Genomic DNA, 84,751 nt, shown 5'->3' with positions numbered 1-84,751 from the left:
CCACATCCGGTGAAGAGCCATGAATAAACAGTCTTAGATGGAGGGAAAGGATCATGACCAAAAGCCCGTTTATGGCAAGCCTTCAGCACGAGCTCAGGCGGCGAGGCTATGCGATCAAAACTGAGAAGAGTTACCTATACTGGGTGCGCCGATTTATCCTTTTCCATCATAAGCAACATCCGACAGAGCTCAGTGATGAGGATGTAAAAACGTTTCTGTCTTATTTGGCCAATGCGCAACAAATTTCACCGAATACTCAAAAGGTTGCACTCGATGCACTGGCCTTTCTATACAACCAGTTTTTAGATCAGCCGCTAGGTAAGATTGCGTTTAGTCCGTCCAAAAAATCGCCGCGAATTCCAATTGTGCTCAGTAAAGAAGAAGTTGCCAGAATTTTTGCCTACCTTGGCGCAAGAGATAAGCTGATTTGTGGGCTGATGTACGGCAGTGGCCTACGCATCAATGAGTGCTTGAGGTTACGCATCAAGGATTTGGATTTTAATCATAACGCGATCACTGTTCATAATGGCAAAGGTGGAAAATCACGCACCACCTTGCTGCCTAATCAATTGGCCGGTGAGTTACATACATTATGTGAAAGAGCTGTCGACATTCAGCAAGGCGACAATCAAAAAGGTATCGGACCCTCCATGCCTTACGCGCTGGATAGAAAATACCCCAATGCGTACCGCAAGACAGGGTGGATGTTTATTTTTCCTTCTGACAATTATTGCCACCACCCAGTGTCTAATAAGCTCTGCCGACATCATCTGCATGATTCCAATGTGCGTAAAGCCTTGAATCGAGCCGTGCAAAGGGCCGGTGTCACCCATAAGCACGTTACCTGTCATACGTTTCGCCATAGCTTTGCCACGCAGATGCTTTTGGCGGGTTACGATATTCGCACCATTCAAACCTTATTGGGCCATACCGACCTCTCGACCACGCAGATCTATACCCATGTGATTGGTCAGCAATTTGCAGGCACAACAAGCCCAATGGATTTGCTTTAACGCCCACGCTACCGCCCTTTGGTTGGCGGCGTCCAAAAGGCCTTACAGGGCGATTTTTTGCGGACTAGATTATCAGACGCTGTTCAGTCTGTTTAGGCAAAGGGGTCTAAAATGTTGGCGCGGTCAGAGTTTGGGGATTTGTGGGGGCATAAATGCAAAAAAGCCGCTGACTGAGCAGCGGCTTTTCTATGTGTGGCGGAGAGATAGGGATTTGAACCCTAGAAGGGCTATTAACCCTTGCCGGTTTTCAAGACCGGTGCTTTCAACCACTCAGCCATCTCTCCGGAACGCGGCGTATATTATTGGGTTGGGGTTGGCTTGTAAAGTGAAAAACTATAATTTGGAGTGCGTTTGGTTAGCTTTCAGCCAATAAAAAAGAGGCCAGTGTTTGGCTGACCTCTTTTGGGAGTTTGCTAAGCGGTTTTAGATGTTTTCGACATCAAATTCCACTACCGGGCTCACGTCTGCGTCGTAGTCTACGCCTTCAACGCCAAAGCCAAATAGCTTCAAGAACTCGGCTTTGTATTCTTTATAGTCAGTCAGCTCGGTGAGGTTCTCTGTGGTGATCTGTGGCCACAGGTCGCGACAGTGCTGCTGAATGTCTTCACGCAGCTCTAGGTCATCTAAACGCAAGCGACGCTCGCTATCTACCTCTGGCTCGCTGCCATCAGCTTGATAGAGGCGCTGAGTAAACATGCGATAGATTTGCTCCATGCAGCCCTCATGGACGCCTTCTTCGCGCATTTTCTTGAATACCATGGCGATATAAAGCGGCATCACCGGGATCGCTGAGCTAGCTTGGGTGACCACGCTTTTGAGTACCGCCACGTTGGCGCTACCGCCTTTAGCTGAAAGCGTTTGGTTTAGCGCGTTGGCAGCACGGTCTAAGTCCATTTTCGCTTTACCTAGCGCGCCTTCCCAGTAGATTGGCCAGGTAAGCTCTGTACCAATGTAGCTGTAAGCGACAGTTTTACAGCCTTCAGCAAGGACACCGGCGTCATTAAGAGCGTTGATCCAAAGCTCCCAGTCTTCGCCGCCCATTACGGTAACGGTATCTTGAATCTCTTGCTCGGTGGCCGGTTCAACACTGGCTTCGATGATTTCATCTTTGTTGGTGTCTACCGCGGTTGAGGTGTAGGTCTCTCCGATAGGTTTGAGTGACGAGCGCACCAGCTCACCGCTGTCAGGTAGCTTACGCACTGGCGAAGCTAGCGAGTACACCACCATGTCGATTTGACCCAAGTCTTGCTTGATCAAATCAATCGTTTTTTGCTTGGCCTCATGCGAGAAGGCATCGCCGTTCAGGCTTTTTGAATACAGGCCTTCTTGCTTGGCAAATTTGTCGAACGCGGCTGAGTTGTACCAGCCTGCGGTGCCAGGCTTTTTCTCGGTGCCGGGTTTTTCAAAGAACACGCCAATGGTTGCAGCGCCGCCACCAAAGGCTGCCGCAATGCGTGAGGACAAGCCATAGCCGCTGGAGGCACCCACAACCAGTACACGCTTAGGCGCATTCGCAATCGGGCCTTGCGCTTTGGTGTAGTCAATTTGCTCTTTTACGTTGGCTTCACAACCAACAGGATGTGTCGTCGTACAGATAAATCCACGAATTTTAGGTTTGATGATCATATTCAACGTCCCTCACAAAATTGAGGCTAGGATAAATACTAACGCCTGCCTATGCATCCCCTTTTACGGAAAAAGGGCAAAAATACCCAGTGGTTGGAGGTGTTGCAGGCAAGAATAGTGGGCAAGATCTCAGCATTGTGGCCCCAAGTGTCAGCGCCAATAAAAAAGCGCCTGCGAGGTGCAGACGCTTTTTGGCGCAAGTTCGCGACCTTTATGCCGCTTTGCTTGGATTGGGCTTGGCAATAGCACCGCCTTCTAGCTGACTAGAGGTAAACCATTCGGCTTTAAAGTCATCCACTTGTACCGCATAAGCACGCAGTGCATCAGCCTCTAGCAGTTTGTCACGCGCATCAGCGGTGATGAGGTTTTGCTCAACCGCTTGTTGCGAGCGATCCGCCAAGCTGGCTTTGCCATCAATCTGCTTGGCTTTCACCGCCTTGATCAGGGCTTTTTCGGTGTCACGACACGCCCACATTGCGGTAAAGGCACGCTCCATCACCGCCACCGGATCGTCGGCTTTATCGCCCACGTAGCATAAGTGCGTCCAACGGTCGCGCTCTGCGCTCGGGGTCATTAACTGCTCGGCAATCTGATTAAGCAACTTGTCAGAGGGCATTTTGTAGTGCATACCGAGCGGGAACAAGAGCACACGTAGGCTGCGACCCACCCCTTTGGCGGGGAAGTTGTTAAAGGCGCCATCAAAGGCTTTGGCACACTGGGCTAGGCAATATTGCAGCGCATAGTGCACCATCGGCAGATCTTGGCTCGGACGGCCTTCATCTTCGTAGCGCTTCAACGTTGCCGACGCCATATAAAGGTGGCTCAGAACATCCCCCAGACGCGCGGACAGCATTTCTCGGCGTTTCAGCTCACCGCCAAGAGACAACATTGCGACATCGGTGGTCACCGCCAGTGCACGACTCATGCGGGTAAGGTGACGATAGTATTTAGCCGTCTCGCCACTCACCGGCGCGCGGTTGGTCAGCGATCCGGTCAGCGCGTTGACCAGCCCCATCACACTGTTTTTAGTGGCATGGCCAATGTGTTTAAACAGTAATTTATCAAACGCTTGGGCGCCGGCCTCTTGGTCTGGGTTCGCCGCCGCTTCCATCTCTTCGAGCACGTAAGGGTGGCAACGGGTCGCCCCCTGACCAAAGATCATGAGGTTGCGGGTAAGAATGTTCGCGCCTTCCACAGTGATGGCCACCGGAATACCAAAGTAATGATGGCCAATATAGTTCAGTGGCCCTAACTGAATCGCACGGCCCGCGTGAACGTCCATCGAATCATTCAAGATGGTGCGCGCAATTTCGGTCATGTGGTATTTGGAAATCGCAGTGATGATCGCCGGTTTTTCTCCCTGATCAAGCGCGGTGGTGGTTAGGGTTCGGGTAGATTCAATTAAGTAGTTCAACCCGCCCATGCGGCCCAAGGCTTCTGCCACCCCTTCAAAGCGGCCAATGTGCATACCAAACTGTTTACGCACATAACTGTAAGCGCCTGTGGTACGGGTGGCGAGATGCCCTACCGCCGTCCCCAGTGCGGGCAACGAAATCCCCCGCCCAGCAGAGAGACACTCCACCAGCATGCGCCAACCACGGCCTGCGTAATCTTTACCGCCGATGACCCAATCAATCGGGATAAAGACATCCTCGCCCTTAGTGGTGCCGTTCATAAATGCCATGTTGAGCGGATTGTGACGATCGCCAATTTCAACGCCAGGGTGTTCTGCGGGGACCAGGGCACAGGTGATGCCAAGCTCTTTTTTGTCCCCCAGCAGGCCGTCTGGATCGCCCAGTTTAAACGCCAAGCCCACCACGGTCGCCACGGGGGCCAGAGTAATGTAGCGTTTGTTCCAGCTTAAGCGGATCCCCAGCACTTGTTCACCATTGTGTTCACCCATGCATACCACGCCGTGGTCTGGAATACTGCCAGCATCGGATCCGGCTTCTGGGCCGGTTAAGCCAAAGCACGGCACTTCGCGGCCATCGGCCAAGCGTGGCAGCCAATAATCGCGCTGGTCTTGAGTACCATAATGAGTCAGCAGCTCACCTGGCCCCAGTGAGTTAGGCACCATCACGGTCACCGCGGCACTTAAGCTACGGGTGGCAATGCGCGATACGATGGTAGAGTTGGCCAGCGCCGAGAACGCGAGGCCACCGTATTCTTTGGGAATGATCAGCGAGAAAAAGCGCTCTTTTTTCAGATAATCCCAGACTTCTTCCGGCAGATCTTTTTGCTCTTGGACAATTTTAAAATCATCCAACATCGCCAGGAGGGTTTCTAGCTGGTTGTCGATAAACGATTGCTCTTCCGCTGTGAGTGTTGGCTTACCATACTGGTGCAACGTCTTCCAGTTTGGCGATCCGGAGAAGAGTTCACCGTCCCACCACACACTGCCGGCTTCCATCGCTTCACGCTCAGTGGCGGATAACGGTGGCAGCACTTTTTTGAAGAAAGTAAACGCTTTATCACTCACCAGTGAACGACGTACTGAAGTTTGAGAGCTCATGATTCAGGTCCTTTTGTTGATCATGGTTGCACTCTTTTTACTGTTATTGTGCGACCAGAACGGGTTTTTACATTGCCCCTCACGCACCGTGATATACCTGTCGCTGCGCTGAGTGGTTCAAATAAGCGGGACGCACCGCATCCTCACTTGATGTGTTTTGCTTGCCCTACTCCGCTTGTGACTCCGTCGCGAAGGCGAGCACTTGCCCCTGTTGTGCCATTGCCGCCGGCTTGGCGTTCATCCCTGCTGCTAGATACGGAATTAAGCGGTCAACGATCGCTTCGGTATCGAGGGTGCGACCAAAATCGTTTTCGGCAATATCACGCAACGCTTCGCTAGACGCCATGGTGAAAATCGCCGCCCCGAGGGTGAAGTGTAAATGCCAAAATACCGCCTCTGACGTCAGTTCAGGGTTAGCTTTGCGTACCGCTTGGTTAAACAGCGACAGAACGTGTTCGTAACGGGTGGTGATAAACCAACGTAAATGCCCTTGTACATCGGTGTAACCACGGCCAATCAATTGCATAAAGGTGGCTGCGCCATGTGGTCGATACGCATCAAGCGCAAGCACTGGCTGCTTTGCACATGAGAATACTTGCTCCATCGTGCACTCTGGTCGCACTAAGAGCGCTTGCAGCTGTTCACCGAGCGCTGGCATAAACGCTTCGAGGTAGCGTCCGAGCACTGCACGCACGAGTGATTTTTTGTCGCCAAAGTGATAGTTCACTGAGGCAAGGTTGACGCCAGCCTTGCTGGTAATCGTACGTAACGACGTTTCTTTAAACCCGTGCTCGGCGAAGAGCTGCTCCGCGGCATCCAGAATTTTTGCTTTGGTGTCGCCTCGTCCTGCCATTGTTCATTCACCTGTATTAAACGCTTGTTTAACTTTATACGCAGACATGCCTTTTAACAACCCTGAAACACACACGCATCGCATGAGTAACATCACATTATTGAGTGATTTCTTCGAGACCGCGGCCAGATGGCTTCACACCCGCGTTTGCTGCATGACCGTATATTGTTTGGTAAATAAAGATGGAGGGTTTTCGTGCTTGGGTGACTATGTAATGCGTTGAATAAAAATGGTTAAGCAGCCCGTTCAGGCACTACCCCAGCCATCACTGCGCTTTTTTTGTACAAAAGTGGGAACCTATGCGCATTTCTGGCAGTCACACCTTGTGCCACTGCTTTTTCTAGAAGACTTTTCTTCTATGCCCACTCGCCGTTTGCTTGTGGGCTTTTTTATGCACTTGCTCCCAAGTTTTGACTTTTCTTGTCGCCATTACGCCAATTCATTCGGCCTCGCTGTACAGTGTGCACGCATTTAGTGACAACGGGCTTGGTTAACGCGATATGGAATCCTTACTCCTCTTAGTGTTTGTCGCCAGTTTGGTGATGCTTATTGGTGGTATTTGTGGCCTTTCGGCCCTATTCAAAGTCAACGCACTCAATCGAGAGCTCTCGGAGGTGCGCCATACCCTTTCCCAGTTGCAATCAAAAGCGGACGCTGACGCGATGCCGACGTCCACTCATGCCAACCTCACGGCTGAGGCTCACACAGAGCCGGTTGAGGCTGGCGGCGATACAGACGCTGCTATGGTATCGCGTGATAGCCACCCATTAACGCAGGAAGCGCTTGCCACATCGACCCAGCATGCGCCATCTAACAAAGAGCCCAGTGTTGCAGAGCCGGTCTCAACCAACGCCGCCCATACCGCCTCTAACGCGCAATCATCAGGCGATAACCGTCATCGTCTCGCTTGGCTTGAGCGCGCGAAACAACAGTGGCTGGTTTGGAGTGGCGCCGGTATTTTTACCCTCGGCGGGCTTTTCTTAATTTCCTACCTGATCAGTGAAGGTTATTTCCCTCCGTTAGCCCGTCTTGGCTTGGGAGCGCTGTTTGGCGTCGGCTTGATTGTTGGCAGTGAATGGCTGCACGATAAGTTGCGCCGGTATACGCAAATTGATTGGCCGAGCTATGTGCCTGCTGCGATTGCGAGCGCGGGCTTTATCAGCTTGTTTGGCCTGACCTTGATGGCGGCGACGCCCTATCAGTTTATTTCCGAGCCAGTCGCCGTCGTGATGCTGGCGCTGATTTCGCTCGCTGCGACCTTCTACGGGCTTAGATTTGGTCCGTTACTGACCGTGGTCGGGCTCATCGGGGCGTATGGCGCGCCATTGTTCTCTACCAGTGCCACCCCCAGCTACGGGTTGCTCGCCAGTTATTTCTTGCTCGTCGCCGCCGCCATCACCTATGTGGCTCAGCGCGTCGAGCGCCGATGGCTATGGTATAGCTTGTGGGGGATGCACCTTGCTTGGCTGTTTGCTTTTGCGCATTTTTCGGTGCCATTGCTTATCGTTACCGGGTTTGCCCTCGGCTCTGTGTACCTATTAGTCGCGGTGCCAACGTTGGGGTGGTTACTCAAACCAACATCTGACGCGCCGCTGTCTTGGCGCACCCTTGTCGATATTCGAGCTTGGCACCATCACGCACTCGATACTTGGCTGATGCTGGCAATAATGTTTATTGCCTCTACTGCCGCGTTTTCTTTACCATTTACGGTCGGGATGCCATTGATGGCCGCGTTGGTGGCATGGCTTTATCTCGCGCCGCTTTTCTCCGCACGCTGGGATGCGTGGCCGGTGCTGGGCTTAGCTTGGGTCGCCCTCTGGTTATGGTTCGGTGATCTTGCCCGCGACCCGCTTGCCCAGCAGGTTGGCTTGGGGATGGGTGTCATTACCCTGCTCTATGGCTTGGCCCTAGGTAAACGGTCACCGCAACGTATCCATTTTATCTGGCTAGCGTGCCTGGCCACGCCCTTCATGGTGAGCCTTAATGCGAAGGTGACAGGCGCGTTTTGGGGCGGAACGCTTGCGTACGCGTCTAGCGCATCGTTATGGGCGGCTTGCCTCGTCGGTGGCGGCGCGGTGTTAGCGGCCTTTACTCGTCATTTTAAAGGTACCGATCAGGCCCATGTTCTGGCTCGATTGTGCCTTTGGTGTGGCGTCAATGCCCACCTGGCGCTCGCGTTAACGTTGCTGCTGAGCGATTACGCTCTGACCTTGGCCTTGACCGCGCAAGCAGTGGTGATGCTTTGGCTCACCCATCAATACCGGATAGCGCTCGCCAATTGGGTGATCCAAGCACTGCTCAGCGTGGTGCTCGCGCGCGCGACTTTGTTATTGCTCTCCACCCATCATATGGCATCACTGCCAGACACATTATGGCTTTATCCGTCGCTTGGGCTGTTGATTTATGTTGGTCAGCGATGGGTCCAAAACCATACACTGCCCGCTTGGCTCACTGGCGCACAACTGCAACTCGCCGCGCTGTGGCTCACAAGTGCAACACTGTGGCTATGTGATCTTCAAGGGCTGACCAGCGTGATGCACTCGGTTTCTGGCGCGGTGGTCATGAGCATGAACTGGTTATTATTGGCGTGTGTGTATCTTTATCGTGCTCGCGCCGCGCAGACGTTCGCGTTTTTGTACCGTATCGGCGGCATCGCCCTCTTAATCTTAAGTACACTCACCCAATTTATTCTCTTTTTCGAGCATAACCCATACGTTGAGAGGGTCTCGATTGGTGACTCGCCACTTGCCAGTTTACTCTGGCCTTGGTGGGGTGTTCCTTTGCTCGCGTGTGTGTGGTTAGCGAAATGGGGATATCCATCGCTACCCTTGCCAAAAGCCCGAGTGCAAACAGCGGCCAGCACCTGTGCCGCGGTGTTTGGTTTTTTGCTGGTTAACGGTTTGATCCGTCAGACTTGGCAAGGCGATACCATTGCCCTGTCGCAATTGACCTCATATGCAGAGCTGTATACCTATTCATTGGTATGGTTGGCAATAGGGAGTTTGAGCTTGCTGGGTGGCTACTGGCAGCAATCGGTACGGGTGCAGCAGGGCGCAATGGCGGTGTTGGCGCTAGTGATCCTAAAAGTGTTCCTGGTTGATATGGCAAGTTTAGAGGGGCTAATGCGAGCATTGTCCTTTATTGGCCTTGGGCTTTGCTTGGTGGCGTTGGGTGGATTGTTCCAATGGCTCAAGCAACGGCAATGGGCCGCCTAGCCCGACGTCGGTGACACGCTAGGCCATCTCACGCTATTGCAATAGCTGTGTTGCAATAGCGTGAGATGGCGGCATTAATTGCCGCCATTTATGAGACAAGCATCACATCTACATCGCCTATTGGTTAAATATCACGACTTTTTTTAATTTGTAGGAACTTCTTTAAATTCGCCCAGTCCTAATGGGTGCATCGGTAAGAAATGCCTTATTCCCCTCAGTAGTGAGGGAGCGTGATTCCTCTTTCTTTCCGACCTGCTGCTGCTTTTTCTACTTACTTTAGAGTTTGTTTGTCTCTACCTTTATTTTTGCCCACCTTGTGTGGGCTTTTTTTATTTTGGGGCCGGGTCGTCTGAAGTCACCTGACCGTCGGCGATCATTTGATACGGTGAGGCATAGCGTAAGTTCAGCCCCAATTGCGCCAGCGTCTGCGAGGCATCAATCCATTTGCCATTACCTGTACTCGGCTGATATTCAGGCGGCTGTAACCCCATCTCGCGCGCCGCCCAGCTATAGTAAACACTTTTTGATGGGTGCAGTTCCGCGCACAGATGAAAGGTATGACCCCATTGACGCTGATGAATAATCGCACTGATCGCAGCGATCACATCGCTGCGGTGAATCAAGTTCACCGGCTCATTGCCACCTGATAAGCCTTGTCGACCCGCCAACATGGTTGAAGGGTGACGCTCACCGCCAATCAACCCCGCGAGCCGCATGACGGTTCCTTTCTCTCCATACGTTTCGCGCAGATGCGCTTCGATATGTTCGTGTGCTTTACCTGACGCCGTAGTGGCAGCTGTCGCGGTTTGCTCTGTTACCTGTCCTTGAAGCGCCCCATATACAGACGTGGTGCTGATAAAGAGCACATACTCAACGCCTGCTTGGGCCAGGCGGTCGATAAACGCGCACATAGCATCGCGGTATGCATCAAAGTCGGCGTGACGACGCCCTGCCGCGATATTGATCACCACGATATTAGCCTCGAGCAACGCCGCCGCTGATTGATAATCCGGCGCCATCACATCAAACGGCACCACAGTGGTCGCCAGCGTCTCGCTCAGTGCTTGCGCTGACGTGGGTTGGCGCTTGGTCCCCACCACGTGGTGCCCAGCGCCAAGTAGGTGTGACGCCAGCGGTTGGCCCAACCAACCACATCCACAAATTCCAACTTTCAATCCTGACACACGCGCTCCTTATCACCTTGGGTTACGTAATTATTTTTCAATGTAATGGTTCACACTATTCATTTCGACTGATTTTTGACCGTTTATTTATTTCACGCTGTAAATATATTCCTTAATTGTGTAAGGAAATAACTAAAAGCGTGAATGGTGACAAAGTTTTTATGCTCAGATAGTCATAATAATGTCATTACAATCCGCGAGACGATAGACTATCTGTTACTAAGCGGCAGTCAAAAGCCGTGGTGAATGACACACTTAACACTTCATTGAAGCTCGCTCTCACCGAGCGACAATTTTTAACTTTGGTCTTGAACGTAAGCGGTAACTCAGATGAATACTCTGGAAAAAATACAAAAAAATCTTGAAAACTTCAGCAAATCTGAAAGAAAAGTTGCTGAAATCATTGTCGCCTCCCCTCAAACCGCTATTCACTCGAGTATTGCGACGTTGGCAAAGATGGCTGATGTGAGCGAGCCAACGGTTAACCGTTTCTGTCGTCGCCTCGACACCAAAGGCTTTCCAGACTTTAAACTTCACCTCGCGCAAAGCTTGGCCAATGGCACCCCATATGTGAACCGCAACGTTGAAGAAAACGATGGCGCAGATGCTTACACGGCGAAGATTTTTGAGTCAACCATGGCCTGTTTGGATGTGGCGAAAAACAGCATCGACACGCACCAAATTAACCGCGCAGTCGATATGCTGACCCAAGCGAAAAAAATCGCCTTTTTCGGGCTGGGCGCCTCGGCGTCGGTGGCGCATGACGCGCAAAACAAGTTCTTCCGTTTTAACATTCCGGTGGTGTGCTTTAACGACATCGTGATGCAACGAATGAGCTGCATTAACTGTAATGACGGCGATGTGGTGGTGATGATTTCACACACAGGGCGTACCAAAAGTTTGGTTGATGTCGCTAACTTAGCGCGCGAAAACGGCGCTACTGTTATTGGCATCACGCAGCGCGACTCGCCGCTAGATAAAGTGTGTTCGCACACCATCCAGCTCGACGTGCCAGAAGACACCGACGAATACATGCCGATGGCCAGCCGTGTTGTGCAAATGACGGTGATCGATGTGTTGGCCACTGGTTTTACGCTTCGCCGCGGGCCTGGATTTAGAGATAACTTGAAGCGTGTCAAAGAAGCCATTCGCGATTCACGCTTTCATAAAGAATCCCTGACCTAACTAAGAGGAGTGCGTTGGCACTCCTTTTTTGTGTCATCTATTCGACGTTTTTAATGCGCTACACTGGTGTCAGCACCTCGTCGAATCCACGACTTGGCGGTGATGTTGCCCTTTCTGCTTTATCCCTTAAAACATCATCCTGTATATAGGAGTTAATCATGTCTGCAAAACTGAGAAGAACGAAGATTGTTACCACACTCGGCCCTGCCACCGACAAAGACAGTGTATTGGAATCGATTATTGCCGCCGGTGCTAACGTCGTTCGCCTTAACTTCTCTCACGGCAGTGCGGAAGACCATATTAAACGCGCCGATCAAGTGCGCGCGATTGCGGCGAAGCTTGGTCGTCACGTGGGTATTTTGGGTGATTTACAAGGCCCTAAAATCCGGGTGTCTACCTTTAAAGAGGGTGCCATCACCCTGGCGGTAGGCGATAAATTCACCTTGGATGGCGAGCTTTCGCCTGGCATGGGCGACCAAGACGCGGTCGGCCTTGACTATAAAGCCCTGCCCCAGGACGTTACCAATGGCGATATTCTGCTGCTCGATGATGGTCGCGTACAGCTCAAGGTATTGGCGGTTGAAGGGGCCAAAGTACACACCGAGGTCACGGTAGGCGGTAAGCTCTCTAACAACAAAGGGATCAACAAAAAAGGCGGTGGTCTGTCTGCCCCTGCGTTGACCGAAAAAGACAAGCAAGACATTCTCACTGCCGCCAAAATCGGCGTCGACTTCTTAGCGATCTCCTTCCCGCGCAACGGCCAAGATATGCACTATGCCCGCTCGTTGGCGCGCGATGCTGGCTTGGACGCGCGTTTGGTGGCCAAAGTCGAACGCGCCGAAACCGTGATCAGCGATGAGAGCATTGATGACATTATTGAAGCGTCTGACGTGGTGATGGTCGCGCGCGGCGATCTGGGTGTCGAAATTGGTGACCCAGAGTTGGTTGGGGTACAAAAGCAACTCATTCGCCGCGCCCGCAGCATGAACCGTTTGGTGATCACCGCCACCCAGATGATGGAATCAATGATTTCCGCCCCTATGCCTACTCGCGCGGAGGTGATGGATGTGGCCAATGCGGTGCTGGATGGTACGGATGCAGTGATGCTATCGGCAGAAACCGCTGCCGGCCAGTACCCATTGGAAACGGTACGCTCAATGGCTGAAGTGTGTGTCGGGGCTGAGAAGATGCCTTCGGTCAATATCTCCAACCATCGTCTCGATCGTCAGTTTGATAGCCAAGAAGAAACGGTCTCTATGGCCACCATGTATGCGGCGAACCATATGCAAGGGGTGAAAGCCATGGTGTCACTGACCGAGTCTGGCCGCACGGCCTTGATGATGTCGCGCATCTCTTCCGGTAAGCCCATTTTTGCCCTATCGCGTCATGAACACACGCTTAACCGTGCCGCCCTCTATCGTGGTGTGACGCCGGTGTATTTTGACAGCGACAGCGGTGCCGGCCTGCAAGTGGCGGAGCGCGCCCTGCAAACCTTGAAAGAAGGTGGCTTTTTGGCCGAAGGCGATCAGGTGATCATGACCCAAGGCGACCAAATGGAAGTGATTGGCTCTACCAACACCATGCGTGTGCTGACAGTGAAATAACTCGCGGATAAGCGCACACTGAAAAAGCAAAAGGCGACCTAGCTGGGTCGCCTTTTATGTTTGTCGTTGGAATCCGCTGATGCCCCAATGAGACCCTCGCGAGTCAATCTGGTTTAGGTCGCCAGTGCGGGTTGATGTGCGCCATTAAGATATGATCTTCCCATTGGCCATTAATCAACAAATAGTCGCGCGCTCGGCCCTCATGTTCAAAGCCGACCGCCTCCAATACCTTGGCACTACGCTGATTACATGGCATGTAGGACGCGCACACACGATGGATGTGGACGTTATCGAAAAGCCACTGATTGGTCGCGGCAAGCGCCCGACGCATGATCCCTTGTCCTTGTGCCGCTTCATCAAGCGAATAACCCACGGTGCACGAATAAGACGGGTATTGCATCACACTGGTATACGAAATCACTCCTAACACTTGAGGCGAGTCTTGCTTGGCAATCAAAAAGTAATACGCCAGCTGATGCTTTTGTAACTCCATCAACTGCAGCACGCGTCGCTTCCACCCTTGCTCAGTATAAAAGCCCGCCGCACGTTCAGGCTCCCAAGGCGCGAGGAAATCACGGTTGCGCTGAAAGTACTGCACCACCCGGGTTACGTCTTCATGGCTGATGGCATCAATGCGCAGCTCATCAACGGACAAACGCGGAAAGTGGTTAATCGATGTCTGATACATACTGGCTTCCTGCATCGGCTTACTTTTTACCAATCCCATAGTCGCGCAGTTTGTTAGCGATCGCGGTGTGCGAGACATCCAATCGCTTGGCCAGCTTGCGCGTTGAAGGGTAGCTTCGATACAGGTTATGCAAAATCCCCGACTCGTAACGCTTCATGATTTCATCCAATGAGCCATCCATCGATTCTTCACTCATAAACTGGGTGTTTTCAATTTCTGGCAGTTGGACGTCATCGATCGTCATCACTTCTGCATCTATTTGCGTCATCGCATGAAGCAGTACATTGCGTAACTGGCGGATATTCCCGGGCCACGCATAATGTGTCAGATAATCAGCCAAGGCTTCGTCGATGCGCGGCTTGGATTGCCCCAAGTCGGCAGCAAATTGTTTGACGAACAGCTCCGCCAGCGGCATCACATCGGCCGTTCGCTCTCTAAGTGGTGGCACGGTTAGCGATAACACATTGAGCCGATAGAAGAGATCTTCACGGAACTGATGGGCCGCCACCAGCTCGGGCAAGTTTTTCTGGGTAGAACAAATAACGCGCACATCCACCTGCATCTCGCGTTCTTCGCCGACACGACGGAAGGTCCCGTCTTGCATAAAGCGCAACAGTTTTACTTGCAGGTGGCGGCTCATTTCGCCGACTTCGTACAAGAATACGGTGCCACCATCCGCTTGCTCTAAAATGCCTTTTTTGGCGCTACCGCCTTCTTCGGCGGCCGCCATGCCAAACAATTCGGTTTCAGCGGCGTTATCTGGCATAGACACACAGTTAACGAGTAGGAAAGGTTTGTCCGCGCGTAAGGAGTGACGGTGGCAGGCACGCGCTATCATTTCTTTACCTGTACCGGTTTCGCCTTGTACTAACAGTGGTGCATCCAACATCGCCAGCTTTTTCGCTTGGCCAATGAGCTGCTTAAACTTGTTTGATTGACCCACAAGATGGTCAAACCCATGATCGCTTGGGGTACGGAACACGGTTTGCGAGGTGTTATTCATCGCCACCTGCTTAAGCTGCACCACCGCACTCACCAATACAGGCTGCTCACTTTCGTCATTGATGTGCACTGGCATCACTTCCATGAGGAAGTCGAGTCCGGCCATCACCACCATCCGACAACTTTGACTGGCTTCTTCTTTTTCCAGCCAGTGGGCAAACTGAAAGTCGGGAAACACGCTGTTGGCATGTTCATCGATAAGTTGGTGTTCACTCGAGCCAATCAAGTCTTGCGCCGCCTTGTTGGCCATATCAATGTAGCCATCGAGGTTAATCGACACCACAGGATCGGTCAGGCTTTCAACTAGTGCGCGCAACTCTTTGTGCTCGCGCTCAGCCGGTAAAAACTGTACTTTGCGTACGTCGGTGACCCCAGAAATCAGTCGAATTTCTGACATCAACTGGCTAAAGGCGTCGAATTCAATTTCCGGACAATTGAGGTATATGATCCCGACCTGGTCAATTTCAATACCCCGCAGGTCGATGTCGCGGCGCACCAGAATATCGAGGAGTTCGCGGGTAAGCCCGATCCTATCTTCACAACAGACTTTCAGTCTCATAATGGATTCCTGTGACTTGACAGTGATACCCAATACCGGCAGCAAGCCTTGTGGCGATGCATACTTAAAACTCTGCCCGCTTCAACGGGTTACTGAAGCATTCATCGTCGTGGCTGCCTGCGCTGCATTAGCTGTCAGGATAAGTTGACACTGAAGCGGAGTTTGAGCGGGTTAGGGGGAACAGTCAAGCCCTGATACGATTTTTGCCTTACGCCGTCACGTTTGTAGCACAGAAAACACGCAATTAACTCACTGATTATTCTATGAATACGAGCGTGGCTGGTGAGCTTGCCTCCCAGCCACCTTCTTAACGTGCATTATCACGCATTTTGTTGACGCTTGCCCGCCAGTCGCTTGATTAACTCACGGCGAAGCTGCGACAGGCTGGGCGCGGCTTGACCATGCCAAGGCAGTGGCCGCATCAATGTCATGGTTTTTAGCCCTAACCGCGCGGTGAGCAGGCCAATACCGAGCCCCTGCGCCACCCGGCCTGATACGCGACCCGCGATATTCACCGACAGCACATCAAAGCCCACATCGGTCATCGCCTCACTGGCACCCGCCAGCGCCATGTTGGTGAGCACCATTTTCAGTAAACGAAAACGTGCTTTAACGCCCAGTTGGATCCCGTAGATCTGCGCGATACGCGTCATCAAGTAAAAATTACGCCACGCCACCAGCAACATATCTGCTACCGCCAACGGGCTGACCGCCACCATGAGTGCGGCTTCTTGCGCGTGCTTGGTGACCAAAGCACGCGCCGCTTTATCTTGTGCGCTGAGCACTTGCTGCTCATAGAGGCTCAGAATTTCACTGTCATTATGTGTGGCCGCCAGTTGCTGCTGCCAGTTGGCAAAGGCGGCTGTTTGCGCCTGCCCGGTTTGCTCGGCCAGTTGCTGACAAAACCGCTCTCCTTGCCCCACCGTATCACTGCTTAGCAGCTCTTCTGCTTGTTCTCGTACCGCTTCACGCTCCACCAAGCGGCGCATCGCCCGCCACTCTTTGCCTAGCATCACCAGTCCAGTGGTGGCAAGCGCGATCAGCAGGCCTTGCCAACCCAGGCTCAACCAATCTCGCGCCAGCCAGCTTTGATAGACGCTGTCCGCTGATTGCCACACCGCGAGTAATACAGTCACTAATAGCAAAAACGGCCATACGCGGCGACGTTGTCGTGGCGAAGGCGTTAGGGTCGCTTCAAGTTCCGCATCCCACTCTTCACTCGGTGCAGGGGTAAAATCGGTTTCCGATTGGAACTGTATGCCTTGTTGAATTCGACTTTCCGTGTCGTGTTCTACATCCACATCCTGTGCAAAAGTTTGCTTTGGCTTGTATTGCGTCATCGCGCTCTCACTTATCGAAATTTATCGCCCAGCAAGTAATCCAATGCCTTATCCATACGAATGTGCGGTAACGGCGCATCCAGGGGGGCTTGCTGAGGGCGGAAAGAGGGAAAATCAAATCCTTGCGCTTGCCAGAATGTCTCTTCAGGTAACTGCGCTGGCACATCACCCGGGTACAAGGTGACTGGCGAATTGTCGGCAAGAAAGCCTTTTAGCGCGCGCTGGTTTTCGCCTTTTACCGAGACATAACCGGGTGTGGTGGCTTCAATCGCGGCAACACTTTGGCAACGCATATCAATGCCCTCGAACGCGGCTTGCTGCCACGCCTGATGAACGATTTGTTGTAATAAGCTCACCATGTTCGGGTGTTGATCGGGGGTCACATGATCGGCTTTAGTGGCCGCAAACAAGACCTTGTCAATCCGTGGTGAAAACAGTCGTTTCATCAACCCTGATTTGCCATATTTAAAGCTTTGCATCAGCTGCTCAACGGCAAGACGCATATCATGAAACGCCGCGGGGCCGGCATTCAGGGGCTGCAAGGTATCCACCAGGATCACTTGCCGGTCTATTTTGGCAAAATGCTCGCGATAAAAATTAGCAACCACGTGCTCGCAATAATAGTCGTAGCGCGCTTTTAGCACACCGTAGTTGGAGTCTTTCCCGGCTTTGGCCAACGCTTGCTCGTCCTGTTTCCCCACCCATGGGAAGAACTGCACCACAGGCGCGCCCGCTAGTTCACCTGGCAGCACAAATCGACCTGGCTGCACCCAGTGCAAGCCTCCGTGCGCTTTACACTGATGCAAAAACGCGGTGTAGTCTTCGGCAATGTCCGCCAGCATTTTTTCATCCGCCGGGGCAAATGGATCAAGCGCCGCCGCTTTGGTTGTCCAGGTATCCGCCAGCTCGCCGCGGCGACCGGTGAGTAGCCCTGCTTGTTTGGTCGACCATTGCGAGTAGCTTTGGCTTAACAAGGGCAAATCGAGCAGCCACTCCCCCGGATAATCGACAATATCCACGTATAGCGTGGCCATTTCATTGATTGCCCTCAGTGCTGCCGACTGGGGGCGATAGCGCACCGCGAGGCGTACTTCACTGACATCACGTGTCGGTGACGGCCATACCGGTGGGGTTTGATGAAGCGCCTGCATGGCACTGTCGTAATCAAACGCGGGCAGATGCATGTGCGGGTGGGGTTCACGACGGGCGCCCAGCCCCCGCCCCTGTTGCACCAATGACATCAGCGGTAAGTTGGGCTCGGTGCCCAAATGCGTCAATTGATTGATAAGAGAGGTAATAAAGGCGGTTTTACCCGCGCGAGAAAGACCGGTTACCGCGAGGCGAACATGACGGTCAGCCCCACGGCTCACCCACTGCTTCACACGCCTTTTCACTGATGGCATAGGTTGATATGGCTCCTAATTGGCCAAGCTGCCCAAACAGGGCAGCGAGGTTAGAGTTGTTTGAAGGCTTGGTCGACGTTAAAGGTCGAAGAGGTCACATAGGCTTCCATGTGCGTCACCTTATCTTCCATTTGGCTAAACTCACGGTCGAGATCGGCAATCAATTGGCTCGCCGATTTTCCTGACTGCCAAGGTTTTTGCTTCACTTGATGCTCTTGTTGCGCGGCACTCGGCTCTTGCCTGACCTCTGGCGGCTTTTTATCCAGGATCAGTACCGCCGCGATATAAGCGACCACCACAAAGAACCCAAAACCGAGTAAAAACGCCGAGACAGTGAGGATGCGCACTAACCAAGTTTCCATGCCAAAGTGATTGGCAAGCCCGGCGCACACCCCAGCGATGCGGCCATTTTCTGGATCTCTATACAAGGTATTACTCATGCGCGTTGCCTCCAGTGGGGGGCTTCTGCATCCAATAAACGTTCTAGGTTATCTACCCGCGCCTGCAGCTTTTCGGCACGTTGCGCCAGTTGTTGCAGTGTCTCGTAATCTTGCCCACTCAGGCCTTGCGCCACTTGACGCTTACTGCGGTAATGCAGAAATAACCACAGCGGGGCGACAAACAGCAGAAAAATCGCCAGTGGGAAACCGAGAAATAATGATGACATGTCCGCTCCTTGTGGTATCGGTTACGATTGGTTGTCTTTCATTTTGGCTTTTAAAGATGCCAGCTCTTTTTCAATCTCATCTTGCGCTTGTAAGTCAGCGAACTCGTCTTCTAGGCCTTTGCCCTGGCCGACTTGATAACTGTCCGCTTCTGCTTCTAGTTCGTCAATACGGCGCTCATATTGTTCAAATTTCGCCATCGCTTCATCGGCGCGGCCACTGCCAATGTGACGGCGCACATCACGGCGATTGCCCGCGGTTTCACGACGAATAGTCAGTGATTGCTGGCGCGCGCGTGTCTCACTGAGTTTGGTTTCTAATGCCGCAATTTCGCCAGCAAGCTTCTCTACGCTTTCATTAATCAGCGACAACTCTTCATCCAGCGCGACTTTAACATCATGCGCTTTTTGCTTTTCGATTAAAGCAGCCCGCGCTAAGTCTTCACGATCCTTTTGCAAGGCGAGTGAGGCTTTATCCTGCCACTCTTGGATCTGACGCTCGATATTTTCAATTTTACGCGCCACTTCTTTTTTATCGGCTAGCGCTTTTGCCGACGAGGTACGCACTTCAACGAGGGTGTCCTCCATTTCTTGAATGATCAAACGGATCATTTTTTGTGGATCTTCTGCCTTGTCTAACAAGGCGTTGACGTTAGCATTCACAATATCAGCAAAACGCGAAAAAATTCCCATCATAAACTCCTTAATACGCTTCCTCATTGATGAGCCAGAGAGTTAAGGCCAATGGCGCGTTAACCCGTGGTACTCGGCTCTGACACATCCAATAGGGTTCAAATCCCATGCCAACTTTTAAGACGTTTATTTTCAATAACTTAAAAAGAATTGCGTTACCCCACTAAAAAGGCCATGATGAAGAAAACCACTATTTGGTAAAAATCGCCATGCGTGAACAAGACAATTTATTGGGTGAATCGGATCGTTTTCTCGCCGTGTTGGATCATGTCAGCCAACTGGCACCGCTTAACCGTCCAGTGCTGATTATGGGTGAGCGCGGAACCGGGAAAGAGTTGATTGCACAGCGTCTTCATTATCTCTCCGCCCGTTGGTCGCAACCGTTGGTGAGTTTAAATTGCGCCGCACTCAGTGAAGGATTGATCGACTCAGAGTTGTTCGGCCACGAAGCCGGGGCCTTTACCAGCGCCAAAGGCCGACATGCGGGACGCTTTGAGCGGGCGGAAGGCGGCACCTTGTTTTTGGACGAGATCGCCACCGCACCATTGGGCGTGCAGGAAAAGCTGCTGCGGGTGATTGAATATGGCGAATACGAGCGTGTTGGCGGCACGTCTCCTCTGCGTGCCGATGTGCGCCTTATCTGTGCCACTAATGAAGACTTACCTGGATTGGCACATGAGAACCGCTTTCGACCCGACTTGCTTGATCGGCTGGCGTTTGATGTCATTCACCTCCCGCCACTTCGCGAGCGTCAGCAAGATATTTTGTTATTGGCTGAGCACTTTGCGATGAAAATGGCCGTGGAGCTTGGCTACGCGTTATTTGCTGGCTTTTCCGAGCACGCTAAGTCTCAATTGTTAACGCATACGTGGCCAGGCAATGTGCGTGAATTAAAAAATGCCGTCGAGCGTGCCCTCTCCCGTCACAATGATCCCAACACGCCCATCGACACGATTTGTTTAGACCCTTTTTCACCGCCTTGGCAGCGGGCTCATTCTGCGGTCACTGCGGCCACTTCCACCACCAAAGCCGACTCACTGCCCCCTCTGCCACTCGACCTCCGACAATGGCAAACCACGCAAGAACGCGATTTGGTCACAGCGGCGCTGTCGCAAGCCAACTATCATCAGAGAAAGGCCGCGCAGTTACTTGGCCTAAGCTACCATCAATTTAGGGGGCTGCTGCGAAAACATAACGTGGGGCAACACGACGCGCATGACCCGATGCGCTGAGTGTACGGACACAGATACACCCCCTATGCAAAGAAACACCAGATAGCCCCTACTTTGCTTGGTGGTAAAGCCGTTTCGGTGGTAGATTACGGGGTTTACTTTGATAGCTGATTTCACTTGGTTTATGCGCGTTTTTTTCCAGTTTTTGATCCTGGGGGTGAGTGGGCTGCTCCTTGCAGGTTGTGACGCTGCCAGCGATCAACGTGCGGCCGACAATCGTGGCTTTGTGTTTTGTGGCCCTGGCCAGCCGAACACCTTTAACCCTCAGTTGACCGATGGCGGCCTCACGGCTGATACCTTGTCGAGTCAGCTTTATGACCGTCTGCTGCGACTCAATCCCGAGACGTATCAACCCGAGGCGATGCTAGCAAAAAGCTGGCAGGTGAGTGATGATGGTAAAACCTACACCTTCTCTCTGCGTCGTGGCGTCGCGTTTCATCGCAGTGTTCAGTTTACCCCTTCGCGGTACCTCAACGCCGACGATGTGGTGTTTTCCTTTCGTCGCCTTATTAACCCAGACCATCCTTTTCATCACATTTCCGGTGGTCAGTATCCATGGTTTGATAGCATGAACTTTGCCGGCTTGGTGACCAGCGTTAAAGCGCTCGACACCTACCGCGTGCAGTTTACCCTCTCTCGGCCCGATGTCTCTTTTCTCTCCACCTTGGCTACCAACTTTTCAGTGATCCTTTCAAAAGAGTATGCCAACCAATTGCTGGAGGCGGGCACGCCAGAGAAGCTCGATACCTATCCGGTTGGTACCGGCCCTTTCGCGCTGGCGGAGTACCAGCCACGCGAGCTTATTCGACTGCGCCGCCATTGGCAGTACTGGCAAGGCCCTGCGCCGATGGAACAGGTGGTGTTTGATGTTTCCACGCGCGGCACAGGGACGCTTGCAAAAATGCTGACCGGCGAGTGTGATGTGCTCGCCTCGCCCGTTGCGAGCCAGCTTCCCGTGGTTGTCGGTGATGAGCGCTTCAGTTTATCGTCGCAAACAGGGATGAATGTGGCCTTTATTGCGCTCAATACCCGCCACCCTGCGTTATCGGAAGTGGCAGTACGTCAAGCGATTAACCTAGCGATTGACCGAGGGCCGCTGCTCAGTTCGGTCTATTATGGCACTGGCGCGCCGGCCACCAGCTTACTGCCACCCATGTCATGGGCCTATGATCCTAATCGAAAAACCCAGTATGATCCCAAGCTGGCCGCGGCATTACTTGCCAAAGCAGGCTATCGTCATGGTTTCAGTGTCGATTTAACCGTGCCGCTTAAACCCACGGCGTTTAACCCCAGCCCACGTAAAACCGCGGAATTAATCCAAGCGGACTTGGGAGAAATTGGTATCGACGTCGATATTATCCCGGAGAAAACCGTCAATCGCACGTCCATTCGCCAAGGTGATGACAGCCACGATATGGTATTAACGGGATGGGTCGCCGATAATGGCGATCCTGATACGTTTTTACGCCCTTTGCTCACCTGCAACGCGAAGTTTACGGGCTGGAACATCTCTAACTGGTGTAACCGCTTTTTTGACCAAACGCTAAATCAGGCGATTGCCACGGACAAGATAGCCAAGCGCAAGGCGTTATATCAGGAAGCTCAAACTATCCTTGACCGTCGCATGCCTGTCATCCCCCTGGCCCACGGCATTCAGCATCAAGTGCGTGACGCCAGCCTAACCGGACTGACAATGACGCCCTTTGGGGCCGACAGTTTCGCCGATGTGTCGCGGGAGCGCTAACCGATGTTGATTTATACGTTACGACGCCTCAACTTATTTTTAATCACCCTAGTGATCCTCACTTTGGTCGCCTATAACATTATGTTGCTGGCACCCCATTCAAATTGGCACCAATTTGATTACTGGATAGGCTGGATCTACTACATTCGCCAACTGCTTGATGGCGACCTCGGCTTAGCCGCCAATGGCTCACCGGTTGTCGAGACACTGGCGCACGTCGCACCCGCGACCTTAGAGCTATGCTTTGCCGCGCTCTTTATTAGCTTGATTGTGGGCGTGCCACTGGGCACGCTGGCTGGCATTCGTAGCCAAGGGCCAGCCGATAAAGTGATTTCTTCGTTTGCTCTGGTGGTGTTCTCCATCCCTACATTCTGGTTGGCTATCCTCTTTATCATGGTTTTCTCGCTCGACTTACAGTGGTTTCCGGTGTCTGGGCGCTATAACCTTTTGTATGAAATCCCGCATATTTCCGGCTTCGCGCTGGTGGATTTGTGGCTGTCAGACTTACCGCTACAAGGCAAGGCCGCAACAGATATTGTCCGCCACCTGGTGTTACCGACCCTAACGCTTGCCGTGGTCCCGACCACCGAGATCATTAAAATGGTACGCGACTCTATGGCCTATGTGATGCGACAGAATTACATCAAAGCCGCCGCGACCAAGGGGCTATCAAAAACGGAAATCGTGCTTCGTCACGGGATGAAAAACGCCATTCCACCGATCATCCCTAATTTTGGTTTACTGGTTTCCACTATGGTGACCTTTGTGATCATCGTCGAGTCAGTCTTTAACTGGCCTGGGATTGGGCGCTGGCTACTCGATACGCTCATCGCTAAAGATTATGTGTCAGTACAAGGCGGCGTCTTGGTCATTGGTGGGTTTGTATTACTGATTAATATCATCTCGGATGTATTGGGGGCCTTTATGAACCCGCTGGTAAGGAAAAAATGGTATGCCCTCAAATAGTGTGTACGTTGAACAGCATATCCCGACCCAATTCGAGCGCACCTGGAATGCGTTTCGTCGCAACAAGCTTGCGGTGATTGGTTTTTGGTGCCTGGTTGGGCTCATCCTTGTTACCTTATTTGCCCCCCTACTCGCCCCGTGGAGCCCGCAGCATCAAACAGGCCACTTACTGATGGCGCCCTCTTGGGTGCAATCAGGGCAAATTGAGTACTTTTTAGGGACCGATGATCTGAGCCGCGATATGCTCTCACGCCTGATTGCGGGCTCTCGACTCACCTTTGGCTATGCGCTGATCACCGCATTGGCCGCGTCGCTGGTCGGTGTGGCGATTGGCGTACTGGCTGGGATGACCAAGGGACTCAAGTCGAGTGTATTAAACCATATCCTAGATAGTATCCTTTCTATTCCATCATTATTGTTGGCCATTATCGTGGTGGCGTTTTTAGGTGTGGGAGAAACCCAAGTATTACTCGCTATTTGGCTATCACTGATCCCACGTATCATTCGCGCCGTGTATACCGCGGTGCATGATGAAATAGGGAAAGACTATATCATTGCCGCGCGCTTAGATGGGGCCAATGATTTTTATCTGCTCTATCACTCGATTTTGCCCAATATCGTCACTGTGCTGAGTACCGAAATTACCCGCGCGATTTCTGTCGCCATTCTTGATGTGGCGGCACTCGGCTTTTTAGGTCTTGGGGCACAGCCGCCCGCGCCTGAATGGGGCGCTATGTTAGGGGATTCTGTCGAGCTGATTTTCACTGCGCCTTGGACGGTCACTTTGCCTGGAATGGCGATTGCGTTCAGTGTGTTGGTTGTTAACCTAGTGGGTGAGGGGATCAGCCAAGCCATCAACGCAGGAACTGAATAATGCCGTTACTTGATATTCGACACCTGACCATAGAAATAGAAACCCCACAAGGCATGGTGAAGGCCGTCGATCGTATGAGTTTGACCATCAATGATGGTGAAATTCGTGGCTTGGTGGGTGAATCCGGATCGGGTAAAAGCTTAGTGGCCAAAGCCATTTGCGGCGTCACTAAGGATCAATGGCATGTGACCGCCGACCGATTACGCTTGGGTAATATCGACCTATTAGAACTGCCCGCGCGCGAACGTCGCCATGTGGTCGGCAAAGACATTGCGATGATTTTCCAAGAGCCCTCTACCTGTCTTGACCCTTCCGAAGTGGTGGGGCATCAGCTTGAAGAGGCGATTCCGCCCGCTTCATTCTCGGGCAGTTGGTGGCAGCGTTTGAATTGGCGCAAACAACATTCGATTGCCTTGCTGCATAAAGTGGGCATCAAGGATCACAAGCGAGTCATGGAAAGCTACCCGTATGAGCTGACCGATGGCGAGTGTCAAAAGGTGATGATTGCGATGGCGATTGCCAACCGCCCTCGCCTATTGATTGCCGATGAACCGACCAACGAGTTAGATCCCATTACTCAGGCGCAGATATTTCGTTTACTGAGTCGCACCAATCAGCTCTCCAACACCACTATTTTGCTAATTAGTCATGACCTGACCTTGGTGACGCGTTGGGCTGATAGGATCACCGTGATGTATTGTGGCCAGTCAGTGGAATCGGGTAACCGCGAGCAAATTTTGACGACGCCGCACCACCCCTATACCGATGCCTTATTGCGGACGATGCCTGATTTTAGTCGCGACATCCCCCACAAGAGCAAGCTAGAGACCTTGCCTGGCTCAATACCGCCACTACAGCATTTGCCCATCGGTTGTCGACTGGGGCCACGTTGCCCGTATGCACAGCGTAAATGTGTGGAAACCCCACATACGCAAAAAGTGAAAAACCATAAATTTGCCTGTCATTTCCCACTCAACATGGAGAACAAGCATGGTCGCTCTTCTTGAAATAGATGGGCTCACCAAAGATTATCATCACCGGACTGGTTGGTTGAGAAAGCGTGTCACTCATGCGGTTAAGCCTGTGTCTTTTTCATTGGATGTGGGGGAAACCATTGCTTTTGTGGGCGAAAATGGCTCAGGGAAATCGACGCTGGCACGCATGATTGCGGGTGTTATCGAGCCGACGGCAGGGCAAATCCGAGTTAATGGCGAGACGTTGCGTTACAAAGATTACCAAACTCGCTGTAAGTTGATTCGGATGATCTTCCAAGATCCGAACACCTCGCTCAACCCACGCAATCAGATCGGGCAAATCTTAGAAGGCCCCTTGCGACGAAACACCAACATGACACCGCAAGAGCGCGGCAAACGCATTAAGAACACGCTATTGCGTGTGGGCTTGTTACCCGAGCACGCCTACTTTTATCCGCAAATGCTGGCCACCGGCCAAAAGCAACGGGTATCGCTTGCGAGAGCCTTAATTCTGCAACCCAGTGTCATTATCGCTGATGAAGCCTTAAATGGCTTGGATATGTCCATGCGCTCGCAGATCATCAACTTGTTGCTGGAGTTACAAGATGAGATGGGACTGTCTTACGTGTATGTGTCTCAGCATATGGGGGTGATTAAACACGTTACTGACAAATTGATGGTGATGCAAAAAGGGAACGTGGTGGAATCAGGCAATACCGCAGACATTTTTGCCAACCCGCAACACGGCTTGACGCAAAGGCTGATTGATAGTCATTTTACCGCACCTGTCTTAGACCGGCGTTCGCGTAAATCAGCTGGCGCACGGCCATAGCCTGATCAAGAGCGGCATTGTTAGCCGCTCTTTTTATTGCCATTTATCTATGATCTTAATCGCTTAGCTAGTTAACGTTTGGTTGATCGCTGCCAGCACAGCAGCAGGATCGGCTGCCTGCGTCACCGGCCGACCGATCACAAGATAATCAGAGCCCGCTTGCACCGCTTCTTTTGGCGTCATCACTCGGCGTTGGTCACCTTGGTCACTGCCGGCGGGACGGATCCCCGGAGTGATCAACTTAAACCCATCTCCACATTCAGCCTTCAATAGATTGGCTTCATGCGCAGAGCACACCACCCCATCAAGCCCTGCCTGCTTGGTTAACCCCGCTAAGCGCTGCACCTGTGCTTGCGGTGACGTATGAAGGCCACTGTCAGCTAAATCGTTTGCTGTCATGCTGGTCAGTACGGTCACGCCAATCAACCAGGGGCGATTGCCGCCATAGGGGGCGAGGGCTTCACGTGCCGCAACCATCATTCGCTCGCCACCAGAGGCGTGGACGTTGACCATCCAGACCCCTAACTCAGCCGCCGCCGACACCGCACGTGCACACGTATTGGGGATGTCGTGGAATTTTAGATCGAGAAATACCTCGTGTCCCCCCGCGTGCAGCTGTTTAACTAATGCCGGCCCAAATAAGGTGAACATTTCTTTGCCCACTTTCAAGCGACATGAGCCCGGCTCTATTTTATCCACAAAGGCCAGTGCTTGATTCATGTCTGCGTAATCGAGTGCCACGATGACTTTTGGGTCGTGCATGTTGTCTCCTTGTTCCTTATATAGTGTTCAACTAAGCGGTGATTCCCGCGCGATAGATAAAAAAACGGCGATGCCAATGCATCGCCCTTATTCACCATCAAGCCCCCGGATTGGCTTGATTGCCCCCCAGCTTTTGCAGGACGGACATTGCCAGTAAAGCGCGTGAGTGGAGAAGCCGCATTTTCGACAACGATAATGCGGTTTCACCTTCATCTGTTCGGCGACCAAGTCTTTTAGCGTGTTCAAACTGGTTTTCGCGCGGCCCTCTTCGGCTTGGTCGACATGGTATTCCATCAACTTGTGGAAACCGCGCATGGTCGGATTGCGAGTAAGCTGGCGAGTGAGAAAACTTTGCGCCATCGCGATATTTTCATTGTTGCCAATCACTTCTGACAGCATCAGCTCTGCGCTGACCCCAGCGTTCTTTTCAATACACTCTTTTAAAAATCGGACCAGATGCATTTCACGCCCTAATGCACGGTAGCTCTCCGCCAGCAAAGGTAGCGCTTCACTGACAAAGTCCGCATCCTGCTCAAGGATGTTCTCCAGCTGCTTGATCGCCCCTTTGTAGTCTTCATGCTGGATATCAAGCTTGGCCAGCTTCAAACTGGCACGCACACAGCTCTTATCATACGACAGGGCGCGGCGAAAGCATTGCCGTGCCTTATGTTCATCGCCCTCAGCGAGTTGTTGCATCGCCAGCTCACAGTGAAAATGGGCAATGTCTTTACGTAACTTGTGCTTGCCCATCTTGACCAGTTTGCTCGCGGTATCAATCGCGTTTTCCCACTCTCGGGTTTGCTGAAAGATAGCCAACAACTGCTGAAGGGCAAACTCTTGATAATCTGGCTCATCCACCAGCTCGGAAAATATCTTTTCTGCGCGATCAAAAAACCCGGCGACCATGTAATCTTTGGCCAGCTGTTGCATGGCGAGGTTGCGTTGATCAAGCGTCAGATTAGGGCGAGCAATCAGGTTCTGGTGGATGCGAATCGCGCGATCGACTTCGCCCCGAGAGCGAAACAGATTGCCAAGGGCAAGGTGGGTATCAATGGTCTCATTGTCGACCTGGAGTAGCTCGATAAACAGATCGACTGCTTTATCTGATTGTTCAGACAGCAGCAGATTGAGCCCCGCCACATACTGACGAGACAAGTGATGTGACTGTTCTTGCCGTCGATGACGAGCATTCCTGTTACCCATATACCAGCCGTAACCGGCCGCAATGGGGAGCAACAGAAACAACAGCTCTAGCATGAATTATTGTTCCTTAAGCGGGTCCGTGCGCAATTTATCAAGTTCTTTGCGTTGCTTATCCACCTGCTTACGCAGTCTTCGAGCGGTCACTCTCGCTTTTAGGTATAACGCACCGCAGATTAACCAGCCAATGCCAAAACCCATGACAAAGACGATACCCAAGATCACAGAAAGACGAAATTCCCCTTGGGCAATTAAGTAGTTAAAGTTGACCACATCTTGGTTTTGCGCTCCCAGCGCCAAGGTGATCAGAAAACATAACACCAGAAACAGAATGCCGAGTATTTTCACAAGTATTCCCTCATTGCGAAAGGCCTAGTGCCTCTTCAATTATGGCAGAACGACAAGATGCGAGGCACTTGTCACTGTGAACGTTTGCTTGATACAACAAAACGTTACTAATACACCCTTGGCTCGCGCTGTCCACTCGCATGATGGCAAGTGGCAAGGTTTTAGCTGTGGGTACAAGATCTTACACAGAAGGTATGATTATGCAGGAAATTCGCCACGCAAGCTATGATCGATAGGCATAAAAAAACGGCATACCTGCAGCATGCCGTTTTTTCCAGCGTCTATCGCTTAACCATAGATGTTAACGCGATCACGAAGCTCCTTACCAGGTTTGAAGTGCGGGACGTATTTACCGTCAAGCTCCACTTTTTCCCCTGTTTTCGGATTACGCCCCACACGAGGCGCGCGATAATGCAGTGAGAAACTACCAAAACCACGGATTTCGATCCGATCACCGCTTTCAAGTGTGATCGCCATATGCTCAAGGATTTCCTTGATAGCATCCTCTACCTGCTTAGCAGACAGATGGGCTTGCTGACTACAGAGCCTTTCAATTAACTCAGATTTGGTCATAGACACCCCGCTTTAGTATGTTTCTCAACAGTATAAATGCAGAGGGGGAAAATTTCCCCCTCAACTTATACATTATTCGCTCTTCGCTGCTTTAAACGCGTCAGCCATAGCATTACCGATAGCGCCTTCATCAGATTTGTTCAGGCTAGCCATCGCTTCTTGCTCGTCAGCTTCGTCTTTCAGACGAACAGACAGGTTCAGAACGCGGTTCTTACGGTCAACGCCGGTGAACTTCGCTTCAACGCTGTCGCCAACTGAAAGGACTTGTGTCGCGTCTTCAACACGGTCACGCGCGGCTTCAGAAGCACGCAGATAACCTTCAACACCTTCTGCAAGCTCAACAGTTGCGCCTTTCGCGTCAACAGCCGTTACCGTACCGTTAACGATAGCACCTTTCTTGTTCGCCGCCAGGTAGTTGTTGAATGGGTCTTCTTCCATCTGCTTGATGCCCAGTGAGATACGCTCACGCTCGGCGTCAACCTGAAGAACCACTGCTGAGATCTCGTCGCCTTTCTTGTATTCGCGAACGGCTTCTTCGCCAGCCACGTTCCAAGAAATGTCAGACAAGTGAACCAGACCGTCGATGCCGCCGTCTAGACCGATGAAGATACCGAAGTCAGTGATTGACTTGATCTTACCAGTTACACGATCGCCTTTGTTCTGAGTTTCAGCGAATTGCTGCCATGGGTTGGCTTTACACTGTTTCAGACCAAGGCTGATACGACGACGCTCTTCGTCGATGTCCAGAACCATGACTTCAACTTCGTCACCCACGTTAACCACTTTAGATGGGTGGATGTTCTTGTTGGTCCAGTCCATTTCAGACACGTGTACCAGACCTTCAACGCCTTCTTCGATTTCAACGAAGCAGCCGTAGTCAGTTAGGTTGGTTACACGGCCAGTCAGCTTGTGACCTTCTGGGTAACGGTTAGCAATAGCTACCCATGGATCTTCACCCAGTTGTTTCAGGCCAAGCGATACGCGAGTACGCTCACGGTCAAACTTCAGAACCTTAACGTTGATTTCGTCACCAACATTAACGATTTCTGATGGGTGCTTAACGCGCTTCCACGCCATGTCAGTGATGTGAAGCAGGCCGTCAACGCCGCCAAGATCAACGAACGCACCGTAGTCAGTCAGGTTCTTAACGATACCTTTAACTTCCATGCCTTCTTGCAGAGAAGCTAGCAGCTCGTCACGCTCAACGCTGTTTTCTGACTCGATAACCGCACGACGAGAAACCACAACGTTGTTGCGCTTCTGGTCAAGCTTGATTACTTTGAACTCGAGCTCTTTGCCTTCCAGGTGAGAAGTATCACGTACTGGACGAACGTCAACCAGTGAACCCGGTAGGAACGCACGGATGCCGTTCAGTTCTACGGTGAAACCACCTTTCACTTTACCGTTAATAACACCGTTAACGGTTTCAGCTTCTTCGTACGCTTTCTCTAGCTGGATCCAAGCTTCGTGACGCTTCGCTTTCTCACGAGAAAGCTGAGTTTCACCGAAACCATCTTCCACTGCGTCCAGGGCTACATCGACTTCACCGCCGATTTCAATTTCAAGTTCGCCAGCAGCGTTCTTGAATTGGTCAGCTGGAATAGACGATTCAGATTTCAGGCCTGCGTCAACCAGAACGAAACCGTTCTCGATAGCAACAACAGTACCCTTAACAATAGAACCTGGGCGAGTTTCGATTTCTTTTAGAGACTCTTCAAAGAGTTGAGCAAAAGATTCAGTCATTATATTTAAATCTTCAATTTGATAAACGTCCACGGGTATCCTACCGCATGGGGTTGTTAAATATGTTAGCTATCATCCTTGCAGCTAACGGTTATAGACTGCTTATGCAGCCGATAATTTGCTTTCAATAAACGCCAGTGCTTGTGCAATCACTTCGTCGATTGATAGCGACGTTGAGTCTAGCACTAATGCATCTGACGCGGGACGCAATGGCGCCACCGCTCGATTGCGGTCACGATCATCACGCTCTTGAATTTCGCTTAAAAGGCGGTCAAAGGTAACATTAACCCCCTTGCCTTGCAACTGATGCTGGCGCCGGCGCGCGCGTTCTTCTGCGCTAGCATCCAGGAAGATTTTCGCCTCGGCTTGCGGAAAGACCACGGTGCCCATATCACGGCCATCAGCAATCAAACCTGGCTCGCCGACAAACGCACGCTGACGGCGCAACAATGCCTCGCGAACACGCGGGAGGGCCGCGACTTTTGATGCTTGGTTGCCCACTTGTTCAGTGCGTAAGGCACCAGACACATCTTCCCCTTCGAGGATCACCTTCACCAGTTCACCCTCAGCGATAAATTGGACGTCTAGGTTCGCCGCCAACGGTACCAGCGCGTCTTCTGATGCGGTATCTACGTCATGATGAATCGCCGCTAATGCCAAAACACGGTAGATGGCGCCAGAGTCTAGCAAATGCCAGCCTAGTGTCTCCGCCAACCGCATACATAAGGTTCCTTTTCCTGCACCACTTGGGCCATCTACTGTAATCACAGGCGCCTGTGTCGGCATAAATCTCTCCACGTTCGTCAACTTTACTCGATTCGCGTCGCTTGCGGCTTAAAACGGGTTTGACGCCTGGCATATCGTCATGCGACAAACACACCGTTTGCCCAACAAGCCCATCGATAAATCGGCGCACAGTATAGAAGAAATCCGGCAGGAAATCATTGCTGCTGCGTCGATATCAGCAGCAATGAGTTGCAGTATGATTATTCCGCAATGCTGATTGCCGCGAGCTTCTCGAAATAATCCGGGAAGGTTTTTGAGGTGCAGCCTGGGTCGTTGATAGTGACGGGCGTGTCACTTAACGCTACTAGCGAGAAGCACATTGCCATTCGGTGATCGTCATAGGTGTCGATGGCCGCATGTTGCAACTGCGTTGGTGGCTCGACGTACAGATAGTCTTCGCCCTCTTCAACCACAGCACCTACCTTTTTAAGCTCGGTAGCCATTGCGTACAGACGATCGGTTTCTTTGACCCGCCAATTGTACACGTTGCGGATCCACGTCGGTCCCTCGGCAAATAAAGCGGCCACACCAATAGTCATCGCGGCATCAGGAATATGATTAAAGTCCATGTCGACGCCTTTAAGTGTTTGTCGACGGGCAAGCACATAATCCTCTCCCCACTCGATCTCAGCCCCCATCGCCGCGAGTGCGTCGGCAAACTGAATGTCGCCTTGTACGCTATGACGCCCAATACCCGTGACTTTCACTTCTCCGCCTTTGATTGCGGCTGCGGCAAGAAAATACGAGGCTGATGATGCATCGCCCTCTACCATAAAATGGCCTGGCGATTGATAACACTGCCCGGCAGGGATCACAAACGCTTGGTATTGATCATTTTGTACCTCAACACCAAATTGCGCCATGATGGCTAGGGTAATATCGATATAAGGTTTAGAGACCAGATCCCCTTTAATGGTGATCCGGGTCTCTTGCTCCGCAAATGGCGCGGCCATCAGTAATGCGGTGAGAAACTGACTGGAGATGCTACCATCAATGCTAACGTCGCCACCCGCCAAGCCAGTGCCATGGATACGTAGTGGCGGATAGCCTTCAGTCTCAAGATAGTGGATATCAGCACCAATCGCATTCAGGGCGTCAACAAGATGGCCAATCGGGCGCTCTTTCATTCTCGGTTCACCTGTCAGGGTGACATCCCCCTCACCTAGGCACAATGCAGCCGTTAATGGTCGCATCGCCGTTCCCGCATTGCCGAGAAACAGCGTGGTCGCCTCAGCGGTATTAAACGGTTGTCCCAGTCCTTGCACCACACATTCGGTGCGATCGCTGGACAATTGATAGTCAACCCCCAACGCAGTAAATGCATTGAGCATATGCCGCACGTCGTCACTATCCAGTAAATTGGTTAATCGGGTGGTGCCTGAGGCTAACGCGGCAAGCAATAGCGCGCGGTTAGACACACTTTTAGAGCCGGGAAGATTAATTTGGCCGTTAACATGAGAAATCGGGGAAAGTGTCAGTTGCTCCATTCTGGTTTATATCCGTGATGCTTAGTGCCCCCAGAGTAACCAAAATACCGGTTACCTCACAATTATTATTTTTGTCATCCTCGCCTCCCAAATAAAAAACCGCTTCCCCGTAGAGAAGCGGCTTGGTTTTGTGCTCGAGCCATTGGCAGATAACGCCAAGAGATGGCCACAAGCGCCAATGATTTGGGAAGGTCACCCTGTGGCATCTTAACGCGGCAGTCTAGCTTGACTGTCACGCCCCTTTACTAGCCGTATTTTTTCTCGAACTTGGCCATAAAGTCGACCAAGGCTTGAACGCCCTCAAGGGGCATGGCGTTGTAGATAGATGCACGCATGCCGCCCACATCTCTGTGGCCTTTCAGCGCCTGTAAGCCCTGTTCCGTTGCTTCAGCAAGGAAAGTCTCATCCAGGTCGCTGTTCGCCAACTGAAACGGCACATTCATCAAGGAACGATTGTCTTGGTGAATGTCATTACGATATAAGCTCGATTGATCAATCGCTTGGTAAAGCAGGGCTGCTTTTTGTTGATTGCGCGCATAAATCGCTTCGATCCCGCCTTGTTTTTTTAGCCATTTAAAGACTTCGGCGGCCAGATACCAAGCAAAGGTCGGTGGCGTGTTAAACATCGAGTCTTTCTCGGCTAACACTTGATAATTAAGCACACTAGGCAAGACGTCTTTGGCTAAACCGAGTAAATCATCACGCACAATCACCAAGGTCAGCCCGGCAGGACCAATGTTCTTTTGCGCGCCAGCGTAAATCACCCCATATTTCGACACATCAATCGGACGTGACAGGATGGTTGACGACATGTCCGCGACAATGGGTTTATGGGTTTCAGGCAAATCATTGATTTCGATACCATCAATGGTTTCGTTAGGGCAGAAATGGACATACGCCGCATCATCACTCAGTAGCCAGTCTTTGGCCGGCGAGATAGCGCGCTTGCCCTCTCGCTCGCGGCGAACATTGATAACATTGGGCGTGCAATAGCGTTTGGCTTCTTTGACCGCACTTTCGGCCCAGTAGCCGCCATCGACATAATCGGCGATGGTGTGGCTCCCCATCAGATTCATGGGCACCGCGGCGAATTGCGCACGCGCGCCTCCCTGACAAAAAAGAATATGGTAGTTGTCAGGAATCACTAGGAGTTCACGCAAATCTTGCTCTGACTGACGGGCAAGGGCTAAGAATGCTTGGCTGCGATGCGACACTTCCATCACCGAGGTACCAAAGTCTTGCCAGTTCATCAATTCTTTTTGCGCTTTTAGCATCACCTCGCGTGGCAACATCGCGGGGCCTGCGGAAAAATTATATACCTTATCCATGTTGGGGAGGGGCTCCTGCTTATTTGTCACTTGCGGCGCCGAACGCCGCAAGGGTTTCTCTGTTTTAAAAGGCGTGTGATTGATTTAACACGTTTCGCGAACAATTTGAAAGCGCCAACGCCGATCCGAACACAATTTCCGCCATCACTCCTGTTAATAGGCAATAAAAAAGGGTGCAGTTCACTGCACCCTTAAGACGTTATCTCAGCGACGACTTACGCGTCTTGATCATCATCAGACGCAGGCGACTGATCATTATCATCGCGTTCGCCATCATTGATAGGCGCTGATGCTTTGCCACCGTCAGACTGAGTGGTTGTCCCGGCTTCATTAGCCAGCGCTTCCATCTCCTCTTCATCTGGTTCCTCGATGCGCTGCAGGCCCACCACTTTCTCGTCATCACTGACGCGAATCAAGCGTACACCTTGGGTGTTACGCCCTACTTGGCTCACCTCTTCTGCGCGAGTACGGACTAAGGTTCCCGCATTGGTGATCATCATCAGCTCATCGCCTTCACAGACTTGGATGGCACTGACAACATCGCCGTTACGCTCAGACACTTTGATCGAAACCACCCCTTTGGTCGCACGACTCTTGGTGGGGTATTCTGCCAACGCCGTACGCTTACCAAAGCCATTCTCGGTCACGGTCAAGATTTCCGCATTCTCTTGCGGCACAATCAAAGAGACGACCTGATCGTTTTCAGCCAATTGAATGCCTCGTACCCCCGCGGCAGTACGACCCATCGCACGAACGGTGTCATTGGATGCCAGGAAACGCACCACTTTACCGAATTGCGAGAACAGCATGACTTCACTGCTATCGTCAGTGAGCTGAGCACCAATCAGGCTATCGCCCTCACGCAAGTTCACGGCAATGATCCCGGCACTACGTGGACGGCTAAAGTCAGTCAGTGGCGTTTTCTTCACCGTGCCATGCGCTGTGGCCATAAAGACGTATTTGTCTTCTTCATACTCACGCACTGGCAAAATCGTGGTAATACGCTCATCGTCTTCCAGCGGCAGTAAATTCACAATCGGTTTACCGCGCGCGTTACGCGATGCATGGGGCAGCTGATACACTTTCAGCCAGTACATGCGGCCGCGCGTTGAGAAGCACAGAATCGTGTCATGGGTGTTAGCAACCAGCAGTCGCTCAATGAAGTCTTCATCCTTCATTCGCGTCGCTGATTTCCCCTTACCACCACGGCGCTGCGCGTCATAATCGCTCAGAGCCTGATACTTAACATAACCGTCATGTGACCAGGTCACCACCACGTCTTCTTCATTGATAAGATCTTCAATATCAATGTCGGCACTCGCTGCGGTGATTTCGGTCAGACGTTTGTCGCCAAAACCATCACGCACCGCTTCAAGCTCTTCACGGATCACTTCCATCAAGCGCTCGGTACTGGCCAAGATATGCAGCAGCTCCGCAATTTGTTCCAGCAAGCCTTTGTATTCGTCTAAAATCTTTTCGTGCTCAAGTCCAGTCAGCTTGTGCAGACGTAAATCAAGGATCGCTTGTGCTTGCTGCTCGGTCAGATAGTACGAGCCATCATCACGGGCACCAAATTCTGGCGCCAGCCATTCTGGACGGGCGTTTTCACCGCCCACGGCTTCCAGCATGGCGGATACGCCCCCAAGTCCCCAACCTTGATCTTGTAGCTCTTGCTTGGCCACAGCAGGGGTGGGCGCTTGACGAATGAGCTCAATCACTTCATCGATATTAGCCAGCGCAACCGCTAAGCCTTCGAGGATGTGGGCACGGTCGCGCGCTTTACGCAACTCATACACGGTACGACGTGTGACCACTTCACGGCGGTGGTTAACAAAGCACTCAAGCATCCCTTTAAGGTTAAAGAGCTTCGGCTGGTTATTATCCAGCGCCACCATATTCATGCCGAATGACGTCTGTAATTGGGTTTGCGCGTAGAGGTTGTTCAGTACGACCTCAGCCACCGCATCGCGCCGACACTCAATAACAATCCGCATGCCCTCTTTATCGGACTCATCACGCAGCGCGGAAATGCCGTCAATTTTTTTGTCTTTAACCAGCTCGGCAATCTTTTCAATCAAACGCGCTTTGTTGACTTGATAGGGGATTTCATTGACAACAATGGTCTCTTTACCATTTTTGTCAGTTTCGATATCCGCCTTGGCACGCAAGTAGATTTTGCCACGCCCGGTTTTATACGCGTCTTCAATCCCTTTGCGACCATTAATCATTGCCGCTGTCGGGAAGTCTGGGCCTGGAATGTGCTCCATCAGCTCATCAATAGTGATATCTTCATTATCGATATACGCCAGACACCCGTTAACGACTTCGGTTAAGTTGTGAGGTGGGATGTTGGTTGCCATCCCGACCGCAATCCCGGAGCCGCCGTTAACCAGCAGGTTGGGGACACGCGTTGGCAATACGTCCGGGATTTGCTCAGTACCATCATAGTTCGGCACATAATCCACGGTTTCTTTGTCGAGATCGGCAAGCAGCTCATGGGCAATTTTCGCCATACGCACTTCGGTATAACGCATTGCCGCGGCTGAATCACCGTCGATAGAGCCGAAGTTACCTTGGCCATCTACCAACATGTAGCGCAGTGAGAACGACTGTGCCATGCGCACAATGGTGTCGTATACCGCACTATCACCATGGGGGTGATATTTACCGATTACATCGCCGACCACACGGGCCGATTTCTTATATGGCTTGTTCCAGTCGTTGCCAAGTACGTTCATCGCGAATAATACGCGGCGGTGTACTGGCTTTAGGCCATCACGCACGTCAGGAAGAGCTCGGCCAACAATGACGGACATTGCATAGTCGAGATACGAGCTTTTCAGCTCCTCTTCGATATTGACTGGCGTGATCTCTTTAGCAAGATCGCTCATGGAGCCAACATCCCTCAAATAATGTTTGCGTATTCAAATACGTGACCACGGAGAATAACACAAACCCTCTGTGGAGACACGCGAATATGGCTAAGATGTATCACGGATCTCGTTAGCAGACGCTCTGAGCGCGTCTACACGGACAAAAAGCCACCACTTGCGAAGCTAACTATGATTTTTTTACTAGAAATGCCCACAAGGTGTCTGAGCGCGAAAAAGGAATGATCCCTTTAACTTGAGCACACGATCACTTTTTTAGCAGGCAGAGAAATATCAACCATACTTAGGTGTGACGTGTCTGACCGACCTAACGTTGGTCAACCTGGTACATAGAGGAGGCATGATGCTCACTCGTATCGTTAACGCGATTGGTGCCTGTCTCATAGCAGGCAAATACCTTTTGGCTGGCATAATCGCCATCAGCGCCATTTTAACCGCGGCGTAATGCCGTGCTCTCTGCACGGCGGTGGCTGGCCGCCGTGCTATTTCTCTACCTGTGCACCTTGCCCCCGATTCAGGCTGTCTATCCCCCGTCATATCACCCACTGCCCCGCAAGAAGCACGGCTTCTTTTTATCGCGTTGGATTTCGTTATAATGCAGCAAAACCGATAAGGAAGCTGCAGTTATGAGCCAAGTACCCAATGTCGATCCGGCGGAAATTCAAAAATTCGAGGATATGGCCTCGCGCTGGTGGGATCGAGAAGGTGAATTTAAACCTTTGCATCAGATCAACCCATTACGCCTCGATTATGTCTTGGACAAAGCAGGCGGATTATTCGGCAAAACCGTACTTGATGTCGGATGTGGCGGCGGTATCTTAGCGGAGAGCATGGCGCAAGAAGGCGCTGAGGTCACTGGCTTGGATATGGGCAAAGAGCCCTTAACTGTCGCGCGCCTCCATGCCCTTGAAGCAGGTGTCGATGTGCAGTATATCCAATCGACCGCTGAAGAGCATGCCAGCAGCTATGCGCAGCAATACGACGTTGTCACCTGTATGGAAATGCTCGAACACGTGCCTGAACCCGCCTCCGTGATTCACGCCTGTGCACAGATGGTAAAACCCGGTGGTCATGTCTTTTTCTCGACACTGAACCGCAATACCAAATCTTGGCTGTTCGCAATTCTAGGAGCAGAACATGTGCTTAAATTGGTGCCAAAAGGCACGCATGAGCACCATAAGTTTATTCGCCCCTCAGAGCTGATGAACATGATTGATAACACCCCGCTAACGGCCAAAGACATGATAGGGCTTCACTACAACCCGGTGTTTGATACCTACAAACTCTCCAACGCCAATGTCGATGTGAATTACCTGGTTCACACCGTCGCGCCCTAGCCGACTGATAAGGAGCTTGCCAGCATGACCCCATCGACCATTCTCTTTGATTTAGATGGCACATTGCTTGACACCGCCCCCGACATGGGTGAGGCCGCCAACCGCGTCCTCGCCGAGTTTGACTTGCCTCCGTTAACACGCGAGCAAATTTATACCCATACAAGTTTCGGCGCGCGCGGTCTGTTAAGCGCTGGATTTGGCGAACAATCACAACATCAAGACCCTGTCGCCCTCCGTGCGCGTTTTCTTCATCACTATGGTGATGCGATATGCCATGGCACCCAGCTTTACGCTGGCATAGACACCCTGCTCGACAAGCTGGATCAGTTGCGCATCCCCTGGGGCATTGTGACCAATAAGCCCGAAGCGCTTACGCATCAATTACTCGCCTTTTTCCCTCGCCTGCAAGAGGCCAGGGTCATCGTTGGCGCTGATACCTATGCCCACGCCAAACCACACCCTATGCCTTTGCTCGAAGCAGCAAAAAGCCTTAATTGTGTGCCACAACAAGGGCTGTATGTCGGAGACATTGAAAACGATATATTAGCGGCGCGCGCGGCGAATATGGGGGCAGCAGTCGCAGGATGGGGTTACACCGGCGATCACGCCTTAGTTCATAATTGGAAAGCAGATCATATTTTCGCCAGGCCGGATCAGCTTAGCGCCATTCTTGGATCCTAGTCACACCCCACATTTTGTGGGGTTTGCTGTCTTTTCAACCAGTTAAAAACGATCACTGATCATCGCCAAGATCAATCAAAATAAATTTTTTTTATTGCCAATTTTTGCCTTTCAGTGATTGAAATTTTCACTAATCTTGTCGGACTTGCGTCACTAGGTTGGTGATTACTAACTTTAGATATAACATCCCCAAGATATCCACACCCACCCCATCAAAGACTGGCTTGCAAAAAGCGGGTTATATCACTATCTTGTAATCGACCCGGACATCGCCCCCTATATATAGTGTATTAGCGACGAGATGTCCGCACAGAGGCCGACCAAAAAATCATCAGCATTTTATAAAAACTTGCGAAAAAGAGCAGTTTGGCAAGGGAATATTGGGAAAGCATACAAATGAACCAAGAAATTACCGTATTAAAGCGTGATGGACGCAAAGAAAACTTAAACCTCGATAAAATCCATCGCGTAGTGACTTGGGCTGCCGAAGGCCTCTCAAACGTTTCTGTTTCTCTGGTTGAGATGCGCTCTCACATCCAGTTTTACGATGGCATGCGCACGGAAGATATTCACGAGACAATCATCAAAGCTGCCGCCGATCTGATTTCCGAAGAGAGCCCGGATTATCAATATCTTGCAGCTCGCTTGGCTGTCTTCCACCTACGTAAAAAAGCCTATGGCCAGTTCGAGCCCCCTAAGCTGGTTGATCATGTCAAAAACATGGTCGAGAAAGGCAAGTATGATCAGCATATCTTGGAAGACTACAGCGAAGAAGAGCTTGATACCCTAGACAGTTACCTCGATCACTGGCGCGATATGAACTTCTCATACGCCGCGGTGAAGCAGCTGGAAGGGAAATACCTAGTGCAAAACCGAGTGACCGGTGAGATTTACGAAAGCGCACAGTTTTTGTACATGATGGTCGCTGCCTGCTTGTTTGCGTCATACCCGAAAGAAACACGTTTGGACTACATTCGTCGTTTTTATGATGCTGCCTCGCAGTTTAAGATCTCACTGCCAACACCGATTATGTCTGGGGTACGTACGCCTACACGTCAATTTAGCTCTTGTGTGCTGATTGAGTGTGACGACAGCTTAGATTCTATCAATGCCACATCCAGCGCGATTGTTCGCTATGTATCGCAACGCGCAGGTATTGGTATTAACGCAGGCCGTATTCGCGCGTTGGGTAGCCCAATCCGTGGCGGTGAAGCCTTCCATACTGGTTGTATTCCGTTCTATAAATATTTCCAAACCGCGGTGAAGTGCTGCTCGCAAGGCGGCGTCCGTGGTGGCGCAGCGACCTTATTTTATCCAATTTGGCACCGCGAAGTGGAATCACTGCTGGTATTGAAGAACAACCGTGGTGTGGAAGAAAACCGTGTGCGCCATATGGATTACGGGGTTCAAATCAACAAATTGATGTATACCCGCCTGCTTAAAGGTGGCAACATTTCCTTGTTCTCTCCGTCAGATGTGCCTGGCTTGTACGACGCCTTTTTCGAAGATCAGGATGAATTCGAACGTCTGTATACCCAGTATGAAGCGGACGACACTATCCAACGCGAGACGGTAAAAGCGGTCGACCTGTTCTCACTGATGATGCAAGAGCGCGCCTCAACCGGCCGTATCTATGTTCAAAACGTTGACCATTGTAATACCCATAGTCCGTTTGATGCATCGGTGGCCCCGATTCGCCAGTCGAACCTGTGCTTGGAAATCGCGCTACCGACCAAGCCACTGAACAATGTTGAAGATGAGAACGGTGAGATTGCACTGTGTACGCTGTCCGCCTTTAACCTGGGTGCGCTTGAATCACTCGACGAGCTGGGTGAGTTGGCCGACTTAACCATTCGTGCCCTTGACGCGTTATTGGATTATCAAGATTATCCGTTACCTGCCGCGCGCAAAGCGACCATGAATCGTCGTACACTGGGTGTGGGTGTGATTAACTTTGCCTATCACCTCGCTAAGCACGGTGTACGTTATTCGGATGGCAGTGCGAATGGCCTCACCCACCGCACTTTCGAAGCGATTCAATATCACTTATTGCGTGCGTCCGTGGAGCTGGCGAAAGAAAAAGGCGCGTGTCCTGCGTTTAACGAAACCACTTATTCACAAGGTATCCTCCCTATCGATACCTACAAGAAAGACCTGGATGCGATTTGTGATGAGCCATTACATCTGGATTGGGAAACCTTGCGCAAGGATATCCAAACCCATGGTTTACGTAACTCAACACTGACCGCTTTGATGCCGTCAGAAACGTCGTCACAAATTTCAAATGCCACCAATGGCATTGAGCCACCACGTGGTTTTGTCTCAGTGAAAGCCTCTAAAGATGGCATTCTCAAACAAGTGGTACCTGAGTATCACAAGTATAAAGATAATTACGAACTGCTCTGGAACATTGGCAGCAATGAAGGTTACTTACAGCTAGTCGGTATCATGCAAAAATTCGTTGACCAAGCGATTTCTGCCAACACCAATTATGATCCGAGCCGACATGCAAGCGGTAAAGTTCCTATGAACCAGCTGCTTAAAGATTTGCTCACCGCGTACAAACTGGGGGTTAAAACCCTGTACTACCACAACACCCGTGATGGCGCGAGCGATGGTCAGTCGGAATCAACCGCGGCGCAAGCTGCTGAAGACGATTGTGCCGGCGGTGCATGTAAGATCTAACACACGACATGCAAAGGGCCTCTGGGCCCTTTTCTAGAGGTTTATAAGATTCATGGCTTACAGTACGTTTTCTAAAATCAACAATGACCCGCTCAAAGAACCCATGTTCTTGGGTCAGTCCGTTAATGTTGCCCGCTACGATCAGCAAAAATATGAAATTTTTGAAAAACTGATCGAAAAGCAGTTGTCGTTCTTTTGGCGCCCAGAAGAGGTGGACGTATCGAGCGATCGTATTGATTACAACAAGCTACCTGAACATGAAAAGCATATTTTCATCAGTAACTTGAAGTATCAAACCTTGCTGGACTCTATCCAAGGTCGCAGCCCTAACGTCGCGCTACTCCCATTGGTCTCTATTCCAGAACTCGAAACCTGGATTGAAACCTGGAGCTTCTCTGAAACCATTCATTCTCGCTCTTACACCCACATTATTCGTAATATTGTGGCTGATCCGGCGATTGTGTTTGATGACATCGTGATGAACGAGCACATTCAAAAGCGCGCAGAAGACATTGCCCAGTATTATGATGACCTTATTCAGCTGAGTAACTATTATCACCAATTTGGCGAAGGGACGCATTCGATCAATGGTCAGACAGTCACCGTCAGCCTGCGCGCGCTCAAGCGCCAGCTGTATTTGTGCCTGATGTCGGTCAATGCGCTTGAAGCCATTCGCTTCTATGTCAGTTTTGCATGCTCCTTTGCCTTTGCCGAGCGTGAACTGATGGAAGGTAATGCTAAGATCATCAAGTTTATTGCCCGTGACGAGGCACTGCATCTGACCGGGACGCAGCACATGCTCAACATTCTACGTAGTGGTCAAGACGATCCTGAGATGGCTGAGATTGCTAAAGAATGCGAGCAAGAGTGCTTTGACTTGTTCAAAAAAGCCGCTGAACAAGAAAAAGATTGGGCCGAGTATCTGTTCCGTGATGGCTCGATGATCGGTCTGAACAAAGATATCCTGTGTCAGTACGTCGAGTACATTACCAATCTGCGTATGTCTGCGGTGGGCTTAGCGCCTGCCTATGACAATGCGACACAAAACCCGATTCCTTGGATTAACGCTTGGCTGTCCTCGGACAATGTTCAAGTGGCACCACAGGAAGCCGAAATTAGCTCGTATCTGGTCGGTCAGATCGATAACGAAGTCAGCGTCGAAGACTTTGGCGACTTCGAGCTATGACCCGTATCACCATCGAAGTGAACGGCATAATGGTGGGTGGCAACACCCACCAAAACTTGCTGGAGCAGTTAGAAGACGCCGGTATTCAGCCTGAATATCAATGCCGAAATGGCATGTGTGGCGCCTGCCGCTGTAAGCTTAATCAAGGGTCTGTCACGCAGGGAGAAAGTATGGCGTTTGTGATGCCAGGCGAAATCCTCGCTTGTCAAAGTGCGCCGCAGACGGATGTGTCCATCGCGTTCGACTACCAACCCGCTGACATCAAAAAACAAGTGAACGAGGCGTAATACAATCGCCTCGCCTTCCGTTCTCTTGCCGACCTTCTATTCTATGCTGTCTGCATCAATGTAAATATCGTCATGTCGTGTCAGTGAAGCATAATCGGCAATCACCGTATACCCACTTAAGTAGCGCCTTAACATATCTAATAACACCGTAGAGATGTAACAGCGCGCATCGTCGTGAGACAGTTGCCGTTTAAAGCTTAATCGCTGCCCCCACTCGCCCTCTGGTGTGGAGATAGCCACACAAATTTGTCCGTGCAGTTCCGGGCCACAGGCAAGGCCAATTTGCTTTTGGTCGGGGCTGATCGTCGCACTGGCCATCGCCAGTGATGCCGCCAAAGGATTAGCCACCGCTTGCTCCGGCACATGCGCGTTCGACATTACCCAGCCTTGTTCAACCAAGTAAGCCGCTTGGCCATTGAGTAAGCTTGATAGCCAGCCACCGGTAAATTGCTCGGCGACTTTCAACGCCATACCGTGACGTTTAACGTCAAACGCTAATGCTGACACCATTGGCTCATTGTATGACACCACGTAATCAGCAAGCCGCTGTTGCAATGCCTCAAGGAGGGTGTCTTTTTCATCATGGTCTGCATCAATAAACAGTTTCACCTCAATAAAAGGCAAACTCGAGCGATAGCCCAGTGACACATCGCCAGGAAGCACTAATGATGCCATCACGTCACTGATCCCGGACTCTGACAAGCCAAATGTAAACAAACGGTAACAAGATCGCGCTTTTGCTGCGTAAACATGTAACAACTCAGGAAGGATTTGGCGCTCAACCATGTCGAAAAACTCAGAGGGCACTCCAGGCGTAAAATAAAAATGACACCCATTGAGTTCACAGTGAAAACCACACGCTGTTCCTTTCGGGTTCTCAATTAAGCGCGCGCCGTCAGGTAACATCGCTTGCTTAAGGTTGCTTTGTGCCATCGGCCGGCCGTGTCGCTCAAACCGCTGTTTCAGCTCATCGAGCCACGCTTCGTTCAGTGTCAGCTCCACCCCCATCGCCGATGCCATCGCCGCCGTGGTGAGATCGTCCGTAGTGGGCCCAAGCCCGCCGTTCACAATAACCACTTGCTCTGTCTGTGATAACCGAACTAATTCAATCGCCATATCATCAAGGTCATCCCCAATGGTCACCCGGCGAGACATCGTTAGCCCGTTCTCAAATAAAGTCCTTGATAGCCATGCTGCATTGGTATCCGTGATATCTCCCAGCAACACTTCCTCTCCGGTAGAAAGCATCGCGATTTGTGGCATTGGTGCTTGATGTTGTTGGTTTTCCACCCTGCCGCTCCTTATTGGTCACCGTGATTCGTCTTTGATTATGACATTAGACCGCTCGATTCACTACCCCAGCCTAACCGTACACTTTACTTTACTGAGTCGTACCTTTAGCATTACACGCATCCGTTTTTTTATCTGCATAGACAGTGCACAATGCGCATAAATTCACGTTATCTTTTGTGCGAACACAACAATTAACTTTTTATTAACACTGGTTAAACATAATATGAATAAAGTACTAGGAAGTTCGCTGATTATCGCAGGGACCACGATTGGCGCAGGTATGCTTGCTCTACCGCTTGCCTCTGCCGGTATTGGATTTGGAGCGTCGATGGCATTAATGGGGGCGATGTGGGCGTTGATGACCTATACCGCGCTATTAATGCTAGAAGTCCATCAGTACGCTGACGCGGATGCCACACTACACAGTCTGGCCAAACAGTTTTTAGGGGATAAGGGGAAGTGGCTTGCCTCATTCGCCATGTTATTCTTGTTCTATTCCCTATGCGCCGCCTACATTGCGGGCGGGGGGAGTCAGCTTAATGAGAAGCTGGCCCAGTGGTCAGCGATCGAGCTACCGCCAGCAGCCGGTGCGGTATTGTTCACCCTCGTGTTTGGCTTAGTGGTGACGCTAGGGACGAGTAAAGTGGATTTAATCAACCGTGGTTTATTTACCGTTAAAGTCTTATTCCTGATTTTAGCGTTAACCTTACTCACCCCACACGTATCCAGCATTAACTTAGTAGAGATGCCAGTCGAAAAAGGGCTCTTGGTCGCTGCATTGCCCGTTATTTTCACCTCTTTTGGCTTCCACGGCAGTATCCCCTCGATTGTGCGTTATGTCGGGATAGATCTCCCTTCCCTACGCAAAGTGATGATCGTCGGCTCCACCCTGCCACTTGCCCTCTATATTTTTTGGCAAGTCGCGAGCTTAGGCACCGTTGCACAATCTACCTTAGTTCAAAACGGCGAGCTGTCTCAGTTTGTTGCCATCATCCAATCGGTGGTGCAGCAAGATTATATCGCCTCCAGCATTTCGCTGTTTGCTGATTTAGCCTTAGCCACGTCATTTCTTGGTGTCAGTTTAGGCTTGTTTGACTTTATCTCGGACAGTTTTAACCGCCAAGATAGCATACGTGGCCGCTTGCAAACCGCCGCTATAACCTACTTACCGCCTTTGGTATTCGCACTTTTCTACCCTCAGGGATTTATCACAGCGTTAGGTTACGCGGCGATCGCTCTGGTGATTCTTGCGGTGGTGTTACCTGTGCTGATGGTGCGTAAAGCACGTCAAACCGTCTCAACAGATGAGCATTATCAGGTGATTGGTGGGAACCTTGGCCTTAGCTTGGCAATGGTGGGAGGCATAAGCGTTGTAGTGGCACAGTTTATTGGCTGATCATCGCTCGCTAACCATCCAATGATTCAATGACGCCCCACTGACTGGGCGTCATTTTTTTATTTTTTCTAGCCACCCATCAAGCCGCGTACCAGCGTACTGACTCCAGCTAAGGTACAGAGTAGCAACATTGCCCGACGGACGAGCTGCGGTTTCACCTTTGGTGCGACGCGATAAGCAAGCCATGTCGCCACCAGTACGGCAGGCACCGCAAATGCCGCTTGCTTTAAGTGCCACCATGTCAGAAAGTCCGTGGCGCTTAAGGCGATCAAAGACAAGATGCAGCTAATCGCAAAGTACCCCGCCAAGCATGCGCGCATCTTATTGACATCCGCATGTTGCAATACAAGAGCCATTGGCGGGCCACCAATACTGGTGGTGGTGCCCATCACTCCAGAGGTAAAACCGGCGACAAAAAAGTTTCGTCGATTAGGGGCAATGTCAAAGCGCATCACACTCGCCAATACTGCGATTAAGACGGCTGCCCCGATGATAATTTCCAGCATTTGTGTTGTGACGACTAACATCACGCCCCCAGCGACAGCAGTCCCCGGCACACGGCCTAAGTAAGCCCAACTAAGATCACGAAATGAGAGTTGATGCCGATATTGCCAAGCATTAATACTCGCCAATGTCAGCCCTACCATAGAAATGGTGGTCGGGACGAGTTTGGGATCAATCATCAGCAACAGTGGCGCGGCCACAATCGCCATGCCAAACCCAACCAAGCTTTGCACAAAACAGCCAAGCCCCAAGATCATGGCCACCGCCATGGAGACGCCGATATCAGGCATAAAAAGTAACTTCAGGTAAAGATAGGTAACCCGAGTGTAACGATTTACCCAGTCTTGAGCGAGCTTTTACGGGTAATCGCCTGATCGACACTTGTCCACCAGGAGTAACACGTCAAAGGCGTGCTGGACTGCTGGACGCATTGTTCTTTTCGGCATGAATCAACAGGTTGCGTGGCGTCAATTCACGCTCACAAAACTGTATCAGACTCACCGAGTACCCATGTTGCTCAAGGTATAACACCCTATCCAACACCAGCCATATTTCCATTGCTCGGCGAAAAGCACTCTTAACGACGTTGATTTGTTCGAGGATGGCAAAACGGGCTTCTCCACGGCGCAAATAGCCATCCGCATCGAAGTTAGCGGGGAACGTAAGCCCTTTTTGTGCCGCCCCCCAGCGACAAAATGCAGCAAACCCTTGGTGAAGTTGTGATTTTTTCAGTGCCGGTAATGGCAAGTATTGATCTTGGTTTTGCCAGTCCCGCTGCCATTCATCAAAACCTAAGCGATAAATTACTTCCTGTTCCCGTTGGCGACGAACGCGCTGTCCGCCGGTCACCGATTCTTGGACGGCAAGTTTAAGGTCGGCTTTTTTCAACCGTATTCCCGTTCCCTGCGCGACATCCGAGAGCGGCTGATAAGTCTCCTCACGAATAAGGTGATAGCAACACGGCGAGACGGATAGGCGCGACATGCCACACGTCACCGCTTTTTGCAGGAGTTGTACATGCAAGTCGCCGCAGGCATGTAACGCTAACCCGTGGTCACAACCGGCCATCACAGCGGCAGCCTCCGCGCCCATGGCATCTAAGGGATAAAATCGCATCGCGAGGGCGTTGCGCAGCGCAAACGCTTGTCCTTGATCGCAAAGCGCCTTTTGCCATTCAATACTCTCAACCGGCTTAGCGGTCACCGATGACATGGCACGCCCGAGATACCCTTTTCCGGCACACCACTCAAGGTAACGTACCGTCTCCCCGTGAGTGGGAACTGCACCGATGTATGCCTCGATTTGCGCCCACTTTCTTCCCGGGACCCCTACCGCCAACCGCGGATCCACCCCAAGCTTGGTCGTACTCGCCTTAGGCACAGCGGTGAGTTCGGTCAACGACGCCAACGCAGGCCACCAACTCGACAGCTGGGTAATCACGGCGTCAGGTGCGGCCTTTAGCGCTGTAACCTGGGAATAGTCCAAGCTTGCCAGCCAAGCGCATAATGCGTCTTCTTCCTGCCATGGTAAACGTCTATGTGCCATTGGCATTGGTTGCCATAACCATTGGAACTGGGTAAGAAGTTGGGTTAATTGCTTGAACTGTTGCTGAAAAGAGACGGAAGACATGGCGGCTATCAAGACTTGAATAAAGCGTGATCAAAAAAGGCTGCTTGACGCAGCCTTGTCATACTCGTGCAGTTTAACGAATTGGCAGCGGAATGTCCTTAAACATGCCATCAATTTCTTCGTTTGAACGTAGAGCCACCGCTTGATCTATCAGATTGCGCGTCAGGTGTGGGGCAAAGCGTTCAATAAAGTCATACATATAGCTGCGAAGGAAGGTGCCTTTACGAAACCCAATTTTGGTCGTGCTGGCACCAAAAATATGGCTGGCGTCAATGGCGACGAGATCTGAATCAGCTTGGCTATCCATCGCCATACTGGCAATAACCCCCACCCCTAGCCCCAACTTCACATAGGTTTTGATCACGTCCGCGTCTGTAGCGGTAAATACAATCTTGGGGGTGAGATTAGCCCGGTGGAACGCCTCATCCAACTCTGAGCGCCCGGTAAAACCAAAGACATACGTCACGAGCGAATAGGCCGCTAAGTCCTCGATGGTAATATTGTCTTTTTTCTGTGCCAGCGGGTGATCAGGCGTGACGATAATCGAACGATTCCAGTGGTAACACGGCAGCATGACCAAGTCTTCATAGAGGTGGAAAGCTTCGGTCGCGATAGCAAAGTCTGATGTGCCTTTGGCGACCGAGCTGGAGATCTGCGTTGGCGTCCCCTGATGCATATGCAAAGAGACTTTCGGGTACCGCTTGGTAAAGGCTTGAATCACATCCGGTAGTGCATAACGGGCTTGTGTGTGGGTGGTGGAAATATTGAGGTTTCCCATTTCTGGGTGCGTATGTTCACTCGCCACCGCTTTAATGCTTTCAACCCGAGACAAGATGCTTTGAGAGATTTCCACAATGGCCTCACCAGCAGGGGTAACTTGGGTCAGGTGTTTGCCACTGCGCTCAAATATTTGCACGCCGAGTTCGTCTTCTAGTAATCGAACTTGTTTACTGATCCCAGGCTGAGAGGTATACAAACTCTCTGCGGTCGCAGACACATTTAGGTTGTGGTTGACGACCTCAACGATATATCTAAGCTGTTGTAGTTTCATAGTGCAGACGCGCGAGCCTCATGGGTTAAGTGACAGCATTGGGTTCTGATAGATTATTTATATACCCAAATTAGACTATTTAATAGGCTTTGGTTATATAAACGTTAGCGATTGCACATTCACTAAGCAACTTGGTGAACAAACGTGATATGACTCGACCGCTAAAATTTGATTATTCCGATACGTTTATCGCCAAGTGCACGATTATGGGCCACACTATTAGCAGCGCATGCGAATCGGATGTTATGTGCAGAGTTAGAGGCGGATCACTCATACTGCCTCCATCCTTGATTGATGCTATCTCTGTCGGTTGAGATCGTGTATCTTAACCCGTTGAGTTTATTACAAGGAACATCGACGCTGAATTATGAATATTGCCTTGATAGCTGGCCTTTGTGTCATATTGCTCGGCCTGATTGTCGGCTACAACATATTGGCTCAACAACGTAAGCAAATTGAATCTCACAAGCGCCAAGAGATGGCAAAGCACATTGCAGTGATTGACGCCACCGAAGAGCTTATTGGTAATGCGCATAACCTGCCTTATAGCGGGACCTTGTTGGTTTGCTTGAATAAGAAGATCCTAGATTCCTTGAAAGCCATGTACGAGATTGATGATTCCGATAAATCCATCAAGCAACGTATTAGTGCCACTCAAGCGCAAATCGATCAAATCAAACAAAGCTATTCAAACCGCGAGTCCACCTCTTTTAAAGTGCCAGATAACGATCGACAAGCGATTTCGATGCTCAAGTTAGTAAAACGTCTGCGCTCGGTGGTGAAAGCGGAGCATTCAAAGGGACGACTGGCAACACAGGCGTTTGTGGCTGAGAACGCGCGCTTGGAGCAGATGCAGCTTAAAATCAATATTGAGAACGTGATTAAGCGTGCCAATGACGCCAAGCAAAAAGGGCAAATGGGCACCGCTCAGCAGTTATTGAAAAAAGCGATTGATGTGGTCTCGCCCAAAACCGATGATTACTCGCAAGAGATGAAAAAGCATTTAGAGCAAATGCATAGTGATATCACCCAAACACTGAATACGGGTCATGAGAAACTCCAGTCGGAACAAGAAGAAGAAAGAAGTGATCTGGACGAGTTGTTTGCGCCGAAAAAGAAATGGTAAATCAGCTTACGTAGGCTTAAAACAAACGGCGCGTTGATATGCGCCGTTTGTTTATTCTTCTCCTGCTCTTGCGTTCATCCCCTAGACGCGGACTCTCTCAACGAGCGCGGCAAAAGATGCGCTTCAATATGATCCAGCACCCCATCTGCCGCTTGTTCAAGCAAGTCTAACACCCGCTCAAAGCCGTCCGGGCCACCATAATAAGGGTCGGGGATCGGCCCATCGGTATGCTCCCCCCAGTGGAGAAATAAAGACAGTTTGCCTTGGTACTCGGGTGGGCATTGCGCTTGCAAGTCAGCCAGATTGCTCTCATCGGCTGCCAGAATCATGTCATGACAGCCAAAGTCAGCTGGGCCAACCTGGCGCGCGCGAATACCTTCAAACGAGTAGCCTCTCGCCTGCCCCGCCGCTTGGCTACGTGTATCAGGCGGATTACCCTGGTGATAACCTGCCGTGCCCGCTGAATCAATATCGACTGCCAAGCCTCGCGCCTGTGCGCGAGCACGTAATACGGCTTCAGCGGTGGGCGAACGACAGATGTTGCCCAAGCACACCACCAAAACACTGGGCCTTTGATTATCAGTTGTCATCAGCGTTAAACCTCCTTATGGCTAGGCTTTCAGCTTACCAGTAAGGATAAACGCTGCCTATAGTGAGGCAGGTAATACTCGGTGATAGGGCCGCCTATCAGCGCCTATGCAGGCACGGAATAATCCACAACGATAATGTCTTCCAGGATAGGACGAAATATCGCTTTTAGAGCTTCATGCTCAGGATGCGGTAAATAGCGCTCCCGCGCAGCACCATCACGAAACGTCATCACAATCACATGCGTGTAACCTTGGTCTTTATCTTCTGGGCTGTTGTTTTCTCCCCATTCGACCGACCCAACGCCATCAATGACACTAGGCATTGATTCAAATTTATCTTTCAATGCTTGGATCTGATCATCGCGCGCGTTAGCGGTAAAACGAACAAGCAATACATGACGAATCATCTCTTTCTCCTCGTATCACTATTCCATCCGATACGTCAAAAACGTTTTAAACGCCTGCCAGGACTTTTTATCAGCTTTTTCACGGTAACTCTCCGAACCAAATACGGTAAACGCATACGGCGCACCACCATACACTTGCGACCAGTCATCGACACCCGCCTGCTCTAGCGTTTGTATAAAACGCCCTATTGGTTGGAACTGTTTGTTTGCGCACCGCGTGTCAACGTTGGCATCCAACCTATCGTCCCTTTACTATAGACCTAAGTTAACCAAAGGTTGGAAATCACATGTCAGAACACAGTCATCAACAGCGCCAGCAAAAACTGAAAGAAAAAGTCGATGCTCGGATTGACGCCGCACAACAAGAAAAAGGGCTATTTCTTATTATTACTGGCAACGGCAAAGGCAAATCCACCTCCGCGTTTGGCACCGTCGCACGCGCCGCAGGCCATGGCTTCAAATGCGGGGTGGCGCAGTATATCAAGGGAACCTGGGCATGCGGTGAGCGAGACTTACTCAGTCAGCATGGCGTGGACTTTCATGTGATGAGTACAGGGTTTACCTGGGATACCCAAGATAAAACGGCCGACACCCAAGCCGCACAAAAAATCTGGTCAGCATGCAAAACCATGCTCAGCGATCCTGGTTACGATTTGGTCGTCCTGGACGAAATCACCTATATGATCACCTATGGCTATATTGATCTAGACGATGTCATCGCTACGATTAGCCAACGCCCCAGTGAGCAATCGGTGTTAATCACGGGTCGCGGTGCGCATCGTCGTCTCGTTGAAATGGCGGATACCGTGTCTGAGGTTCGTAATGTTAAACACGCCTTTGATGCGGGTGTTAAAGCTCGCCAGGGTATTGACTGGTAGGCGTTATCGAGAGCCTACAAGACAATAATGAGCGTGCAGAGGCACGCTCATTGCTTTGAGGTGCCGCTGGTCGGTACCGCTGTAGAGGATAGCGTATCAACAGACGTATCATGCGCTTGACACGATTGCCGACAGAGTTTGGCATCGATGGACTGATCGCCCAACAAGCGTTGCCACAACGCAGGGAGCGCGGTCTCAGGCAAAGGGCCAGGCTCGAGTTGTTGAGGCGCGACCGGCGCCCACTCCCCATTCATCTTTTGCTCTGCCAGTAAAAACTGAAACGGCTGATAGGCGGCCACCCCGAAGCGTAAGTCGGTGACGACCTGCTGCCCGTTTCGGTTTTCAAAGCGAATAAAATTACGTGAAAACGTCCGTAGAGCGCTGAGGGTATCAGAGTTTGCCAGCGGCCACTCTCCCAGAGGCTGCGTGACCCAATCAATTGACGGGTTGGCATCAAGTCGTGAGGCCAGCCCCTCCCAGTATTGATCTTCGCCACTGACGACCACACGCCACAGTAAAGTGTTAAACGGCGTTGGCATAATGATCAACGGCTGGCCTTCCAGCAAGGTTCCTTGTGTTTGCTCGGCAACCCGGTTTTCTATTTGATGGAGCTGATACACAGAACTGGCCAAATAAAGACTCGAGACCATCAACCCAACACCACACATCCTGGCCCCAAGATGGCGCCATACCAGCGCGCTGATGAGCGCAACCAGTAGGGGCAACGTATACAGGGGATCGATAATAAATAAACTTGCCACCGCTACTGATGGCACATCAAGCGGCCAGAATAGCTTGGTGCCATATACCGTCATGGCATCAAGCAATGGATGGGTGACAAGCACCGCGATGACCAGCACCATCAATTGCCACAGTGGCCACTGACGCTGCCAGCGCCACCAGCACCAAGCAATGAGCGCGCCAACCCAAGGCAGTACGAACAGCGAGTGGCTGAAACCTCGGTGGTTCACAGTGTTCGCCACCGGATCGCCATAATCTATCAATACATCCAGATCCGGTAAGGTCCCCAAGGCCGCGCCCGCCAGCAGCACTTTCGGTGAGCAGCGTTTACCCGCAACCAAACCCGCGACCGTTGCGCCTAACGCGGCTTGCGTGACAGAATCCATAAAGCGTCCTTTAATGACTTTGCATTAGATAGCCTGATGAGTGATGCGCCGATCACTGAAATAAATTAAGGAGTTTATCTGCCGTCTCTTTGACCTTATCGTCATCCGCTTTATCACCCAGTAGCTTTTTCAGCCCTCGTTGCGCCTCTTTGCGTGCTTTCTCTTCTAACGCTTTATTACTGCTGAGTAACTGCTTAATATCTAATTTATAGCTCGGCGATTGCCAAGTACCAGCTACCGTCACTGGGATGGTCACATCACGCAGTTCATCAATATCTTTACCGCCCTGGCCTTTACTGGTCTCGACCACCGAGGTATAGACGTCAAAATCGAGTGTCTCTTTCAGCAGATCGGTTTGTCCGTCACTACGTACCCGAAGCGCCGGCGCTTCCAACAGTAAGTCGGTGGTGCGTGCCATGCCGTTACCTAGGGTAAAACTTGCCGTGAGTGCGCTAAAGTCCGTTTTACGTACTTCTTTGGCGGCCGCTGCCGACTCGCCTTTTAGGGTTGCTTTCGCCTCTCTGAGCATCTGCGCCAAGTTAATGCCATTTATCGCACCATCTTCGAAGAAAATAGCGACACTGCCTTGAATCGCTTGACGCAATGCATACGGTGACAAGCCTTTGCCTTGTACATTGATATCAAGGTTCCCCTTACCTTCTAATAAGTCGACCTCAGCGGCATCTTCCAGTAAAGGAAGCACTTGGATCCCACGCGCTTTTTCACTCACCTGATAGCGCGCAGGGGTTTGTGTGGCATCTAGCATCCCTTGCACAACCACGCTGCCTTCATAGGCTTGTGTGGTCAGCTCGGACACGTCGACCTTGCCACGGTCGATGGCAACTGTCGCACGCGTTTTTCCCAAGGTAACATTACTCACGGTCAGCCCTTTCATCGCCAATGAGCCGGCAATATCTAGCGTCTTCAACACACTCAGATCAGGCTCTTCTTTGCTCAGGGGCGCAGCTTGTTTGTTGGAGCTGGATGGTGCATTAGCGCCAGACTCACTTGCTTTTGCGGACTGACTAGGCGCTGCGTCTGTCGGTAGCAGCGTATCGAGGTTGATATGGTTGGTATTCAACGCAAAGCGCACTTGGGGGATCTCAGTCAACTTGACCGCCACTTTACCATCCACCACAACATCATCGTCGTTCAACCGGCTGGTCAATTCACTGACCGTCACCGTTTGCTGGTTGATGTCAAACACAATATCCGCGGCTAGCGCTTGGCTAAGAGACGAGTGGGGAATAGGCTCGCCGGACAGTGTCGTGAGCATGTCTAACCCCTGAACAGTGACCTTATCTTGCGTTTTTGCGATAGTCACCTGGGCTTTACCTGAGCTTTCAATGTCGATGTCAGCCGTTTGCGCATTCACATTGAAGCCTAATTTCGCCGTCTGGCCCAGCGAAAAACTATCAAGGGTAATATTGGCTTGTTCAATCGCCATATCACCTTGCTCTGCCGAAAGCGTCAACGCCAGTTTGCGCAACTGGCTTTGTATCACGTCACTGGCCAATTTCAACTCGCCTTGACCTTCCACCGCAAAGCGGGCGTCATTTTGCTCGCCGCGCAACGACAGTGATAGCGGCGTCCACACATCCGTCGCCAGATTGCCCACCTCAAGATCCACATCGCGCAGCGCCGTCATGGTGCCCGCTTGATCATCTTTGACGACCACACTCGCGTTAGCCACACTGAGCCCTTGTAACGATACATTCCACGTCTTTGCCTCAGTGCTCGTCGTCTCAGAGGATGAGTCTGATTCTGGTGTCGGCTCTGTTTGAGGCGCTGCGGCCTGTGATGTCGTGGTGAGGTTGCTCTCCCCATTACTCAGGGTTTGAATAAAAACATGAGGGTCTTGCAATATTATTTCGCCGACCTGCAAGGTTTGCGACATCAAAGGCAACACATCGACAGACAGGCGTGCTTGAGATAAGCGCATCAGATCGGGTTCATCAAAGCCGGGGCGATTTTTTATCGCGACATCCTCGACTGAAAACCCCAAACTTGGCCAAAACTGCCAAGCAATATCGCCACCGATGACCATGTCATAGCCTGTCTGCTTTTTAACTTGCTCGACCAACAATGGCTTAAACTGGTTAGGGTTAATAGTCGCGAGCACAGCGGCGATGCCACCGATGACAACCACCACCAAAACAACAAGAGTAAGGGCGATTTTTTTTATCATTGCAAGATGCTCCTTGTGCGTAACAGGCGATACCACTCGCGATAGAGACTCGCCTTATCGACCATGATTTCACGATCGGGTTCCCCGTTAGAAAAAATGCGCCCGTAGGCGCATTACAATCGTTAAACCTTGTCTTGGCTAATGCGAGAGGCGACGGCCCCTTGCTGATTTTTGTATTTTGCGTTATCGCGTTTGTTATACGGCTTATCAGCCGCGCCCGACATAGGCTCAAAGCTTAACGCACCAATCGGCATACCGGGTCGTAGCGCCAAAGGCAAACGACCATTGTTATAGAACTCGAGGACAATACGGCCCGACCAGCCCGGGTCTATCCGGTGCGCGGTTACATGCACCATCAGCCCTAAACGTGCTAACGATGAACGGCCATCAAGCCAGCCGACGATATCGTCCGGTAGGGTCACTGCTTCATGCGTGACAGCGAGCGCGAGCTGGCCTGGGTGAAGATAAAATGCCTCACCATCAGCAATCTCAATTTCATCACTCATCACACGTTCAAGCTGGGCATTAACCTCTTCTTTCGGGCCAGATAGATCGATAAATGCCGCCCCGTGATCATTAAAGACACGGAATTGATTGCCCAACGTCACATCCGCCGTCACACCAGAAATCGACGCCTCTGCCGGACGCGGCTCAATTTTGATGCGGCCATCATCAAGGTGTTCTTTGATATGCCTGTCGCATAGTCGCATCGGATAGTCCTCACGGTTAATAGATGGAGCGATACACTCACGTACCGCATTCACTTAGCTCGTTATCCTCTGCATACAAAAGCAGGGAGTGGTGATCCGTTAAGCCATCATACGTCAATCAGGCTTTCAGTAATCGCGCGATATGCGCTTTTAATACATCAATCGCAATGCGGTTTTTCCCTCCGCGTGGCACGATAATGTCGGCATATTGCTTTGACGGCTCAATAAACTGCATAAACATAGGGCGGACCGTCTTCTGATATTGCTCCATCACAGAGTCCATGGTGCGGCCGCGTTCAGCCACATCACGTTTCATGCGACGCAATAAGCAAATATCAAGGGGGGTATCCATAAAGACGCTGGCATGGATAAGATTGCGCAGACGTGGGTCGGTCAGTAACAGGATCCCTTCCAAAATGATCACCTTTTTGGGCGTCATGGTGGTGGTTTCATCCATACGGGTATGCTCTGAGTAGCTGTACACAGGCACATCGACAGACTGACCGGCCGCGAGGCTTTCTAAGTGCTCGCAAAGCAAGTTATGGTCTAGCGCTTGTGGATGGTCATAGTTGGTTTGTACGCGCTCTTCCATGCTGAGATGGCTCTGATCGCGGTAATATCTGTCTTCCGTGATCACGCCGATTTGATGATCGCCGACTTTTTCCTTTAATTCCTTATAAATCGTGCTAGCGATCAGGCTTTTACCGGAAGCAGAGGCACCTGCTATGCCGATAATAACGCATTGGTGGTTGTTGTCACTCATAATATGAATACCCAGAGGAAGCTTGGCGGAATCTACATAAACCGCCTGATTATAGGGAGTTGAAGCCGCTGGCGCCAGAGAAAATCACGCTTCCCTGACGCATCCGTCGCTTTAAGCCTGCTACAGCTGCCCGTTGCTCAATCAGGGCGACACCGTTTGTACGCTTATTTGTTCAGGGCGCGTTTCCCCTTGCCAGTAAAGCTGACTGGCGACGGTGGCTGCCATTTGGCGATAAACCGCAGCGTGCTCACTGTCGGGGCGCGCCACCATACTCGGTGTGCCTGCGTCTATGTCCTCACGAATGGCGACATGAAGCGGTACTTGTGCCAAGACCGGCACCCCTTGTTCACGGGCCATTTTCTCCGCACCACCGGTACCGAAAATCGCTTCATGATGGCCGCATTGCGAACAAATATGGTAGCTCATGTTTTCTATTACCCCGAGAACCGGCACCTGTACTTTCTCAAACATCGCCACGCCTTTAATCGCATCAGCCAGTGCGAGATCCTGTGGTGTGGTGACCACCATCGCCCCCGTCACCGGAAACTGTTGCGCCAAACTAAGCTGAATGTCGCCCGTGCCTGGCGGCATATCAACCACCAAATAATCAAGTTCAGGCCAGCGGGTTTCATTGATCAATTGAGCAAAGGCTTTCGATGCCATCGGCCCACGCCACACGGTGGCGTTATCGGCGGGCACCAGGTAACCAATTGAATTAGAGGCAATGCCATGACGCCTCACAGGCTCCATCAGTTTGCCATCATGAGTTTGTGGCTCGCTGTCTTTAGCGCCGAGCATTATCGGCAGCGATGGACCATACACATCCGCATCGACAATGCCCACCGATGCCCCTTCGGCGTGCAGGGCCAGTGCCAAATTGACCGCCGTCGTCGATTTACCCACGCCGCCTTTGGCCGAACTCACCACTAACAGGTTTTTCACCCCTTTGACGGGCGCTTTGTCACCACTTTTTATCGGCGCCACTCTCTGTGTCAGTTGAAACTGCTGCGCCAATGACGTCGACTGGGCACTGAGCCACTCATCGAGCGCCTGCATCACTGACGCCGCTGCAAATGGGAATGTCACCTTAAAGCCGTCTCCACTCGCGCTCACCCACTGTGGTTGGCTTGCCCACTGCTCCACCAAGCGCGAGTGTGAAAACTGATTCAATAGACTCACTGCGTCGTCCACATTGGTCAGCGGGGCGGCCGTGTCTTGTTTTTGTTTTTGTGCTTTTTTCTTTTTAGAACCAAATAACATGCATCACCATCCCATTGATTAAAATATATTAGGCCGGATTGGCAACGTTTAACGGATAAACCGCCTCACTCACGGCCTGCACTAGGCAAGGCATATCGTATCAGGTAAGATTTCCGCAATCATTCCATTCATATCATAAGAGCGAACAAACAAGATTATGGCTGCAACCCCACGGAAAATTCTGGTGACCTGTGCGCTGCCTTATGCGAACGGCTCGATTCATTTGGGCCACATGCTCGAGCATATTCAAGCAGACGTATGGGTGCGCTATCAGCGCCTACGTGGCAACACGACTCACTTTATTTGTGCCGACGATGCCCACGGTACCCCCATTATGTTGAAAGCACAGCAAATGGGTGTCGAGCCAGAAGCCATGATCGCTGGCGTGCAACAAGAGCACCAAGCCGACTTTGATGGCTTTGATATCAGCTTCGATAATTATCACAGCACCCACAGTGATGAAAACCGCGAACTCGCCTCGTTTATCTATACCCAGCTACGCGATAACGGTTACATCACTAGTCGAACTATTTCTCAACTGTTTGATCCGGAAAAAGAAATGTTCTTGCCGGATCGCTTTGTCAAAGGCGAGTGTCCAAAATGTCACGCCGACGATCAGTACGGTGACAACTGTGATAACTGTGGTGAAACCTATACCCCGGCAGAGCTGATTAACCCTCGTTCAGCGGTGAGCGGCGCGACGCCCGTGATGCGTGACTCTGAGCACTTCTTCTTCGATTTGCCACAATTTGAACAAATGCTCAATGAGTGGACGAAATCCGGCTCACTGCAAAGTGAGATTGCTAACAAGATGAATGAGTGGTTTGAAACCGGCCTGCAGCAGTGGGATATTTCCCGCGATGCGCCCTACTTTGGTTTCGAGATCCCTGATCAGCCTGGCAAGTTTTTCTACGTTTGGCTCGATGCGCCGATTGGTTATATGGGGTCATTTAAAAACTACTGTGACAAGCGCGGCGACATCGACTTTGATGAGTATTGGAAAGCCAACAGCGATGCCGAGCTTTATCACTTTATTGGCAAAGACATTGTTTATTTCCATAGTTTGTTCTGGCCCGCCATGCTCGACGGTGCCGGTTTCCGCAAGCCAAACAACGTCTTTGTGCACGGTTATGTCACCGTCAATGGCGCGAAAATGTCCAAGTCGAAAGGGACATTCATTAAAGCAAGCACTTACTTAAAACACCTTGACCCTGAGTGCCTGCGTTACTACTACGCCGCCAAACTCAACAGCCGTATTGATGATCTCGATTTAAGCTTGGATGACTTCATCCAGCGCGTGAATACCGACATTGTCAACAAAGTGGTCAACTTAGCCTCTCGCAACGCGGGTTTCATCAGCAAACGCTTTGACGGTCAGCTATCAACCGTTTGCTCTGAGCCTGAGCTATATCAATCCTTTATCGATAAAGCCGAGCACATTGGCGAGCTCTATGAGGCCCGTGAATTCAATCGCGCCATTCGTGAGATCATTGCGCTGGCCGATAAGGCCAACCAGTACGTCGATGAGAAAGCCCCTTGGGTCATCGCCAAAGAGGAAGGGAAAGAGGCTGAGCTACAGGCTATTTGCTCAGTGGGTATTAACTTATTCCGAGTGTTGATGACTTATCTAAAACCCGTGATGCCAAAACTGGCCGAACGGGCGGAAGGCTTTTTAAACGACACCCTCACGTGGGAAAGCATTGCCACTCCACTCACTGGCCATCAGATCACCAAGTTCAAGGCGCTATTTAACCGGATTGATCCGAAAGCCGTCGATGCCATGATTGCTGATAGCAAAGAAGATGTTGCGACCGAAGAGGCGGAAAAAGCCAAAGCGCAAGGGCCTTTGGCTGATGACCCCCTCGCGGATGAAATTGAATTTGGTGACTTTGCTAAAGTGGATCTCCGTGTTGCCAAGATCCTTGAGTGCGAAGCCGTGCCAAAAGCAGATAAACTGCTCAAATTCAAGCTCGATATTGGCGGTGAAACACGTCAGGTTTTCGCTGGGATCAAATCGGCCTACAAACCGGAAGATCTGGTGGGCAAGCACACTGTGATGGTCGCCAATCTAAAACCCCGTAAGATGAAGTTTGGCATGTCAGAAGGCATGATTTTAGCGGCCGGCCCTGGTGGGAAAGAGATTTGGATCCTAGAGCCTCATGAGGGGGCCCAGCCAGGTATGCGTGTCATGTAATCTCCCTGCCTCGTCAATTTGCACAAGCAGAGAATAAAGAGCCCAGCCGGGCTCTTTTTTTGTCCAATAGGTGCCAATTCTCCGCGCCCTGCACTACAAGAGGGCAATCACTCCCTAACACGGTGCGTAAAATGCCCACCATCAGACCCCGATCAAGGCCATACAAGGCGTGATTAATCTCTCAGTTTTGGCATGCTTCATGCTCCTTCAGAGAGACACGCGAGCCATAGCAAGGAGAGCATATGGGGTGGTTAGTCATGATAGGGATTTTAGCACTCGGGATTGCTAGCGTGGTGGCGGTTATCGTGTATCGTCAACGCCCGGATTGGCGATTACATCAACTGCATGAGTTACGTGCATTACTTCAGCATGCTCGCTACCTCGCGACCCAACCGCGCGTCGATCCGCATGACTATCATCGATTGCTGGATCAAACACGCCAGTTACATCACTTGGCGCCGCATACGCAAAAGCCAATGTATCGGCTTTTTTTCCATCACCTTCACGCCTTGCCACAATACGATGATGTGACCCAGGCCAAGATGAAAAACCGCGCATTGCAACACCTCGCTTACTTGGTGGATGAAGCCATCCCGCCAGTGTTGATTGCCTATGGTGAAGACCACACCCTCGCGGCTTACCAACAAATTTGGTATGCGGTGTTAGAACTGCTGCAGGCTCGCCAACGTTTTTCCTACGCGTCAATACAATTGGAGAACGCAACGCCCAATGCACATCAGTCTCTCAGTTTACAACAACAAATACTCACCAAGCGCTTAGTACAGCTACGCGACCTTGAATTGGATGAGGCATTCAGCGATAAGGTTAATCAGGTTATCTCCCAGCTTGATGATGTACATAGCTTGTCACTCACGCACCGTCTGGCGGTGGCACAGCAAGTCAACGCCGTGATGCTTGATGCCCTCGATACCTTTCTAGCGACGCTGCTCGCGCGCTTTCCTGCACCAAAGGATGATATTTTCAATACGCTTTCTCCCATCAATGACTCACACCATCAATGATCAACCTCTAAGCCATTAAAAAGCCGGCGCAAGGCCGGCTTGATAGCAACATGATGACACTTACCCAATATGGGTTTGCCCGCCCATATAAGGGCGAAGTGCTTCAGGGATCTCAATACGGCCATCCGCTTGTTGGTAGTTTTCCAAAATAGCCACCAAGGTACGGCCTACCGCCAAGCCCGAACCATTCAAGGTGTGCAACAGTTCAGGTTTTTTCTCACCTTTACGACGGAAACGTGCCTGCATACGGCGAGCTTGGAAGTCCATGGTGTTTGAGCACGATGAAATCTCACGATAAGTATTTTGCGCGGGCAACCAGACTTCTAGATCGTAGGTTTTCGCCGCACCAAAGCCCATGTCGCCGGTGCAGAGCAACATCTTACGATATGGCAGATTCAGCAACTGCAATACTTTTTCTGCATCCGCAGTCAATGACTCCAGTGCTTCCATTGAGTCTTCTGGCTTAACCACCTTCACCAACTCAACTTTATCGAACTGGTGCATACGGATAAGGCCGCGCGTATCACGCCCGTATGAACCTGCTTCTGAGCGGAAGCAAGGGGTGTGTGCGGTCATGCACAGCGGAAGATCCGCTTCATCGATGATTTCATCACGTACCATGTTGGTCAGCGGCACTTCCGCGGTTGGGATCAAAGACATGCCAATCCCTTCTTCCGTCGCCGGCTGGGTATGGAACAAATCTTCACCGAATTTAGGCAGCTGACCGGTGCCATAGAGGCTGTCCGCATTAACCAGATACGGTACGTACATTTCGGTGTAACCGTGCTCGTTGGTGTGCAAGTCGAGCATAAATTGCGTGAGCGCACGATGCATACGCGCCATTTGCCCTTTCATCACGATAAAGCGAGAGCCTGACAGTTTCACCGCACTGGCAAAATCAAGACCACCGGTGAGTTCGCCGAGGTCGACGTGATCTTTAACCTCGAACTCAAATTGACGGGGCTCGCCCCAGCGAGAAATTTCCTGGTTTTCAGACTCGTCTTTGCCACTGGGCACTTCTTCGGCCGGTAAGTTAGGCACGCCCATCACGACATCATTCACTTTTTGCTGGAGCGCCGCGAGCTCTGTTTTCGCCGCATCCAATTCATCACCCAGGTTTGCCACTTCTTCGAGCAATGGTGCGATGTCTTCACCCTTTGCTTTAGCCTGGCCAATGGACTTCGATCGGGAATTACGCTCTGCTTGCAGTTGTTCGGTGCGAATTTGCAGGGATTTACGTTGTTCCTCGAGTTCACGCATAGCGTCAACATCAAGCGTAAAGCCACGACGAGCGAGTTGTTGAGCGGTTTGTTCCAGCTCAGTTCGAAGTAATTTGGAATCCAGCATGCTAATCCTGTGCTTTCGGGTTATTGACTGTAAATTGACGAAGTTAAACCTTACCCAAAAAGGGTAAACTTGCCTAGCGCTTTTGCGGGCTTTTTATATCCTGCTCTGCGAGAAAGGCGAGCTTTTCGGCGATTTTAATTTCTAGCCCACGATTGACGGGCTGATAGTAACGCGCCTCGCCAAGCTCCGGGGGGAGATAGCGCTCTCCCGCGGCATAGGCATTGGGCTCATCGTGGGCATAGCGATAGCCGTCTCCGTGTCCCATTTGCTCCATCAATGCCGTTGGTGCATTACGAAGGTGCATAGGAACAGGCGCATTAGCGGTGTCTTTGGCATCACGCAAGGCTTGTTTCCACGCGGTATAAACCGCGTTACTTTTAGGCGCACTGGCCAAATACACCGCGGCTTGAGCAATGGCGCGCTCACCCTCTGCCGGCCCCACGCGGGTAAAGCAGTCCCAGGCGTTAAGCGCGACCTGCATCGCGCGCGGATCGGCATTACCGACATCCTCAGACGCAATCGCAAGTAGTCGCCTGGCGACATAGAGCGGATCGCCCCCTGCGCTGACAATCCGTGCGTACCAATACAATGCCCCGTCGGGGCTCGAGCCACGTACCGATTTGTGAAACGCAGAAATCAAGTCATACCACGCATCACCTTGTTTATCGAATTGCGCCACTTTTTCACCGGCCACGTCCTTAAGCATCGACATCGTGATTTGGCCATCGGCCATGTCTGCCAACATTTCCAATAGGTTTAACGCCATACGTGCATCACCACTGCATGCTGCCGTTAATGCTGCTTTCACGCCGTTATCAAAGGCTAAAGACTGCTTACCGAGCCCTCGCTGCGCGTCGGCGAGTGCTTGATCAATCACCGCTTCCAAATCGCTCTCATCAAGGCTGGTTAGGCGGTACACACGGGCACGCGATAGCAAGGCGTTATTAAGTTCGAACGAGGGATTTTCCGTGGTGGCACCAATAAACGTCACCGTCCCCGCTTCCACATGGGGCAAAAACGCATCCTGCTGGCTTTTATTAAAGCGGTGCACTTCATCCACAAACAGAACGGTACGAATACCGGCTTGCTTGTTTTGCTCTGCGCGCCCAATCGCCTCTCGGATCTCTTTGACGCCAGACGTCACGGCCGAGATCTGTTCCAGCTCTGCGTTGGCTTGGCGCGCGGCTATATCGGCGAGCGTGGTTTTACCGGTCCCCGGAGGCCCCCAGAAAATCATCGAATGGAGGGAGCCCGACTCAATCGCCCGGCGAAGCGGTTTACCCTCGGCGAGAAGATGGCGCTGCCCGATGTACTGGTCAAGCGTGAGTGGCCGCATACGTGCGGCCAGTGGGCGAAAATCGTCTGCAAAGTCAAGCGGTAAGGTCGCCACAGTCACCTCCGAGGCAATTATCTTGGTTGGCGCTGATCGTCGACCATCACTGAGTCGGGTGGCGTAAACGAAAACAGGTCCGACGCCGGTGTTTGTCGACTAAACTGGCTCAGCGTAAACTGGCTCTGTTGCCCATCTTGCTCAACCACGGTAAAACCGGTCAAGGTACCATCCGGCTTCACCGTGACCTCAAATTCGCCAATCGTGCCTGTGGTTTTTGGCGTTAAGGTAAAGGTGTCAGCCTCTTGGGTGATTTGATAAGCCTGCCAATCACTGGGCTGATTGCGCGTTAGCAATACAAACGGCGTCTGTGCCGTGGCATCCTCCAGCCACATCGCCGTCACTTGCTCAACAAAGGGGCTGTAGTACCAGAGCGTCTCGCCATCGGAAATCATGATAGTTTCGTCGGGTGAGGTTGTGGTCCAGTTAAACAAATTTGGCCGCTCAATGGCGAGCCGTCCTTTTGCTTGATGAATCACCTCTCCTTCTGGGCTGTGCACTGTTTGCGAAAACTGCGCACTGAATGCGTCAACCTGACTCAAGCGTTCCATCAGGTGTTGTTGCGCCGGCGTTTTCGCCTGAACCAATAATGCAAAAAATAGCGACATCACCACCATTAGGTGGCGGATAGCAGAGAGTCGAGTCATGAAACCTTCCATTCGATCAATCTTTGGGTGGTGGTGGCGCGATAACTTCGCGATTACCGTTATGGCCTGGTGAGCTTACGACACCATGTGCTTCCAGTTGTTCCACAATCCGCGCCGCCCGGTTGTAGCCAATTTTAAACCGGCGCTGGACGCCAGAGACAGAGCCTCGGCGGCTTTCGGTGACAAATTCAACCACTTGGTCAAAAAGCTGGTCCAGCTCCTCACCCTCTCCGCCTGAGGGCGCTTCACCCGGCAACAAGCTATCAGAGCCTTGCTCCCCTTTGGTTATTTCGTCTAGGTACTGTGGCTTACCACGTGCTTTCCAGTTGTTCACCACGCGATGAACCTCTTCATCACTGACAAAAGCGCCATGTACACGGATGGGGTGGTTAGAGCCATTAGGCATAAAGAGCATATCACCCATTCCTAACAATGACTCTGCGCCACCTTGGTCAAGAATGGTGCGTGAATCCGTTTTCGTCGATACCGTAAACGCCATCCGCGTTGGAATGTTGGCTTTGATTAAGCCTGTAATCACATCCACTGATGGACGCTGGGTGGCAAGCACGAGATGAATCCCCGCTGCCCGCGCTTTTTGTGCTAGTCGCGCAATCAGCTCTTCCACTTTTTTGCCCACCACCATCATCAGATCGGAGAATTCATCCACGACCACCACAATATAAGGTAGCTTTTCCAGCTTAGGCGCTGACTCATCCATCGAGTCACCTGGCTTCCAAAGCGGATCGGGAATGGGGTTATTGGCGGCTTCCGCGGCTTTTACTTTTTCGTTAAAGCCTTTTAGGTTCCGTACTCCAAGCGCCGACATCAGCTTGTAACGACGTTCCATCTCACCCACACACCAACGCAGGGCATTCCCCGCATCTTTCATGTCAGTCACCACCTCAGTCAACAGGTGTGGGATCCCCTCGTATACCGAAAGCTCGAGCATTTTCGGATCGATCATGATAAAGCGCACATCTTCCGGTGAGGCTTTATACAACATACTTACCAGCATCACGTTCACGCCCACCGACTTACCCGAGCCTGTGGTACCGGCCACCAGCATGTGTGGCGCTTTACCCAAATCAGTGATAATCGCCTCACCCGCGATATCATTACCCAGCACTACCGAAATCGGCGAGTGGCTACTCTTAAACCGCTCACTACCAATCACTTCGGACATAAACACCGTCTCCCGGTGCTCATTAGGCAGCTCAAGGCCAATGTAGGGTTTTCCTGGAATCACTTCGACCACACGCACTGCGGTGGTCGACAAAGCGCGCGCCAAGTCTTTAGATAAGCCAGAAATGCGTGAAACTTTAACCCCAGGCGCAAGATCGAGTTCAAAACGGGTGATCACCGGGCCTGGATATACGCCCACTACGCGCGCCTGAACTTTAAAGTCTTCCAGTCGTGCTTCGACCAGGCGAGCAATCTTCTCGAGCTCTTCACGCGTCGCCTGCTCTGCGGTATGGCGAGCGGGGTCAAGCAGATCGAGGGTCGGGAAAGGTTCTTTCGGCGTGGGTAAATCCGGCTCATCTTTGACTAGGAACGGATGATCCAGTCCAGCCGCCTGCTGCTGATTTTTTTGCGCTTGGCGAATGGTTTCTTGGAAGGGGTCGTCATCCTCATCCGCGCCACTGCTCGCTTGTTCTGCACGCTCAAGCTCGGACAGCCCATCTTGATTGCCATAAGTTGTGTCGGCGTGATGCTGGCTCGGTGCGATTGGTGCACTGTGCAGATCATCAGATGGTGTCTCTTTGCCCGTTTCAATAGAGGGAGCAGTTCCAGTATCAAGATGTGGCGTATCCACCTCAACGCGCGAAGACGATACAGGCGCAGCTTCTTCATGCTCCTCCTCGTGCTCGATAGCAAGGTGCCACTGCCCCAATGACGGTTCCTCGGGTTGCGCATCATCGCTATCGGTAACGCCCTGATCGTCGGCAACATCCGAGTCTGTTGCCGAACGCGCTTGTCCACCAAAGATAATAGGCGACGCTGCCTTGTTCTGTGCCTGCTCATCGTTGGCGGAATTCTCCGCCTTCTCCGGCGCTGACGGCGTCAGGCGGCGTAGGTCACTGAGCTCCATCGGCTCAGACGCATTGGCTGCGGTGCTCTGTGTGTCGGTGTCTGGAACGCCTAACTCGGTAGGCGTGTCACCACGAATCCGATTGACCGCCCAGGTGACGCCTTTTAGTGTCATGGCACCGAGATTATCAACAATGGTCAACCAAGAAATGCCTGTAAAGAGCGTAAAGCCGGCCGCCCAGCCAAACAGCATCACCAAGGTCGTGCCTAATACGTTAAATAGCGGCAGCGCCAAACTGTTGGTGACATCCCCCATTACACCACCAGAGGAAAAATGCCAAAAATCGTCAAAATTCAAATCGGCCAACGAACAGCTGGTTAAAAACAGGATAAACAGTCCCAAGATACGCGCGCCGATAATGGTATAATTGATGGGTTCATCGTCGCTGCGGCGACGCAAGAACACCCACCCCCCGAGAATCGCCGCTGGTGGCAGCGGATACGCTAAGATACCAAACGAAAAGAAGAGACTATCGGCGAGCCACGCGCCCATGGCACCTGCTGCATTGTGGACATCACCATGCCAGGCAGTTTGCGACCAGGATGGGTCGGCCGGATTAAAAGACAATAGGGCGACCATGGTGAACACGGCTGCCGCGAGTACCAAAATAAACCCACACTCTTTTAATCGCTGAACGCCATCTAAACGCGCTTTAGCACGAGCCGCTTTGGGCTCCCGACGTAAAGAAAACTCCATCATCACCTGTTTAATACTGTTCGTGAACCGCATTCCTCATCCTACTCTGAGGCTTGCTTATGTTGCCCTGACTTTATCACATTCATGCCGTGAGGGCAGGCATGATGCCTGCCTACGCCAAATCTTTACCGAGATATCACACAATCTTGTGCTATCCGCACAAAAAATAAGCCGAGCATGACGCTCGGCTTCAGTCTCGACAAGTGGTGCGTCGCACCCCATTTTATCACCTGGCTAACGGGTATGGATAACCAGATGATTACTCTGTTTCACCTCTTCCATCACCACATACGTGCGAGTGTCATTCACACCGGGTAAACGCAGCAAGGTTTCACCCAATAACTTGCGATAAGCTGACATATCCGCTACTCGTGTTTTAAGCAGGTAGTCAAAATCCCCTGACACTAACGAGCACTCTTGAATATCCTCAAGCGTTTGCACGGCTTTATTAAATTGCTCGAACACATCAGGCGCACCGCGGTTGAGTGTGATTTCGACAAACACCAACAGTGATGCATCCAAATACTGGGGGTTAAGCAGTGCTGTATAGCCAAGGATATAACCTTGACGCTCAAGACGTCGTACACGTTCTAGACAGGGGGTAGGAGAAAGACCAACACGTTTTGATAACTCAACGTTAGAGACTCGCCCATCCTTTTGAAGCTCGTTCAGGATGTTGCGGTCAATGCGGTCCAATTCCTTGGAGGGCTTTTTTTTGGTATCTACCATTTTTTATTCCACCTTGTTACTTCCTTGCAAAAAGATATACCAAATTAAATAACATCTAAATGATCTTTAGCATCAAATACTGGTTTATTGCCTTTATACTAGCCTGAAAATTGACAATATCAATAAAAAGCCAGCCGATAACACTGAATAAACACGAGGTGACAGCATGATCATTGGCGTTCCAAAAGAAATCAAAAACCATGAGTACCGCGTTGGTATGGTACCCGCGAGTGTTCGCGAGCTTATTTCTCACGGCCACTCTGTTTACATCGAGACCAACGCAGGTAATGGTATTGGTTTCTCTGACGACGACTATAAAGCCGCCGGCGCGTCTATCCTTCCCACTGCTGCTGACGTTTTTGCGAAAGCAGAAATGATCGTCAAGGTAAAAGAGCCACAAGCCGTTGAGCGTGCGATGCTCCGCGAAGGACAGATTTTGTTCACCTATTTGCATCTTGCACCAGATTTTCCGCAAACAGAAGACTTAATTAAAAGTAAAGCCATCTGTATTGCCTACGAAACGGTAACAGATTCTAAAGGTCGATTGCCACTCCTTGCGCCTATGTCTGAGGTCGCCGGCCGCATGTCTATTCAAGCAGGTGCACAAGCGCTAGAAAAATCACACGGCGGTTCGGGCATGTTGCTCAGCGGTGTGCCCGGGGTTGAGCCTGCGAAAATCGTGGTACTCGGCGGTGGTGTTGTCGGCTCGAACGCCGCTCGTATGGCCGTTGGTCTGCGTGCTGACGTCACGATTCTCGACAAAAATGTCGATACCTTACGTCGCCTCGATGAAGAGTTCCAAGGACGTGCCAAAGTGGTCTACTCCACAGAAGAAACCCTAGAGCAGCATGTGCTGAACGCTGATCTAGTCGTGGGCGCAGTACTGATCCCAGGTGCGGCCGCCCCCAAACTGGTTAACGAAGACCACATTAAGCGTATGAAGCCCGGCGCAGCAGTTGTGGATGTGGCTATCGATCAAGGCGGCTGTTTCGCGACCTCACACGCGACCACTCATGCGGATCCCACCTATATCGTCGATGATGTCGTTCACTACTGTGTCGCCAACATGCCTGGCGCGGTAGCCCGTACCTCTACTGTCGCACTGAACAACGCCACACTGCCTTATATCGTTAAGCTGGCGAATAAAGGCTATCGTGATGCCTTGGTCGAAGATGCGCATCTACGTAATGGTCTGAATGTCATTGGCGGTCAAGTGACCATCAAAGAGGTCGCAGAAGGCTTTGAGTTGCCGTATGTTGATGCCATGGACGCACTAAAGGCCGCGCATTAATCGGCCACACCAATCATAGAAATCGAGGGCACCATCACGGTGCCCTTTCTTTACCTTTCTAATTTACCTACAATCAGTCCATTCAAAAAACGAACCTCTTTTCCTGCTCGGAGACGTGAATGAGTAACATTAAGCATGCGAACCTGTTGATCCTGGGTTCAGGCCCGGCTGGCTATACCGCCGCTGTTTACGCCGCGCGCGCTAACTTAAACCCCGTGATGGTGACCGGAATGCAACAAGGTGGCCAGCTGACCACCACCACGGATGTTGAAAACTGGCCTGGCGACCCTGAGGGACTGACAGGGCCGGCCTTGATGGATCGTATGAAAGCTCATGCGGAAAAATTCGAGACTGAGATTATCTTTGATCACATTAATGAGGTGGACTTATCCGCTCGTCCGTTCCGCTTAAAAGGCGATAATGGTGAGTTCAGCTGTGATGCATTGGTTATCTCTACCGGTGCCTCTGCGCAATATCTTGGCCTTCCATCTGAAGAAGCGTTTAAAGGGCGGGGCGTCTCAGCCTGCGCCACCTGTGATGGGTTTTTCTATCGCAACCAAAAAGTCGCGGTGATCGGGGGTGGTAACACCGCGGTCGAAGAGGCCTTGTACCTATCAAATATTGCCTCAGAAGTGCATGTTGTTCATCGTCGCGACACCTTCCGTGCCGAGAAAATCCTCGTTGACCGCATGATGGATAAAGTGAAGAACGGTAATATCGTGCTACACACTAATCGCGTGCTAGATGAAGTACTAGGCGATGAAATGGGTGTGACCCAAGCACGCTTGAAAGACACCCAAAGTGATGAAACCGAAACACTGGATGTGATGGGTGTGTTTGTTGCGATTGGCCATAAACCTAATACCGATATTTTTGCGGGTCAATTAGAGATGGAAAATGGCTACATCAAGGTCGAGTCGGGCCTCAATGGCAATGCCACTCAAACCAGCGTTGAAGGTGTGTTTGCTGCCGGTGATGTGATGGATCATGTTTATCGCCAAGCGATAACCTCTGCAGGCACCGGCTGTATGGCCGCATTAGATGCCGAGCGCTATCTCGACGCTCTGGCGAATAATCAGTAAGCCCACGCTCTCATGCAGGCCGCCATTCGGTGGCCTGCCCAGCCTATTTGTAGGCTCTCATAAAACAATAAGACGATATGGATAAATCTAAACAGCGGGCGCTAACCCAATGGCTCAAGTCGCAGAGCACGTTAGCCAAACCCTGGTTAGTTGCGACGATTAGTATTGCACTCCTCTCCGGTGTGCTTTTGATTGCCCAAGCAGCACTTCTCGCCCACCTGCTGCACCAATTGATTATTGAACAAACGGATAAATTCACCCTACTCCCCAGTTTTCTGGCGTTAGCTGGCGTCGTATTAGCACGTGCAGCATGCAGCTGGGCCAAAGAGCAAACGGGCTACCGCTGTGGTGAAGTGATTCGCCAACATATTCGTCATTTAATCCTGAATCGCCTCGAGGCGTTGGGGCCGGTGAGCATTCAAGGACGCCCAGCAGGTAGCTGGGCGAGCCTGATTTTAGAGCAAGTAGAAGAGTTACAAGACTTTTTTGCCCGTTATTTGCCGCAAATGGCCATCGCCGTGCTGATCCCCTTGGTGATATTGGTTGCCGTTTTCCCAATCAATTGGGCGTCGGGCGTGATCTTTTTAGTCACCGCGCCGCTGGTCCCCTTTTTCATGGCCTTAGTTGGCATTAAAGCCGCTGATGCCAACCGGAAAAACTTTAAGGCACTGCAACGTTTATCCGGTTACTTCTACGACCGCTTACGTGGACTGCCCACTCTCAAGCTGTTTAATCGCGTTGAGGCGGAGGCCGAGCAGCTTCATCTCGCATCACACACATTTCGCCAACGAACAATGGAAGTGCTACGCCTGGCCTTTTTATCATCGGCCGTGCTGGAATTTTTCACCGCCATTTCCATTGCCGTTGTCGCCGTCTATTTTGGGTTTAGCTTTATTGGTGAGCTTGATTTTGGTCACTATGGTGCCTCTATTTCGCTGTTTACCGGTTTATTCGTGTTAGTGCTGGCTCCCGAGTTTTATCAGCCATTGCGCGATCTCGGCACCTTTTATCACGCCAAGGCACAAGCAATTGGGGCGGCCGAGTCGATCGTGGAATTTCTCGATGCCCAGCCAGATACCGGCACCCAAGGTGAAGCCACGCCTGATTTATCCACCGTCACTATCATCGCGCACGACCTGGAGGTACTCAGTCCCGACGGTCACGTATTGGCAGGGCCAATGTGCTTTTCTATCCAACCCGGTGAACAGATTGCGCTTGTTGGCGTCAGTGGCGCGGGCAAATCTAGCCTTCTTAACGCTCTGCTTGGTTTTCTGCCCTACCGTGGTAGCCTCACCATTAATGGCTATGAACGCAGTGAACTTGATTTAACGCATTGGCGTCAGTCGATAAGCTGGGTCGGGCAAAACCCACAGCTGTTCCATGGCAGTATTCGCGACAATATTGCCCTCGCTAACCCTGAGGCAACGCCTGAGACCATCAACCAAGTGATGACCCAAGCGTACGTGGATGAGTTCGTGATGCGGCTGACCGATGGCTTGGCGCATCCTGTCGGTGACCGAAATGGCGGGTTATCAGTGGGTCAAGCACAGCGTATTGCGGTCGCGCGAGCGCTATTACAAGATGGTGCGCTCTGGGTACTGGATGAGCCAACCGCAAGCCTAGACGCACATAGCGAAAACCGCGTGCTAGAAACTTTGAGTGCGGCAACCCAAGCCAAAACCTGTGTCCAGGTGTCGCACCGTTTAGACTCGCTCACCCACAGTGACCAAGTCTGGGTGATGATGGACGGAAAGTTAGTACAACAAGGCCTCTATCATACTCTCGCTGAAACCGGCCCGCTGGCTGAGATGCTGGCTTCCGCCGATAGGAGAAATCTCGATGCGTGAACTACTGCCCTATCTCCGCCTCTATAAGCGCCACTGGTTCGGTTTGAGTCTAGGTATGGTGCTGGCGTTTGCTACCTTGTTTGCCGCCATTGGCCTACTCACCCTCTCCGGTTGGTTTATTGCCGCTGCGGCTGTCGCCGGCCTGGCGAGCCTTGCCACCTTTAATTACATGCTGCCCGCCGCCGGTGTGCGTGGCTTTTCCATTGGTCGTACCTTCGGCCGTTGGGCTGAACGTGTGGTCAGCCACAATGCCACCTTCAAACTATTGGCCGATTTACGCGTATCATTTTTTCGTAAACTCGCCCCATTAGTCCCTGGTCAAGGGCTGAATATGCGTGATGGCGACTTACTTAATCGCATGGTCGCCGATGTCGATGCCATGGACCACGTTTATCTGCGCCTAGTCAGCCCGATGGTGGTTGGTATCGTGGGCATCCTGGCGGTAAGTTTCTTCCTGGGTTGGTTTGACCCAATGCTTGGCATGGCGCTTGGACTGATCTTGCTCGGGTTACTGATTGGGCTGCCGATCCTTTTTTATCGCTTGGGTAATGATCAAGGCCGTACACAGTTGGAACAAAATGCAGCCACGCGAATCGCACTGCTTGATTGGTTACAAGGCCACGCCGAGCTGGCTTTATTTGGCGCACGTGACCGCTATCGCGCCCGCATCGATGACAGCGAGCAAGCCATGCTGCACGCACAAGCCAATATGGCGCGCATCACCGGATTAGCCAATGCTGTGCTCGTCGCGGCCACAGGGCTAACACTGGTGGCGATGATTTGGCTGGCGGCAGATGGTGTCGGTGATCATAGACCTGGCCCCCTGATTGCTATGGTGGCCTTTACGACCATGGCCAGTTTTGAGTTGATGATGCCGATCACTGCCGCCTTCCAATACCTCGGCAAAACGCTTACCGCCGCGAAACGACTGAATGCGATCACGGAGCGCGCGCCCAGTGTCCCCTTCCCCTCACAAGGACATACTGGCCCCGCTGTCGGCGATATTAGCTTTGATAATGTCAGTTACCAATACCCGGGCGCAGCACAAGACGCGCTTTCAAACATCTCTCTTCGCATCACACCAGGGCAAACACTCGCCCTGTTAGGAAGAACGGGATGTGGCAAATCAACCTTATTGAGCTTGCTTACCCGGGCGTGGGATCCCACGCAAGGTCAAATCACCCTTGATGAGGTGCCGCTCACGCAATGGCAAGAAACCGCACTGCGTGACGCCATGTCTGTGGTGACGCAAAGTGTTGATCTGTTCAACGGCACACTGCGCGACAACCTCATCCTGGCTTGCCCAGAGGCATCAGACGATGCCCTCGCCACTGTCTTGCAGCGCGTTGGCTTGGATGGACTGTTAGAGGGCCAAGGACTCGATGCATGGCTGGGCGATGGCGGACGACAGCTTTCAGGCGGCGAGCGCCGCCGCTTGGGGATTGCTCGTGGCCTCTTGCACCCTGCGCCGATTATGTTACTTGATGAGCCAACCGAAGGCCTAGATGTGCAAACCGAGGCGGAGATCCTATCCTTACTGCAAGACCATTGTCAGGATAAAACCGTGGTGATCATTACCCATCGATTGGTTGGTTTGGCACATATGGACACTGTGTGTTTAATGGATGCTGGCCGCATTATTGAGCAAGGCACACATCAAGACTTGCTGGCACGTAACGGTCGCTATGCGCAACTCATGAACCGCTTGTAACGAGAGCGTGTGATATGACCCTTTTTTTACCGCCTTTAGCGCAAGATGACTTTCGCTTTCCGCCCGTGAGCGAAGCGCTCTCTCACCCCGATGGCTTGCTCGCCATTGGGGGAGATCTATCACCTGCGCGGCTAATGTCGGCTTATCGCAGTGGTATTTTCCCCTGGTTTGGCGAAGATGATCCTTTATTGTGGTGGTCACCAAGTGAACGGGCTGTGATTCAGCCCGCTGATTTTCATGCCAGTCGCAGTTTGCGTAAAGCCGCCAAAAAGTCTGCGTATACCATCACGCTCAATCGCGCATTCGAGACGGTGATTGCTACCTGTGCGGCCATTCGCGGGCCTGAGCAGACCTGGATTACCGATGAGATGCAAGTTGCCTACTGCCAGCTTCATCAGCAAGGGGATGCTCACAGTGTCGAGGTATGGGACGGCGCACAGCTTGTCGGCGGGCTTTACGGTGTCTGCGTGGGCCGCGTATTCTGTGGTGAATCCATGTTTTCCAAAGCCACCAATGCCTCTAAATTTGCACTTTGGCAATTCAGTCAATATTTTGCGCAGCAGGGTGGCCGTTATATTGACTGCCAAATGATGACGCCACATTTAGCCTCTTTGGGTGCCAGACCTTGGACCCGAGACGCGTTTATCACCGCGTTGCAAGCACACCGTGACCAGCCCATTATCCAGAGCAGCCAACCGCAGCAGATCGCAGATTGGAGAGCATAATGAGTGTGGGAATCCAAGTTGGCGTCACGCCTGCAGCATCTTGCCAATACTTACCTGATCAGCAAGAGCAACTGGCGGTGGTAATGTCGGCGGATTACCACACGCCCGAGAAATATGCCGCGCTATTAGCGGCTGGCTTTCGTCGTAGTGGCAACCTTATTTACCGGCCGCACTGCCCACAATGTCAGGCTTGCCAAGCGATTCGGATTGATGTGAACCAATATCAACCCTCAAAAAGCCAAAAGCGTCATCGCAGCCAGCTCAATCGCTTGGAGGTTAAAGTGAGTGATCAGCTTGATGCTAACTGGTTTGCGCTCTTTCAACGGTACATCGCCGCTCGCCATGCCGATGGCAATATGTATCCTGCCAAGCGCCAAGCGTTTCTCGACTTTATCGGTAGTGACTGGTTATCCCCGCGCTTTATCCATTTGTATCAACGCGATCATCACCAACTCACGCTGGTTGCCATCGCTGTAACCGATGTCGTCGACGACGGATTAAGTGCACTTTATACGTTTTTCGAGCCAGAGCACCGCTTCTCACTCGGACGCGTCAGTATTCAAGCACAACTACAACTGGCGAACTCACTCGAATTACCTTGGCTCTATTTGGGCTATCAAATCGATGCCTGCTCAGCAATGCGCTACAAAGCAGACTATTATCCACATCAACGCTTTATCAACCAGCAGTGGCGGGCGTTTACCTGGCCGGTTATTCCACAATAGTGGCTATTTTTTCTAGCAAGGAGCGCCCCAACAGGGTAAAATTCGCACCCGAACTTTACAGACTTTCAGAATAGAGGCATTATCTGTCGGTCAAAAAATTGGCTACCAGAAGAGGCCTAAGAGGATTCAATGGCAAAAGAAGACGTAATTGAAATGCAAGGCACCGTACTCGATACGTTGCCTAATACTATGTTCCGCGTAGAACTAGAAAACGGTCACGTGGTGACTGCCCACATTTCAGGCAAGATGCGTAAGCACTACATCCGCATCCTGACCGGCGACAAAGTCACGGTTGAAATGACCCCTTACGATTTGTCCAAAGGTCGCATCGTTTTCCGTTCGCGTTAATCCTCCGAACGCGATCAAAAAACCCGGCAGCGATGCCGGGTTTTGCTTTTTCTCGAACCGATTAAGCCGGTTCCATTTGATCACTGAATTGGAAGTCCAATCGGTTATCTTTCAATACCACACGAACTGTCCCCCCGTTAACCAGACAGCCAAACAGCAGCTCGTTAGCCAGTGGCTTTTTCAAGTTATCTTGGATAACACGTCCCATCGGCCGTGCGCCCATTGCCTTGTCATAGCCTTCTTCCGCTAGCCAGCGCTTAGCCTCCGACGTCACCTCAAGCGACACTCCTTTAGCGTCCAGTTGGGCTTGTAGCTCAACAATGAACTTATCTACCACTTGCAAGATAACCTGTTCATCCAAGTGGTTAAACCAAATGATGTTGTCCAAGCGGTTACGGAACTCTGGCGAGAACACCTTCTTAATTTCCGACATCGCATCATGACTGTGATCTTGCTGAATCAAGCCAATAGACTTACGCACCGTCTCGGCTACGCCGGCGTTGGTGGTCATCACCAAGATGACATTGCGGAAATCGGCTTTGCGCCCGTTATTGTCAGTCAAAGTGCCATTGTCCATTACTTGCAAGAGCAAGTTAAACACATCTGGATGCGCTTTCTCGATTTCATCAAGCAGCACCACACTGTATGGGTGCTTGATCACCGCATCAGTCAGCAACCCACCCTGATCGTACCCCACATAGCCTGGGGGCGCGCCAATCAAGCGGCTCACTGTGTGACGCTCCATGTACTCCGACATATCAAAGCGCTGCAGCTCAATGCCCATGGCGCGAGCCAATTGTACCGTGACTTCGGTTTTACCAACCCCGGTAGGCCCGGCAAACAAGAACGAGCCGACCGGTTTGTTCTCATCGCCCAAGCCTGCGCGGCTCAGCTTGATCGCTTCAGACAGTGCCGTGATGGCAGTATCTTGACCAAACACCAGCATTTTGAGCTTGTCATCCAGTGATTGCAGCACGTCTTTATCGGACGACGAGAGCGACTTCTCGGGAATACGGGCCATTTTCGCAATCATACTCTCAACATCAGGGACATTGACCGTCTTCTTGCGTTTGCTGGCTGGCGCCATCCGGCACCGCGCCCCCGCCTCATCGATCACATCGATGGCTTTGTCGGGTAAGTGACGCTCATTAATGTATTTTGCCGACAGCTCGACCGCGGCACGAATCGCCTTGTTGGTGTAACGCACTTCGTGGTGAGCCTCATATTTCGGCTTCAGACCCATCAAAATCTTGGTGGTGTCATCAATAGAGGGCTCAATCACATCGATTTTCTGAAAACGGCGCGCCAGTGCCCGCTCTTTTTCGAAGATAGAACCATACTCTTGGTAGGTCGTCGAGCCGATACAGCGTAACTTTCCGCTACTCAATAGCGGCTTAATCAAGTTTGCGGCATCGACCTGGCCACCACTCGCGGCACCAGCGCCAATGATGGTGTGGATCTCATCGATAAAGAGTACCGCGTGATCCTCTTTTTCGAGTTGCTTTAAGATCGATTTAAAGCGCTTTTCAAAGTCGCCACGGTATTTGGTGCCCGCGAGCAAAGAGCCAATATCGAGCGAATAAATCACGCAATCTTTGATCACATCTGGCACTTGCCCTTCAACAATGCGCCACGCGAGCCCTTCCGCAATCGCTGTTTTACCGACCCCGGCTTCGCCAACCAACAGGGGGTTATTCTTGCGACGGCGACACAATACCTGGATGGTGCGTTCGAGCTCTTTATCACGACCGATTAGTGGATCAATACCGCCAACACGTGCGAGCTGATTGAGGTTGGTTGCGAAGTTCTCCAAACGATCTTCACCCGGCTCCGCACCGGCCTCATCAGCCCCCATGTCACTACTGGGTAGATCGTCGCCTTCATCTTTCGTGGTGCCATGAGAGATATAGTTGACCACGTCAAGGCGACTCACGTCGTTCTTTTTAAGCAGATAAGCGGCGTGGGATTCTTGTTCGCTGAAGATCGCCACCAACACGTTCGCACCGCTTACTTCGCTACGACCGGATGACTGCACATGAAAAACAGCTCGTTGGAGTACGCGCTGGAAACTCAGCGTTGGCTGCGTCTCTCGCGACTCATCGTCCGCAGGGATTAGCGGTGTGGTTTGCTCAATAAACGCATCAAGTTCTTTGCGCAGCGCCTCCAAATCTGCACGGCACGCGACCAGCGCATCGTGCGCGGCCGCATTATCGATCAACGCGAGAAGCAGGTGCTCCACCGTCATGAATTCGTGGCGTTTTTCACGCGCTCGTGCAAACGCGCCATTCAAACTGGCTTCAAGTTCTTTGTTAAGCATAAAGGCACCTCCCTCAAAAACCGCGCTAAAGCGTGATGGAGCCGGCTAAGCTTTCTCCATCGTGCACAGTAGCGGATGGCCATGCTCTTTGGCATACATCATTACCTGTGCCACTTTCGTTTCAGCAACCTCGGCGGTAAATACGCCACAGACCGCTTTTCCTTCATAGTGCACCGTCAGCATGACTTGCGTCGCTTTGTCCACATCCATGGCAAAAAACGTCTGGAGCACATCGATCACAAACTCCATCGGAGTGTAGTCATCATTATTTAGCACCACCTTGTACATTGATGGTGGTTGCAACTTTGTTTTTTCTGACGCTTCGGCCTCCGCGTCAGGCAAACCCCACTGGTTCCAATTACTCATAACTCATTCAATGCATTGTTAGGGTGTCTCGGTAAGAGATGTGGCGGGGCACTACTGCCATCCACGTTTCCCGTCCACCTATACTTAAAGTTAAGCCACAGATTGTATTCCAGCAACCTTTTCATTGCGAACATCGTTTGCCTGAGCAATTGTTAATCACCGTATTACACACTAGTCTCTCGCGCAGAATTTCGTTCACTGAATACGACAAAAACCTACCATTCGTGCCTGCACTAGAATGCATAAAAATTAAGGCATGCCGACTAACGACAAGCCGGTTAGCGGATCGCATCAAGCGTGATAGGTGAGCATAGACATACACCTCTCTCGACTCGAGAATATTCACTTCATTTTCATTTTTAAGCAGGCAGATTGCGTGAATCATGCCAATAGCGCTCACACTAATCCATACACTTAAGGGGGAAAAGAGCCAGTTATTAGAATAAAAAGTAATAGTTACGGCCTGTTATCGCGTATCTATCACTGCAATCACACTTTTTTAATAGCGAAAACATCCGGAGAAAACCCTAAAAAACTATGCAACTAAGATGTCTGTTTCTGAATGAATAATTGCCACTTCCTCACACTTTTTCGATTTGATATTACATTACTGTTATAAGTTATACCCCACACTTGACTGCCTAAAAGTATCTACTAAAGTGAAACATGTGGTCGATAAACTCACCATATCACTTCTGTTTATTGGCATGGGCGAGGGTGCGACAGTACCGCGCTGGTCAAATTGACGAGGTGAAATGAACGCGTTTATCACAGGTATGCAAAGTTTGATGCAAGAAGGATGTGTCGCATGGAAACTGGTACAGTAAAATGGTTTAACAATGCAAAAGGATTTGGCTTTATTTGTCCGGTAGAAGGGGAAGGCGATGTGTTTGCCCACTACTCTACCATCCAGATGGACGGATATAAGACATTAAAGGCGGGACAAACCGTCAACTATGAGGTTCAGGAAGGACCCAAAGGCTACCATGCCAGTGAAATTGTGCCAGTCGATCAAGAAGCGGCGAAATAGCGCTGAATCCGGTCGGCCAAATAGAAAAGGCGAGCTTACGGCTCGCCTTTGTTGTTCTTTACCGCACTCAATCCTGTCTAGAGTAAGCCGAGCATCTGTTTGTAATGTCGGCGACACACAGAGACATACCGTTCATTGCCTCCAATCACCACCTGATCACCATCGGCAATGGCATTGCCTTCGCTATCTTGGCGAATGACTCGACTCGCTTTACGCCCACAATGACACACGGTTTTCAGTTCAACGAGCTTATCGGCCCACGCCAGCAAGTATTGTGACCCTTCAAACAGCTCACCGCGAAAATCTGTTCTTAATCCGTAGCACAATACGGGGATCCGCAGCTTATCCACCACATCAGTCAGCTCGAGCACTTGCTGTTTGGTTAAAAATTGGCTCTCATCAATCAATAAACAGTCAACTTTCTCTTGCGCCAAGATGGTCGCGACGTGCTCGAACAGCGACGTTTGATTATCATACAGGTGGGCATCAGCTTCTAAGCCAATTCGCGAACTGATTTTTCCAACCCCATAGCGGTTATCAATCGCGGCGGTAAAAAGTAGAGGCTGCATACCGCGCTCTTGGTAGTTAAAGGCCGATTGTAACAAGGTGGTCGACTTACCCGCGTTCATTGCCGAATAATAAAAGTATAACTGAGCCATAACTGTCTCTACACGTAATGCCCATTGTGGGCGAGCTGGATTAAATAAACAGGCATGCTACCGCACTAGCAGAAAAAGAAAAGCCCCGCCAAGACGGGGCTAGATAATTAACCGACCAATTTACACGGTCGCTTTTTAAGCCACATTAAACCAGCACATAGTGCAACGAACGCAAACACGGTCGCCACCAATGACCAGAGAAGTGACGCGGTAAAGCCTAACACCACGAAGCCGACGGTTGAGACAATCGCCCCACCAATGGCATAAGGGAGCTGAGTCGCGACGTGGTCAATATGTCCACATCGTGCTCCTGTTGAAGACAAGATAGTGGTATCAGAAATCGGTGAGCAATGATCGCCAAATACCGCCCCTGCCAATACTGCTGAGAGCATAGGTAGCATCAGTGCAATGTCTGTCGCCGCGGCAAGATCGCCCGCGATAGGAAGCATAATACCGAACGTCCCCCACGACGTCCCTGTGGCAAAGGCCATCACTGCCGCCAACAAGAAGAGCACTACAGGCAAGAGTTGCGCCGGTAAGTTCCCCTCCACTAAGGACGACAAATATTGACCTGTTTGTAGGTCGCCAATAATATGACCAATCGACCAAGCAAATAACAGAATGAGGATAGCGCCAAACATAGACTTTGCGCCCACCCAAAGGGTTTTCGCAATATCTGATACCGCTATACCTTGTTTCGCTGTCATCACCAAGGATACGGCTAAACCCGCCAGTCCCCCCCATAGCAATGACATCCCGACATCGGTATTTTCAAACGCCCCGAGCAGAGAAAAGGATTGATCTTCGGCTGCCAATGCCAACCCGCCGGTATATAACATTGCACCCACCGTCGCCACGACGAGTACAATAATGGGGGCGACCAAATCAGCCACGCTGCCTTTATCACTTTCCTCAATCCCGAGGTCGTCGCAAATATCAGCGCAGTTTTCACTTTCATCGCCCAGTCGGCTGCCTTTTTTCGCCTGATATTCAAACTGACGCATCGGGCCAATATCCAGTTGAAACCAAACCACCGCAAACACTAACAGCAAGGCAAAAATGGCATAAAAGTTCATTGGGATCATGGTGACAAATGCCCCTAGCGCCGTGTAATCCGTGACGCCATGTGCCACCAAAATAGAGCCAATCACGGTAATGATATAAGCCCCCCAGCTTGATGCCGGCGTGATCACACACATAGGGGCGGCCGTGGAATCAAGAATGTAAGCCAGTTTCGCTCGAGAAACGTGGAAGCGATCCGTCACAGGACGAGAAACGGCCCCTACCGCCAAACTATTGAAATAATCATCGACAAAAATAAATACGCCAAGAAAAGCAGCCAGTAGTTTCGCGCCACGTTTACTCTTGATCCGGCTTTGCGCCCAATTGGCAAACGCGCGGGTGCCTCCAGAAAGAGACAGAAGCGCGGTGATCATCCCGAGTAAAATAAGAAACGCGAGAATACTTAAGTTCCAACTATTTAAGCCTCCATCAGCGATAAATAGCCCAGTAATCACCTCAAGCAGGTACTGTCCGGAAGAGAGGATAGAAAAATCGGTCAGTAATACCGTACCCAGTACGATTCCCATACCCAAGGACAATAAAACCCGTCGTGTAGCAATCGCGAGGCCCAGAGCCAATAAAGGGGGAAGCAGTGATAAAGCGGATGAAGAAAAATCTGTTAAGTTCATGATCTCAGTGTCAACCAAGTGGTTGGAGATCTACTGCAGAAATGAAGACGGTAAGGCGTGGTATCACACGGCAAACAGCTTGCCTCCTACATACAGTAGCGCTCCATAGTGTATTTCCAAGTACTATGGCAGTGCTGCCCCTATTCGGTAACAGCCCCAGCTCAATCGGTGTGATGACCTGATTGGCTTCGGCGTTGCTTCCTTTTGTGCACTCTCATCGGAATCACCCTCTTGCGCACGACTGATAAACAACGCACCTCTACGTTAAGCGTGGTGCATTCTACACAACGTGCTTACCATCGCAACTCTTTATGGTTGAAAAAGCATCGATTAAATCCCAGCTTACGCGATGCCAATAAAATACGTCTCATCTTCTATTTTTTTAGACATTCGCTTCAAAAAGACAATAGAATTAAAGTCAAATTTGCAGTTAACTTGCAATTAATGCGCAATATGACGTATTAATATAGGCCATATTGTATATTTCAATTATACTGCTATCATTCTTTCAATTAACATATAAATCAAATAGGAACCAATAATGTCTGATGCAATGAAAGCCTTACTCAATTTGCGTAGCTTGCGCGCACTTGCCAAAGAAATGTCAACCGAACAACTTAATGAAGCATTAGAAAAACTTCAAACGGTTGTTGAAGAGCGTAAAGAGCTTGACCGTCAAGCCGAGGCAAAAGAAAAAGAACGTTTAGAGAAGTTAGAAAAATACCGTGCTATGTTAGAAGCCGACGGTATTGGCCCAGAAGAAATCGTGGCATTGTTAGGTGGTGCTTCGAAGAGTAAAGCATCGGGTAAACGCGCGACACGTCCAGCAAAATATCAATATACGGGCGAAGATGGCTCACAAAAAACCTGGACGGGCCAAGGCCGTATGCCTAAAGTGATTCGCGAAGCGATTGAAAGCGGCGCGGCCAAGCAGGAAGACTTCCTCATCCCAGGTCAGGAAGCCTAAGTCCATATTCCCGCATAAAAAAAGAGGCGCTCAGCCTCTTTTTTTTATCCCTTAACCAAATTTAATTCTGTCCGCCAAATGGCTCACCGCTAACGCAAAGTAGTGCGAGCGATTCCATTTCAATAAGCTCTGGTAGTTATTATAAACAAGATAAGCCCTGCCTTTACCATCATCAGGCTGAATCAACCAAGCGTTGATATCGACGGCCGGTAACGCCTGACCATTCATTCGCCGTACCCCACGCGTCTGCCACTCACTCAATGAGTGTGCTTTCTCACTGTTGGTGCCAAGCAAAGTACGATCGATGCCTTCAGGGATCTGGACCTGCCGTCCCCACGTGTAGGTATCATCCCATCCCGCTTTTTTTAAGTAATTTGCAGCAGACGCAAAGACATCAGCTTCCGTTTGCCAAATATCTTTTTTGCCATCTTGGTTTCCATCGACCGCATAGTTAATAAACGAACTCGGCATGAACTGGCATTGACCCATCGCCCCAGCCCAAGAGCCTTTCATCGCTTCAGGCGCAATGTGCCCTTGCTCTAATATCGTCAGTGCGGCCATGGTCTCTTTGCGAAAAAAAGCCTCACGACGGCCATCAAAGGCTAATGTTGATAAGGCTTCAATGACATTATAACTACCCTGAAGTTTGCCAAAATTACTTTCTACACCCCATAAAGCCACAATAAAACGCGGCTGAACCTGGTACTGCTCACCAATGGCTTCCAAGGTGTCATAATGTTCACGATACAGTTGTTTCGCTTGAGCGACTTTCCAATCAGGCACAGCACGCGGAATATACTCATCCAGCGTGAGACGTCGCTCAGGTTGATTTCGATCGGAGCTGACTGCACGCTCATGGTATTCAACGTCCTTAAAGGCACGCTCAAGTAACGCATCACTGATGCCCGCCTCACGTGCTTCGGCTTTTAAGGTGGTCACATACTGCTCGAATCCGGGCTTGGCCATCACAGGGCTCACCAAGAGTGCCGCCGCGATAGAGGCTGAAATCATACCTTTGCGCATAGTCATCCTTTTTACAGTTTTTCGTTTTTATTACGAATGGCCTGCAATGCCGCGTCAGGTGGCGGAGGCAATTGCACAAAAAAGCCATCACTTTGCAGGCTTTGTTTAACCTTATTGATGTCAACTGCTGCCAGTTTATCGCGCTTGTCTAAGTTGATCATCATGGCAAATTCGGGCTGCCCAAAGCTATTCATGAGTGCCTCGGGCACATCATCAAATTTATCTTTCTCTGCAAGATAAAGATAGGTGCCTTCTTTCTTTTTACTACGATAAATTGCGCAATACATCTCAAAAGTCCTCATGAGCGTGCCATATTACAGGCGATAGATTGTCATCTTGGGGTAAAGGTTTGTTAAGCTTTGCAGCAAAGTGTGTCAAAACACGTTTCTGCTGCCATTTCTCATTCAAATGTTAAAAAAACACCATTAAAGGGAGAAATGCCGCATCAACGGCAAACCCTGCTTGCCGCATTGGCG

General features: G+C 51.2%; 72 protein-coding genes, 1 tRNA gene and 1 riboswitch. Of the genes, 29 read left to right on the top strand and 44 right to left on the bottom strand.

Annotation, left to right across the window (positions count from 1 at the left end; translation table 11 throughout):
• The first annotated feature begins 53 nt into the window (after window positions 1-53).
• Entirely contained in the window at window positions 54-1,013 is a 960-nt protein-coding gene (locus BGL48_RS04280; RefSeq protein WP_069361489.1) for an integron integrase, read from the top strand.
• A gap of 193 nt (window positions 1,014-1,206) precedes the next feature.
• Here the strand turns inward: BGL48_RS04280 and BGL48_RS04275 are convergent.
• From BGL48_RS04275 to BGL48_RS04260, 4 genes are all read right to left on the bottom strand, one after another.
• Window positions 1,207-1,297: transfer RNA gene (locus BGL48_RS04275), tRNA-Ser, on the bottom strand.
• A 139-nt stretch (window positions 1,298-1,436) separates the two neighbouring features.
• The gene (gene fabV / locus BGL48_RS04270; protein WP_069361488.1) at window positions 1,437-2,639 is read right to left on the bottom strand and encodes an enoyl-ACP reductase FabV; all 1,203 of its coding nucleotides are present in this window, start codon (window positions 2,637-2,639) and stop codon (window positions 1,437-1,439) included.
• A 211-nt stretch (window positions 2,640-2,850) separates the two neighbouring features.
• Entirely contained in the window at window positions 2,851-5,151 is a 2,301-nt protein-coding gene (locus BGL48_RS04265; protein ID WP_069361487.1) for an acyl-CoA dehydrogenase, read from the bottom strand.
• 166 nt (window positions 5,152-5,317) lie between these two features.
• Entirely contained in the window at window positions 5,318-6,004 is a 687-nt protein-coding gene (locus tag BGL48_RS04260; RefSeq protein WP_069361486.1) for a TetR/AcrR family transcriptional regulator, read from the bottom strand.
• Between the two features lie 500 nt (window positions 6,005-6,504).
• Between BGL48_RS04260 and BGL48_RS04250 the strand changes: the two genes are divergently transcribed.
• Entirely contained in the window at window positions 6,505-9,219 is a 2,715-nt protein-coding gene (locus BGL48_RS04250) for a DUF2339 domain-containing protein (RefSeq protein WP_069361484.1), read from the top strand.
• 329 nt (window positions 9,220-9,548) lie between these two features.
• On the opposite strand, the gene BGL48_RS04245 is transcribed toward BGL48_RS04250, so the two are convergent.
• Window positions 9,549-10,403 carry an NAD(P)H-binding protein gene (locus BGL48_RS04245; RefSeq protein ID WP_083238424.1) on the bottom strand — a complete coding sequence of 285 codons (855 nt, stop codon included), beginning with the start codon at window positions 10,401-10,403 and terminating at the stop codon, window positions 9,549-9,551.
• A 330-nt stretch (window positions 10,404-10,733) separates the two neighbouring features.
• Between BGL48_RS04245 and BGL48_RS04240 the strand changes: the two genes are divergently transcribed.
• Together BGL48_RS04240 and pyk are read left to right on the top strand one after the other, a co-directional pair.
• The gene (locus BGL48_RS04240) at window positions 10,734-11,588 is read left to right on the top strand and encodes a MurR/RpiR family transcriptional regulator (protein WP_046073477.1); all 855 of its coding nucleotides are present in this window, start codon (window positions 10,734-10,736) and stop codon (window positions 11,586-11,588) included.
• Window positions 11,589-11,746: 158 nt separating this feature from the next.
• Entirely contained in the window at window positions 11,747-13,192 is a 1,446-nt protein-coding gene (pyk, locus tag BGL48_RS04235; protein WP_069361483.1) for a pyruvate kinase, read from the top strand.
• A 103-nt stretch (window positions 13,193-13,295) separates the two neighbouring features.
• Here the strand turns inward: pyk and BGL48_RS04230 are convergent, their stop codons facing one another.
• The 7 genes from BGL48_RS04230 to pspA form a co-directional block, all read right to left on the bottom strand.
• Window positions 13,296-13,880 (bottom strand): GNAT family N-acetyltransferase, encoded by a 585-nt coding sequence (locus tag BGL48_RS04230; protein WP_069361482.1) that lies wholly within the window; start codon window positions 13,878-13,880, stop codon window positions 13,296-13,298.
• Window positions 13,881-13,899: 19 nt separating this feature from the next.
• Entirely contained in the window at window positions 13,900-15,441 is a 1,542-nt protein-coding gene (tyrR, locus tag BGL48_RS04225) for a transcriptional regulator TyrR (RefSeq protein ID WP_069361481.1), read from the bottom strand.
• 320 nt (window positions 15,442-15,761) lie between these two features.
• Window positions 15,762-16,781, bottom strand: a complete 1,020-nt coding sequence (locus BGL48_RS04220; RefSeq protein ID WP_069361480.1) for a YcjF family protein — start codon at window positions 16,779-16,781, stop codon at window positions 15,762-15,764.
• A gap of 11 nt (window positions 16,782-16,792) precedes the next feature.
• Window positions 16,793-18,184 (bottom strand): YcjX family protein, encoded by a 1,392-nt coding sequence (locus BGL48_RS04215; protein ID WP_069361479.1) that lies wholly within the window; start codon window positions 18,182-18,184, stop codon window positions 16,793-16,795.
• Between the two features lie 50 nt (window positions 18,185-18,234).
• Window positions 18,235-18,624, bottom strand: a complete 390-nt coding sequence (pspC, locus tag BGL48_RS04210; protein WP_069361478.1) for an envelope stress response membrane protein PspC — start codon at window positions 18,622-18,624, stop codon at window positions 18,235-18,237.
• The gene (gene pspB / locus BGL48_RS04205) at window positions 18,621-18,851 is read right to left on the bottom strand and encodes an envelope stress response membrane protein PspB (protein ID WP_046073483.1); all 231 of its coding nucleotides are present in this window, start codon (window positions 18,849-18,851) and stop codon (window positions 18,621-18,623) included. Before pspB ends, pspC begins: the two co-directional genes overlap by 4 nt.
• Window positions 18,852-18,872: 21 nt before the next feature.
• Window positions 18,873-19,541 (bottom strand): phage shock protein PspA, encoded by a 669-nt coding sequence (pspA, locus tag BGL48_RS04200; protein ID WP_069361477.1) that lies wholly within the window; start codon window positions 19,539-19,541, stop codon window positions 18,873-18,875.
• A 209-nt stretch (window positions 19,542-19,750) separates the two neighbouring features.
• Here pspA and pspF point away from each other — a divergent pair, with 209 nt between their 5' ends.
• The 6 genes from pspF (at window position 19,751) to BGL48_RS04170 (ending at window position 26,163) form a co-directional block, all read left to right on the top strand.
• On the top strand, window positions 19,751-20,773 hold the full coding sequence (gene pspF / locus BGL48_RS04195; RefSeq protein WP_069361476.1) for a phage shock protein operon transcriptional activator: 1,023 nt from the start codon (window positions 19,751-19,753) through the stop codon (window positions 20,771-20,773).
• Between the two features lie 124 nt (window positions 20,774-20,897).
• Window positions 20,898-22,517 carry an ABC transporter substrate-binding protein SapA gene (gene sapA, locus BGL48_RS04190; RefSeq protein ID WP_069361475.1) on the top strand — a complete coding sequence of 540 codons (1,620 nt, stop codon included), beginning with the start codon at window positions 20,898-20,900 and terminating at the stop codon, window positions 22,515-22,517.
• A gap of 3 nt (window positions 22,518-22,520) precedes the next feature.
• Window positions 22,521-23,483, top strand: coding sequence for an ABC transporter permease (locus tag BGL48_RS04185; RefSeq protein WP_069361474.1), 963 nt, complete (start codon window positions 22,521-22,523; stop codon window positions 23,481-23,483).
• Window positions 23,470-24,357 carry a putrescine export ABC transporter permease SapC gene (sapC, locus tag BGL48_RS04180; RefSeq protein WP_069361473.1) on the top strand — a complete coding sequence of 296 codons (888 nt, stop codon included), beginning with the start codon at window positions 23,470-23,472 and terminating at the stop codon, window positions 24,355-24,357. Before BGL48_RS04185 ends, sapC begins: the two co-directional genes overlap by 14 nt.
• Complete coding sequence (locus BGL48_RS04175) at window positions 24,357-25,364, top strand: oligopeptide/dipeptide ABC transporter ATP-binding protein (protein ID WP_069361472.1); 1,008 nt, start codon at window positions 24,357-24,359, stop codon at window positions 25,362-25,364. The genes sapC and BGL48_RS04175 overlap by 1 nt, the downstream gene beginning before the upstream one ends.
• Window positions 25,348-26,163 carry an ATP-binding cassette domain-containing protein gene (locus tag BGL48_RS04170; protein WP_069361471.1) on the top strand — a complete coding sequence of 272 codons (816 nt, stop codon included), beginning with the start codon at window positions 25,348-25,350 and terminating at the stop codon, window positions 26,161-26,163. Before BGL48_RS04175 ends, BGL48_RS04170 begins: the two co-directional genes overlap by 17 nt.
• Before the next feature lie 63 nt (window positions 26,164-26,226).
• On the opposite strand, the gene pyrF is transcribed toward BGL48_RS04170, so the two are convergent.
• The 9 genes from pyrF to gyrA all read right to left on the bottom strand — a co-directional run bounded on the left by pyrF (window position 26,227) and on the right by gyrA (window position 37,281).
• Window positions 26,227-26,925 carry an orotidine-5'-phosphate decarboxylase gene (gene pyrF, locus BGL48_RS04165; protein ID WP_069361470.1) on the bottom strand — a complete coding sequence of 233 codons (699 nt, stop codon included), beginning with the start codon at window positions 26,923-26,925 and terminating at the stop codon, window positions 26,227-26,229.
• 87 nt (window positions 26,926-27,012) lie between these two features.
• Entirely contained in the window at window positions 27,013-28,182 is a 1,170-nt protein-coding gene (gene lapB / locus BGL48_RS04160) for a lipopolysaccharide assembly protein LapB (RefSeq protein ID WP_069361469.1), read from the bottom strand.
• Between the two features lie 3 nt (window positions 28,183-28,185).
• Window positions 28,186-28,473: a LapA family protein gene (locus BGL48_RS04155; RefSeq protein ID WP_069361468.1), complete on the bottom strand. Its 288-nt coding sequence runs from the start codon at window positions 28,471-28,473 to the stop codon at window positions 28,186-28,188.
• Between the two features lie 288 nt (window positions 28,474-28,761).
• Window positions 28,762-29,046: an integration host factor subunit beta gene (gene ihfB, locus BGL48_RS04150; protein ID WP_069361467.1), complete on the bottom strand. Its 285-nt coding sequence runs from the start codon at window positions 29,044-29,046 to the stop codon at window positions 28,762-28,764.
• Between the two features lie 72 nt (window positions 29,047-29,118).
• The gene (gene rpsA, locus BGL48_RS04145; RefSeq protein WP_069361506.1) at window positions 29,119-30,789 is read right to left on the bottom strand and encodes a 30S ribosomal protein S1; all 1,671 of its coding nucleotides are present in this window, start codon (window positions 30,787-30,789) and stop codon (window positions 29,119-29,121) included.
• Window positions 30,790-30,891: 102 nt separating this feature from the next.
• Complete coding sequence (gene cmk / locus BGL48_RS04140; protein ID WP_069361466.1) at window positions 30,892-31,575, bottom strand: (d)CMP kinase; 684 nt, start codon at window positions 31,573-31,575, stop codon at window positions 30,892-30,894.
• A gap of 200 nt (window positions 31,576-31,775) precedes the next feature.
• Window positions 31,776-33,062 (bottom strand): 3-phosphoshikimate 1-carboxyvinyltransferase, encoded by a 1,287-nt coding sequence (aroA, locus tag BGL48_RS04135; RefSeq protein ID WP_069361465.1) that lies wholly within the window; start codon window positions 33,060-33,062, stop codon window positions 31,776-31,778.
• Window positions 33,063-33,307: 245 nt separating this feature from the next.
• Window positions 33,308-34,390, bottom strand: a complete 1,083-nt coding sequence (gene serC, locus BGL48_RS04130; protein WP_069361464.1) for a 3-phosphoserine/phosphohydroxythreonine transaminase — start codon at window positions 34,388-34,390, stop codon at window positions 33,308-33,310.
• Between the two features lie 215 nt (window positions 34,391-34,605).
• On the bottom strand, window positions 34,606-37,281 hold the full coding sequence (gene gyrA, locus BGL48_RS04125; RefSeq protein ID WP_069361463.1) for a DNA topoisomerase (ATP-hydrolyzing) subunit A: 2,676 nt from the start codon (window positions 37,279-37,281) through the stop codon (window positions 34,606-34,608).
• A gap of 626 nt (window positions 37,282-37,907) precedes the next feature.
• On the opposite strand from gyrA, the gene ubiG reads away from it, so the two are divergent.
• From ubiG to yfaE, 5 genes are all read left to right on the top strand, one after another.
• A complete protein-coding gene (gene ubiG, locus BGL48_RS04120) occupies window positions 37,908-38,618 on the top strand; it encodes a bifunctional 2-polyprenyl-6-hydroxyphenol methylase/3-demethylubiquinol 3-O-methyltransferase UbiG (RefSeq protein WP_069361462.1) in 711 nt (236 codons plus the stop codon).
• A 24-nt stretch (window positions 38,619-38,642) separates the two neighbouring features.
• A complete protein-coding gene (gene gph, locus BGL48_RS04115) occupies window positions 38,643-39,299 on the top strand; it encodes a phosphoglycolate phosphatase (RefSeq protein WP_069361461.1) in 657 nt (218 codons plus the stop codon).
• A gap of 396 nt (window positions 39,300-39,695) precedes the next feature.
• On the top strand, window positions 39,696-41,984 hold the full coding sequence (gene nrdA / locus BGL48_RS04110) for a class 1a ribonucleoside-diphosphate reductase subunit alpha (RefSeq protein WP_069361460.1): 2,289 nt from the start codon (window positions 39,696-39,698) through the stop codon (window positions 41,982-41,984).
• A 52-nt stretch (window positions 41,985-42,036) separates the two neighbouring features.
• Window positions 42,037-43,170: a class Ia ribonucleoside-diphosphate reductase subunit beta gene (gene nrdB / locus BGL48_RS04105; RefSeq protein WP_069361459.1), complete on the top strand. Its 1,134-nt coding sequence runs from the start codon at window positions 42,037-42,039 to the stop codon at window positions 43,168-43,170.
• A complete protein-coding gene (yfaE, locus tag BGL48_RS04100) occupies window positions 43,167-43,457 on the top strand; it encodes a class I ribonucleotide reductase maintenance protein YfaE (protein WP_069361458.1) in 291 nt (96 codons plus the stop codon). Before nrdB ends, yfaE begins: the two co-directional genes overlap by 4 nt.
• Before the next feature lie 36 nt (window positions 43,458-43,493).
• On the opposite strand, the gene BGL48_RS04095 is transcribed toward yfaE, so the two are convergent.
• On the bottom strand, window positions 43,494-44,747 hold the full coding sequence (locus BGL48_RS04095) for a CinA family nicotinamide mononucleotide deamidase-related protein (protein ID WP_255377316.1): 1,254 nt from the start codon (window positions 44,745-44,747) through the stop codon (window positions 43,494-43,496).
• Between the two features lie 226 nt (window positions 44,748-44,973).
• Here BGL48_RS04095 and tyrP point away from each other — a divergent pair, with 226 nt between their 5' ends.
• Window positions 44,974-46,146: a tyrosine transporter TyrP gene (tyrP, locus tag BGL48_RS04090; RefSeq protein WP_069361457.1), complete on the top strand. Its 1,173-nt coding sequence runs from the start codon at window positions 44,974-44,976 to the stop codon at window positions 46,144-46,146.
• 68 nt (window positions 46,147-46,214) lie between these two features.
• Here tyrP and BGL48_RS04085 read toward each other — a convergent pair whose 3' ends face one another.
• From BGL48_RS04085 to cysB, 3 genes are all read right to left on the bottom strand, one after another.
• On the bottom strand, window positions 46,215-46,940 hold the full coding sequence (locus BGL48_RS04085; RefSeq protein ID WP_100297945.1) for a sulfite exporter TauE/SafE family protein: 726 nt from the start codon (window positions 46,938-46,940) through the stop codon (window positions 46,215-46,217).
• A gap of 112 nt (window positions 46,941-47,052) precedes the next feature.
• Window positions 47,053-48,279: a methyltransferase gene (locus BGL48_RS04080; protein ID WP_069361455.1), complete on the bottom strand. Its 1,227-nt coding sequence runs from the start codon at window positions 48,277-48,279 to the stop codon at window positions 47,053-47,055.
• A gap of 73 nt (window positions 48,280-48,352) precedes the next feature.
• Window positions 48,353-49,330, bottom strand: coding sequence for an HTH-type transcriptional regulator CysB (cysB, locus tag BGL48_RS04075; protein ID WP_069361454.1), 978 nt, complete (start codon window positions 49,328-49,330; stop codon window positions 48,353-48,355).
• Window positions 49,331-49,697: 367 nt separating this feature from the next.
• On the opposite strand from cysB, the gene BGL48_RS04070 reads away from it, so the two are divergent.
• On the top strand, window positions 49,698-50,456 hold the full coding sequence (locus BGL48_RS04070; protein ID WP_069361453.1) for a DNA repair protein: 759 nt from the start codon (window positions 49,698-49,700) through the stop codon (window positions 50,454-50,456).
• A 74-nt stretch (window positions 50,457-50,530) separates the two neighbouring features.
• Here the strand turns inward: BGL48_RS04070 and BGL48_RS04065 are convergent, their stop codons facing one another.
• The 3 genes from BGL48_RS04065 to BGL48_RS16335 all read right to left on the bottom strand — a co-directional run bounded on the left by BGL48_RS04065 (window position 50,531) and on the right by BGL48_RS16335 (window position 51,690).
• Entirely contained in the window at window positions 50,531-51,046 is a 516-nt protein-coding gene (locus tag BGL48_RS04065) for a low molecular weight protein-tyrosine-phosphatase (protein ID WP_069361452.1), read from the bottom strand.
• A gap of 104 nt (window positions 51,047-51,150) precedes the next feature.
• Entirely contained in the window at window positions 51,151-51,453 is a 303-nt protein-coding gene (locus BGL48_RS04060; protein WP_069361451.1) for a Dabb family protein, read from the bottom strand.
• Between the two features lie 18 nt (window positions 51,454-51,471).
• Window positions 51,472-51,690, bottom strand: a complete 219-nt coding sequence (locus BGL48_RS16335; protein ID WP_069361450.1) for a dienelactone hydrolase family protein — start codon at window positions 51,688-51,690, stop codon at window positions 51,472-51,474.
• Window positions 51,691-51,740: 50 nt separating this feature from the next.
• Here BGL48_RS16335 and cobO point away from each other — a divergent pair, with 50 nt between their 5' ends.
• Entirely contained in the window at window positions 51,741-52,331 is a 591-nt protein-coding gene (gene cobO, locus BGL48_RS04050; RefSeq protein WP_069361449.1) for a cob(I)yrinic acid a,c-diamide adenosyltransferase, read from the top strand.
• A gap of 47 nt (window positions 52,332-52,378) precedes the next feature.
• Here the strand turns inward: cobO and BGL48_RS04045 are convergent, their stop codons facing one another.
• The 5 genes from BGL48_RS04045 to apbC form a co-directional block, all read right to left on the bottom strand.
• On the bottom strand, window positions 52,379-53,458 hold the full coding sequence (locus BGL48_RS04045) for a metal-dependent hydrolase (protein ID WP_069361448.1): 1,080 nt from the start codon (window positions 53,456-53,458) through the stop codon (window positions 52,379-52,381).
• Window positions 53,459-53,510: 52 nt separating this feature from the next.
• On the bottom strand, window positions 53,511-55,646 hold the full coding sequence (locus BGL48_RS04040; RefSeq protein WP_083238422.1) for an AsmA family protein: 2,136 nt from the start codon (window positions 55,644-55,646) through the stop codon (window positions 53,511-53,513).
• Window positions 55,647-55,768: 122 nt separating this feature from the next.
• Window positions 55,769-56,356: a dCTP deaminase gene (gene dcd, locus BGL48_RS04035; RefSeq protein WP_046073840.1), complete on the bottom strand. Its 588-nt coding sequence runs from the start codon at window positions 56,354-56,356 to the stop codon at window positions 55,769-55,771.
• A gap of 118 nt (window positions 56,357-56,474) precedes the next feature.
• Window positions 56,475-57,119, bottom strand: coding sequence for a uridine kinase (gene udk / locus BGL48_RS04030; RefSeq protein ID WP_069361447.1), 645 nt, complete (start codon window positions 57,117-57,119; stop codon window positions 56,475-56,477).
• A gap of 141 nt (window positions 57,120-57,260) precedes the next feature.
• A complete protein-coding gene (gene apbC, locus BGL48_RS04025) occupies window positions 57,261-58,379 on the bottom strand; it encodes an iron-sulfur cluster carrier protein ApbC (protein WP_083238419.1) in 1,119 nt (372 codons plus the stop codon).
• 157 nt (window positions 58,380-58,536) lie between these two features.
• Here apbC and metG point away from each other — a divergent pair, with 157 nt between their 5' ends.
• Both metG and BGL48_RS04015 read left to right on the top strand, forming a co-directional pair.
• Window positions 58,537-60,573, top strand: a complete 2,037-nt coding sequence (gene metG, locus BGL48_RS04020) for a methionine--tRNA ligase (RefSeq protein WP_069361446.1) — start codon at window positions 58,537-58,539, stop codon at window positions 60,571-60,573.
• 242 nt (window positions 60,574-60,815) lie between these two features.
• Window positions 60,816-61,595, top strand: coding sequence for a hypothetical protein (locus BGL48_RS04015; protein ID WP_069361445.1), 780 nt, complete (start codon window positions 60,816-60,818; stop codon window positions 61,593-61,595).
• A gap of 60 nt (window positions 61,596-61,655) precedes the next feature.
• Here BGL48_RS04015 and serS read toward each other — a convergent pair whose 3' ends face one another.
• From serS to lrp, 5 genes are all read right to left on the bottom strand, one after another.
• Window positions 61,656-62,942 (bottom strand): serine--tRNA ligase, encoded by a 1,287-nt coding sequence (gene serS / locus BGL48_RS04010; RefSeq protein ID WP_069361444.1) that lies wholly within the window; start codon window positions 62,940-62,942, stop codon window positions 61,656-61,658.
• Between the two features lie 73 nt (window positions 62,943-63,015).
• Window positions 63,016-64,338, bottom strand: coding sequence for a replication-associated recombination protein A (locus BGL48_RS04005; RefSeq protein ID WP_369801937.1), 1,323 nt, complete (start codon window positions 64,336-64,338; stop codon window positions 63,016-63,018).
• 11 nt (window positions 64,339-64,349) lie between these two features.
• Window positions 64,350-64,949: an outer membrane lipoprotein chaperone LolA gene (gene lolA, locus BGL48_RS04000; RefSeq protein WP_069361502.1), complete on the bottom strand. Its 600-nt coding sequence runs from the start codon at window positions 64,947-64,949 to the stop codon at window positions 64,350-64,352.
• Window positions 64,950-64,995: 46 nt separating this feature from the next.
• The gene (locus BGL48_RS03995; RefSeq protein ID WP_069361501.1) at window positions 64,996-67,764 is read right to left on the bottom strand and encodes a DNA translocase FtsK; all 2,769 of its coding nucleotides are present in this window, start codon (window positions 67,762-67,764) and stop codon (window positions 64,996-64,998) included.
• A 234-nt stretch (window positions 67,765-67,998) separates the two neighbouring features.
• On the bottom strand, window positions 67,999-68,493 hold the full coding sequence (gene lrp / locus BGL48_RS03990; protein WP_046073519.1) for a leucine-responsive transcriptional regulator Lrp: 495 nt from the start codon (window positions 68,491-68,493) through the stop codon (window positions 67,999-68,001).
• A gap of 166 nt (window positions 68,494-68,659) precedes the next feature.
• Between lrp and ald the strand changes: the two genes are divergently transcribed.
• The 7 genes from ald to infA all read left to right on the top strand — a co-directional run bounded on the left by ald (window position 68,660) and on the right by infA (window position 76,222).
• Window positions 68,660-69,784 (top strand): alanine dehydrogenase, encoded by a 1,125-nt coding sequence (ald, locus tag BGL48_RS03985; protein ID WP_069361442.1) that lies wholly within the window; start codon window positions 68,660-68,662, stop codon window positions 69,782-69,784.
• Window positions 69,785-69,903: 119 nt separating this feature from the next.
• Window positions 69,904-70,866 carry a thioredoxin-disulfide reductase gene (gene trxB / locus BGL48_RS03980; RefSeq protein ID WP_069361441.1) on the top strand — a complete coding sequence of 321 codons (963 nt, stop codon included), beginning with the start codon at window positions 69,904-69,906 and terminating at the stop codon, window positions 70,864-70,866.
• 77 nt (window positions 70,867-70,943) lie between these two features.
• Complete coding sequence (gene cydD, locus BGL48_RS03975) at window positions 70,944-72,713, top strand: heme ABC transporter permease/ATP-binding protein CydD (RefSeq protein ID WP_069361440.1); 1,770 nt, start codon at window positions 70,944-70,946, stop codon at window positions 72,711-72,713.
• On the top strand, window positions 72,706-74,424 hold the full coding sequence (gene cydC, locus BGL48_RS03970; RefSeq protein ID WP_069361439.1) for a heme ABC transporter ATP-binding protein/permease CydC: 1,719 nt from the start codon (window positions 72,706-72,708) through the stop codon (window positions 74,422-74,424). Before cydD ends, cydC begins: the two co-directional genes overlap by 8 nt.
• A 14-nt stretch (window positions 74,425-74,438) precedes the next feature.
• Window positions 74,439-75,149, top strand: a complete 711-nt coding sequence (gene aat / locus BGL48_RS03965; protein WP_069361438.1) for a leucyl/phenylalanyl-tRNA--protein transferase — start codon at window positions 74,439-74,441, stop codon at window positions 75,147-75,149.
• On the top strand, window positions 75,149-75,874 hold the full coding sequence (locus BGL48_RS03960; protein ID WP_069361437.1) for an arginyltransferase: 726 nt from the start codon (window positions 75,149-75,151) through the stop codon (window positions 75,872-75,874). The genes aat and BGL48_RS03960 overlap by 1 nt, the downstream gene beginning before the upstream one ends.
• A 129-nt stretch (window positions 75,875-76,003) precedes the next feature.
• Window positions 76,004-76,222: a translation initiation factor IF-1 gene (gene infA, locus BGL48_RS03955; RefSeq protein WP_021022425.1), complete on the top strand. Its 219-nt coding sequence runs from the start codon at window positions 76,004-76,006 to the stop codon at window positions 76,220-76,222.
• Window positions 76,223-76,283: 61 nt separating this feature from the next.
• Here infA and clpA read toward each other — a convergent pair whose 3' ends face one another.
• Window positions 76,284-78,539, bottom strand: a complete 2,256-nt coding sequence (gene clpA, locus BGL48_RS03950) for an ATP-dependent Clp protease ATP-binding subunit ClpA (protein WP_069361436.1) — start codon at window positions 78,537-78,539, stop codon at window positions 76,284-76,286.
• Between the two features lie 45 nt (window positions 78,540-78,584).
• Window positions 78,585-78,905: an ATP-dependent Clp protease adapter ClpS gene (clpS, locus tag BGL48_RS03945; RefSeq protein ID WP_069361435.1), complete on the bottom strand. Its 321-nt coding sequence runs from the start codon at window positions 78,903-78,905 to the stop codon at window positions 78,585-78,587.
• Window positions 78,906-79,713: 808 nt separating this feature from the next.
• Between clpS and cspD the strand changes: the two genes are divergently transcribed.
• Window positions 79,714-79,935, top strand: coding sequence for a cold shock domain-containing protein CspD (gene cspD, locus BGL48_RS03940; RefSeq protein ID WP_046073528.1), 222 nt, complete (start codon window positions 79,714-79,716; stop codon window positions 79,933-79,935).
• A 77-nt stretch (window positions 79,936-80,012) separates the two neighbouring features.
• Here cspD and BGL48_RS03935 read toward each other — a convergent pair whose 3' ends face one another.
• Complete coding sequence (locus BGL48_RS03935) at window positions 80,013-80,594, bottom strand: thymidine kinase (RefSeq protein WP_046073529.1); 582 nt, start codon at window positions 80,592-80,594, stop codon at window positions 80,013-80,015.
• A 107-nt stretch (window positions 80,595-80,701) separates the two neighbouring features.
• Window positions 80,702-82,285, bottom strand: a complete 1,584-nt coding sequence (locus BGL48_RS03930; RefSeq protein WP_069361434.1) for a Na+/H+ antiporter NhaC family protein — start codon at window positions 82,283-82,285, stop codon at window positions 80,702-80,704.
• An 88-nt stretch (window positions 82,286-82,373) separates the two neighbouring features.
• Window positions 82,374-82,555: riboswitch (Lysine riboswitch) on the bottom strand.
• A 271-nt stretch (window positions 82,556-82,826) separates the two neighbouring features.
• Between BGL48_RS03930 and BGL48_RS03925 the strand changes: the two genes are divergently transcribed.
• Window positions 82,827-83,252, top strand: coding sequence for an H-NS family nucleoid-associated regulatory protein (locus tag BGL48_RS03925; RefSeq protein WP_069361433.1), 426 nt, complete (start codon window positions 82,827-82,829; stop codon window positions 83,250-83,252).
• A 51-nt stretch (window positions 83,253-83,303) separates the two neighbouring features.
• Here BGL48_RS03925 and BGL48_RS03920 read toward each other — a convergent pair whose 3' ends face one another.
• Window positions 83,304-84,275: a lytic murein transglycosylase gene (locus BGL48_RS03920; RefSeq protein ID WP_069361432.1), complete on the bottom strand. Its 972-nt coding sequence runs from the start codon at window positions 84,273-84,275 to the stop codon at window positions 83,304-83,306.
• Between the two features lie 11 nt (window positions 84,276-84,286).
• Window positions 84,287-84,562, bottom strand: coding sequence for a YcgL domain-containing protein (locus BGL48_RS03915; protein WP_069361431.1), 276 nt, complete (start codon window positions 84,560-84,562; stop codon window positions 84,287-84,289).
• Window positions 84,563-84,751: the final 189 nt, after the last annotated feature.

The sequence above is a fragment of the Salinivibrio sp. SS3 genome (genome assembly GCF_001722105.1).
GTDB classification, from domain to species: domain Bacteria; phylum Pseudomonadota; class Gammaproteobacteria; order Enterobacterales; family Vibrionaceae; genus Salinivibrio; species Salinivibrio kushneri.
This window is presented reverse-complemented; position numbering and strand designations above follow the sequence as displayed.

Coding starts and splice junctions, on each gene's coding strand:
- BGL48_RS04280 (WP_069361489.1), top strand. CDS start 54: ATGACCAAAAGCCCGTTTATGGCAAGCCTTCAGCACGAGCTCAGGCGG.
- fabV (WP_069361488.1), bottom strand. CDS start 2,639: ATGATCATCAAACCTAAAATTCGTGGATTTATCTGTACGACGACACAT.
- BGL48_RS04265 (WP_069361487.1), bottom strand. CDS start 5,151: ATGAGCTCTCAAACTTCAGTACGTCGTTCACTGGTGAGTGATAAAGCG.
- BGL48_RS04260 (WP_069361486.1), bottom strand. CDS start 6,004: ATGGCAGGACGAGGCGACACCAAAGCAAAAATTCTGGATGCCGCGGAG.
- BGL48_RS04250 (WP_069361484.1), top strand. CDS start 6,505: ATGGAATCCTTACTCCTCTTAGTGTTTGTCGCCAGTTTGGTGATGCTT.
- BGL48_RS04240 (WP_046073477.1), top strand. CDS start 10,734: ATGAATACTCTGGAAAAAATACAAAAAAATCTTGAAAACTTCAGCAAA.
- pyk (WP_069361483.1), top strand. CDS start 11,747: ATGTCTGCAAAACTGAGAAGAACGAAGATTGTTACCACACTCGGCCCT.
- BGL48_RS04230 (WP_069361482.1), bottom strand. CDS start 13,880: ATGTATCAGACATCGATTAACCACTTTCCGCGTTTGTCCGTTGATGAG.
- tyrR (WP_069361481.1), bottom strand. CDS start 15,441: ATGAGACTGAAAGTCTGTTGTGAAGATAGGATCGGGCTTACCCGCGAA.
- BGL48_RS04220 (WP_069361480.1), bottom strand. CDS start 16,781: ATGACGCAATACAAGCCAAAGCAAACTTTTGCACAGGATGTGGATGTA.
- BGL48_RS04215 (WP_069361479.1), bottom strand. CDS start 18,184: ATGCCATCAGTGAAAAGGCGTGTGAAGCAGTGGGTGAGCCGTGGGGCT.
- pspC (WP_069361478.1), bottom strand. CDS start 18,624: ATGAGTAATACCTTGTATAGAGATCCAGAAAATGGCCGCATCGCTGGG.
- pspB (WP_046073483.1), bottom strand. CDS start 18,851: ATGTCATCATTATTTCTCGGTTTCCCACTGGCGATTTTTCTGCTGTTT.
- pspA (WP_069361477.1), bottom strand. CDS start 19,541: ATGGGAATTTTTTCGCGTTTTGCTGATATTGTGAATGCTAACGTCAAC.
- pspF (WP_069361476.1), top strand. CDS start 19,751: ATGCGTGAACAAGACAATTTATTGGGTGAATCGGATCGTTTTCTCGCC.
- sapA (WP_069361475.1), top strand. CDS start 20,898: ATGCGCGTTTTTTTCCAGTTTTTGATCCTGGGGGTGAGTGGGCTGCTC.
- BGL48_RS04185 (WP_069361474.1), top strand. CDS start 22,521: ATGTTGATTTATACGTTACGACGCCTCAACTTATTTTTAATCACCCTA.
- sapC (WP_069361473.1), top strand. CDS start 23,470: ATGCCCTCAAATAGTGTGTACGTTGAACAGCATATCCCGACCCAATTC.
- BGL48_RS04175 (WP_069361472.1), top strand. CDS start 24,357: ATGCCGTTACTTGATATTCGACACCTGACCATAGAAATAGAAACCCCA.
- BGL48_RS04170 (WP_069361471.1), top strand. CDS start 25,348: ATGGTCGCTCTTCTTGAAATAGATGGGCTCACCAAAGATTATCATCAC.
- pyrF (WP_069361470.1), bottom strand. CDS start 26,925: ATGCACGACCCAAAAGTCATCGTGGCACTCGATTACGCAGACATGAAT.
- lapB (WP_069361469.1), bottom strand. CDS start 28,182: ATGCTAGAGCTGTTGTTTCTGTTGCTCCCCATTGCGGCCGGTTACGGC.
- ihfB (WP_069361467.1), bottom strand. CDS start 29,046: ATGACCAAATCTGAGTTAATTGAAAGGCTCTGTAGTCAGCAAGCCCAT.
- rpsA (WP_069361506.1), bottom strand. CDS start 30,789: ATGACTGAATCTTTTGCTCAACTCTTTGAAGAGTCTCTAAAAGAAATC.
- cmk (WP_069361466.1), bottom strand. CDS start 31,575: ATGCCGACACAGGCGCCTGTGATTACAGTAGATGGCCCAAGTGGTGCA.
- aroA (WP_069361465.1), bottom strand. CDS start 33,062: ATGGAGCAACTGACACTTTCCCCGATTTCTCATGTTAACGGCCAAATT.
- serC (WP_069361464.1), bottom strand. CDS start 34,390: ATGGATAAGGTATATAATTTTTCCGCAGGCCCCGCGATGTTGCCACGC.
- gyrA (WP_069361463.1), bottom strand. CDS start 37,281: ATGAGCGATCTTGCTAAAGAGATCACGCCAGTCAATATCGAAGAGGAG.
- ubiG (WP_069361462.1), top strand. CDS start 37,908: ATGAGCCAAGTACCCAATGTCGATCCGGCGGAAATTCAAAAATTCGAG.
- gph (WP_069361461.1), top strand. CDS start 38,643: ATGACCCCATCGACCATTCTCTTTGATTTAGATGGCACATTGCTTGAC.
- nrdA (WP_069361460.1), top strand. CDS start 39,696: ATGAACCAAGAAATTACCGTATTAAAGCGTGATGGACGCAAAGAAAAC.
- nrdB (WP_069361459.1), top strand. CDS start 42,037: ATGGCTTACAGTACGTTTTCTAAAATCAACAATGACCCGCTCAAAGAA.
- yfaE (WP_069361458.1), top strand. CDS start 43,167: ATGACCCGTATCACCATCGAAGTGAACGGCATAATGGTGGGTGGCAAC.
- tyrP (WP_069361457.1), top strand. CDS start 44,974: ATGAATAAAGTACTAGGAAGTTCGCTGATTATCGCAGGGACCACGATT.
- BGL48_RS04085 (WP_100297945.1), bottom strand. CDS start 46,940: ATGCCTGATATCGGCGTCTCCATGGCGGTGGCCATGATCTTGGGGCTT.
- BGL48_RS04080 (WP_069361455.1), bottom strand. CDS start 48,279: ATGTCTTCCGTCTCTTTTCAGCAACAGTTCAAGCAATTAACCCAACTT.
- cysB (WP_069361454.1), bottom strand. CDS start 49,330: ATGAAACTACAACAGCTTAGATATATCGTTGAGGTCGTCAACCACAAC.
- BGL48_RS04070 (WP_069361453.1), top strand. CDS start 49,698: ATGAATATTGCCTTGATAGCTGGCCTTTGTGTCATATTGCTCGGCCTG.
- BGL48_RS04065 (WP_069361452.1), bottom strand. CDS start 51,046: ATGACAACTGATAATCAAAGGCCCAGTGTTTTGGTGGTGTGCTTGGGC.
- BGL48_RS04060 (WP_069361451.1), bottom strand. CDS start 51,453: ATGATTCGTCATGTATTGCTTGTTCGTTTTACCGCTAACGCGCGCGAT.
- cobO (WP_069361449.1), top strand. CDS start 51,741: ATGTCAGAACACAGTCATCAACAGCGCCAGCAAAAACTGAAAGAAAAA.
- BGL48_RS04045 (WP_069361448.1), bottom strand. CDS start 53,458: ATGGATTCTGTCACGCAAGCCGCGTTAGGCGCAACGGTCGCGGGTTTG.
- BGL48_RS04040 (WP_083238422.1), bottom strand. CDS start 55,646: ATGATAAAAAAAATCGCCCTTACTCTTGTTGTTTTGGTGGTGGTTGTC.
- dcd (WP_046073840.1), bottom strand. CDS start 56,356: ATGCGACTATGCGACAGGCATATCAAAGAACACCTTGATGATGGCCGC.
- udk (WP_069361447.1), bottom strand. CDS start 57,119: ATGAGTGACAACAACCACCAATGCGTTATTATCGGCATAGCAGGTGCC.
- apbC (WP_083238419.1), bottom strand. CDS start 58,379: ATGTTATTTGGTTCTAAAAAGAAAAAAGCACAAAAACAAAAACAAGAC.
- metG (WP_069361446.1), top strand. CDS start 58,537: ATGGCTGCAACCCCACGGAAAATTCTGGTGACCTGTGCGCTGCCTTAT.
- BGL48_RS04015 (WP_069361445.1), top strand. CDS start 60,816: ATGGGGTGGTTAGTCATGATAGGGATTTTAGCACTCGGGATTGCTAGC.
- serS (WP_069361444.1), bottom strand. CDS start 62,942: ATGCTGGATTCCAAATTACTTCGAACTGAGCTGGAACAAACCGCTCAA.
- lolA (WP_069361502.1), bottom strand. CDS start 64,949: ATGGTGGTGATGTCGCTATTTTTTGCATTATTGGTTCAGGCGAAAACG.
- BGL48_RS03995 (WP_069361501.1), bottom strand. CDS start 67,764: ATGGAGTTTTCTTTACGTCGGGAGCCCAAAGCGGCTCGTGCTAAAGCG.
- lrp (WP_046073519.1), bottom strand. CDS start 68,493: ATGGTAGATACCAAAAAAAAGCCCTCCAAGGAATTGGACCGCATTGAC.
- ald (WP_069361442.1), top strand. CDS start 68,660: ATGATCATTGGCGTTCCAAAAGAAATCAAAAACCATGAGTACCGCGTT.
- trxB (WP_069361441.1), top strand. CDS start 69,904: ATGAGTAACATTAAGCATGCGAACCTGTTGATCCTGGGTTCAGGCCCG.
- cydD (WP_069361440.1), top strand. CDS start 70,944: ATGGATAAATCTAAACAGCGGGCGCTAACCCAATGGCTCAAGTCGCAG.
- cydC (WP_069361439.1), top strand. CDS start 72,706: ATGCGTGAACTACTGCCCTATCTCCGCCTCTATAAGCGCCACTGGTTC.
- aat (WP_069361438.1), top strand. CDS start 74,439: ATGACCCTTTTTTTACCGCCTTTAGCGCAAGATGACTTTCGCTTTCCG.
- BGL48_RS03960 (WP_069361437.1), top strand. CDS start 75,149: ATGAGTGTGGGAATCCAAGTTGGCGTCACGCCTGCAGCATCTTGCCAA.
- infA (WP_021022425.1), top strand. CDS start 76,004: ATGGCAAAAGAAGACGTAATTGAAATGCAAGGCACCGTACTCGATACG.
- clpA (WP_069361436.1), bottom strand. CDS start 78,539: ATGCTTAACAAAGAACTTGAAGCCAGTTTGAATGGCGCGTTTGCACGA.
- clpS (WP_069361435.1), bottom strand. CDS start 78,905: ATGAGTAATTGGAACCAGTGGGGTTTGCCTGACGCGGAGGCCGAAGCG.
- cspD (WP_046073528.1), top strand. CDS start 79,714: ATGGAAACTGGTACAGTAAAATGGTTTAACAATGCAAAAGGATTTGGC.
- BGL48_RS03935 (WP_046073529.1), bottom strand. CDS start 80,594: ATGGCTCAGTTATACTTTTATTATTCGGCAATGAACGCGGGTAAGTCG.
- BGL48_RS03930 (WP_069361434.1), bottom strand. CDS start 82,285: ATGAACTTAACAGATTTTTCTTCATCCGCTTTATCACTGCTTCCCCCT.
- BGL48_RS03925 (WP_069361433.1), top strand. CDS start 82,827: ATGTCTGATGCAATGAAAGCCTTACTCAATTTGCGTAGCTTGCGCGCA.
- BGL48_RS03920 (WP_069361432.1), bottom strand. CDS start 84,275: ATGCGCAAAGGTATGATTTCAGCCTCTATCGCGGCGGCACTCTTGGTG.
- BGL48_RS03915 (WP_069361431.1), bottom strand. CDS start 84,562: ATGTATTGCGCAATTTATCGTAGTAAAAAGAAAGAAGGCACCTATCTT.